Source organism: Oceanirhabdus seepicola, assembly GCF_023684385.1.
Lineage (GTDB): Bacteria > Bacillota > Clostridia > Clostridiales > Clostridiaceae > Oceanirhabdus > Oceanirhabdus seepicola.
Genome location: NZ_JAGSOJ010000006.1, coordinates 173015 through 278393, shown reverse-complemented (window position 1 = coordinate 278393; position 105379 = coordinate 173015). Strand labels below are relative to the sequence as shown.

Annotated in this window: 98 protein-coding genes and 4 pseudogenes (1 of these 102 only partly in view); 17 read left to right on the top strand and 85 right to left on the bottom strand. The window is 30.8% G+C overall.

What is annotated here, in order from left to right; translation table 11 throughout:
* The 3 genes from KDK92_RS23115 to KDK92_RS23105 all read left to right on the top strand — a co-directional run.
* A partial coding sequence (locus KDK92_RS23115; RefSeq protein ID WP_420852357.1) for an AAA family ATPase occupies window positions 1-233 on the top strand: 233 nt, incomplete at its 5' end.
* Window positions 234-247: 14 nt separating this feature from the next.
* Window positions 248-1375, top strand: coding sequence for a DUF58 domain-containing protein (locus KDK92_RS23110; RefSeq protein WP_250861785.1), 1128 nt, complete (start codon window positions 248-250; stop codon window positions 1373-1375).
* On the top strand, window positions 1375-2637 hold the full coding sequence (locus KDK92_RS23105; protein ID WP_250861784.1) for an ATP synthase subunit B family protein: 1263 nt from the start codon (window positions 1375-1377) through the stop codon (window positions 2635-2637). The genes KDK92_RS23110 and KDK92_RS23105 overlap by 1 nt, the downstream gene beginning before the upstream one ends.
* 101 nt (window positions 2638-2738) lie before the next feature.
* Here the strand turns inward: KDK92_RS23105 and KDK92_RS23100 are convergent, their stop codons facing one another.
* From KDK92_RS23100 to KDK92_RS23090, 3 genes are all read right to left on the bottom strand, one after another.
* Window positions 2739-3479: a potassium channel family protein gene (locus tag KDK92_RS23100; protein ID WP_250861783.1), complete on the bottom strand. Its 741-nt coding sequence runs from the start codon at window positions 3477-3479 to the stop codon at window positions 2739-2741.
* Window positions 3480-3543: 64 nt separating this feature from the next.
* Window positions 3544-4380: a hypothetical protein gene (locus tag KDK92_RS23095; RefSeq protein WP_250861782.1), complete on the bottom strand. Its 837-nt coding sequence runs from the start codon at window positions 4378-4380 to the stop codon at window positions 3544-3546.
* 260 nt (window positions 4381-4640) lie between these two features.
* Window positions 4641-5216: a GNAT family N-acetyltransferase gene (locus KDK92_RS23090; RefSeq protein WP_250861781.1), complete on the bottom strand. Its 576-nt coding sequence runs from the start codon at window positions 5214-5216 to the stop codon at window positions 4641-4643.
* 160 nt (window positions 5217-5376) lie between these two features.
* On the opposite strand from KDK92_RS23090, the gene KDK92_RS23085 reads away from it, so the two are divergent.
* The 4 genes from KDK92_RS23085 to KDK92_RS23070 all read left to right on the top strand — a co-directional run bounded on the left by KDK92_RS23085 (window position 5377) and on the right by KDK92_RS23070 (window position 9253).
* A complete protein-coding gene (locus KDK92_RS23085; RefSeq protein ID WP_250861780.1) occupies window positions 5377-6255 on the top strand; it encodes a YitT family protein in 879 nt (292 codons plus the stop codon).
* Window positions 6256-6363: 108 nt separating this feature from the next.
* The gene (locus tag KDK92_RS23080; RefSeq protein WP_250861779.1) at window positions 6364-6972 is read left to right on the top strand and encodes a flavin reductase family protein; all 609 of its coding nucleotides are present in this window, start codon (window positions 6364-6366) and stop codon (window positions 6970-6972) included.
* A 231-nt stretch (window positions 6973-7203) separates the two neighbouring features.
* Entirely contained in the window at window positions 7204-8553 is a 1350-nt protein-coding gene (locus tag KDK92_RS23075) for a sodium-dependent transporter (protein ID WP_250861778.1), read from the top strand.
* A 238-nt stretch (window positions 8554-8791) separates the two neighbouring features.
* Window positions 8792-9253, top strand: a complete 462-nt coding sequence (locus KDK92_RS23070) for a methylglyoxal synthase (protein ID WP_250861777.1) — start codon at window positions 8792-8794, stop codon at window positions 9251-9253.
* Between the two features lie 27 nt (window positions 9254-9280).
* Here the strand turns inward: KDK92_RS23070 and KDK92_RS23065 are convergent, their stop codons facing one another.
* The 6 genes from KDK92_RS23065 to KDK92_RS23040 all read right to left on the bottom strand — a co-directional run bounded on the left by KDK92_RS23065 (window position 9281) and on the right by KDK92_RS23040 (window position 16736).
* Window positions 9281-9952, bottom strand: coding sequence for a CvpA family protein (locus KDK92_RS23065; protein WP_250861776.1), 672 nt, complete (start codon window positions 9950-9952; stop codon window positions 9281-9283).
* A 105-nt stretch (window positions 9953-10057) separates the two neighbouring features.
* Window positions 10058-11140, bottom strand: a complete 1083-nt coding sequence (locus KDK92_RS23060; RefSeq protein ID WP_250861775.1) for an AI-2E family transporter — start codon at window positions 11138-11140, stop codon at window positions 10058-10060.
* 53 nt (window positions 11141-11193) lie between these two features.
* The gene (locus KDK92_RS23055; protein WP_250861774.1) at window positions 11194-12003 is read right to left on the bottom strand and encodes a YihY/virulence factor BrkB family protein; all 810 of its coding nucleotides are present in this window, start codon (window positions 12001-12003) and stop codon (window positions 11194-11196) included.
* A 118-nt stretch (window positions 12004-12121) separates the two neighbouring features.
* Window positions 12122-14197 carry an ABC transporter ATP-binding protein gene (locus KDK92_RS23050; RefSeq protein ID WP_250861773.1) on the bottom strand — a complete coding sequence of 692 codons (2076 nt, stop codon included), beginning with the start codon at window positions 14195-14197 and terminating at the stop codon, window positions 12122-12124.
* A gap of 11 nt (window positions 14198-14208) precedes the next feature.
* Window positions 14209-15960, bottom strand: a complete 1752-nt coding sequence (locus KDK92_RS23045) for an ABC transporter ATP-binding protein (RefSeq protein WP_250861772.1) — start codon at window positions 15958-15960, stop codon at window positions 14209-14211.
* Between the two features lie 140 nt (window positions 15961-16100).
* Window positions 16101-16736, bottom strand: a complete 636-nt coding sequence (locus KDK92_RS23040; protein ID WP_250861771.1) for an HD domain-containing protein — start codon at window positions 16734-16736, stop codon at window positions 16101-16103.
* A 142-nt stretch (window positions 16737-16878) separates the two neighbouring features.
* Between KDK92_RS23040 and trxA the strand changes: the two genes are divergently transcribed.
* A complete protein-coding gene (gene trxA / locus KDK92_RS23035; protein ID WP_250861769.1) occupies window positions 16879-17190 on the top strand; it encodes a thioredoxin in 312 nt (103 codons plus the stop codon).
* A 16-nt stretch (window positions 17191-17206) separates the two neighbouring features.
* Here trxA and KDK92_RS23030 read toward each other — a convergent pair whose 3' ends face one another.
* The 12 genes from KDK92_RS23030 to KDK92_RS22975 form a co-directional block, all read right to left on the bottom strand.
* On the bottom strand, window positions 17207-17578 hold the full coding sequence (locus KDK92_RS23030) for a CoA-binding protein (protein WP_250861768.1): 372 nt from the start codon (window positions 17576-17578) through the stop codon (window positions 17207-17209).
* A 203-nt stretch (window positions 17579-17781) separates the two neighbouring features.
* Window positions 17782-19509 (bottom strand): peptide ABC transporter substrate-binding protein, encoded by a 1728-nt coding sequence (locus KDK92_RS23025; protein WP_250861767.1) that lies wholly within the window; start codon window positions 19507-19509, stop codon window positions 17782-17784.
* Between the two features lie 56 nt (window positions 19510-19565).
* Entirely contained in the window at window positions 19566-20570 is a 1005-nt protein-coding gene (locus KDK92_RS23020; protein ID WP_250861766.1) for an ABC transporter ATP-binding protein, read from the bottom strand.
* 11 nt (window positions 20571-20581) lie between these two features.
* Complete coding sequence (locus KDK92_RS23015) at window positions 20582-21586, bottom strand: ABC transporter ATP-binding protein (RefSeq protein ID WP_250861765.1); 1005 nt, start codon at window positions 21584-21586, stop codon at window positions 20582-20584.
* Between the two features lie 12 nt (window positions 21587-21598).
* Window positions 21599-22801: an ABC transporter permease gene (locus tag KDK92_RS23010; RefSeq protein WP_250861764.1), complete on the bottom strand. Its 1203-nt coding sequence runs from the start codon at window positions 22799-22801 to the stop codon at window positions 21599-21601.
* A 13-nt stretch (window positions 22802-22814) separates the two neighbouring features.
* Entirely contained in the window at window positions 22815-23738 is a 924-nt protein-coding gene (locus tag KDK92_RS23005) for an ABC transporter permease (RefSeq protein ID WP_338115287.1), read from the bottom strand.
* A gap of 638 nt (window positions 23739-24376) precedes the next feature.
* Window positions 24377-26074: a peptide ABC transporter substrate-binding protein gene (locus tag KDK92_RS23000; RefSeq protein ID WP_250861763.1), complete on the bottom strand. Its 1698-nt coding sequence runs from the start codon at window positions 26072-26074 to the stop codon at window positions 24377-24379.
* A 59-nt stretch (window positions 26075-26133) separates the two neighbouring features.
* On the bottom strand, window positions 26134-27138 hold the full coding sequence (locus KDK92_RS22995) for an ABC transporter ATP-binding protein (protein WP_250861762.1): 1005 nt from the start codon (window positions 27136-27138) through the stop codon (window positions 26134-26136).
* An 11-nt stretch (window positions 27139-27149) separates the two neighbouring features.
* On the bottom strand, window positions 27150-28154 hold the full coding sequence (locus KDK92_RS22990) for an ABC transporter ATP-binding protein (RefSeq protein WP_250861761.1): 1005 nt from the start codon (window positions 28152-28154) through the stop codon (window positions 27150-27152).
* A 13-nt stretch (window positions 28155-28167) separates the two neighbouring features.
* The gene (locus tag KDK92_RS22985) at window positions 28168-29370 is read right to left on the bottom strand and encodes an ABC transporter permease (RefSeq protein ID WP_250861760.1); all 1203 of its coding nucleotides are present in this window, start codon (window positions 29368-29370) and stop codon (window positions 28168-28170) included.
* 13 nt (window positions 29371-29383) lie between these two features.
* Window positions 29384-30301 (bottom strand): ABC transporter permease, encoded by a 918-nt coding sequence (locus tag KDK92_RS22980; protein ID WP_250861758.1) that lies wholly within the window; start codon window positions 30299-30301, stop codon window positions 29384-29386.
* A 722-nt stretch (window positions 30302-31023) separates the two neighbouring features.
* Entirely contained in the window at window positions 31024-31326 is a 303-nt protein-coding gene (locus tag KDK92_RS22975; protein WP_250861757.1) for a metal-sensitive transcriptional regulator, read from the bottom strand.
* A 380-nt stretch (window positions 31327-31706) separates the two neighbouring features.
* On the opposite strand from KDK92_RS22975, the gene KDK92_RS22970 reads away from it, so the two are divergent.
* Both KDK92_RS22970 and KDK92_RS22965 read left to right on the top strand, forming a co-directional pair.
* Window positions 31707-33245, top strand: a complete 1539-nt coding sequence (locus tag KDK92_RS22970) for a transposase (protein WP_250861756.1) — start codon at window positions 31707-31709, stop codon at window positions 33243-33245.
* Window positions 33246-33540: 295 nt separating this feature from the next.
* The gene (locus tag KDK92_RS22965) at window positions 33541-33789 is read left to right on the top strand and encodes a CPF_0552 family protein (protein WP_250861755.1); all 249 of its coding nucleotides are present in this window, start codon (window positions 33541-33543) and stop codon (window positions 33787-33789) included.
* 74 nt (window positions 33790-33863) lie between these two features.
* Here KDK92_RS22965 and aspS read toward each other — a convergent pair whose 3' ends face one another.
* From aspS to KDK92_RS22865, 20 genes are all read right to left on the bottom strand, one after another.
* Window positions 33864-35651 carry an aspartate--tRNA ligase gene (gene aspS / locus KDK92_RS22960; protein WP_250861754.1) on the bottom strand — a complete coding sequence of 596 codons (1788 nt, stop codon included), beginning with the start codon at window positions 35649-35651 and terminating at the stop codon, window positions 33864-33866.
* 15 nt (window positions 35652-35666) lie between these two features.
* Window positions 35667-37109, bottom strand: a complete 1443-nt coding sequence (locus KDK92_RS22955; protein ID WP_250861753.1) for a coproporphyrinogen III oxidase — start codon at window positions 37107-37109, stop codon at window positions 35667-35669.
* A gap of 13 nt (window positions 37110-37122) precedes the next feature.
* Window positions 37123-37731 carry an MBL fold metallo-hydrolase gene (locus tag KDK92_RS22950; protein WP_250861752.1) on the bottom strand — a complete coding sequence of 203 codons (609 nt, stop codon included), beginning with the start codon at window positions 37729-37731 and terminating at the stop codon, window positions 37123-37125.
* A 15-nt stretch (window positions 37732-37746) separates the two neighbouring features.
* Window positions 37747-38193: a D-aminoacyl-tRNA deacylase gene (gene dtd, locus KDK92_RS22945; protein WP_250861751.1), complete on the bottom strand. Its 447-nt coding sequence runs from the start codon at window positions 38191-38193 to the stop codon at window positions 37747-37749.
* Window positions 38194-38210: 17 nt separating this feature from the next.
* Complete coding sequence (locus KDK92_RS22940) at window positions 38211-40388, bottom strand: RelA/SpoT family protein (RefSeq protein WP_250861750.1); 2178 nt, start codon at window positions 40386-40388, stop codon at window positions 38211-38213.
* 113 nt (window positions 40389-40501) lie between these two features.
* A complete protein-coding gene (locus KDK92_RS22935) occupies window positions 40502-41020 on the bottom strand; it encodes an adenine phosphoribosyltransferase (protein ID WP_250861749.1) in 519 nt (172 codons plus the stop codon).
* A 167-nt stretch (window positions 41021-41187) separates the two neighbouring features.
* Window positions 41188-42000 (bottom strand): single-stranded-DNA-specific exonuclease RecJ family protein, encoded by an 813-nt coding sequence (locus tag KDK92_RS22930; protein WP_250861748.1) that lies wholly within the window; start codon window positions 41998-42000, stop codon window positions 41188-41190.
* Between the two features lie 430 nt (window positions 42001-42430).
* Entirely contained in the window at window positions 42431-43312 is an 882-nt protein-coding gene (secF, locus tag KDK92_RS22925) for a protein translocase subunit SecF (RefSeq protein WP_250861747.1), read from the bottom strand.
* A 6-nt stretch (window positions 43313-43318) separates the two neighbouring features.
* Window positions 43319-44632, bottom strand: coding sequence for a protein translocase subunit SecD (gene secD / locus KDK92_RS22920; RefSeq protein WP_250861746.1), 1314 nt, complete (start codon window positions 44630-44632; stop codon window positions 43319-43321).
* A 102-nt stretch (window positions 44633-44734) separates the two neighbouring features.
* Window positions 44735-46102, bottom strand: coding sequence for a thioether cross-link-forming SCIFF peptide maturase (gene scfB, locus KDK92_RS22915; RefSeq protein ID WP_250861745.1), 1368 nt, complete (start codon window positions 46100-46102; stop codon window positions 44735-44737).
* A gap of 255 nt (window positions 46103-46357) precedes the next feature.
* Window positions 46358-46495 carry a six-cysteine ranthipeptide SCIFF gene (gene scfA, locus KDK92_RS22910; protein ID WP_250861744.1) on the bottom strand — a complete coding sequence of 46 codons (138 nt, stop codon included), beginning with the start codon at window positions 46493-46495 and terminating at the stop codon, window positions 46358-46360.
* A gap of 133 nt (window positions 46496-46628) precedes the next feature.
* Entirely contained in the window at window positions 46629-46997 is a 369-nt protein-coding gene (locus tag KDK92_RS22905; RefSeq protein WP_250861743.1) for a TIGR04086 family membrane protein, read from the bottom strand.
* Window positions 46998-47072: 75 nt separating this feature from the next.
* Window positions 47073-47381: a preprotein translocase subunit YajC gene (gene yajC, locus KDK92_RS22900; protein WP_250861742.1), complete on the bottom strand. Its 309-nt coding sequence runs from the start codon at window positions 47379-47381 to the stop codon at window positions 47073-47075.
* 70 nt (window positions 47382-47451) lie between these two features.
* Complete coding sequence (gene tgt, locus KDK92_RS22895) at window positions 47452-48588, bottom strand: tRNA guanosine(34) transglycosylase Tgt (protein ID WP_250861741.1); 1137 nt, start codon at window positions 48586-48588, stop codon at window positions 47452-47454.
* A 25-nt stretch (window positions 48589-48613) separates the two neighbouring features.
* Window positions 48614-49639: a tRNA preQ1(34) S-adenosylmethionine ribosyltransferase-isomerase QueA gene (queA, locus tag KDK92_RS22890; protein ID WP_250861740.1), complete on the bottom strand. Its 1026-nt coding sequence runs from the start codon at window positions 49637-49639 to the stop codon at window positions 48614-48616.
* 177 nt (window positions 49640-49816) lie between these two features.
* Complete coding sequence (ruvB, locus tag KDK92_RS22885; RefSeq protein ID WP_250861739.1) at window positions 49817-50839, bottom strand: Holliday junction branch migration DNA helicase RuvB; 1023 nt, start codon at window positions 50837-50839, stop codon at window positions 49817-49819.
* Window positions 50840-50874: 35 nt separating this feature from the next.
* Complete coding sequence (ruvA, locus tag KDK92_RS22880; RefSeq protein WP_250861737.1) at window positions 50875-51474, bottom strand: Holliday junction branch migration protein RuvA; 600 nt, start codon at window positions 51472-51474, stop codon at window positions 50875-50877.
* Window positions 51475-51630: 156 nt separating this feature from the next.
* Entirely contained in the window at window positions 51631-52962 is a 1332-nt protein-coding gene (locus tag KDK92_RS22875; protein ID WP_250861735.1) for a hypothetical protein, read from the bottom strand.
* 63 nt (window positions 52963-53025) lie between these two features.
* A complete protein-coding gene (locus tag KDK92_RS22870) occupies window positions 53026-54243 on the bottom strand; it encodes a glutamate--cysteine ligase (RefSeq protein ID WP_250861734.1) in 1218 nt (405 codons plus the stop codon).
* 273 nt (window positions 54244-54516) lie between these two features.
* Entirely contained in the window at window positions 54517-55371 is an 855-nt protein-coding gene (locus KDK92_RS22865) for a DegV family protein (RefSeq protein ID WP_250861795.1), read from the bottom strand.
* 336 nt (window positions 55372-55707) lie between these two features.
* On the opposite strand from KDK92_RS22865, the gene KDK92_RS22860 reads away from it, so the two are divergent.
* Complete coding sequence (locus KDK92_RS22860; RefSeq protein ID WP_250861733.1) at window positions 55708-56787, top strand: GerAB/ArcD/ProY family transporter; 1080 nt, start codon at window positions 55708-55710, stop codon at window positions 56785-56787.
* Between the two features lie 164 nt (window positions 56788-56951).
* Here KDK92_RS22860 and KDK92_RS22855 read toward each other — a convergent pair whose 3' ends face one another.
* Both KDK92_RS22855 and KDK92_RS22850 read right to left on the bottom strand, forming a co-directional pair.
* The gene (locus KDK92_RS22855; RefSeq protein ID WP_250861732.1) at window positions 56952-57575 is read right to left on the bottom strand and encodes a hypothetical protein; all 624 of its coding nucleotides are present in this window, start codon (window positions 57573-57575) and stop codon (window positions 56952-56954) included.
* Window positions 57576-57680: 105 nt separating this feature from the next.
* Complete coding sequence (locus KDK92_RS22850; RefSeq protein WP_250861731.1) at window positions 57681-58241, bottom strand: biotin transporter BioY; 561 nt, start codon at window positions 58239-58241, stop codon at window positions 57681-57683.
* Window positions 58242-58919: 678 nt separating this feature from the next.
* Between KDK92_RS22850 and KDK92_RS22845 the strand changes: the two genes are divergently transcribed.
* Entirely contained in the window at window positions 58920-60218 is a 1299-nt protein-coding gene (locus KDK92_RS22845; RefSeq protein WP_250861730.1) for an MFS transporter, read from the top strand.
* Between the two features lie 57 nt (window positions 60219-60275).
* Here the strand turns inward: KDK92_RS22845 and KDK92_RS22840 are convergent, their stop codons facing one another.
* From KDK92_RS22840 to KDK92_RS22720, 26 genes and pseudogenes are all read right to left on the bottom strand, one after another.
* A complete protein-coding gene (locus tag KDK92_RS22840; RefSeq protein WP_250861729.1) occupies window positions 60276-60854 on the bottom strand; it encodes a cysteine hydrolase family protein in 579 nt (192 codons plus the stop codon).
* Between the two features lie 52 nt (window positions 60855-60906).
* Window positions 60907-61548 carry a hypothetical protein gene (locus KDK92_RS22835; protein WP_250861727.1) on the bottom strand — a complete coding sequence of 214 codons (642 nt, stop codon included), beginning with the start codon at window positions 61546-61548 and terminating at the stop codon, window positions 60907-60909.
* Window positions 61549-62009: 461 nt separating this feature from the next.
* Complete coding sequence (gene bioA, locus KDK92_RS22830; RefSeq protein WP_250861726.1) at window positions 62010-63356, bottom strand: adenosylmethionine--8-amino-7-oxononanoate transaminase; 1347 nt, start codon at window positions 63354-63356, stop codon at window positions 62010-62012.
* Window positions 63357-64073 carry a dethiobiotin synthase gene (gene bioD, locus KDK92_RS22825; RefSeq protein ID WP_250861725.1) on the bottom strand — a complete coding sequence of 239 codons (717 nt, stop codon included), beginning with the start codon at window positions 64071-64073 and terminating at the stop codon, window positions 63357-63359.
* 57 nt (window positions 64074-64130) lie between these two features.
* A complete protein-coding gene (locus tag KDK92_RS22820) occupies window positions 64131-64718 on the bottom strand; it encodes a biotin transporter BioY (RefSeq protein WP_250861724.1) in 588 nt (195 codons plus the stop codon).
* 283 nt (window positions 64719-65001) lie between these two features.
* Window positions 65002-65550, bottom strand: coding sequence for a D-glycero-alpha-D-manno-heptose-1,7-bisphosphate 7-phosphatase (locus KDK92_RS22815; protein ID WP_250861723.1), 549 nt, complete (start codon window positions 65548-65550; stop codon window positions 65002-65004).
* A gap of 76 nt (window positions 65551-65626) precedes the next feature.
* Entirely contained in the window at window positions 65627-66313 is a 687-nt protein-coding gene (locus tag KDK92_RS22810; protein WP_250861722.1) for a hypothetical protein, read from the bottom strand.
* A gap of 280 nt (window positions 66314-66593) precedes the next feature.
* Complete coding sequence (locus tag KDK92_RS22805) at window positions 66594-67055, bottom strand: helix-turn-helix domain-containing protein (protein WP_250861721.1); 462 nt, start codon at window positions 67053-67055, stop codon at window positions 66594-66596.
* 230 nt (window positions 67056-67285) lie between these two features.
* Window positions 67286-67447: pseudogene (locus tag KDK92_RS22800) on the bottom strand (HesA/MoeB/ThiF family protein); the annotation flags it as partial.
* Window positions 67448-67678: 231 nt separating this feature from the next.
* Window positions 67679-69067 (bottom strand): RNA-guided endonuclease TnpB family protein, encoded by a 1389-nt coding sequence (locus KDK92_RS22795; RefSeq protein ID WP_250861719.1) that lies wholly within the window; start codon window positions 69065-69067, stop codon window positions 67679-67681.
* Between the two features lie 400 nt (window positions 69068-69467).
* Window positions 69468-69602, bottom strand: a complete 135-nt coding sequence (locus KDK92_RS24695) for a hypothetical protein (protein ID WP_276576099.1) — start codon at window positions 69600-69602, stop codon at window positions 69468-69470.
* A gap of 238 nt (window positions 69603-69840) precedes the next feature.
* Window positions 69841-70377: pseudogene (locus KDK92_RS22790) on the bottom strand (HesA/MoeB/ThiF family protein); the annotation flags it as partial.
* 10 nt (window positions 70378-70387) lie between these two features.
* Window positions 70388-70612: a MoaD/ThiS family protein gene (locus KDK92_RS22785; protein ID WP_250861717.1), complete on the bottom strand. Its 225-nt coding sequence runs from the start codon at window positions 70610-70612 to the stop codon at window positions 70388-70390.
* Between the two features lie 356 nt (window positions 70613-70968).
* Complete coding sequence (locus tag KDK92_RS22780; RefSeq protein ID WP_250861716.1) at window positions 70969-72786, bottom strand: aldehyde ferredoxin oxidoreductase family protein; 1818 nt, start codon at window positions 72784-72786, stop codon at window positions 70969-70971.
* 178 nt (window positions 72787-72964) lie between these two features.
* Window positions 72965-74872 (bottom strand): sigma-54-dependent Fis family transcriptional regulator, encoded by a 1908-nt coding sequence (locus tag KDK92_RS22775; protein ID WP_250861715.1) that lies wholly within the window; start codon window positions 74870-74872, stop codon window positions 72965-72967.
* Between the two features lie 15 nt (window positions 74873-74887).
* Window positions 74888-75325, bottom strand: coding sequence for an MOSC domain-containing protein (locus tag KDK92_RS22770; protein WP_250861713.1), 438 nt, complete (start codon window positions 75323-75325; stop codon window positions 74888-74890).
* A 53-nt stretch (window positions 75326-75378) separates the two neighbouring features.
* Window positions 75379-75810 carry an MOSC domain-containing protein gene (locus tag KDK92_RS22765; protein WP_250861712.1) on the bottom strand — a complete coding sequence of 144 codons (432 nt, stop codon included), beginning with the start codon at window positions 75808-75810 and terminating at the stop codon, window positions 75379-75381.
* An 18-nt stretch (window positions 75811-75828) separates the two neighbouring features.
* Window positions 75829-76314: a cyclic pyranopterin monophosphate synthase MoaC gene (gene moaC, locus KDK92_RS22760; RefSeq protein WP_250861711.1), complete on the bottom strand. Its 486-nt coding sequence runs from the start codon at window positions 76312-76314 to the stop codon at window positions 75829-75831.
* 7 nt (window positions 76315-76321) lie between these two features.
* A complete protein-coding gene (gene moaA, locus KDK92_RS22755; protein ID WP_250861710.1) occupies window positions 76322-77281 on the bottom strand; it encodes a GTP 3',8-cyclase MoaA in 960 nt (319 codons plus the stop codon).
* A gap of 75 nt (window positions 77282-77356) precedes the next feature.
* Entirely contained in the window at window positions 77357-79264 is a 1908-nt protein-coding gene (locus KDK92_RS22750; RefSeq protein ID WP_250861709.1) for a molybdopterin biosynthesis protein, read from the bottom strand.
* Window positions 79265-79277: 13 nt separating this feature from the next.
* Window positions 79278-80507, bottom strand: a complete 1230-nt coding sequence (locus KDK92_RS22745) for a molybdopterin molybdotransferase MoeA (protein ID WP_250861707.1) — start codon at window positions 80505-80507, stop codon at window positions 79278-79280.
* A 63-nt stretch (window positions 80508-80570) separates the two neighbouring features.
* A complete protein-coding gene (locus KDK92_RS22740) occupies window positions 80571-81062 on the bottom strand; it encodes a MogA/MoaB family molybdenum cofactor biosynthesis protein (RefSeq protein ID WP_250861794.1) in 492 nt (163 codons plus the stop codon).
* 194 nt (window positions 81063-81256) lie between these two features.
* Complete coding sequence (locus KDK92_RS22735) at window positions 81257-81976, bottom strand: ABC transporter ATP-binding protein (RefSeq protein WP_250861706.1); 720 nt, start codon at window positions 81974-81976, stop codon at window positions 81257-81259.
* A gap of 1 nt (window position 81977) precedes the next feature.
* Window positions 81978-82667 carry an ABC transporter permease gene (locus KDK92_RS22730; protein ID WP_250861705.1) on the bottom strand — a complete coding sequence of 230 codons (690 nt, stop codon included), beginning with the start codon at window positions 82665-82667 and terminating at the stop codon, window positions 81978-81980.
* Between the two features lie 102 nt (window positions 82668-82769).
* Window positions 82770-83636, bottom strand: coding sequence for an ABC transporter substrate-binding protein (locus tag KDK92_RS22725; RefSeq protein WP_250861704.1), 867 nt, complete (start codon window positions 83634-83636; stop codon window positions 82770-82772).
* A gap of 193 nt (window positions 83637-83829) precedes the next feature.
* Window positions 83830-84837, bottom strand: a complete 1008-nt coding sequence (locus KDK92_RS22720) for a phosphotransferase (protein ID WP_250861703.1) — start codon at window positions 84835-84837, stop codon at window positions 83830-83832.
* Window positions 84838-85048: 211 nt separating this feature from the next.
* On the opposite strand from KDK92_RS22720, the pseudogene KDK92_RS24690 reads away from it, so the two are divergent.
* Together KDK92_RS24690 and KDK92_RS22710 are read left to right on the top strand one after the other, a co-directional pair.
* A pseudogene (locus tag KDK92_RS24690) lies at window positions 85049-85192 on the top strand (helix-turn-helix domain-containing protein); the annotation flags it as partial.
* 48 nt (window positions 85193-85240) lie between these two features.
* Window positions 85241-85471 (top strand): annotated as a pseudogene (locus KDK92_RS22710) (transposase); the annotation flags it as partial.
* Window positions 85472-85871: 400 nt separating this feature from the next.
* Here KDK92_RS22710 and KDK92_RS22705 read toward each other — a convergent pair.
* The 12 genes from KDK92_RS22705 to hflX form a co-directional block, all read right to left on the bottom strand.
* Window positions 85872-86351: a hypothetical protein gene (locus tag KDK92_RS22705; RefSeq protein ID WP_250861702.1), complete on the bottom strand. Its 480-nt coding sequence runs from the start codon at window positions 86349-86351 to the stop codon at window positions 85872-85874.
* A 416-nt stretch (window positions 86352-86767) separates the two neighbouring features.
* Window positions 86768-87040 (bottom strand): hypothetical protein, encoded by a 273-nt coding sequence (locus KDK92_RS22700; protein ID WP_250861701.1) that lies wholly within the window; start codon window positions 87038-87040, stop codon window positions 86768-86770.
* Between the two features lie 20 nt (window positions 87041-87060).
* Window positions 87061-87264: a DUF7669 domain-containing protein gene (locus KDK92_RS22695; RefSeq protein ID WP_250861700.1), complete on the bottom strand. Its 204-nt coding sequence runs from the start codon at window positions 87262-87264 to the stop codon at window positions 87061-87063.
* Complete coding sequence (locus tag KDK92_RS22690) at window positions 87239-87493, bottom strand: hypothetical protein (RefSeq protein ID WP_250861699.1); 255 nt, start codon at window positions 87491-87493, stop codon at window positions 87239-87241. Before KDK92_RS22690 ends, KDK92_RS22695 begins: the two co-directional genes overlap by 26 nt.
* A 135-nt stretch (window positions 87494-87628) precedes the next feature.
* Window positions 87629-88549 carry a tyrosine-type recombinase/integrase gene (locus KDK92_RS22685; RefSeq protein ID WP_250861698.1) on the bottom strand — a complete coding sequence of 307 codons (921 nt, stop codon included), beginning with the start codon at window positions 88547-88549 and terminating at the stop codon, window positions 87629-87631.
* 143 nt (window positions 88550-88692) lie between these two features.
* Complete coding sequence (locus tag KDK92_RS22680; RefSeq protein ID WP_250861697.1) at window positions 88693-89433, bottom strand: YebC/PmpR family DNA-binding transcriptional regulator; 741 nt, start codon at window positions 89431-89433, stop codon at window positions 88693-88695.
* 71 nt (window positions 89434-89504) lie between these two features.
* Window positions 89505-90146, bottom strand: coding sequence for a YigZ family protein (locus KDK92_RS22675; protein ID WP_250861696.1), 642 nt, complete (start codon window positions 90144-90146; stop codon window positions 89505-89507).
* Between the two features lie 2 nt (window positions 90147-90148).
* On the bottom strand, window positions 90149-90793 hold the full coding sequence (locus KDK92_RS22670; RefSeq protein WP_250861695.1) for a HEAT repeat domain-containing protein: 645 nt from the start codon (window positions 90791-90793) through the stop codon (window positions 90149-90151).
* Between the two features lie 30 nt (window positions 90794-90823).
* On the bottom strand, window positions 90824-92236 hold the full coding sequence (pdxR, locus tag KDK92_RS22665; RefSeq protein ID WP_250861694.1) for a MocR-like pyridoxine biosynthesis transcription factor PdxR: 1413 nt from the start codon (window positions 92234-92236) through the stop codon (window positions 90824-90826).
* Window positions 92237-92261: 25 nt separating this feature from the next.
* Window positions 92262-93155, bottom strand: a complete 894-nt coding sequence (locus tag KDK92_RS22660; RefSeq protein ID WP_250861693.1) for a nucleotidyltransferase domain-containing protein — start codon at window positions 93153-93155, stop codon at window positions 92262-92264.
* Window positions 93156-93439: 284 nt separating this feature from the next.
* Window positions 93440-94126, bottom strand: coding sequence for a hypothetical protein (locus KDK92_RS22655; RefSeq protein ID WP_250861692.1), 687 nt, complete (start codon window positions 94124-94126; stop codon window positions 93440-93442).
* A gap of 449 nt (window positions 94127-94575) precedes the next feature.
* Window positions 94576-96363, bottom strand: coding sequence for a GTPase HflX (hflX, locus tag KDK92_RS22650; RefSeq protein ID WP_250861691.1), 1788 nt, complete (start codon window positions 96361-96363; stop codon window positions 94576-94578).
* Window positions 96364-96603: 240 nt separating this feature from the next.
* Between hflX and hpt the strand changes: the two genes are divergently transcribed.
* Window positions 96604-97134, top strand: coding sequence for a hypoxanthine phosphoribosyltransferase (gene hpt, locus KDK92_RS22645; RefSeq protein ID WP_250861690.1), 531 nt, complete (start codon window positions 96604-96606; stop codon window positions 97132-97134).
* A 561-nt stretch (window positions 97135-97695) separates the two neighbouring features.
* Complete coding sequence (gene thrS / locus KDK92_RS22640; RefSeq protein ID WP_250861793.1) at window positions 97696-99663, top strand: threonine--tRNA ligase; 1968 nt, start codon at window positions 97696-97698, stop codon at window positions 99661-99663.
* 284 nt (window positions 99664-99947) lie between these two features.
* Here the strand turns inward: thrS and KDK92_RS22635 are convergent, their stop codons facing one another.
* Together KDK92_RS22635 and yunB are read right to left on the bottom strand one after the other, a co-directional pair.
* Complete coding sequence (locus KDK92_RS22635; protein ID WP_250861689.1) at window positions 99948-101273, bottom strand: alpha-amylase family glycosyl hydrolase; 1326 nt, start codon at window positions 101271-101273, stop codon at window positions 99948-99950.
* A gap of 119 nt (window positions 101274-101392) precedes the next feature.
* Entirely contained in the window at window positions 101393-102079 is a 687-nt protein-coding gene (yunB, locus tag KDK92_RS22630) for a sporulation protein YunB (protein WP_250861688.1), read from the bottom strand.
* Window positions 102080-102260: 181 nt separating this feature from the next.
* Between yunB and KDK92_RS22625 the strand changes: the two genes are divergently transcribed.
* Complete coding sequence (locus KDK92_RS22625) at window positions 102261-104957, top strand: transglycosylase domain-containing protein (RefSeq protein WP_250861687.1); 2697 nt, start codon at window positions 102261-102263, stop codon at window positions 104955-104957.
* A gap of 42 nt (window positions 104958-104999) precedes the next feature.
* On the opposite strand, the gene spoVAE is transcribed toward KDK92_RS22625, so the two are convergent.
* Window positions 105000-105359 carry a stage V sporulation protein AE gene (gene spoVAE / locus KDK92_RS22620; protein ID WP_250861686.1) on the bottom strand — a complete coding sequence of 120 codons (360 nt, stop codon included), beginning with the start codon at window positions 105357-105359 and terminating at the stop codon, window positions 105000-105002.
* 1 nt (window position 105360) lies between these two features.
* Window positions 105361-105379, bottom strand: the 3' portion of a protein-coding gene (spoVAD, locus tag KDK92_RS22615) for a stage V sporulation protein AD (RefSeq protein ID WP_250861685.1). 1028 nt of this gene lie beyond the right edge of the window; only the last 19 of its 1047 coding nucleotides appear in the window; its start codon lies off the right edge, out of view — the gene reads right to left on this strand; the stop codon is at window positions 105361-105363.

The following is a 105379-nucleotide window of genomic DNA, read 5'->3' as shown; positions in this document are numbered from 1 at the left end:
TTGAATTAGGCTGTAGTCCAAGGGCTTCATTAGCATTGATGAAAGCTAGCCAAGCTCATGCTGCTATTATGGGTAGAGATTATGTTATACCTGAAGATGTAAAAGCTATGGCTGTGCATGTATTAAGTCATAGGTTAATACTAAAAAATGATATGAGTATCGGTGTAGATGCTTCAGAAAAAGCTGTACAAGACATATTAAGTTCAATAAACACTCCGCTAGAAGAAATATAGTAAAGGGTGATATTATGTTTATTAAAATAATGTTTATATGTTTAATTATCTGCCTTTTGATTATGATAGGAAATATAACAAAGGTTAAGGGGTTTGAAAATTTAAAAATAGAGAGAACTATAGAAAATAATAGAATACATCAAGGTGAATCTTTTGCACTAGAAACAGTGGTGGAAAATAACAAATGGCTTCCTATATCTTTTTTAATTATCAAACAAAAATTACCCATAGATTTTGAATATATTCAGAATATCAACATAGAGGATGCTGGAAAGAATTTTTTCCATGTTTCTATGTATAATATGATGAAATATGAAAGACGACGAAGAAAATACAATGTAACAGTTAATAAAAGGGGCACTTATTTATTTTATGATATGGAAATAACTGTTGGAGATGTATTTGGGTTTAGTTCTGAAACTAGACAAGTAGATAATTTTAATGAGGTCGTTGTATATCCTAAACTTATGGATTTGTGCAATTTTAAATTTAAAACAGTGAACTCACTTGGTGATAATATTATAAAAAGATGGATTTTTAAAGACCCTCTTTATATTAAGGGCATTAGAGAGTACAACATAGAAGATAGAATGAAAGATATACATTGGAAATCAAGTATGAAAATGAATAAACTTATGGTAAAAGAATATGATTATACCTCTGAAAGGGAACTTGTTTTTATAATTAATGTTCAATGTTGCGATATAGCATATAGTGGTATACTTAGCGATAGAATAGAGTCTGGTATAAGAATAGCTGCAACTCTGTCGCATAAGGCATTAAAAGACAACATACCTACTGGAATGTGGACAAATGCAAGGATAATTAGTAGGGATTCAAATCCTACTAATAAAGTCATACCAGCCGTTAATTCTTTTGAAAATATTATGGAATTATGTGGAAGAATGGATTATATAACTGAAGTTGACTTTGATAAATTTTTAGAAATAAATAGAAGAAATTTTAATAGAAATCAAACTTATGTTGTTATAACCTCTTACCTTAATGAGAGATGCTGCAACATGTTTAGCAAGTTAGCTAAACAAGGAATAAATATTAAATTAATTGATATCTCAAAAACATCAGATTTATGTAAAATTCAAGGGATAGAAAAACTTGACTTTATAGAGGAGGTAAAATAATGAGTTGGAATAGAGAGATTAAGACCTTATTAACTTTCACTATATTGCTTTTATCATTTATTATTTGGTCCTTTTTAATTAACCTATTTGGAGGAATAGATATAAATCATAATATGTTCTTAATTACCTCACTTGGATGCTTTATTATGCAACTAATATATAATAAATCAAATAATAAGAATAAAAAAATAATTTCTTGTGCAATTCCTATTGTATTTACGATACCATTATATTTTCTGAATCATACAATTTTTAGTGGTGCTGCATACAGCTTATACAATGTAGCAATGATAATTTATATTAACAGCATTGAAGAAAATGGGGTTGATTATAGTACTTATCACGACATGTCTTTAAAAGCATTAATAGTTTTTTTAATAGTGAGTGTATCAACTATTATAGCTGATCAAAAATTTGCTTCTGAACTTTTTAGATATTATGTTTTTTTACTAGTTGTCATTGTTATGCTGCTGCGAGAAAGTAGAAATTTCATGTTCAAAATTAGAAGTAAGTATTCAAAGTATTTTAATCTATTTATTTCAGGTTCCATACTTTTAGTGTGTTTTGGTAAAGGTGAAGTTATTTTAGATTTTTTTAAAAAGTACCTAATGCTTATAATTGACAAAACATTTGATGTCTTATTTTGGATAATTTCATTTCCACTTACACTTTTATTCAATGCTTTTTCAAAATTGGCTAAAAATATACATTCTGAAGATATGGAAGACTTAATCAATGCCCCTGATAAAATATTTAAAGATAAAGATTTATTTGAAGAAGCACTTACCCTACAAGAAAATGATAATAATAATTTTATATTTCAAGGATTAAAGATTATAGTTTTTATATTAATTGTGTTTTTACTTGTAAAATTTTTCTTGAAACTTATGAATAAGTCAAAAGTCTTAAAAGAAGACACAAAAGAAATAAGAGAAGAGATAAAAACATCAAAAGAATATAAAAAAAATGGCAAATTAAAAAAGATATTCAAAAAAATCTTCAGAGGAAATTTAAGTGTTAATATGAGAATTTTTGAGGTTTTTAAAGAATTTCAAATCACCACAAAAAAGAAGGAGATATTTAAGAAGTATATGACAGCCTCTCAACTTAAAAAAGTAACTAAAATGCATGTAGATACACCTAATGAGTTAGATGGAATGGCATTGATATACAATGAAGCAAAATTTTCAGATCACGAAATGACTGAAACACAATATACAAAAATTAAGGAAAATTATAGTGAAATAAAGAAACAGTTATAAATATACCCCAAATAAAAACAAGCAATCAAAACTACTTTTGATTGCTTGTTTTCTCTCTTACAATTGATATATTACATTTCGATAGTTATTTTTTATAATAATTACTTCTTCCTACTTCTCATAAATTCAATAAAATTCTTAATTTCTTTTATCTCAACTTCAGTGAATTCTGACAGATCAACTGTCTTATACTCATCTCCATAATTTTCTTCCCAAAGCTGACTTTTTCTCTTATTAATGAAATAGGTAGATATTGTTCCAGTAAGCATTCCTAAGAACCCTATTCCAACCAACATTAAAATCATTGCTGTTATTCTACCCCAAACTGTCACAGGTGCATAGTCACCATACCCTACTGTTGTTATTGTTACAAAAGCTGTCCAGATTCCATCCCACAAACTATGAATAGATTTTCCTTCCTCAAATCTATATAAGGTATAGCCGCCAACAAAAACTAAAGTTAAAGTTCCATATAAAACATATGAAAATGAATTCGTATTTATAAATTGCTTTATTCTAATTCCAATTTTCTTAATTTTTGATTTTTTAATTAACTTAATAGCTCTAATAATCCTGAATATCCTAAAAACAGAACTAAAAGGTATTATTGCAAGCAAGTCAAAAATATTATTTTTTATAAATGCTTTCTTATCCTTAGCAATTATCAATCTATAAACATACTCAACAGTAAAAATAAAATAAATCATTAATTCAATAAATCTATATATTTTAGTATGTCTAAATAATTCATATCCTAAGAAACGCACAACTGTATTTAGTACAATAAACCCAGCTACAATATTAATTGTAACTTCGTATATCATATTTATTCTTTTCTTCATTTGCTCCTTCATGCGGCTTGTTGATTCCTCCAAATGTTTAAACTATAAGTTTCATTTTCTCCTTCTAACTTTCGTAAATCACTCGTTTATACTTCTTATTTTTGTAAACATAGATATCGACTTTCAAGAGATCCATCACACGTAGTGGTTCCGTTTTTACTAGGTTTCTACATGCCCTATTGGCAATCCAATATGAATTTTCATTCTCTTTAGAAACAAGCTCCTTTACAATTTCAAATACTTGCTCCGGTAACTGGCGAGACAAGTCACTGAGATTATTTCCCACTGATACTCTAGGATAGGGATCACTTTCTTCAAAAAGTTGTCTTAGCACCTTTAAAGAAAACTCGGGATTTTTTAAAATCCACCTATTCTCCACAACAGGTCTTAAGGACTCACTGGCAAACCGCCTATGATTCGAATCTACTGATTGCGTTAAACTCAGTAGAAAAGCTTGAACTTCATTAGGATACTTTTTAGTGATTTTCCTAATGTACATCTGCGCAAACTCACGAATCTCCCAAATTTCATGGTTTGCTGCGTTCTTAAAGTATGGTAACGTCGCATCAATATCATTCAATCCATGATAAGATAACATTCCTAGTCCAACACATTTAGTCCTGAAAGAACTCAAATTTTTGTAAAGCACAGTGGCTATATGAAATACATCTAAATCTGACTCCTCCACCCTCTCATATAACGCTTTACTGAGTAACTTTACCACATATGTGATACCATATGAAATTCTCTTCTTATCAGGAATTGCCTTATGTAATTCTTGAAGAATGTTTTCAATAAGTTCATCAGTCTTTGCATATTCTGCTGTTCGCATTAGTGGTATCAGTTCATTCTCAATACGAGTATTCATCTTATCTAGTATTTCAATATTTAATATAGCCATTCAATCACCCTTTTAATTAATTTCTTTTACATAGAGCAAATTTTGATTAAATCAATTAATCTACTCGTATCATCTATAGTTGCTAATCTCACCTTACACATAAAAATTTTCTTCCTTTCAGTTATTTATTAAAAGTTACCTTCGTCTACCTACAATAAATAAATTAAAGTAGTGAATCTTTTTCTAATATTACTATATTAAAGAAACTTAATCAAATAACACCACTTCATATTGGTATTAGAATACGGTGACCCCGAAAACTATGTTTTATTCTTATTATTTTTAGTTATCCCAAATATTAATCTATCTTCATATTCATCAGTTCTCTTATTATAAGCAGCTTCCTTTTTAAGTCCTTCTAGCTGGAATCCTAACTTCTCACTTAATTTTATTGAAGCAATATTATCTGGATGTATTAATGCTTCTATTCTATGTAATCCGATTATTTCAAATGCATTTCTAATAATTTCATGAGATACCTCTCCCATAATATTTTGTCTCCAGTACCTTTTGTTAAGCATAAATCCTATCTCCGCTTGAGAGTTCCAAAAATCAAAATCATGAAGTGTAATTAATCCAATAACTGTATCATTTTCTTTTATAGCTATACACCATCTTATAAATTTTCTATTTTTAAAACCTTGCAAAAAAGCTTGTACAGCTTTTTGGGCTTGTTCAATTGTTTTCATAGCACTTATCGGCTGATATTTTACTGCACCTTCATCTGAATATATTTCATATAGTGATATGTAATCTTTCTCTTTCACTTCCCTTAAAATAAATCTTTCACTCTCAAGCTGTGGAAATTTGTCAAATTGATAATTAAGTTTACTCATTATGTTCTCTCCCTCTTTGATGATCTACTTTCGAATATATAATATTCAAATAACAATCTATATTAAATGATACCTTAACAAAACTTAACATAACTTATCTTAACATATTACACCAAAACAGCTATACTTATAGAGTAATGAAAAAAGGAGGAATAGTAAAATGAATACATTTCGCAATAATAAAAACTTTGTAGATTATTTATATGTTCTTATAGGAAATCTATTATTGGCTTTTGCAATCACTTCTATACTTAAACCTAACGGTCTTATAACAGGAGGTATCACAGGTATATCAATAATATTTGATAATATTATTGGCATAAAATATACTTATATTTATTATATATTGTCTATTTTAGTATTAATAAGTGCAAGAATATTTTTAGGAAAAAGAGAAGCACTAAAGATTGTTTTTATATCTATTTCATTTCCACTAATATTAATACTATTTGAACAAATAAACATTCGTTTTGTTGAAAATGATATGTTACTTGCATCTATATATTTTGGAATAATAGGTGGTGTAGGTTCAGGACTTATACTTAAAAGAGGATTTTCAGCTGGGGGAACTGATACTATTGCAAAGATATTACATCGTAGAATTTTTCCTTTTATAAGTATTAGTCAGATATTACTAGGCATAGATACTGCAATAATAGTTTTATCTGTATTTATATTTGATAGAAACACAGCTCTATATGCTATACTTTCGCAGTTTGTTCTAATGAAATCCATAGATACAGTATTATTTGGTTTGGGTTCTAAAAAGGTTAAAATTGAAATTATAAGTGATGAAAACAAGAAAATAGAAGATTATATAATAAGTTCAGTAAAAAGAGGAGTAAGTGCATACGACATTAAAGGTGGATATACAAATTCAAATAAAAGAAAGCTTGTATCAATATGCTCCCCACGTGAATCTATGTTAATAAAAAAGTTTATAGCAGAAGTGGACTCTAATGCATTTGTGGATGTACTTCCTGTAATATCAGTTTGGGGTAAAGGTTTAGGTTTTGATAGTTTAATAGATGAAGAGTAAAAACTACACCACCTAGGCTGAACTTTGAACAACATTCATTTTTAATCCTAAAGTTTCTATGATATAATTAATTCTTGAAAAGTCATACAGAACGGAGAGTTACTACATATGAAAAGAGAATTCAAAGGAAGTGCAATGCTTAATCCCGTTCCATTAGCATTGATTACTTCAAAAGACTTAGATACAGATAAAACTAATGTTTTTACTGTTGGTTGGATAGGAACTGCATGTACAAAACCGCCTATGCTGAGTATCGCTATTAGACCTGAAAGATATTCATATGAACTTATTAAAAAAAGCGGTGAACTAGTTGTTAATCTTCCAAGTGACAATTTAGTAAAAGCAGTTGATTTCTGCGGCGTAAGAAGCGGTAGAGAAATTGACAAGATTGAAAATTTTAATCTTACGCTTAAGGGAAGTACAAAAATTTCCACTCCATACATTGATGAGTGCCCTGTAGCGCTTGAATGTTCCGTTAGAGATATAATACCACTTGGAACTCATGATCTTTTCTTAGTTGATGTGCTTTGTTCACATGTAAATGAAAATATCATAGATGAAAAAGGTAAAATTCACTTTGAAAATGCAAATCTTCTACACTATTGTCATGGGGAGTATTACCCTATGGTTAATAAGAGTATAGGAAGTTTCGGATATTCTGTTAGAAAGAAAAAAAAGTCGAAAAATAAACCTAATAAAAAGACTAACAAAAAATAACGTTATGCAAGTGACGTTATTTTTTTATTGATTTTTTTTAAAAAATATTAATATTTTTGTTTGTTTTACTCTTTTTCGTGGTGTAATCACTTTTAATATTTCATTTTTAGGATTCCTTTTCATAGATAGTTATAATTTCACAAAATTTCATTATTTTCAAGTTTAATTATAGTTTAAACTATGACATATTTTTAAACTATAAGCACAAACTTAAAAAAAGGAGCTGATTTTATGACTAATACAAGAGGACAATGGGGATCAAGATTAGGGTTTATTTTAGCAGCTGCTGGTTCTGCTGTAGGTCTTGGTAACCTATGGAAATTCCCTTATAAAGCTGGAATAAACGGCGGAGGAGCATTTGTTATTATTTATATAGCTGTACTATTTTTAGTTGGTTTCTCACTTATGATTGCAGAGATAGCAATTGGAAGAAAAACTCAACTTAATGCCTTAGGAGCATACCGAGCTATTAACAAGAACTGGGGCTTTGCAGGAGCTATAGGAATTTTGGCTGGATTTATAATTTTATCTTTCTACGCTGTAATAGGTGGTTGGGTGATTAAATACCTTTTTGATTCTGTAAGCGGAAGCTTATTCAAAATAAATGCGGTTGATTATGGTGGTCATTTTGGAAGTTTTATTTCTTCAGCTGGAAGTCCACTTTTCTATCAAGCACTCTTTATGGTATTAACACTAGTTATTGTACTTGGTGGTGTAAGTAGTGGTATTGAAAAAGCTAGTAAAATTATGATGCCTGCTTTATTTTTTATGATGATTGTCTTAATGATAAGGTCTGTAACTCTTCCCGGAGCTATTGAAGGTGTTAAGTTCTTATTTAAACCTGATTTTGGTAAAGCTTTTACACCTAAAGTTATCGTAGATGCCATGGGCCAAGTATTTTTCTCATTGAGTCTAGGAATGGGTTGTATGATTACATACGGAAGCTATCTTCCAAGAAATACAAACATACCATTTAGTGGTACAATGATTCTAATTTTAGATTCTTTTGTAGCACTTTTAGCTGGCTTAGTTATTCTACCTGCAGTTTTCTCATTTGGATTTGAACCAGGAGCAGGACCTGGTCTAATGTTTATAACCATCCCAGCAATTTTTTCTAAAATGGCATTTGGGAATATATTTGCAATAATCTTCTTCTTACTCGTATTGTTCGCAGCTTTAACCTCATCAATTTCATTATTAGAAGTGTGTGTATCATATGTTGTTGACGAATTTAAGAAGAACAGAATTATTTCTTCTGTGATTCTTTCCATAATAATTTTCCTTCTTGGAATTCCATCTTCATTAGCAAATGGAGCATGGTCAGATTTTAAGATTTTAGGATATAATTTCTTTGATTTTATGGATATGTTCGCTAGTAACATCTTATTACCACTTGGTGGTTTATTACTTTGTATATTTGTTGGTTGGGTATGGAAAACGAAGAATGCTGTTCATGAAATTCAAAACGAGGGTTCACTTAAATTTTCCATAGCACCTTTATGGTCCTTTATTATAAAATTCATTTCACCTATAATAATTATAGTTATATTCCTAACTAATTTTGGAATTATTAAATTATAAAACTACAATTAAAAAAGAGTATGAAAGAGATATTATTCCTTCATACTCTTTTTATGTTTAGTACTTTGCTTAATATATCCTTAATTCATATTCAAATATAATAATTTATTATTAACCTAATTTTCACAAAATTCATCATATAAATTAACGTAGAAAAGTGATATACTATAAATAATAAATATGGATAATATTTTAGTTTCTATGATATTTTATAGAACATAAGATAAAGGAGGATATTATGGAAAAAAACACTGTATTGATGGAAAAATGCAAAAAAATAGCTCTTGTTGCGCATGATAATAAAAAGAAAGATCTTTTAAATTGGGTTAAGAAAAACAATGAAATACTTAAAAAACATAAATTTTATGCTACAGGTACTACAGGTAGTATAATACAAAAGAATACAGATTTAGAAATTATAGTACTTAAAAGTGGTCCTCTTGGTGGAGACCAACAGATTGGTGCTAAAATTGTTGAAAATGATATTGATTGCCTTTTATTCTTCTGGGATCCCCTTGAATCTCAACCTCACGATCCTGATGTTAAAGCGCTACTGAGAATAGCAGCTCTATATAATATACCAGTAGCTACTAACCAAGCTACTGCTGATTTTATAATCACTTCACAATTTATGGCTGATGAATACGAACGCAATATGAATACTTTTGAAGTTTATTATAATAGAAGAATAGAGATATAAACAAAAGCACGCTAACGCGTGCTTTTGTTAACTAAGAAAGTTCATTATGAATTCAACGACTCTACTCTCCGTAAGCGCTTTAACAAAAGCTTCATTATTTATTACCATCAGAAATGGTAATGAAATCTTAACTGTAATAAATAGGAGTATTGTTGCTAATCCACCAGTAAACGCTGCACCAAGTAGCATGTCTGTTCCTTTAAGTAATGTACTAGCATGTATAATTTTCACTATAATATTTCCAATTATAAGTATTACAATAAAGGTTCCAAATAAAAGGACTATGTATGCAATAATACTATATAACAACTCTCCTAAAGCATCACCTACACTAGCTGAATTTGTCATCCAACTATCACCAATAAATGTTTTCAATGTATTTATAGAACTTTGTATCCAACTGATTTCTCCTCCATTTAATTGAAGAGTATCAAGTTTATCTAATGCATCACTAGATAAATTGGCTATTCCATTAAAACCTAACTTATCTATAATCATATTAACTCCTGTATCAACAAATTCTTTAACGATTTCAACATTTTTAAGAATTCCTACAGCTTCTCCATGAAATACTCTGGATGCTACAATAGCACCTATAAAAGCAACAATCTTCACAATAGATGAGAGAAACCCTCTACAATACCCTATTGTAATTGCCACAATAATAACTAGTATAAGAACAATATCTATTATATTCATTTTTTTACCTCCATAAGACATTTGAAAATAAATAACAAGTCAAATATACTAGCATACTGACTAGTTATTTATTTAAAGTGCCTAACATATAATCTAATTTATCTGTCAACTTTGTTCAATATCGATAATTCTATCGTTTCTCTTAACCTTTATTTCCTTCACAATAACCCTTATTATTGCATAAACAGGAATAGCTGCGAAGGCTCCAATTATTCCTAACTGCGATATAGCCGCTGTAATAACAATCACAACTGTTAGGGGATGAATTTTAAGCTTATCACCAATTATCCATGGAGATATAAAATTCCCCTCTAGTTGTTGTACTACTATTGCAACTATTATAACAAGAAGTATTGATGTGAAACCACCAGATACAGCCATAATCAGTGCCGGAATAAATCCAATTATTGGTCCAACATATGGTATAAGATTAAATACTAAATTAATAATTGATAAAGCAAATGCATTTGGTAATTTTATAATACTATATCCAATCAAAGTCAACAATCCAAGAATCAATGATACAGTTATCTGTCCACTTATATATACCGCTAATGTCTCATCAACTTTATGCCTTATCCTGCCGGCTGTTTCTCTATGTTTTACTGGTATCAGCCCAACTATTTTATCCATAATTAAGCTTCCATCCTTCAAGAAGAACACAAGCATAAATAATGTTAAGAATATTTTAGTTCCTATATTCCCAATAGCACTCACTACACCTGTTGCACTTGAAGCTACTTCACTAGCTAAGGTACCAAGTATTCCTTGAAAATATTCAGATATCTTTTCAATTAGATCCTCTAAAGGTATAAAATCTTCAAATGGCCATACATCGATTTTATTAAAGGCTATATTCTCTACTATTTTTCTCAGTTCATTAAATAGGTTCACTAATTCTTTTCCTATTTGAGTTCCTCCATAACCAAACATTATTCCAAATAAAATAATAACCCCAACAAATGTTATTCCTACCGAAAGCCCTCTCTTCTTAGTCCATTTCTCTACAAAATTTACAACAGGCCTTAACACATAGTAAAGAAACACAGCAAATATTAATGGAATAAGAAATAGTTTTATAACGTTGTAAAGAGGCTTTAATATTGGAGATACTCTTATCACCAACAATATAATAACTAATACTGCAATTATCTTCAATGAAATTCTGAAGAACTTATTTTCTAACATAAAAACATTCCTTTCTCTTCTGTTTTATATCCTCTAAATTAGATTTTTTTATATTAATACTCTTCTTTTTTTATAAGAGCACTGTTCACTTCTCCTCCAATCAATATAACCAATGAAGTGAGATATATCCATATCATAAAAATGACAACCGCTCCTAGTCCGCCATAAATAATAGCAAAATTGGCGATATTATTAACATAGAAGGAAAACCCTAATGATGCCAAAATCCAACCTATTGTAGCTATTAAAGCCCCTGGCGCAACCTGTAAAATATGTACTTTCTTGGCTGGAAGTATAAAATATATTACCAAAAACACTAAGAAAATAACTCCAACAGCAAAAATTATTCTATAAGCATTCCATAATATTTGATAGTCTCTATTTAGTTTTGCCCAAGTTATAATTGCCTTCCCAACGTACTCACCTAATACAATCAATCCTAGAGAAAACATGATCATAAAGCCCAATGCTAACATGAATACCATTGAAAATAAAAATCTCTTAAAGATATTTCTATTTTCCTTTATATTATAAGCTTTGTTCAACCCTTTCATCAAGCTTCTAACCCCTCTAGAAGCTGAATACACCGTGATTATTATACCAACAGACATGATATCCCAGTTTGCCTTTGAAAAAGTTTCTATTACTGTGCTACTCATCAATTCATAAGAATTCTCTGGTATCATGTTCTTTAATATACTTAATATACTATCAACACTTATATTACTATAACTCATAAGTACCAGTAAAAATAGCATAAAAGGAAAAAAAGAAAGGATAAGATAATATGAAAGTTGTGCTGCTGTATCAAGGATGCCATCATTTAAGCTTTTCTTTATTAATGCCACTAATTTAATAACCATATTTCCCTCCCTAAATAACTAAACCCCTCTATTACACGTATAGTATTAGTTTAATACAATTACACGCAAAATAGAAGGATTTTATTGGAAATTACTATTTTTTATTTCTTAGCTTTGTTTAAATTGCACTTTCCTTATATTGGAGAGAGTATAGTTTGTGATATATACCACCCTTTTCAATAAGTTCCTCATGCCTTCCCATTTCTCTTATCTTTCCTTTATGGAGAACTATTATTTTGTTACAATGCTTTATTGTAGACAATCTGTGAGCCACAACAATAGTAGTTTTATCTTCAATTATCTTATTTATTGCATCTTGAATAAGGACTTCTGTTTCAGTGTCAATGTTAGAAGTAGCTTCATCAAGTACTAACACATCTGGTTTGAATGCTAGGGCTCTAGCAAAAGAAATAAGTTGCCTTTGTCCTGTTGATAATGTTGCCCCTCTTTCAACAACTTCTTCATCATAGCCTTCATTAAGTTTCTTTATAAACACATCAGCATTAACATATTCAGATGCCTCTTTTATTTCCTCTAATGATATTGTTTCATCATGTAATCTTATATTCTCTTTGATATCTCCTGAGAACATAAAAACATCTTGAAGAACTGTACTTATTCTTTCCCGAATAGAATTCTTATCAAGATTTTTAATATTTACACCGTCAATTAGTATTTCCCCTTCTTGAATATCATACATCCTGCTTATAAGATTAATTATTGTACTTTTCCCTGAGCCTGTAGCTCCAACAAATGCAACAGAATCACCTTTATTTATTTTGAAGGAAACATCTCTTAATACCCAGTCCTTATCATATTTGAACCATACATTTTTAAATTCTATCTCACCTTTTATTTCTTCAATAACTTTACTATCTGGAGAATTCTTTATATCTACTTCAGTATCTAACAATGCAAATACTCTCTCACTAGAAGCCATTGCAGACTGTAGAATATTGAATTTTTCACTTAAATCAAATATTGGTCTGAATAATTGCTGTAGATATTCTATAAATGCGAATAAAACACCAAATTCAATTACTCCATCAATTAATCCTCTACCTCCAAACCATAGAAGTATAGCTAACGTTAGAGAAAACAAAAAATCTATGGATGGCCTAAATACCGCATAAACAAATAATTCTCTCAAATTAGCCTTTTTATGCTCTGTATTTACCTCATCAAATTCATTATAAAAATTCTCTTGTAGTTGAAAACTTTGAATTATTCCTATACCATTTATATTTTCGTTAAGAGTTGCGTTTATAATACCTAATTTTTTCTTTACGTCTCTATGTGCTTTTCTAGATTTATTTCTAAATAATATTGATACAAGTATTATAATTGGCAATGTACTTAAACTAATTAGTGCCAGTTTGAAGTTTATTAACATCATGAAAACTATAGTTCCCACGATAATTGCAATATCTTTCAAGAAGCTTATTATAACACTAGTAAACATCTGATTTATATTAAACATATCATTTGTAAGCCTTGTAACAATTTTTCCTACTGGTGTTTTATCGAAAAAACTTAATGATAGCTTTTGAACATGTTTAAATAAATCTTCTCTTATGTTATAAATTACTTTTTGTCCAACATAGTTTAGAATATATGCTTGAAGGTAAGTAAATAGGAATCCCCCCAGAAGGAGTGAAGCAAATATAATGGTTATAAATCTTAGTCCTTTCACATCTCCCTTTCTGAATTGCTTATACTCATCTTGAGTCAATATGATTCCATTAACGCTTTTATCATTCTCAAATGTAACAGCTACGCTTGTTTCATTAATCTTCTCTATTTCTTCTACCTTATCATCACTTTTTATTACACCATCAATTAAATAATTATTTCCTTCATAATTTAATAGTTGACTCTCTTCAAGGCCCTCTGCATATTCTTGATCAATAGAATCCTTTCTAACATAATATTTTTCCTTAAAATATACTCCCTTTTCTCCAATTTCATCGTCACTAACAACCATTACTTTCTGTTGCCCATTAATATAATCATCAATAGCCACTTTCATTAAATATGGTCTTGTTAAATCTACTATAGATGACAGTACTACGAGGACAATACATATACCTAACAATACATAATATTTTCTAGCAAATTTCATCAAGCGCTTTATAAGCTTTAAATCCACTTTTTTATTAAATTGGTCTAGATTTTCATTGGTCTTATTCTGCATTATATCCCCCCCTATTCTGCATTTTTAAGATTCTCTTCTAATTGTTGCTTATCAAATATTTCTCTATATAATCCTCTTGTTTTCAGTAGTTCTTCATGAGAACCATACTGAATAATTCTTCCTTCATCTAAAACAATTATTTTATCAGAATCTTTTATAGTTGATATTCTATGAGAAATAATTATAGAAGTCCTATCCTTCATAACTCCCTTTAAACCACTAAGTATTTTCTCTTCAGTATGAGTATCTACAGCTGAAAGGCAATCATCCAAGATTAATATTTTAGGATTTTTCACTATTGCCCTGGAAATAGATGTCCTCTGTTTTTGTCCACCTGAGAGATTTACCCCTCTCTCCCCAAGCATTGTTTCATACTTTTCAGGCAATCCTAATATTTCATTTTTAATCTCTGCAATTTCAGCAGCTTTCTCAATATTTTCAAATTCTTCAGCATTATTATATAGGGCAATATTATCTCTTATTGTTTTTGAGAATAAGAAATTTTCCTGTGGTACGTATCCTATATTCTCTCTTAATACTTTTAAAGGAATTCTATTTATATCATTTCCATCAATAATGATTTGACCATCATCTACATTATAATTTCTTAGCAATAGATTAATTAAGGTAGTCTTTCCACTTCCCGTTCTACCTATTATTGCTAATGACTCACCTTTTTTAATTTTAACATCTATATCCTCTAATGCTGGATTTTCAGAATTTCCATAATTGAATGTTAGTCCTTTAATTTCAATTTCACCTTCAATATCTTTAATGGATTCATCTATATCCTCATCTATTATTTCAGGTTTTGTATTTAATATTTTATTCAACCTTTCCATGGACGCAGTTCCTCTTTGAATATGATTAATAACCATTCCTATAGCCATCATAGGCCATACAAGCAAACCTAAATAAACTAAAAAGCTAGTTAACTCACCTATAGTTAATGTTCCTTCAATAACAAGGCTTCCTCCATATCCGAGTCCTATAATAAAACTTACTGATGAAAGCAACATTACTAATGGAAAAATTGCAATGAATAATTTTGCTGAATGCATGTATTTGTCAAAATACTCATCATTCGCTCCTTTAAATATCTTATACTGTGATTTAAATTGTACAAATGATTTAATTACTCTTATACCTGATATATTCTCTTGAATTTTATCACTTAGATTTCCAAAAGATTCCTGAGTATTTTTATATCGCTTCATTATTTCTTTACCCATTAACCCCACCATAATAGCGATAATGGGTAATGGAATTAAAGCCATCAAGGTTAGTTTAATGTTTATATCTTGTGCCATTCTTATGACTACTAATATTGTCAATACTATAGAGTCAACCATCATAACAACACCTGGCCCAAATGCCATTCTTACAGCTTGAATATCATTTGTTGCATGTGCCATAAGATCTCCTGTTTTATTGTTGTTAAAGTAGTTTTTAGACAATTTTTCTAAATGACCAAAAAATCTATTTCTCAACCAATATTCCATTTTTCTTGATGTTCCAGTAATAAGTATTCTCCACCCAAACCTTCCAACTGCTATGCCCAAAGCAACTGCTAAAATTATGCCTATATACTTTAATAACAGTGCTGATGTTAATGTTTTAGTTGTGGCAGCATCTGTTAACTCCCCTAGTACCTTTGGCATAACTAATTGAAATACATCAATTGCAATCAGAATTATTATTCCTAATATATAACTGAATATATTTTTCTTAATAAATTCCTTTAAATGTTTAAATGTCCTCATAGTTCCTCCCTTTTAGTTTTTTCATATAAGTAATAATATTTCTATACCCTAATTAAAATTCCTCCTTTTTTCTAAATTTATTTGAAATTACATAGTTTTTTTACAAAATATTCAAAATAAAAAAAAGTGAATCCACAGATTCACTTTTTATTTTTCTTCTCTGATGCAAATTCAAATACTTTTCTTTTGAATATTTCCATATTCTCTTTTTCCTCTACTATACGTTTTTCTTCTAATTTCCCTCTTCCTATTCTATCGCACTGACATAGCATACTTAGTTCTTCAATGTCTACTTCTTTTAACATATTTTCTATATCTGCAAACGGAAGATTTTTAACTACAAATAGTGGTTGCATATGCCATCTCACCAAAGCTACAACATCTTTTATAAAGTCTTCATCTTCTTTAAAGAATTTAAAAAACTCTTTTGTTTTTCTAGCACTTACTTTATCATGATCATATGCGGTTATTTTGCCTTTCCTTTCTCTAGTTGTATCAAATTTACCTACATCATGCATGAGAGCCGCCCACATAAAGTTTCTTTTATTCTTACTTTTATCCTTAATTTTTGCTGCTTCATCAACAACCATTAAAGTATGTACCCAAACATCACCTTCTGGGTGATGAACCTTACTTTGTGGCACATCTTTGAGCTTATACAGCATATCAAATGGATACTCTTCATATTTTTCCTCTTTTATAAATAATTCTCTTAATTCTTCTGATGGTTTTTCACTATTTAATAAAATATTTTCTATTTCCATTAAATCAAACATAATTTCATCACCTTCACATAAATAGTATTATATTTTTTAGTATAACCAACATATCTAATTTAATAAAACATAGTGTAACATATTTACGATACTACACATAATATACCCATATAGGGTATCAAAACATATGGAGGTCTTTTAAATGCTAATTGAAGGTAATTCTACGAACATCACCCAAATTCTATCTAGCAATGCACTTTCAGTAATCGATTTTTATGCAACCTGGTGTGGTCCATGTAAAATGTTATCGCCAGTTATTCATCAATTATCAAATGAAAATTCAGATGTTAATTTTGTTAAAATAGATGTAGATGCAAATCCAATGATTGCACAATATTTTAATATTACCAGTTTGCCAACAGTAGCCTTCTTCAAAAACGGTCAATTTGTAGAAGTGAAGACAGGCTTCGTTCCCAAAAAAATTTTAGAGAATTTTATAAAAACTTATAGATAACCATGAGGTTGGTTATCTATAAGTTTCTCAATTCAACTAACGCGCATCCCTGTACAGCTGTCATATTATTATCTCTACAGTAATCCAAAATTTCATTACTTTCTGCTCCAGGTTGAATAAGTATTTTATCAATACCTTTTTTATTCGCTTCCTTTACTATATTAATCCCACTCTTAGGATTTATGCATAGATCTAAAACATCAATATTTTGTTCAATATTTAAAATACTATTATGTACACTCTCATGTGCTTCTTTTGGGTGAACACCCTCTACCTGAAACCCGTTACTTTTTAACGCAGTTAATATTTTATGAGCATATTTCTGTTCATTCATAACATCCCCTGCAACAGCCCAATTTTTAAATTTCATAAAATCTCTTGCTTCCATAATAATTCCTCCTCATAAACTTGACTATTATTTAGATAAACCACTTAGTAAATTTATCTATAAAAGAACAAAGACTGAAGAACAAGTGAATATTTATTCTTTGTTCTCTGTTAATTGCTCTTTACAAATAGTATACTCTTTTAAGATTAAAATTAAAATAAAACCCTCAAAGGAAATCTCCCTTGAGGATTAATTTTTTACTCTTATTCAGCTTCTACTACAGAATCACCTAACCAAAGAGAATTCAATTTAGTTTTTGAAACTCCAACTACTTTTGATTTAACCATGAAGAAATCTGTATAGAAGTATACAGGAACTACTGGTACCTCTTCCATCAATATCTTCTCTGCTTTATAGAAATTATCCATTCTTTCTTGACCATTTAAGAAAGCTGCTTCTTGAATTAATTTAGTATATTCTTCGTTAACCCATTTTCCATCATTAAATGAACCATCTATAATGAATAAATCAAGCATAGTGTTAGGATCTGAATAGTCTCCTAACCATCCACTTCTAGCTACATCAAAATTACCATTTCTTTTTTCATCTTGGAATACAGCCCATTCTGCATTACTAAGTTCAACATTAATTCCTAAATTTTCTTTCCACATTGCTTGAACTGCTTCTGCCATAGTTTTATGACTCTCATTTGTATTGTACTTAAGATCAATTGTTGGGAAACCTTCTCCATTTGGATATCCCGCTTCTGCCAATAATGCTTTTGCTTCATCAAGTTTTGAATCATCCAATGGAATTCCATAATCTCCAGCTACTGATCTAAATTCGTTACCTTCAGCGTCAAGGATTCCAGGTGAAACGAATCCAGGTGCAGGAAGTTGTCCTCCCTTAAGAACCTGTTCAACTACTTGTTTTCTATCTATTGCATACGCCAATGCTTTTCTTACTCTTAAATCTTTTAATTGAGGTATTGAATCCTCTCTCATGTTAAAGGTATAGTAATATGTTCCTATTACAGGTAAAACATAAAACTCTGGATCTTCAATCATAAGTTGTGGTATAAGATCATTTGGTACACCATTAAGTATATCAATTTCACCATTTTGATATGCTGTATATGCAGTTGAATCTTCAACGATCATTTTTGCAGTAATCTTTTCAAGTTTAATCGCATCTGCATTCCAGTAGTGCTCATTCTTAACAAAAACCATTTTGTGAGCATCTACAAATTCCACAAGTTTAAATGGACCATTACCTATGAAATTTTCAGGTTGTTTAGCCCAAAGTCCATCAGGTCCAGCTTCAACAGCCTTTTGATTTACTGGGAAGAAAGTATAGAACGCTGTTAATCCTAAGAAATAAGGAGTTGGTGATTTAAGTGTTACTTGGAAAGTTTTCTCGTCAATTGCTTTAACTCCAACCTCTTCAAGAGCAACTTCTCCTTCATTGCAAGCTGTAGCATTTAAAATTGGATCCATAATAAATGCATATTCAGATGCTGTTTCAGGATCAAGAACTCTTTTCCAAGAATATTCAAAATCATAAGCTGTTAAAGGAGTTCCATCTGACCATTTTGTGTCTTTTAAATGGAAAGTATATACTAATCCATCATCACTAATTTCCCAACTATCAGCTATAGCTGGTCTGTATTCTCCGTTAAATTCTCTTACAAGTCCTTCAAATAGGTTATTTCCTACGTCTCCACCATCTGTAGCAGCATTTAGACCTGGATCTATATGCTTAGGATTAGCTCCAAGATTCCATATAATTTCTTGTGCCACTTCTTTAACGTCATCTTGCTTTTCTTCATCCTTATCTTTATTGCTAGTATCCTCTTCCTTATCTTTGACCTCACTCTGTTCGTTTTTGCTATTATTTGCATTTTCAACATTATTATCTTTATTTCCACAAGATACAAAAGCCCCAACTACCATGGTCATAGATAACAATAACGCAAGTCCCTTTTTAATCAAAACTATCCCCTCCTATTATTAATTTATATAAACTGAGTTTAACTCAGACTATACCATTAAAGCCCTAGCTTCTCGTCAACCCAATGACAAGCAACCATATGTCCTTCTTTTACTTCTTTCATAACTGGTAATTCTTTAGCACATTTTTCACTTGCATATTTACATCTTGTTCTAAACTTACATCCTGAAGGGGGATTAATTGGACTTGGAACATCCCCTTCTAAAATTTCTCTATTTTTTTCAATTGAATAGTCTGGATCTGGAATAGGTATAGCTGATAATAATGCTTGTGTATATGGATGTAATGGATTTTCATATAATTCATCACTAGGTGATATTTCCGCAAGATTTCCCAAGTACATTACTCCTATCCTATCTGAAATATGCTGAACCATTGATAGGTCATGGGCTATAAACAGATATGTTAACCCAAATTCTTCTTGTAAATCTTCTAACATATTAACAACTTGCGCTTGTATAGAAACATCCAGTGCTGATATAGGTTCATCACATATAATAAAATCTGGATTTACCGCCAACGCTCTAGCAATACCAATTCTCTGTCTCTGACCACCAGAGAATTCATGAGGATATCTAGAAGCATGATCCTTACTTAACCCAACTCTATTTAACAGTTCGTAAATACGACTTTGTCTTTCTTGCTTACTCTTACATAGTCCATGTATATCCATAGGTTCACCGATTATATCTGCAACAGTCATTCTACTATTTAGAGATGCGTATGGATCTTGAAATATCATTTGAATCCGTCTTCTATATTCTTTTAAACTTCTCTCTCCAAATTTTGAAATATTCGTACCATCAAATATTACATCTCCTCCAGTGACATCATATAATCTTATGATTGTCCTTCCTGTAGTTGATTTACCACAACCTGATTCTCCAACAAGTCCAAATGTTTCTCCTTTTTTAATATAGAATGAAACATCATCCACAGCTTTTACATATGATGGTGGTGAAAAAATGCCTTTATCTATTTTAAAGTACTTCTTAAGATTCTTTATTTCTAATAAAACATCATCTCTCTGAACTTTTTCCATTAAAATCCCTCCTATGCCTCTGTTTTTAGCTCTTGTGGTGGTGCCTCTGGATCCAATAACCAACACATAGCTCGATGTCCTTCAGAAACCTCATAAAACTCTGGTCTTTCACTCATGCATATATTCATAGCATGGTCACATCTGGCTGCAAATGGACATCCTGTTGGAGGTTTTAATAAATCTGGTGGTGTTCCATCAATCGGAACAAGTCTTTTTCTCACTCCAACGTTAATTTTAGGAATAGATTTTAAGAGACCTACTGTATAAGGATGTTTGGGATTATAGAATATTTCTTTAGAAGAGCCTTCTTCCATTATTAATCCTCCATACATTACAACTATTCTTGAACAAACATCCGCAACAACACCTAAGTCATGTGTTATTAATATGATTGATGTATTAATTTTATTCTTCAACTCTTTCATTATTTCAAGTATTTGTGCTTGAATTGTTACATCTAGTGCTGTAGTTGGCTCATCCGCAATTAATAAATCAGGTTCACAAGATAAAGCTATTGCTATCATTGCTCTCTGTCTCATTCCCCCTGAAAATTCGTGAGGATAGTTATTAATTCTTTTTTCTGGAGATGGAATACCAACAAGCTTAAGCATTTTAATAGCTTTCTTTTTTGCTTCAGATTTACTCATCTTTTGATGTCGAGTAATCGCCTCTATAATTTGATTTCCAATTGTATATACAGGATTTAAAGAAGTCATTGGATCCTGAAAAATCATTGCTATTTCATTTCCTCTAATCTTCAACATATCTTTTTTATTAAATTTAACTAAATCTTTGCCTTTGAATATTACCTCACCGTTTTTTATTTTACCTGGAAACTGAAGAAGCTTCATTACCGACATTGATGTTACACTCTTACCACTTCCTGATTCTCCAACAATACCAATTGCCTCTCCTTTATTTACATGAAAACTTACCCCTCTAACTGCTTGCACTTCACCTAAGTGAGTATAGAAAGAAGTACTAAGATTATTTACTTGCAATATTTTTTCTTCCATTATTATCACCCCTTATTTACGTAGTCTTGGGTCTAGTGCGTCTCTTAATCCATCGCCAAGGAAATTAAATGCCAAGATTGTTACACATATTGCAATTGATGGATATATAAGTTGATATGGGTTTGTCCATAAACTTTTTAATGCTTCATTTGCAATAGTCCCCCATGATGCTTGTGGTGCACTTACTCCAAGTCCTATAAAGCTCAAAAATGCTTCTGTAAATATTGCATTTGGAATCATCATTGTCATGGAAACGATAATTGGACCCATTGCATTAGGTATAAGATGCTTTGAAAGTATTCTCCATGTACTAGCTCCAGTGGTTCTAGCCGCTAATACAAATTCTTGCTCCTTCAAACTTAATATTTGACCTCTAACTAACCTGGCCATACCAACCCAATAAACTAAACCGAAGGCAATTATTATTGTTTTGATTCCATTGCCTAGATATACAGATAATAATATAACTATTAGTAATAAAGGTACTGTACTAATTATATCAACAATTCTCATCATTACATTATCAACTTTGCCTCCAACATATCCTGAAATTCCTCCATAGAAAACTCCAATAAAGAAACTAACAAAGCTCGCTATAAAGGCAACAAACAATGATATTCTAGCACCATAAACTATTCTAATAAACAAATCCCTACCCAGGTGATCTGTTCCTAGAATATAGCTTTTATTTTTTACTGACTTATCAATAGTAATTTCCTCTCCATTAAGTCTAATTTCAAACTTCTTAGCATTTGGATCTTTACTTCTTTTAGCTTTCTTAGCAAAACTGTAATCTAATATAATTTCATTTCCATCTATTTCATATCTTTTATATGCTTTAATTGCATTAACTTCCACTTCTTTTAATATATCAATAAGTTCTCCATCACTTGAAACACTTATCAATTTATATTCATTTGTTAAATGAAAGTAATTATTCTCATCAACTTTATAAACATCAAACTTAGGTGGCATGTTAACAAACTCAAGTTTTTGATCTTCGTAAGAATACTTTGAAACCATTGGTGCAAAAATTGCAGTAAGTGCAATGATAATTATTAAACAAAGACCAAACATTGATAGCTTGTTCTTCTTTAATCTTCTCCAAGCATCCTGCCAATATGTAAGACTGGGTCTTTCAATTTTATCTTTTTCAAATACATCTTTATTAACTTTTTGCCACTTTGGAGATATTTCTAATTTTGTATTAGCCATCCATCTTGCCTCCTTAGTCAAATTTTATTCTTGGATCAATCACAACATAAAGAACGTCAACGATTAATATCATAACTAAATATAATGCGGCAAATACGATCGTTGCACCCATCAATGTGGTATAATCTCTGTTACCAACACTATCTGTAAAGTGTTTACCCATACCTGGTAAAGCAAATATCCTTTCAACTACAAAACTACCAGTTAAAATAGCAGCAACTGTTGGTCCAATATATGTTACTACTGGTATCAGAGCATTTCTTAATCCATGCTTAAATAACACAACTGACTCAGGTAAGCCCTTAGCTCTAGCTGTTCTAATGTAATCCTGTTGCATAATCTCTAACATACTAGATCTTGTAAGCCTTGTTACAAATGCAAGTGAGAATCCCCCAAGTGCTACAACAGGTCCAATATAGTGTTTCCATGAATCAAGTCCATTGGATGGTAATATGTTTAGTTTATAACAAAATACAAATATGAATAAGGTTGCCAATACGAAACTTGGAATACAAACCCCCAATGTTGATAAAAAGGATATGGCATAATCCGGAGCTTTATTCTGCTTTATGGCGGCGATGATACCAAAAGGAACACCAATGAGTATTACCATGAGTATTGCAAATCCTCCAATACTCGCTGATATTGGGAATCCCTGTTTCATAAGGTCACTAACTTCTACTCCTGGTCTTGCAAAAGATGGTCCTAAATCACCCTTCAATAATCCTGCCATATAATCCAAATATTGTTTATGTATCGGATCATTTAAATGATATTTTTCTTCAATCGACTCTCTTACTCGATCAGAAAGTTTTTCATTTTTGGAAAATGGGCCTCCTGGAATAGCTTTCATCAAGAAAAAAGTTATTGTTGAAATTAAGAATAACGTGAATATGGCCGAAAAAAACCTTTTTAGAAAAAATTTTAACAAGTTCATCTCTCCCCTCTTAAATCATTTTATACTTCTGAATTTTCTGACAATAAAGCGTTTATTATATTAAAAATTCATTTATGTATATTCGTCTATGAATAAATAAAGCACTTTTATAAATAATAATTTATTTCTTCACATTTGTCAAGTTATATATAATATTACACATAATTACATTAAGCCTTCAAAATTCCTTTTTTTTTTATTATTTTAGCTATCTATTAAAGTTTTTTAAATTCTAAGCGTTAATAAATATATGTTAGTGTCAAATTTTATTGATTATTGCTTATATTTTTTCTTTCTTTCAAATTCTTTTGCATTTTTATTCATAGCTACTACTCTAACCATTCTATATTTTCTCGTTACAATTTGAATCTACTTAAAATTACTATTTCATTATTTAAGAACATAATTAAATTACATATTTTACCACTTTGAATGATTCAATAATATATAGTTATCTATTAATGATAGACATTCATTTAATTCAACTCTCTCAAATTAATATACCCAAGGTTTACATGTAGTAGTTTCAAATAAAATTTCATACTTCTTCATTAACCGAAACCCCCTTTATAATTTGAAGCCAAAAAAATCCCAAAAAAAATCCTCAAGGGACATTTCCCTTGAGGATTTTTTTTACTTTATTCAGCTTCTACTGTAACATTACCAAAATAGAAAGTATTTAAGTTAGTTTTTACAACCCCTAAAACATTGTCTTTAATCATGAAGAAATCTGAATAGTAGTACACTGGGAATATAGGTAATTCTTTCATTAATATCTTCTCAGCTTCATAGAATTTATTCATTCTTTCTTGACCAGCTAAAAGAGATGCTTCTTCAATTAACTTAGTATATTCTTCATTATTCCATAATGCATCATTGTGTGAACCATCTTTTACAAATAAATCTAGCATTGTATTAGGATCTGAATAGTCTCCTATCCATCCTCCTCTAGCTACATCAAAATTTCCATTTGATCTATCATCTTGGAATACAGCCCATTCTGCATTACTAAGTTCTACATCAATTCCTAAATTCTCTTTCCACATTGCTTGAACAGATTCAGCAACTTTTTTATGACTTTCACTTGTATTATACTTAAGTGTAAAAGAAGGGAATCCTTCTCCATTTGGATATCCAGCTTCAGCTAATAAAGCTTTTGCCTTTTCAATATTTGAACCATCTACTTCAATTCCTTGATTTCCACTAACCGTTCTAAATTCATTACCTTCCGCATCAAGAATTCCTGGTGGAACGAATCCAGTTGCTGCTATTTGTCCACCCTTAAGAACTTTATCAGTTATTGTCTTTCTATCTATTGCATAAGCCAATGCTTGTCTTACTCTTTCATCTTTAAATACTTCTTTAGCATCATCTCTCAGATTGAAGATATAATAATATGTTCCTGTCATAGGAATAACATAAAACTCAGGATCTTCAATCATAAGTTGAGGTATAAGCTCATTTGGTACTGAATCAACTACTTGAATTTCATCGTTCTGATATGCCGTATATGCAGTTGAGTCTTCAACTATCATTAAAGCAGTGATTTTCTCAAGTTTGATAGCATCTGCATTCCAGTAATTCTCATTCTTAACCATTACTAATTTATCAGAGTCAATAAATGTTTCAAGTTTAAATGGACCATTTCCTAAGAATTTCTCAGGTTGTTTTGCCCAAATACCTTCTTCACCAGATTCTACTGCTTTTTTATTTACCGGGAAATAAGTATAAAACTGTGTTAATCCCAAGAAATAAGGCGCAGGTGATTTAAGTGTTACTTTCAAAGTCTTAGAATCAAGTGCTTCTATCCCTACATCATCAGCAGTAGCTTCTCCACTACTATATTCACTAGCATTTAAAATCGGATACATTATAAAAGCATATTCCGATTTCGTTTCTGGATTAATAGCTCTTTTCCATGCATATTCAAAATCCTCAGCTATTAACGGCGATCCATCAGACCATTTTGAATCTCTTAAATTAAAAATGTATTCTAAACCATCTTCACTAATGTCCCACGACTTAGCTATACCTGGTATATATTGCCCATCAACTTCTCTTACAAGACCTTCAAATAAATTATTGATAACATCTCCACCATCAGATGCACTATTCAAACCCGGATCAAGTGTTTTAGGATTAGATCCAAGATTCCATACTATCTCTTGAGTTACCACTTTCTCTTTCTCTTCTTCTTTACCACTGTTATTTTTATCTTTTTCTTCTGAGGCATTTGTTGTTGTACTATTCGTATTACTGTCCTTAGTTCCACATGATACAAATGCACCACCTACTAAAGTCATTGACAACAACAATGCAAGTCCCTTTTTAATCAAATTTATCCCCTCCTGTGTTATTTTATATAAACTGAGTTTTACCTCAGAGCATATCTTTTTTAAAGGCCTAGTTTCTCTTCAACCCAATGACAAGCAACCATATGTCCTTTTTTTGCTTCTTTCATAACCGGTACTTCTTTAGCACATTTTTCACTTGCATATTTACATCTTGTTCTAAACTTACATCCCGAAGGAGGATTAATCGGACTTGGAACATCTCCTTCTAAAGTCTCTCTATTCTTTTCAATAGAATAGTCTGGATCCGGAATAGGTATAGCTGATAATAATGCCTGTGTATATGGATGCAATGGATTCTCATATAGCTCATCACTAGGTGATATCTCTACAAGATTTCCCAAATACATCACTCCTATTCTATCTGAAATATGCTGAACCATGGACAGATCATGGGCTATAAAAAGATAAGTTAATCCAAATTCTTCTTGTAAATCTTCCAACATATTAATTACTTGTGCTTGTATAGAAACATCCAGTGCTGATATTGGTTCATCACAAATTATAAAATCTGGATTTACTGCCAATGCTCTAGCAATACCAATTCTCTGTCTCTGACCACCTGAGAATTCATGAGGATATCTAGAAGCATGATCTTTACTTAACCCTACTCTATTTAGCAAATCGAAAATTCTTTTTTGTCTTTCTTCCTTACTTTTACATAATCCATGTATATCAATGGGTTCACCAATTATATCTGCAACAGTCATTCTACTATTCAGTGAGGCATATGGATCTTGAAATATCATTTGAATTCTTCTTCTATAATCCTTCAGCTTCTTCTCATTAAATTTTGAAATGTTAGTACCGTCAAATATAACGTCCCCACCAGTGACATCATATAATCTTATAATTGTCCTTCCTGTAGTGGATTTACCACAACCTGATTCTCCTACTAGGCCAAATGTCTCTCCTTTTTTAATATAGAATGAAACATCATCCACAGCTTTTACATACGATGGTTGTGAAAAAAGACCTTTATCTATTTTAAAGTACTTCTTAAGATTTTTTATTTCTAATAAAACATCATCTCTCTGAACTTTTTCCATTCAAATTCCTCCTATGCCTCTGTTTTTAGCTCTTGCGGTGGTGCCTCTGAATCTAGTAGCCAACAACTAGCTCTATGACCATCAGAAACCTCATAAAAATCAGGTCTTTCACTCATGCATATATTCATAGCATGTTCACATCTAGCTGCAAAAGGACACCCCACTGGAGGTTTTAATAAATCTGGTGGTGTTCCATCAATTGGAATTAATCTATTTCTCTCTCCAACATTAATTTTAGGAATAGATTTCAAGAGTCCAACAGTATAAGGATGTTTAGGATTATAGAATATCTCTCTAGCAGAGCCTTCCTCCATTATTAATCCTCCGTACATTACAATTATTCTGGAACAAACATCCGCAACAACACCTAGATCATGTGTTATCAATATAATCGATGTGTTGATTTTATCTTTTAGCTCTTTCATTAGCTCAAGTATTTGTGCTTGAATTGTTACATCTAGTGCTGTAGTTGGTTCATCAGCAATTAATAAATCCGGTTCACAGGATAACGCTATTGCAATCATTGCTCTCTGTCTCATTCCTCCTGAAAATTCGTGTGGATAGTTATCAATCCTTGTTTCTGGAGATGGAATACCAACAAGCTTAAGCATTTTAATAGCTTTCTTTCTTGCTTCAACTTTACTTATTTTTTGATGCCTCATTACAGCTTCTATAATTTGATTTCCTATTGTAAATACAGGATTTAAAGAAGTCATTGGATCCTGAAAAATCATAGCTATTTCATTTCCTCTAATCTTTAACATTTCACTTTTCTTAAATTTAACTAAGTCTTTCCCTTTGAAAATAACCTCTCCATTTTTAATTTTACCTGGAAATTGTAATAGCTTCATAACAGACATTGAGGTTACACTCTTACCACTTCCCGACTCTCCAACAATACCAATTGCTTCTCCTTTATTCACATGAAAACTTACCCCTCTAACTGCTTGTACTTCACCTAAGTGAGTATAGAAAGAAGTACTAAGATTATTAACTTGCAATATTTTTTCTTCCATACTTATCACCCCTCTATTTACGTAATCTTGGGTCTAGTGCATCTCTTAATCCATCACCCAGGAAGTTAAATGATAATATTGTTATGCATATTGCAATGGATGGATATATAAGTTGATATGGACTTGTCCATAAACTTTGTAATGCTTCACTTGCAATTGTTCCCCATGACGCTTGTGGTGCACTTACTCCAAGTCCTATAAAACTCAAAAATGATTCTGTAAATATTGCACTAGGAATCATCATTGTCATAGAAACGATAATAGGACCCATTGCATTAGGTATCAGATGTTTTGCAAGTATTCTCCAAGTACTAGCTCCAACAGTCTTAGCTGCTAATACAAATTCTTGCTCTTTCAAACTTAGTATTTGTCCTCTAACTAGTCTTGCCATTCTAACCCAGTAAACTAAACCAAAGGCAATTATTATGGTTTTAATTCCATTACCTAAATATACTGATAATAATATAACTATTAGTAATAAAGGTACTGTACTGATTATATCAACGATTCTCATCATTATATTATCAACTTTGCCTCCAATATATCCAGAAATTCCTCCATAAAAAACTCCTATAAAGAAATTAACAAGAGTCGCTACAAAAGCAACAAATAACGAAATTCTAGCACCATAAACTATTCTGATAAACAAATCCCTTCCTAAGTGATCTGTTCCTAGAATATAGCTCTTATTTTTCATTGTTTTATCAATAGTAATTTCTTCTCCATTAAGCCTTATTTCATACTTCTTTGCATTTGGATCTTTACTTCTTGCTGCTTGCTTAGCAAAACTATAATCTAATATAATTTCATTTCCATCTATTTCATATTTTTTATATCTTTTAATTTTATTATCTTCAACTTCCTTCAATGAACCAACTAGCTCACCATCTCTTGCAACACTAATCAATGTATATTCTTTAGTCAAATGAAAGTAATTACTATCATCAACTTTATAAACATCAAGTTTTGGAGGTAAGTTAACAAATTCTAGCTTTTGGTCTTCATATGAATACCTAGAGAACATTGGAGCAAATATTGCCATAAGAGTAATAATAATAACTAAACAAAGACCAAACATTGATAGCTTGTTCTTTTTTAATCTTCTCCAAGCATCCTGCCAATAAGTAAGACTGGGTCTTTCAATTTTATCTTTTTCAAATTCTTCTTTATTAACTCTTTGCCACTTTGGAGATATTTCTGTTTTTGTATTAGCCATCTGTTTTGCCTCCTTAGTCAAATTTTATTCTTGGATCAATTACAACATAAAGAACATCAACGATTAATATCATAACTAAATAGAATATGGAAAATACAATCGTCGCCCCCATCAATGTCGTATAATCTCTGTTACCTACACTTTCTGTAAAGTGTTTACCCATACCTGGTATCGCAAATATCTTTTCAACTACAAAACTACCAGTTAAAATAGCTGCAACTGTTGGTCCAATATATGTTACTACTGGTATCAGAGCATTTCTTAATCCATGCTTAAATATTACAACTGACTCAGGTAAGCCTTTAGCTCTTGCTGTTCTAATGTAATCCTGTTGCATAACCTCTAACATGCTTGATCTTGTTAGTCTTGTTACAAATGCAAGTGAGAATCCCCCAAGGGCTATTACTGGTCCAATATAGTGCTTCCATGTATCAAGTCCATGGGACGGTAATATGTTTAATTTAAAACAAAAGAAGAATATAAATAATGTTGCTAATACAAAACCTGGAATACATACTCCAAGTGTTGATAAAATGGATATTGCATAATCAGGAATTTTATTCTGCTTTATAGCAGCAATGATCCCCATTGGAATACCAATTAGCAATACCATAATCACAGCATACCCTCCAATACTCGCCGATAAAGGAAATCCTTGTTTCATAAGTTCATTAACTTCTACTCCCGGTCTTGCAAATGACGGTCCCAAATCCCCCTTTAGTAGCCTTCCCATATAATCTAAATACTGTTTGTGAACAGGATCATTTAGATGATATTTTTCTTCAAGAGCCTCTCTCACTTGATCCGAAAGCTTTTCATTTGTTGAAAATGGTCCTCCCGGAATAGCTTTCATCAAGAAAAACGTCAAAGTCGAAATCAAGAATAAGGTAAAAACTGCTGAAAAAAACCTTTTCAGAAAAAATTTAATCAATTCCCTTCCCCCTCTTAAGTATTTTTAATACTTCTAAATTTTCAGATAATTGAAAGTTTTAATAACCTTTAGTTCATTTTAAAAACTTCCTCATTTGAATAGTTATACTGCTTTTCTCAATAATAATTTATTTTATTTGATTTGTCAAGATATATATAATGTGACATACTATTTAAATATGTTATTAAAATACTGTATTTTTTGTGATTTTATCTACTTTTTAAAGTTTTTTAGTGCAAATTCACTCACACATATGTAGCTTTTTTGTCGAAAAATAATATTTTCATAGTTGATTATTATGCAAACATCATTTTCATTATCCAAGTTTTATTTGCATTTATATGAAACTTTTACCACTGATTTTTTTGTTTTAAATTACCTTATTTTGAATTTTACTCATTTAGTTCATTCATTTTCTTTTAAAGCTGGATATATTTTTCTCTAATAAAATAAAAGCATTTCAGCCAAATAATAACTTTTCTTACTTAATTGAAATATTCTCTTTTTAAAAAGACCTTTCATTACTTTTTAGTAATCTATTTATTCGAATTTTTTCAATATAACCAATATCTATATATGCAAATATCTTAACAAAATTTTCGATTTCTAAAATAAAATAAAAAAAAAAAAAAAAAAAAAAAAAAAAAAAAAAAAAAAAAAAAAAAAGATAAGAATTAAATTCTTACCTTCAAAAATAGCATTACTTTATATAATTATTAAGGTTATTTTAAAAACATCATAAAAGTATCAATTAACTCTTTTACCCCTTCTTCTGTTTCTTGATCCTTTAAATCTAAACAATTAGATGCATAGTGTTCTAAAACCAAACCTCCAACCTTGTTTATAGCTGACCTTATAGCAGCTACCTGAACCAGTATATTTCTACAACAAGTCTCACTAGATACCATTTTTTCAATACCCTTTACTTGACCTTCAATTTTTCTTAATCTAATTATTATATCTTTATTTCTCTTCTCTATTTCTTCCTGCTTAATATTTTCATTTATTTTTTTTTCATTATCCATATATTCAAGAGTAAACTCTTTTCCCCCTTTCATTATATATTATTGCTTTATTTAGAATATTTATCTAAAGCCTAAATAACATTTCACATTTTTTTCATTTTGTCTATATAAAGTATATCATTTAATTTAACCATATTCAAACAAATAACCAGTGAGCAAACTAGCTACTTTGTAGACTTACTCCTATTTGCAACCCACAGTTGGATTAACTATAAACAGAACCCTACTTGCCATTGGATGTTTTTTTGATTCAATCACCACACATACTTGTGAATTCATTCATGAGTTAGCGGCAAAAATATAATATACATATGTCAAGATACATCTTAGATGAGGATATATATTTTAATAAAAAAAACAAATAGAAAGAGGTGAGTATTATGGGAAAGAAATCAACAACATCAAGTTACGTATTAACATTAGAATTAAAAACAGAAATATGGCAAGAAGATGAGTTAAATAAACGTTTTGAGATAGGTAGAAAGATGTTTAATGGAGTATTAAGTGAAGCTCTTAAAAGATATAATGTAATGATAGAGAGAAAAGATTATAAACAAGTAAGAAAGCAAATAAAAGAAATTAATAAAAAACATTTCAATTGTAAAAATGAAGATAACTTAAAAAAATTAGAAAAACAACGCAAATATCTATATAAGCAATTAAATGAATTATACAAAAAATATTCTTTGACAGAATACTCACTTATAAACTACATACAACCCATGTACTCACATTTTAAAAGTATTGATAGTAAAGTAGCTCAAGCAATAGCAAGCAGAGCTTGGACTTCTATTAATAAATTGCTTAAAGGTGAAGCTAATTGTGTTCATTTTAAGAAATATGGGTCATTGAATACTTTAGAAAATAAGTGGAATAAAAGTGGATTAAAATATAAAGATGACTTAATTCAATGGAATGGGTTGAAATTACCTGTAATTATAAAATCATGCGATAAATATGCTCAAATAGCAATTCAAGATAGAGTTAAGTATTGTAGAATTAAAAGAAAACTTATCAGAGGTAAATATAAATACTATGTTCAGCTCATACTTGAAGGGGTTCCACCTGTAAAGGAGAATAAAGAAATAGGAGAAGGAAATGTAGGCTTAGACATAGGCACTCAAAGTATTGCAATATCTGCAAAATATGATGTTAAATTATTAGAATTAGCACCAGAAGTTAATAATATTGAAAAGGAAAAGAGAAGGCTATTAAGAAAGTTAGATAGACAAAGACGTGCTAATAATCCTAATAATTTCAAAGAAGATGGAACTGTAAAAAAAGGTATTATTATAGATGGTAAAAGACAAAAATTAAAATGGATTAAAAGTAATAGATATATGAAAATACTCTACGAGTTAAAGGATATTCAGAGAAAACAAACTGATATTAGAAAGCAATCTCATGAGAAGTTATCAAATTATATAATATCTTTAGGTGATAGAATACTAGTGGAAACAATGAACTATAAAGGATTGCAAGCTAGAGCTAAAAATACTACTGTCAATGAGAAAACTGGTAAGTTTAACAAAAAGAAAAGATTCGGTAAATCCTTAGCAAACAAAGCTCCGTCAATGTTATTGGATATAATAAATAGAAAACTACAGTATGAAAAGTTGAAATTATTAAAGATAAGTACTAAAAAAGTTAAAGCCAGTCAATTCAATCACATTGAAGATAGATATATTAAAAAACAATTAAATGAAAGATGGAATAATTTTGGAGATTTTAAGATACAGAGAGATTTGTATAGTAGTTTTATAATTCAAAATGTAATAGGTAAAAAATTAGATAAAATAGATAGAGAAAATATGATAAATGATTTCGAAAACTTTAGAGAAATGCATAATAGAGAAATTGAGAGATTAAAAAACATGAAGAAAGATAATTATAAATTAATAAGCAGCTTTGGAATTTAATTAGAATTAAATATACGTCTTGAATCGGGCGTTATGCTAATGTTAATTAATCCATTAGGATTATTGTTAGTGAAAGTTTTATCGAAACAAATAAGTTTTTATAATGTCGTAAATATATGAAGTTTTAAATAATATATTGAGGGTATAAAAGAAGTTTGTGTAGATGAGAACCACGTCACTTTAGTGATGTGAGATTCAGTAACATCTCATTATTATAATTAGTATAATTTTCCTTGAAGTTAATGCTTGCCTTACACTATAATAAATATAAATTTATTTAATAGGAGGAGATTTTATGGAATGTACAATTATGGCCATCGCTATTAACCCAAGAACAAAATCCGCACCTACTGTTCAGGAAATCCTAACTAAACATGGATGTATTATTAAAACAAGACTAGGACTTCATGAAACTTCTGAAGCAACTTGTTCTCAAAGAGGATTGATTTTATTGCAATTAAGGCCAGATGCTGAGAATATTGAAAAACTAAAAGCTGACCTCACAAACATAGAAGGTGTTACAGTTAACACAATGGTAATATAGCATATACATTTAAAGGCTAAAGATGAGAATTTATTCCCTTCTTTAGCCTTAAATATATTCAAGATAATTCTTATCTATTTATCTTCTTTAGCTGTTATTTCTATTCCTAATTCTCTTAATTGCTTTTCATCAACTACATTTGGAGCTTCTGACATCGGACAAGCTGCATTCTGATTTTTAGGGAATGCTATAACATCTTTGATGTTTTCTGTTCCACTTAAGAACATCACTATTCTATCCAAACCATAAGCAATTCCGCCATGTGGTGGTGGTCCATATTGGAACGCCTCAAGCAAGAATCCAAATCTTTCCCAAGCGCTCTCTTTAGTGAAACCAAGAGCTCCGAACATTTTCTCTTGAACATCACTTTCATGTATTCTTATACTTCCCCCACCAAGCTCTTCACCATTAAGTACAATATCGTACGCCTCTGCTCTTACTTTAGCAGGGTCACTTTCTAGTAAATGCATATCTTCTTTTTTAGGCATAGTAAACGGATGGTGTTTAGCAACATATCTATCTTCTTCTTCATTATACTCAAACTGAGGGAAATCAGTTATCCATACGAAATTAAACTCATTATTATCTTTCAACAACTCTAGTTGCTTCGCAAGCTCTAATCTTAAAGCTCCAAGACTTTGTAATACAACTTCATCTTTATCTGCAACAATAAGTATTAAATCCCCAGTTTTAGCTCCTGAAGCTTCTATGATGTTATTCATCTCTTCTTCGCTAAAGAACTTAGCTATAGGAGATTTAATTCCATCTTCCTTAAGAGCTACCCAAGCTAAACCTTTTGCTCTATAAGTCTTAACAAACTCACCTAATTTATCAACTTTTTTTCTACCCATGCCAGAGCAACCTTCTGCAACAATTGCTCTTACACTTCCACCAGCCTCTATTGCACCCTTGAATACAGTAAATCCACAATCTTTAACAACTTCGGAAATATTATTTATTTCCATACCAAATCTTAAATCAGGTTTATCACTACCATATTTAGCCATAGCTTCATCATACGGCATTCTTTTAATAGGTAACTGCACATCGATGCCCTTAACTTCTTTAAACAATCTCTGTATTAATCTCTCATTTACTTCAAGTACATCTTCCATATCAACAAATGACATTTCAATATCCACTTGAGTAAACTCAGGCTGTCTATTAGCTCTTAAATCTTCATCTCTAAAACACTTTACTATTTGGAAGTATCTATCAAATCCAGAAACCATCAATAACTGCTTAAAAATCTGCGGAGATTGAGGTAATGCATAAAACTTGCCTGGATAGTTTCTACTTGGTACAAGGTAATCTCTTGCTCCTTCTGGAGTACTCTTAGTTAGCATAGGAGTTTCCATCTCTAAGAATTTATTCTCATCAAGGAAATCTCTAATTACCTTAGCAGCTTTATGTCTGATAACAAGTTTTTCTTGCATATCAGGTCTTCTAAGATCAAGATATCTGTACTTTAATCTAATATTCTCAGCTGCATCTAAATTTTCTTTTATGTATATAGGTGGTGTCTGAGATTCTGATAAAATTCTAATACTCTCACCTTTAAGTTCTACCATTCCTGTTGGAATTCCTTTGTTAGGAGATTGCCTCATAACAAGTTCACCCTCAATAGCAATAACATATTCCGATTTTACAAGGTCAGCTTTTTTGAATGCTTCCTCATTAATCTCATCTCCAAAAACAACTTGTAGTATCCCTTCTCTATCTCTTAAGTCAACAAATACAAGTCCTCCTAGATTTCTTTTTCTTTGTACCCATCCCATAACTGTAAGCTTTTGACCAATATGTTCTTCTCTACATTCGCCACACATAATACTTCTCTTTAAACCATTTAAACTTTCACCCATGTTTTTTTCCTCCTTTTAAACTTTCCTGAGCATCTTTACTTTTTCCTCAGTAATCTCTTCAACTTTATCCATATAGGTTCTCACATCTTTATTATTTGCTAATCTCTCAATGATACCATTATCAAATAGAAATTTAGAAATTCCATTAGCACCTACAGCAATAATCGTTTGAGTATCTTCTATCATAGCAATATTGTAAACACACTCGCTTCTACTAATAGAATACCCTATGTTTTCCATATTGCCAAGCATATTCTTTTGTCTATACATATAATATGGTTTCATATTCATTTTTAATGAAACCTCTTCAACCAACTTAAACATTTTTACTATTTCATGTTGTTCCGAAATACTAAGGGATTTTTCTACCACAAGTTTTTCATATAATTTCGAGCCTCTTTTAATAGATAATCCATGTACAGTTATACTCTCAGGCGAGAGTCTTTTTATCTCTTCACATGTTTTCTTGACCTCATTTAATCCTTCACCAGGCAACCCTATAATTAAATCCATATTTATATTGTCATGACCTAACTCTCTAGCCATTTTAAACGTTTTAATTATATCTTCCGAATCATGGGTTCTCCCTATACTCTTAAGGGTATAATCATTCATAGTTTGAGGATTTATACTTATTCTATTAACCGCCATTTCTTTCATACACAGCAACTTATCGTAGGTAATCGAATCCGGTCTACCACATTCAACAGTGAATTCCCTTATCCTAAAATTAGTAATAAAGTTTTCATAAATACTTTCCATAACTTGTCTGAACTGCTGTTCATTAACCGCTGTAGGCGTTCCCCCACCAAAATACACAGTATCTATAGTTAGATCAAGCCTTTTAATCTCTTCAGAAATATTCTTAATCTCCCATAAGAGAGTTTTTATGTACTCTTCAACTTCTTTCTCTTTCCTTCCTATCGGATTGGAAGTGAAAGAACAATATAAACATTTACTAGGGCAATAAGGCATACCTATATATACACTAATCTTTTTTCTATCTTCATCCATCAACTTTAACTCATTCTCCGCTACTTCAATACATAATTTAGCTTTTTCTTCGCTGGTTAATGATGTTCTATGATAAAATTCAACTATCTCATGGATACTTTTTCCTTCTTTTAAAAGTGTCATAGCCCTTTTGCTTGGTCTTATACCAATCAGTGTACCCCAAGGAAATATTTTTCCTGTTTTTTCTCTAAGATAAGAAAATATCCCTTTTCTTATCTCCTCTTTAATGTGTTTCTCTTTTGAAATTTCAAACCGCCAAGATTGACCATCATTTACAATAACAACCTCATGTTCATGAATAAAAACTTCATATTCATAGTTTTCTTCGTGAAACTCAATTTTGAGATTCTGATAATATATATTGAACATCTGATATACATCATAAGAATAATGTTCATCATTCAACTTAATTATTATTTTATTTTTATTTAAAATTTTCTTCATCGAAAACTTACCTCTACCTTACAAAAGAGTTTTCTCTCTTCTCGTCTTTTATAGTTGTTGGAGTACCACCATGCCCTGGATAAACAATTGTTTCTTCTGGAAGAGTATAGAGTTTTTCCTTAATACTTTTAGCAATTAAATCACTATCTCCTCCTATAAGATCAGTTCTGCCAATAGATCTATAAAATAGCGTATCTCCTGTAAAAACCACCTCTCCAACTTTAAAACTCATACCTCCAGGTGTGTGTCCCGGAGTTGCAATACACTCTATCTCAAGTTCTCCTACTTTAAGCACACCACCTGATGCTAAATGCATATCTGCACCATTAGATAACAGCGGTCCATATAACGAGGCTCCACTCATAATAAGTTTATCATCTTCACTAGAAATTGCAATTTTACCACCCACAGCTTCTTGAAGTTCCGCTCCTCCTGTTGTGTGATCCACATGCCCATGTGTAAATAAAATATATTCAACATCCATCTCTATTTTTATTAATGCCTTCAAAATATCATCAACATCTCCACCAGGATCAATGACAACTCCTTTTCCACTAACTTCATCTTTCACAAGATAACAATTAGCTCCATAAATCCCTGCCACAACTCGTTTTATAATCATAGAACCCTCCAAATGTTAGAAATCTTTATTACTTTCAAGTAAAAGCGTCACTGGTCCATCATTTAAAATATGAACATCCATATCTGCTCCAAATTCACCCGTCTGAACATTAACTTCATTTTTACATGCTTCTACAAACTTTTCGTAAAGTTTTTCTGATTCAACTCCACCAAGTGCCCTCATAAAGTTTGGACGTCTACCCTTTCTACAATCTCCATAAAGAGTAAATTGAGAGATTATTAGAAGTTCACCCTCCACATCTAAAAGTGATTTGTTCATTTTTCCATTTTCATCTTCAAAAATTCTTAAATTTACAATCTTATCTTTAAGATATTTTATATCCTTCTCATCATCTTCTTCACAAATACCTAAAAGAACGTTTAACCCTTTACCTATTTCCCCAATAATTTTTCCATCTACCTCAACTTTAGATTCTTTAACTCTCTGGACAACCGCTCTCATAACATTCACCTCTCATATTACTTTTTCAGTCTATATATCTCCAAAATTCCATCAATTTTCTTTAGTTTCTTTATTACAGTCTTTATATGCTCAATACTATTAACTCTAATCTTTAAATTTATCAATGCAATACCATCACTTTGAGTAACTGCATTTATTGAACATACTGGTGTTTTACACTTTACAACACATTCCATGACATCAGCAAGAATACCATCTCTATTAACACTCTTCATCTCAATTTCACTGATGAATTCATTTGATTTAATTTTACCCCAGTTAACATCTATTATCTTTTCACCTTCTGTTTTCAAAAGATTACTTGCATTTTTACAGTCTTTTCTGTGTATAGATATACCTCTTCCTTTAGTAACATAACCAATCACATCGTCCCCAGGAACCGGATTACAGCATTTTGCGAATCTGACCATAAGATTGTCAGCTCCCCTAATAACAACATCTCCATTTTTCTCATCAGCTTTATTACCTCTCTTGAGAAGTGCTGAGATTCTCTCCTGTTCCTCTTCGATTGTAAGTTTTTCTTTATTTGTCTTAATAAGATCACTAATCTTATTAAATACATAGTCAAGAAGAACCTCTCCTGATCCTACTTCTGCAAAAAGATCCTCGTAAGTCTTAATGTTAAATCTTTTAAATAACTTTTCAACATTATCCTCACAAAGTAGTTCATATAGAACTACCTTCATCTTCTTACATTCTTTTTCAATCATTTCTTTACCAACTCGGATGTTCTCGTCTCTCTGTTCTTTTCTAAACCAAGCTTTAATCTTGCTCTTAGCCTGATTACTTTTCACAAAAGACAACCACCCTATACTAGGTGCCTTCATTCCAGGCGAAGCTATAACTTCCACAATCTGCCCTGTTTTTAGCTTATAATCAATAGGTACTATTTTGTTATTTACTTTCGCTCCTACACATCTATGTCCAATATCCGTATGAATTCTATACGCAAAGTCAACAGGAGTAGACTCCGAAGGTAAATTTATAACATCTCCTCTTGGTGTAAATACAAAGACCTCATCAGAAAACAGATCTATCTTAAATGAATCCATAAACTCAGCAGCATCCGATGTTTCCCCTTGCCACTCAAGAATATCTCTTAACCATGTTAGTTTAGTTTCAAAATCATTCTCACCATTTTCCGTTTGCCCTTCTTTATATTTCCAATGAGCAGCTATCCCATACTCAGCAGTTTTATGCATTTCCATAGTTCTAATTTGAATCTCAAATGTTTTTCCTTGCGGTCCAATAAGCGTTGTATGGATTGATTGATACATATTAGGCTTTGGCATTGCAATATAATCTTTAAATCTACCTGGAATAGGTTTATATAAAGTATGCACTATACCTAACGCAGCATAACAACTCCCTACATCTTCAACAAGAATTCTAAGAGCAGTTAAATCAAAGATTTGATCAATACTCTTATTCTTGTTTATCATCTTTCTATAGATGCTGTAGAAGTGTTTAGGCCTACCTTCAATTTCTGACTGAATACCCGCTACCGACAGTTTGTCAGATAGTTCATCTATGATGCTATTTATAAACATCTCTCTTCCTGCTCTTTTTTCCGCAATCATACGAACAAGGTTATAATACTCATTAGGATCTAAATATCGTAATGATAAGTCTTCAAGTTCCCACTTAATTTTTGAAATTCCCAATCTATGTGCAAGAGGTGCATATATATCTATAGCCTCTTTTGCTTTTTCTTTTTGTTTATCGATTGGCATATATTTTAGTGTTCTCATGTTATGAAGTCTATCGGCCAATTTAATTAGTATAACCCTAATGTCCTTAGCCATAGCAAGAACCATTTTTCTTACATTATCTGCTTGTTCTTCTTCCTTAGACTTATACTTTATCTTTTCTAATTTAGTTACACCATCAACAAGTATTGCAACCTGTTCATTGAATTCCACCTTTACATCATCAAATGTATAATGAGTATCTTCAACCACATCATGTAATAAAGCTGCCGCTATAGTATTCTCGTCTAAATTCATCTCAGCGAGGATACACGCCACTTCAAGAGGATGAGTAATGTATAACTCACCAGATTTCCTTCTCTGATTCTCATGTGCATCATTAGCAAATCTAAAAGCTTTCTCTATGAATTTTTTATTAATATAACTTCCATTTTCATCGAGTATATTAAACAGTTTCATCAACATACTAATTACCCCTAAATTAAACGACTGGTCATAAACCAGTCGTTAATACTTATTTTTATAAAATTATTATATTATATACTTTCGAATTATGCAATTAATCATTGGAATTTTCTTTAAATATCATATTTAATAAGTGAGTTTATATCATATCCTTGTAATTTATCTCTTCCATTTAAATCAGTTAGTTCTATAACAAAATTCAAAGAAGCTACTTCTCCACCAACTTCTTCAATCAGTTTAGAAACTGCAGCTACTGTTCCACCTGTAGCCAACAAGTCATCAACAACAGCGATTCTCTGCCCAGGCTTTATAGCATCTTTATGAATTTCTAATCTATCTTTGCCATATTCCAAGTCATACTCAACCGCATAAGTATCATATGGTAACTTTCCTGGTTTTCTCACTGGAATAAATCCAATTCCCAATTCATTAGCAACTGGCACCCCAAATAAGAAACCTCTTGCCTCTGGTCCAGCAATCATGTCAATGTTCTTATCCTTTAAGTGGTTAACAATCTGATTTATTGCTTCCCTTAACGCTTCTCCATCTGCCAACAATGGCGTTATATCCTTAAAACTAATCCCTTCAACAGGAAAGTTTTCAATTATACGAATACTATCTCTTAAATCCAATTTTATGCCCCCTAATATTAATTTATTCTTAAATAGAAATATATAAGTATTTCCTCATTATCTATAAATACTTATAATTATTAAAAACATTACCTATGTACGTTAATTTTCATAAATATATAATAAAATCAATCTATTTATTATTATATCTCATCATACAATTTATTTCAATATGCCCTCTTTTCATGAATTCTTTTCTGTTCACTTTCTTTAATAAGATACTTAGCAATCTGTCTAGCTCTTTGCAGATTATCTGTAGTAAATAACTCAACTAGAATCTTCGAGTCATCCATTCTTCCCAATGCGTTAAGAGAAGGCTTAACGCCTTCAACCACTAACTGCAATGTTGATAGATTTATTTCATTGATATCATTCATTTCAAATAATGCTTTTATCCCATAATTATTTGTATTATGTAATTTGTCTATCCCTAATCTAATCAATAATCTATTTATATCCTTAATAGCCAAATCGGAACTGATTATAGCTAACATTATTAAATCAGTATACTTATAGAACACACCCGTCCTATAATAGGATGAGATTGCTTCTATTATATCAAAGACTAATATTGCATCTGTTATACATTCTTTGCTATATCCTTCTATATTAGCCTCATTCACAATGAAATTCTCTTGATAGTACTTAGCATCCTTTTTTACTACTATAAAATCGATGCCATTTTCCCTCAAAATCTCATCTTCTTTATGAGATTGAAGATCACAACCAATTAATATTACAAGTTTAGCTCCAAAAGCTTTAATATAATTATCAATATAATTCTTTGTTAACTTCCCATCTAAAGTAAACTCATTTGGTGTAAGGTATTCAACATCAGCATTCAAATACCTCAAAGTGAGCAATAATGATGACAGACTTAAAATACTCTCAGAGTCATTATTTGAGAACACTACTATCTTTTCCCTATATGTAATTGCATTAATAACCCTCTTCAAACTGTTTTCCAAATTATAAGCCATAATATTACCCTTATCTAAAATGATTTTTTGTCTCTTAAGCTTGTTTGTCAATTTTTAACGAACTAAAGAGAAACATCTTATATTATAATTGAAAACGTGAAATATTACAATGTTTTAAGAGGATTTAATTACTGCTAGGGTTTTAAAAAGTTCTCAACTAAAAAAGGCGCGTTTCACGCGCTTCGCTAGGGAAACCTATGTTTCCCTTCGACGCAACTATCGTTGCTGAGCACCCATCTTAAACCGGCAGGGGAAATACTTCCCCTACAACCCCTTCATTTTTTTATTCTTTAGAAATTGAACTGGTACAATTTTACACAATCATATAACCCATTGATATAAGCAACATTACATGTGATAAATTCTTTATGAAATTATTCAATTTCCTAAAGAATAAAAAAAGCATGCGAATGCATGCTTTTTTAAAAATTTATTTATAAGCTTTTTTAAATTTCTTGCTAATCATTACCCAAGCTGGACTAGCTATGAATATTGATGAATAAGATCCTGATACTACCCCAACAATTAATGGAAGTGTAAATTCTCTAATTGATGGTACAAGAATAAATAAAATTATAATTGTAATCAATGTAGAAATAGACGTATTAATAGATCTTGAAATTGTTTGTCTTATACTGTTATTAGCTAATTCATTAAGTGGTAACTTTCTATTTTTATTTTTATTCTCTCTTACTCTATCAAATACAACGATAGTGTCATTTATAGAATAACCTAGAATAGTTAACATTGCTGCAATAAACGGTGTGTTGATCTTAACATCGAAAATAGCATAAATACTCAATGTTATTAAAATATCATGTAACAATGCAATAACTGCTGCAACACCAAATGTAAATTCAAATCTGAAAGTTATATATATCAGCATGGCAATAGTAGCAACAACAACTGCAATCCAAGCCGTTCTAGTAAGTTCTTTACTTATAGACGCCCCTTTGTTGCTCTCTGATAAAACGTAATCATCTTTCAACTCAAACTTATCTTTAATTTCTTTATGTAGTGCACCTATACTTTCTTTTTCAATTGCATCAGCTTTAAATGATAATTCAACTTCAGTTTTATTAACAACTCTGATTTCAGTATCATCCACATCACAGTATTTTGAAATTATTGTTTCTATTTCTGTTTTATCATCTTGACTCATCTCTTTCTGGAAATCAACCTTTACAACTGTTCCACCTTTAAAATCGATACCAAAGTTCAGTCCATTTGTAAACATAAAGAATAGTCCTACTGCGATTATTGCTATGGAAATAGAAAACCAAATTTTACTCTTTTCAACTATCTTTAGCATACTCCACTACCCCCTTTTCACACCGAAGTGTCCAGGTTTCTTAAGTATACCCATGGACATTCCAAGTTTTAACATGTATTTTGTGAACACAAGAGCAGTAAGCATACTTACAGCTATACCAATCAATAACGTTAATGCAAATCCTTTAACTGCTCCTGTACCTATGAAATACAGTATTAGTGCAGCAATTAATGTAGTTACATTTGCATCTACAATAGAAATTAACGCTCTACTATATCCTGCATCCAAAGCAGTTCTTGGTGATTTCCCAAGTTTAATTTCTTCTTTTATTCTTTCAAAAATAAGCACATTAGCATCTACAGCCATACCTATTGTTAAAAGTAAACCTGCTATACCTGCTAACGTTAAAACCCCACCTAAACTTGCAAAAATATTCATATCTAAAACAACAAATAATAATAATGCGATTGAAGATATTATTCCAGGTATTCTGTAATAAATTATCATAAATACCATAATGATTAGAATTCCAATCATTCCTGCTGTTTTACTTAATGAATATGCGTTTGCTCCTAAAGTTGCACCTACAGTATTATATGATTCAACCTTTAATGTAACAGGAAGCGCTCCTGAGTTGATTAAGTTTGCAATACTACTTGCTCTCTGCTCACTCTCAATATTGTTTATAACAGCATCTCCACTTGTAATAACAGCTGATACTGTTGGACTAACAATTTCATCCTCATCTAAATATATTATAATTTGTTGATTTAGGAACTTTTTTGTAGCTTCTTCAAACTTCACAGCGCCTTCTTTATTAAGATTCAACGAAACCAATGGTCTTCCAATTTCATCTCTTCTAGCAACCGCTCTCTCAACATCTTCTCCAGTTAAGATTGTTTCACCATCTGGACCAACAAACTTAAGTTGACCAGTTTTACCAACAAGGTTAATTACTTCCTCAGAATCATATACACCTGGTATTTCGATTCTGATTCTATCTTCCCCGTCTCTTGCAACAACTGTTTCACTTATCCCTAATTTATTTACTCTCATTTCAATTAGTTCTTTAGTTCTAGCCATTGCACTTTCTTCTAAGGTTCTTCTAATAGTGGCAACACTCTCATTTGGGTTGCTCTCCTTATATTTTTGAACCTCCTCATCACTTACGTTGTAATCTTGAACAGTTTCTACTACAGAAATCCCTCCAACAAGATCCAATCCCTTTCCTATACTTTCATCCATAGACTTAAATTTATATGTATTAAATACTGTAAGCCCATTAAAAGTAGCAAAAGAAAAAATTCCTACAAATAAAACGATGATTAAAAATATTAAGGTACCTTTTCCTTTTTTCATGTATATCCTCCTTTACTCGCAAGTTAAATCAACATCCATAGAATTAATTATAAATCCTATACGTTAAATAGTCAATATTTCCAATTTAAGACTTTTCTTTTTTTATTCTTTTTCCATCTGTAATGCTTTTAATGCAATAGCACATTCAATTCTCTTCTTTTGAAGTTCACAACCTAGTTCATATGGTTTATTCATATCCCCATTAAAACTATGATTATTAGCTTGACAACCGCCACTACAGTAGAATCTTGCCCAGCACCCTGTACACTTTTCTTTATTATAAATATGAGCACTCTTGAACTTTTTCATTATATCCTGATTCAATTCATCACTCTCTAGTGTACCCATTTTATATTCTTCTTGTCCGACAAACTGATGACATGGATATATTTCTCCTTCTGGTGTTATGGCTACATACTCATGTCCAGCGCCGCATCCACTTATTCTCTTATATATACATGGCCCACCCTTTAAATCCACATTAAAATGATAGAAATTGAATCCTTCACCTTTTGAATTTTTCTCAGCCATATATTTATAAAGTTTATCATACTCTGCCTTTATAACTTCTACATCTTCAGGTTGTAAAGCTAGTGGATTTTCGTATGGAAGAACAACTGGTTCGATAGAAATCTCCTTAAATCCTTCTTCTACAAAATGCTTTACATCTTGGAAAAAGTCAAGATTATTTCTTGTGAATGTACCTCTCACATAGTGCATTTTGTCCTTATCTCTCTTAGCAACCATTTTTTTAATCTTAGGAAGTATAGTATCATAACTTCCTGTTCCATCTTTTCTTTGTCTCATTGCATCATTAATATTCTTTCTTCCATCAAGACTCAAAATAATATTTACCATATTTTCATTTAAATACTCAATGATCTCATCGTTCAATAATGTAGCATTAGTAGTCATAGTGAATCTAATATTTTTCCCGTGTTTCACTCCAGCTTCTCTACCATATTGGACAATTTCTTTAATTTCTTTCATAACCATTAAAGGTTCTCCTCCAAAAAGATCAACCTCAATGTTTTTTCTAGGTCCAGAATTCTTTATAACAAAGTCAATTGCTTTCTTAGCCACATCGACAGACATCCTCTTCTTACCACCATGATACTCACCTTCATCTGCAAAACAATATTTACATTGAAGATTACAATCATGAATAATATTTAAGCATAGCGCCTTTATATACGATGGTCCTTCTTGCCCATTAATAGCTATATCTCTATATAATTCTTCTGAATACAAATACCCTTCATTCACAAGGTATTTCAATTCTTCATATGCTTCTTCTATCATTTGATTTTCATATTTACCATTTAAATTTTTCTTTACAATCTCTAAATCTAAAAACTTTTCATCGTCTAAAATATCAAATACTAACTCATCAATCTTATGAAGTGATCCTGAATTGATATCAATAACAAAATAATCATTTCCCTGTTTAAACTTATGTATCAAAGCCACTATCATTTCCTCCTATTTATCGTATTTAGGCATATTCAAATAACTAACCAATCCGTATGAGACAGATATTTAACTTGTTATTTATTTTCATGTACCTTATCAATTAATTTTATTGCCTTTAATTAAAGGCTTGTTGAGAAAAAAGTTATTTTTTCTCATTTGCCTAATAATATAGGAATTCTAGTTAAAAACTCCAAATACTATTCTTTAACAAACTCAAAGCAGTAACTGACGTTACTGCTTTCGAAATGTTTTTTAGTTTTCACACTGTAAGTTTCCAACTGTACATGAAGTTTTACATGCAGATTGACAAGAGTTTGCACATTCTTTGCAACCAGGCTTCTTTAATGTGTCTTTTAAGCTAGACTTATTAATAATTTTAATGTGTTTCATGTTTAATCTCCTCTCATCCCAATTATTCTGATTTATTATAACATAAAAACAAAGTTTAAAAAAGTATTTATATGGATACTTTTTCATTTATATAGCTTTTATTCTATGTTTTCATCATAATATATGAATTTTTCTAGATATTTATTCCAAGCATGCCGGATAATGTTCCAACTACCAAGGCCAAACAGAATCTAACTACATCTCTCATAACGAAAACACTTTCTCTACCTGCACCAATTGATGCAAGGTAAATACAAACACTATAAATAGCCGCTACCATCAACCCTACTAGCCATCCTTTTTTCCCTGCTTTACTAGCAGCATATGATGCGCCGTATAATACACTTAAGCATGTTATTATCATATACACCACAGATTTTACAGAGTCATTATCTCCGAATATAGATGTTATACCAGTAAAGATAATAAGTAATATTAATGTTACTACACAAGCCCTTATTGCACCTTGTCCAACACATATGTAATTAATTTTCTTGTACATAAAAACCCTCCTATTTCTCTTTTGTAAATAATTATGAGAGATAGAAGGGTAATATTCTACATTAGAAAATATTTATTACTTTTTTTCTTCTGATGTTACTGCTGCTTCACTAGTATCATTGTTTTCTATTGTAAGAATTCCTGTTTTAAGCATTTTAACTCTTGCTCTATCAGGACCTGTTTCAAGAATTATGTAGTCGTCCTTGATATTTATTATCTTTCCAACAATTCCACCTTTAGTTGTAATTTTATCGTTTACTTTCATAGTATCTAGCATTGAAGAATATTTCTTTCTTCTTTTCTTATCTGGTACAATAATTAAAAGATACATCATTCCAAACATTATACCAAAAACAATTAACATTTGAATCAACTGTGGTCCCATAATATAACTACCTCCTTAAAAGATATTCTAATTCCTATTAAATCATAAAAATGAATTTAATTCAAATAAATTATGCTCTTCCATTCCATTCTTCTAACTTCTGCTTTTTATATTGTTTGAAATAGCCACCATCTAAAGCAGCTCTAATTTCTTCCATAAGCTTATTATAGAAATATAGATTATGAAGCACACACAATCTCATTGCAAGCATCTCTTTTGCTTTAAATAGATGCCTTATATATGCTCTACTATAATTTCTACATGCAGGACAATCACATCCTTCATCAATAGGAGCACCATCTAGTTCAAACTTCTTATTGAAAAGATTTATCTTTCCGTTTTTTGTAAACACATGACCATGCCTTCCATTTCTAGCTGGTAATACGCAATCAAAGAAATCTACTCCCCTATCAACTGCTTCAAGTATATTACTTGGAAGTCCAACTCCCATAAGATAAATTGGTTTGTCGTGTGGTAAATGTGGTGTCACATTTTCTATAACATCATACATTTCTTCATGAGTTTCCCCAACTGCTAATCCACCTATTGCATACCCATCAAGATCCATATCAACAATCCTCTTAGCATGCTCGATTCTGATATCGTTGTAAACCCCACCTTGGTTTATTCCAAATAACATTTGATTTCTATTTATAGTTGTTTCTAATGAATTTAATCTATCAACTTCTGTCTTACATCTTTCAAGCCATCTTGTTGTTCTAGCTACTGAGCCAATAACATATTCTCTTGTTGAAGGATTAGGAATACACTCATCAAATGCCATTGCTATAGTAGATGCAAGATTACTCTGTATCTGCATACTTTCCTCTGGTCCCATAAATATTTTTCTTCCGTCAATGTGGGAACTAAAATACACTCCCTCTTCTTTAATCTTTCTCATACCAGCTAATGAGAAAACTTGGAATCCGCCTGAATCTGTAAGAATAGGTCTATCCCAATTCATAAATTTATGTAATCCACCCAACTCTTTAACAACATCATCACCTGGTCTTAAATGAAGATGATAAGTATTAGAAAGTTCCACCTGACATCTTATTTCCTTAAGATCCATTGATGACACTGCCCCTTTTATCGCTGCAAGTGTACCAACATTCATAAAAACAGGAGTTTCTATAGTACCATGTACTGTTTCAAATCTTCCTCTCCTAGCACTTCCTTCTTTTTTTAATAATGTATATTTACCCATTATTTTCTCCTCTCTAAATATCCTTTTATCTAATGAACATAGCATCTCCAAAACTGAAGAATCTATAATTTTCTTTAACTGCAATGTTATAAGCGTTAATAATTTTATCTCTACTACTCAATGCACTAATCAGCATTATAAGCGTAGACTCAGGCAGATGGAAATTTGTAATAATACCATCAATAACTTTAAATTTATATCCTGGATATATGAATATCTCTGTATCCCCTTTTTTTCCTTCAAGATGCCCATTCTCTTCTGCTGCACTTTCAAGTGTTCTACAAGAAGTTGTACCAACCGCAATTACTCTTCCACCATTTTTTTTGGTGTCATTTATTATCTTTGCTGCTTCATCATCAATTTCATAGTATTCGGAATGCATATGGTGTTCTGCGATAGTTTCTGCCTTAACAGGTCTAAAAGTACCTAATCCAACATGTAGTGTGACGTATGCCATTTTCACACCTTTATCCTTAATTTTCCTAAGTAATTCTTCTGTGAAATGCAGCCCAGCTGTTGGTGCTGCCGCAGATCCCACTTCTTTTGAATACACGGTTTGGTAACGCTCTTTATCTTCAAGTCTCTCAGTTATATAAGGAGGTAATGGCATATTACCAAGCTCATCAAGTATCTCTTCAAACACTCCATCATACTCGAACTTAATAATCCTACTTCCCTCTTCACCGATTCCTGTTACTTCACATTTTAATCTTCCATCTCCAAATACGAATCTTGTTCCTGGTTTAGCTTTTTTCCCAGGCTTAACAAGACTCTCCCATGTATTTTTATCTATTCTCTTTAATAGTAGGAACTCAACTTTTCCTCCTGTATTTTCCTTTGATCCAAATAATCTTGCAGGAAGAACTCTTGTATTATTGAGCACCAAGCAATCTCCCTCATTAAGATAGTCTACAATATCTTTAAAAACTTTATGTTCTACCTCTCCACTTTCTCTATCATAAACCATCAATCTAGAGAGATCTCTCTTTTCTGCTGGTTTTTGAGCAATTTGCTCTTCAGGTAAATCAAAGTAAAAATCTTTAACCTTCAAATTTTACACCCTTTCTCTAAGGCAATTCTTATAGGTTTCTTATATAAAAAGGTATTTCATTAAAAAAATGCACATAATTTAATGTAATAAATTGTGTTTTAAATAAGATAACTATAATGCCTATGTTATATTTTAGCCGCTTTCATTATACTTTATTAACTTTCCAAATATTTATTTTTAAAAAATTGATTCTTGAATCAATCTTTTACCCCTCTTAATGTTGAAATGTTCATAAGCTCTATCACCAGCAACCCTACCTCTTGGTGTTCTTAAGATAAATCCTTTCTGTAGAAGATATGGTTCATATACATCTTCCACTGTAGAGCTCTCTTCCCCAATAAAATATGCAAGTGTCTCCACCCCTACTGGCCCACCATTAAAGTTATTTATGATAGCTTTAAGAATCTTATTATCAATCTTATCAAAACCTTCAAGATCTATCTCCAGAAGTTCTGCAGCGTTTTGAACAATCTCTTCAGTAATTATTCCATCACCTTTAACTGAACAATAATCTCTAACCCTTTTCAAAAGTCTATTAGCGATTCTTGGAGTCCCTCTTGATCTTCTTCCTATCATTTCAGCAGCACTTTCAATTATATCTACATTTAAGATATCTGCTGACCTTACAACAATTTCTCTTAGTTCATCAATTTCATAGAATTCCATAGAACACATAACCCCAAATCTATCTCTTAGAGGTGATGTTAATAATCCTAATCTAGTTGTAGCTCCTATCAATGTGAATTTAGGTAGATCTATACGAATAGATTTAGCCGCTGCTCCCTTACCTATGACAATATCTAAAGCATAATCCTCCATTGCAGGATAAAGAATCTCCTCAACTGCTCTGCTTAATCTATGAATCTCATCAATAAAAAGTACATCATTATCTTTTAAATTGGTTAATATAGCCGCTAAATCTCCAGCCCTCTCAATAGCTGGTCCTGAGGTTATTTTTAAATCTCCCCCCATTTCCCTGGCAATAATATTTGCAAGAGTTGTTTTTCCAAGACCTGGTGGTCCATAAAGAAGCACATGATCAAGAGCTTCATCCCTTAGCTTTGCAGCTTGAATGAAAATCTCTAGTTTTTCTTTTACCTTTTTCTGCCCAATATATTCTTTTAAATTTTGGGGTCTTAATGAAAATTCGCTATCGTTATCTTCAAACATTTCTTGTGAGGCTATTATTCTATCATCCATAATTATTCACCTCTTCACTTTAATAATTCAAATCCTTAGTTCATAAGAAGTTTCAAGCTTTCCTTTATGATATTTTCAATTGTATCACTCTTATCAACATTCTTCAGAACTTTATCCGCTTCTTTCTCAGTATATCCTAAAGACATCAAAGCCTCTGCTGCTTCTTTAGCATTTGATATACTAGAGCTTTCATCTAGTAATTCCATCTGAATATTACCATCAAATTCATCAAGCTTCTTAATCTTATCTTTAAGCTCTAATATGATTCTCTGAGCAGTTTTCTTTCCTATTCCAGGAGCTCTTGTGATGGTCTTATCATCCTCATTCACTATGGAATATTTCAATGTTTCAATGTTAGCAATTGATAATAATGATAATGAAGCTTTTGCCCCAACACCATTAACATTAAGAAACATATTGAACATATTTAGTTCGTCCATAGTCAAAAAACCATACAATCCAATAAAGTCTTGTCTCACTATCTGCTCAATATATAACTTAACATCCTCACCTATTTTAGGCATCTGTGCTATTGTTGTTCCTGAAGTGAATATTTTATATCCAATATTATTATTTTCTAAAATTATGTAACCTTTATTTAAACCTTCATACTTTCCTTTTATGTATTCGTACAAAACTTCACCACCCTACTTTTGTTCTATATTATACTTTACCATTATACGAAAAAATGTTCAACGAAAAAAACACACTAAGTGCGTTTAAACGAAATGTATAATTGATAATGGAGAATTGGTTCTCCATTATACATTCTACACTATCAATTTGTTTTCTTAATCTCTTTCCTTTATTATAAATGTAGGCAATGTATAACACTCATGTAATCCTGAAATTATTGGATTTTTACCAACTCTTGAATATAATCCTGCAAATTTTTCATTATACATATATATACCTGTAATATTATTAAAATCATACTGCAAAATATCATCTTCTGTAACCTCAAGCAATGTAGTTTTATGAGGAGTATAATACTCTTGTATCAAGTAATCCTCATCCTTACACTCCAATAATTTCTCTCTCCACATTTCATCTGGGAAATCCTTTCCTGCATAAACCCCTCTTGAGGCATATAAATCACAAGGTTTCAAAATCAACTCATCTTTATTTACTATTTGCTCCTCTATATCCCACTCTTCTCCTTCAAAATATTTAGTTAAAGGTATATGTTCCTCGATAAATTTTACTTCTTTCTCTGTTAAGAAATCTTTTGTTTCTTCATCATGTAATATTTTAAATATTCTCTTATTGTGTATTATCTGAGATTTTATTGGTCCAATTACACATACTTTTCCACTCAAACATCCTTTAATAAAATCTTGAATTTCATCACTTCTATCTATTATCTCACGTGTTACAAGTCTTCTATAAACAATATCAATCTTAGTATCTCCATAATATAGGGCGTCATCTATGAATGTAACCTCTCTAGGATCCACTATGATAGCTTTAAATCCATTATATTCAAATGCTTGTCTAAAAACCTCAAACTCATTAACCGTTCCGCCCCCAGACCAATCCATAATAGCTACTGTTGTATCTTCACCCTTTATTCCCCCAAATTCACAATACATCTTTTCACATTCCTTCACCCAGCTATTAAAGAGTTCAAAATTTTCCTCAATCAATGTTTCTGGAATGTTATCAAAGATTCCACTCTCTCTGAATATTCTCCCAAGTTCTCTATCTTCATTCATAGCAGACGATCCATCTGCATTTAATTCACAGAACTTAAATTTCCCTTCACCTCTATAGAATATATCAATTCTTGCCATTGGAACATATGCTCTATATCCGTGCTCCACTGTGATTAATCTATCAAGCAAATCTCCAAATCTGAATTCTTTCTTATATTCCTCATTTGTAAGATACTTATCAATAACTTTTCTCAAAATCCCCATCATAGTTTCAGATAATTCTTTAAATATATTCAAATCATTCTCTGTATACATTTTAGGCATATACAAAAAAGGGATTGGTTCTCCCTTATACATAGCAGTAGAATTTTTGACTTTTCCAGTCATTTCTTTATATTTTTTTATATGTTTTTCTTTATCTTCAAGAATTTCATTCATATAAAATCTATCAATTTCTAATCTATTCATAAAAATCACTCCTTATATAGACTTTAATATTAAAATTTGTTCTTTGTTCTTTATTCTTTATCGCTATACATTCCATACTTTAAGTTTTTTATGAATTATATCATAGATAGGGTATAAATATTTTCCTTCATCTCCTAGCTCACTCTCACACATCTTTAATAACTTTTCCATAAAATCATATGCATTTTCGTTATAAATCACTGAATCCATTCCAAAAGAAACAACCTCTTTTTTAAATGTATTCAAGTCATCTTCTGTGTATTTCAATGATTCTTCATATAACCAATTAAGAGAGTTCTCTCCATAAAATATTCCCTTTATGAAAGCAGCATATGATAAATTATATGGGTATGGCAATGCATCTGCCATTCTTATTTCGATATAATTTTTAGCTCTTACATCTGGAAAAAACATTGTTAATATATGTTCTATTTCATCACTGTTCATTTCTGAATCACTAAAAACCTCTTTTACACTCATATCCTTAGTAAATATGTATTCATCTTTTCTCTTAGTTATAATAGGCGGTCTTTCAAGAATATATCTAGCATAACTTTCATAATTAAATTCTTCTCCCAACGCCCCTTTAACAATTCCACTTCTATCATTATCACAATTATCCCATATATCAATTCTTAAGGAATTCCCTTTCCATTGTTCTCCTTCGAAAACTGGTGAATTATCAAAAATACAATATATTAAGGGAGACAAAAAGTTAGCCACTCGAAATTTACGACTAAAATCAAACTCACTTTCATAGTCAATTGAAATCTGAGTCGAAGCGGTACCTTTCATCATATTTAATGCATATTTACCCTTGTCTTTAAAATATTCCTTCATAAACGAATATCTTTCTTTTGGTATAAATGGAATATCCTTAATTTTACTCTTTGGATGATAGCCCACAATTGCAATATCCTGTTTTCTCTTATTAATGCATCTTTTTATTTCCTTAAGAATACTAACATATTCCCTTTCAATATCTTCAATTTTCTCAAAAGGGCGTACACTTATTTCCACTTGAGCACCTGGTTCAAGAGTAATTGTACTTCCATTTCTCTTAAGTCCAATAATATTATTTTGTTCAAATATTTCTTCCCAATGACTGGATTTTTTTAATTCTTTTAAAAGATCTCTTATTCCATTTTCCTCATAATAGTCTACACTCTCAAGAGTGTCTTCCTTAATAATAAAATGCTCCACTTCCATTCCAAGCTTAAAATTTTCATTAGTAGTCTCTCCAGATTTCAGATAATTCTTAACAATTTCAATATTCTTCAAATATAACTCCTCACGCACTAAAATCACCTTCAATCAAAAATATTATTAAATTACTAAAACAGATGTGGTTCCCGAGCTTCTCTATTGAACCCTATGGTCCCCCTCAACTTAAACATCGTTACAGATCCCCCGCCTTAAACCGGAAGGGGGAAAATCACTTGACTACAACCCCTTCCAATTCTCCCTATGTATTACTTGATTAAAACTCATTAACAATAATAGTTATTATATCATAATTTATCATCATAAAAAACTCTTCTTAATTTTTCATTATTACCCTTTATATTCTGACATTAAAAGTATACCTGTTCCTCCAATACCAAGATGACTAGTTAGTACACTCCCAATATCTGTTAACAAATATTTTTTATTTGGAAATTCTTTTTTAAGTGTTTCTTTAATCATAGTAGCCATCCCAAAATCATCACTATGTCCAATTCCTATGTATTTAAAATCTCTTTTAGGTATTAATGATAAAACTTCATCTATTATCTCTTTCGTTGCTTTTTTCTTCCCCCTAACTGATTTAAAATGAATAATTTCTCCATCTTCTATCCTTAAAATTGGCTTAATATTCATCAAAGATCCCACAACTGCTTTTCCTCTAGATAATCTACCACCTTTACTTAACCAATGAAGATCTGTTAAGTTAAAAAAATGTTCTACATTCTCTCTATAAAAATCTAAAACTTTGATAACCTCCTCAAAGTTGGCTCCATTTTTAATCCTATCATGAATTCCAAGTACCATTAGTCCTATTCCTTGAGAACCAGCTTTACTATCGATAACTTCCATCTTTACATTTTGATACTCCTCTTTTAATTCATCAAGAATTAGTTTTGCACTCTGATAAGTCCCTGACATCTTTGATGAAAAACTAATATAAACAAAATCTTCATTTTTCTCAGCATATCCTTGAAATAATCCCCTAACTTGTACCAAATTAGGTTGAGAAGTTTTGGGCATAATTCCACTTTTCATCGCCTCATAAACCTCATTAACTGAAATATCTGTTTTATCATAATACTCTTTATCTCCAATTAGTACTCTTAAAGGAATAATATCAATCTCCAACTGTTTAATCATTTCTTCTGGCAAATCAAAAGTACTATCTACAATAATCTTCATCACCTATATTCATCCTTTCATTTATCTTATGTACTCTTTAATATTAATAATCCACATATCAAAGATTCGAACAACATCTCTTTATTTTTGCATATTATGCATTTTTACATTTCTAAAAAAGTGCAATACTACTATTATATACTGCAGAATTACAATCTTTCAAGTTAAATGGCTCTTTATCAATTTATTGTTCTTCAAAATACTTTATAAATCTGCGCCATTAATTTTGTCTTTGTTTTCATATTATCAATATGAAAACTAAAGGAGAGACGTTTAAAATGAATACTATCTAACGTAAAAGGAGATACTATTTTTAAAAACTTTGGAGATAAAAAAATGAATAAGGAAACTATTTCAGATAGCCAAGGTATCGCTCTTATAGTTTTATTTTTAGTTTCATCATCCACACTATATGCCACTGGTTTAGATGCTAAACAAGATATTTGGATATCAACTATTTTAGTTATATTTTTGGGTTTTATTACTGCATATATGTATATAAGACTACATCATTGTTTCCCTAATAAAGATTTATTTGACATTATCGAAATTTGTTTTGGTAAGTATCTTGGAAAAGTAATTATATTTTTATTTATTTATTATACCTTTGTTAATTCATATGACCTTATAAGAGGTTTCAGCAATTTAATATTTACAATTTCCTTGACTAACACGCCATTACTTTTAATCGTGTTAATTACTTCTACTCTCTCCCTTTTTGTTGTAATGAAAGGAATAGTAGTCTTAGGTAAATGGGCAAGTTTCTTCTTTCCAATAATCGTTGGTTTGATAATTTTAATAGTTTTACTATTAATCCCCAATATGAGTATAGATAATATTTTACCTATCTTATCTAATGGTATAAAACCTATTTCAAGAGGAGCCCTTGTATTAATATCATACCCTTTAGGTCAGCTAATATTATTCCCAATGGTTTTTTCAAAATTTGAAAATAAAAATTCTCCTACTAAAATTTATATTTCAGGTTTTCTTATAGCGGGAATTTTAATATTTGCAATTAATTTAACCAATGTTTTAGTATTAGGAGTAACTGAATCACAAAGTGTTTATTATGCTACATATACATCAGTTTTAAGATTAACCATTCCAATTTTAAGAAGCGTTCAAATAATACCCCCAACTTTATTTGTGCTAGCATACTTTGTTAAAATAACTGTACATTGGATTGCAACATGTAATGGAATAAGTAAATTACTTAACTTTACTAATTATAAATTTATAGTAGTTATCGTTGCTTTTTTGGTAACTATACTATCCTATAGAGCCTATTATAGTATAATGGATTTCGTTGAATGGGAAAATGAAATTTGGACTTATTTTTCTCTTCCATTTCAAATAATTTTACCTGTTTTAATTTGGATTATTACTGAACTAAAATTTAAAAGGGAAAAATAATTATCTTTGCAAATTTAAATAAATATCATTAAATTTTATTAAAATCATTTGTTTTAAAAAGAACAAATAATTAGTTTGTTAAAAAAGCCCAATGTCATCCTCACTAAGACTCGCTGTACTCCTCGCTCATCTTGGTTGTTTACCTTGGGCTTTTTCAACAAACTCTATTTTTTTAATTTAATGTAAGTAAGTACATTATTAACCTCTTTCAAATTCCTTAATTGGAAATTATTTATACCTCTTATTGATATTATATGAATTGCTCCATTATCAAACCCTTCAAAGTAAAGATTGAATCTTTGAAACTTTTCATGGGCATAATGACTAACATCCTTTAATACACCATCATGTCCTGAATAAAATAATTTAATTTCATTATTTTGAACAGCAAGTATATACTTAAATGGTTTATATTTAAATTCTCTTCTACTTCTTATAAAATAAACATCATCCACCTTGAAACCTGAAAATATGTAACTTTCTTTGGCTTCAATAGCTATGCTTTCATTTTCATTTATTATAATGAAGGAACCTTTATCATCGCCAATTTCTATAAAATTTCCTTTATAGCTTCTTTTAATAGCTTTTTTACCGCTCTCGTTCATCCTTATTATATTATCTGGAACTAGTCTTTTTCCATCATCCCGATTTAATATATTACTTAATGATATATTGTTTGTTGAACTACCAATTATTTTTGCTCTACTTATAGGAAAATTACCTAAAGAACCACTTCTTAGTATTAATTGTATTGCAATTATACCTATAGTTATTTGGGTAATATTCATAATATTACCTCCTTATTTGTGATTTAAAAATATTTTCCCCTTAATTAATTTTTAAATTCAAGAAAATTTTAGACCCCAGGGGTAATTTCCCCTGGGGTAGTTATTTTACTTTATTATTCTCTCTCTTTTTAATGTTTTTACAACTGTAGGAGCTATAGCTGCTACTATAAAACATTTTATTAAATCTCCTAAAACAAATGGTACAATTCCTATTTTAATTGCACCACCCCAAGTCATTGGCACATTTGAAAAATTATTTAAAGCGTAATGAAGATAAGGAACACCTATCATATATGTTGCCACAAGACCTAAAACAGAAATTATAAAGGCTTTTATTACATTTATCTCTCCCATTTTTTCTCTTAAATAACCTATTATAAATGCAGTGAGTATAAATCCTATTAAATACCCGAATGATGGCTTATATACATATCCTATTCCCCCGCCTCCACCTGCGAATACCGGCACTCCAGCTAGTCCAATTAATACATATATTATTTGTGAAAGGGCTCCTAACTTAGAACCTAATATTATACCTGCAAATGCACAAAAAAGAAATTGTAGTGTGATTGGTACAGTTGGAATAGGAATTGTTATATAGGCTCCTATAGCTGTCAAAGCAGCGAATAACGCAACTAAAATCATATCTTTTGTTGAAATTTTCATATGAATCCTCCCAAAATAAAATATTGTAAACACCAACATTTTATATAGTTTACAATCACATAATACAATAATTCTTTTTTATTGTCAACTCTTTCATTTGTTATAGTTTACATTTATCACTGTTAAAAATAAAAAAACTGCAAATGAATCTCTAGAAATTCAGTAAAATTAAACAACTATGCTCATGTGTAGCTATTTTTATATATTCTAATTAAACTTTAAGACCAAATATAATTTAATTTTTTATCTAATTTCTTTAATTTCTTACTTTAACATGACATTAAAGTTATTATTAGAAATAAATTATATATTGGTTTTTTCCGCTGTATATACCTCATTTTTTTTAATGTTATAAAACTTTAACTCAATTCTCTCATTCTTATTTCCCTATGAAAAGTTTATGTTAATTTAACTAAACACATAAAAATGGTACTATTTTATTTTCGCAACTTAAAGATTGCTTAATTATAGTTCCATTCTTTTCTGATTTATATCATAAAATATATTTCATTTTTCAAAATAATAATCTCCTTCTCTTAATTTCGACTTTTTCTAAATTTCACTTAGTTATATTAAAAAATATTTCAAATCTTAAGTTTTTGTATTTGAAACTTAAGACAATATACGACATAATATGAGTGCGACATAAATATATTTCATCTTAAAGGAGAATTTATAATGAATGCTTTAAAAACTTATATTTCAGATGTTAAAACTGCATCAAGTAACGCTAAACTATTTGTCTTAACAAATGTTTTGTTTGGTTTATTAATGGGAGCGACTTGGACAGGTCTTAATTTAATTATTGAAAATGCCTTTTCTCCTGTTGTTTTAGGTACCGCTTTAGCAATGCACACTTTAGGAATGGCAATATCAGCTGTACCAGTAGGTGCTCTTGCAGGTAAAATAGGATATAAACCTATTCTTCTATTCGGTACAATAGCTGGTGCAATTTGTCTTATTTTAAATGGTATGGTTGGAAGTGTAGCAATTTTATTTGTACTTAATTTTATTTTTGGTTTATCACAAGGTGTATATGAAGTTTTACCAGCACCATTTATTAACGCTACTTCAGAAAAAGAAGTAAGAACTTCTGTTACTTCAGTAATGTTCGGTACATACTGGTTAGCTGTTACTATAGTTACATTCTGTTCAGGTTACTTAATAACTTTCCTACAATCAAATATGGGACTAACAGAAATTGTAGCTTATAAATATTACACATATATATTTGCAGGAATTGGAGCTATAGGGATTTTCGCTATCCTTCCTATGAAGAATGTTATTCCAGCTTCAGAAGTTAAGAAAAAAACTACAGTAAGTGAATATATAAAAGCTATTTCAAATAAAGAAGTTATTATTTATTTATGTTACATGGGATTAATCGGTCTAGGTGCTGGTCTTTTCTGCCCATTCTTTGCTAATTTCTTTAAAACTGGATTAGGACTTGACCCAAAAACAATGGGTAACATCCTTTCAATTCAATACTTTGCAATGGTTTTAGGAATATTTTCTTGTCCTTTACTTGTTAAAAAATTTGGAAGAGTTATTACATTAGGTGCTACAGGATTACTTTCTGTACCATTCATGTTAATCATTGCAAATGCCGATAAATTCGGTTCTGCTATGATTCCTGTGCTTACTTTTGCTTTCTTTATGAGATCTGGTTTAATGAATCTTGGTATGCCAATCATGTATAGCTTAATACTTGATTTCGTATCTAAAGAAAAGAGAGCCACTCTATCTGGAATACAGACATTATTTATGTCAGGAATGCGTGCTGTATCTTCAATAGTTGCTGGATTTGTTATGAGTATCCCTGCTTTTACAATTGGTAACTTTGTTCTTGATGGATATAGATTACCATACTATGTTGCAGGTGTACTCTATGCTATAGCAATCATCACACTTCTTATAACTTACACTAAGAAGTATAATAGAGAAAAAAATGTTGAAACAACTGAATTAGCTGCTTAAATGCTTTAAAGCCACCCTTTGGGTGGCTTTGTTTTATAGTAAGTATAATTTAGATTTTTATAATTTTTTTGCTTCTTGTGTGTTAAATAATAAATCCTTTATTTCTTTATTATCTAACGCCAACTGTTCCTGTTCTATTGTTATTACATCAAACATTACTTTTTCTTGATCTTTAAGATTACTAAAAGAAGCATCTTTAGCAACAATAACATTGAAATCTCTCTCATATGCATCAACTGCAGTTCTTCCTACACATCCATGTGTAAAGACCCCACCTATTATTAATGTATCAATACCTTCACTTTTCAATCTCTCTTCAAAATCCGTTCTTATGAAAGTACTCTGTCTTGTTTTCATAATCTTTCTATGATGTTTTTTCACTATAACTTGGGGAAACATTTCAGCTTCAGTACTACCTTCTATCAATGCAGCGAAATTATGCTTCTGCATAACAAGGTTCCATGTAGATTTATCCGCTTTATGTTCAGTTACAACATGATAGACTGGAATCCCCATTTCATCTGCATATGAAATTAACTCATTGCTTCCATTAATCACCTTTTCCAATGCAAGCCTTCTCTCTTCAGTCCTAAAAAAGTATCTCTGAATATCTATTATTACTATTGCTGCTTTCATCTGTACATCTCCCTTACTTATCACATTACTATTAATATTTTTTCAAATCAGACTAATCATTTCTAAACTCTAAAGTAATTTTTCCATCTTTAGCTTCTTGTGTTAGAAATTCCACAGTATATCTATCACTTTTCTCGCTTGTGAACTCATATGTCTTCTCACCACAATATTCCATTGATAGAACAATTTCATATTCACTATTTAAAATATTCGCAACACAGTTCCCCTCTTCAACTTTACCGTTATAATCTATTAATATCTTATCATCCTTATTTATACTAAAATCTGAAGATATATAACTTCCTTTAAATTTTTTGAATCTAAATGTAATCTTTTTTTGTGATCTTGACTGCCCCATCATTAAACCGCTATTTTCGCCTTTTTCAATTATACCATCTGACTCTAAATCAAGATTAAATCCTTCTTTTTCTTTGTAATCTTTCGAATTTTCAATATGATCTACCAGCTTGAAATTATCTTCCACTAAAGCTACTTTCTTATCCACTTTCTCTTGATAATTTTTATCATTCCCCTTTGTTGCTGTATCTTTTCCTTGCTGCTGCGAATCATTATTTTCTGTTTTTTGAATTACATTAGTGTTAATTGTTTTTGAAATATCATTTTTCTCTTTATTTATACCACACGAAGTAAGTAAACTCACCACACCCATAATCATTAATACCTTTTTTATCATACTTGTCCCACCTTCACTAGATTAGTGTAAAAAAACTTAACTAAGTATACTATACCCACTAATTCATTGTCAACAAAACACTTTTAATCTATTTTTTAACTTAAATCCACATTATATCAAGTGTTAATTTTATATTTTACAGATCAAAGAAAGAAACTACATAATCATAAATAGTTGTGAAAGAATATTTTGTTGTAAATCTCCATACTGTGTACCAGCCATGTTAATTCCTGCTTTAAACCTATTATCTAAAAGACAAACTTCTCCTGCAGTAGCTCCACCAAAGGATTACCCTAAAATGCAATTACATTACACTTTAGGTAAATAAGTGTTTTTGTCAACATAATTCCTCGTTACCCAATACAGAAGTATTGTATTAGAATGTTGAGAAAAAAAGACGGTTCATAAATGAACTTGACCACTCTAGATGTTCAAGTTCATTTATGAACCGTCTCCTAATATTACTTTCTGAAATATTCCTCTATAGAATCAAAAGCGGTATTAACCATAAAATCAATATCTTTATCATCAATTATATATGGAGGCATGAAATACAATACATTTGCTATCGGTCTCAGTACTAATCCTTTACTCATAGCTATCTTGTATATATCATATCCCACTCTTTTCTTCCAATCAAACTGTTTCTTAGAAACCTTATCCTCTACTAATTCAATGGCTCCTATCATTCCTAACTGTCTATATTCACCAATATAAGGATTTCCCTTAACTCTTTTAAGTGCTAGTTCTTTTATCTTTTTACTTTTCACTTCATTCTTTTTAAGAATATCCTCTTCTTCAAAAATATCAAGGACCTCACATGCAGCTGCACATGCTAAAGCATTACCTGAGTAAGTATGACTATGTATAAATGCTCTCGCTTCTGAATAATCAGCATAGAATGCGTCATATATCTCATCAGTTGTTAACACTGCCGACATTGCCATATACCCACCTGATACACCTTTAGATATAGCCATAAAATCTGGTGATATTTCAGCATGTTCACATGCAAACATCTTTCCTGTTCTCCCAAATCCTACTGCAATTTCATCTGCAATCAGGTGTATATCATATTCATCACATATCTTTCTCAATTTTTTAAGATACGCGGGTGAGTACATCTTCATACCTGCAGCTCCTTGAACCATAGGTTCTACAATCACAGCCGTTATTTCCCTGTGATTCTCAACTATAACCTTTTCCATATCCTCAAAACATTCAGCTTTGCAACTATCCCTGTGTTTATTATACTTACATCTATAACAATCTGGATTTTCAATTCTAAAGGTATTCAAAAGCATAGGTTTATAAACCTCACTGTACAGATCCAATCCACCAACTGATAATGCTCCTAATGTCTCCCCGTGATAGGCACTACTGAGAGCAACAAATCTTTTTTTATCCGCTTTCCCTCTTAACATATGTGAGTGAAAACTCATTTTTAAAGCAATCTCAATAGCTGATGATCCATTATCCGAAAAAAATACTTTATTCAATCCCTCAGGGCTTATTTTAACTATCCTTTCAGCAAAGTCTATTGCGCTTTTATGAGAAAAGTTTGCAAAAATCACATGCTCTATATTATCCATCTGATTCTTTATCGCTCTATTAATTCTTTCATTACTATGGCCAAACAAATTTACCCACCAAGATGAAACAGCATCCATATACGACTTACCATTGAGATCATATACATATGCTCCTTTTCCCCTTTCTACGATAACAGATGGGAACTCTTCATAATCCTTCATCTGCGAACATGGATGCCATATATATTTAAGATCCTTCTCTTGATAACTCTTCATCTACTTCAGCTCCTTTAGGATTTCTTCACTAAATAACTTTATGCACATTTCTTTTAGATTTCCAAATTCCAAATTTTCAACATCTACTCCTATTAATTCTGGAACCTTCATTATTATCTTTGCGTCATTTATTTTTTCAATCATTTTAGCATTATCTACATGAGCGACATTTTCCTCAGAGTATCCATTTAAAATTACCCCTTGAATATTTATACCCACATCTTTTGCATATTCCATAGATAATGATGTATGATTAATTGTACCCACTCCAGCTCTTGAAACTAAAATAACATCAAGTTCAAGATCATTTATAAGATCCCTTGTCATGTATCCTTGGTCATTAAGAGGAACAATCAATCCGCCTGCTCCCTCAACAAGAATATAATCATAAGCTTCTTTAAGCTCATTATATTTCCTAATAATCTCATCACGGCTTACCCGATTACCTTCTATCCTTCCAGCAAGATGCGGTGACACAGGTATTTCATAGATATGAGGAATAATCCTATCATATTTTTCCTTAACACCAGCAAATTCCAAAACAAATCTTCCATCTCCAGGAATCAGCATATCACCTTCTCGTAACGCTCCACTCAAAGCAGCCTTAAAATAACAAGCATTTATTCCATTTTCTCTAAGCATGTACAACAACATTGCTGAAACAACACTTTTTCCTACATCAGTATCAGTACCTGAAACAAAAATTCCACTTCTCATATGTTCACCTCATCATCAAAATCCACCATTGCCCTTAACAGAGGAACTCGAAAAACTTTATTCCCAATTTTTGCTAAGATTATAAGTTTTAACGCCTGCTGCCTTAAGCCCTTTTAAAATTGCTGGTGATATAAATGCTACTATTCCACATGTAACTAAATCTCCACCAACACAAACAATAAACCCAGCCTTTATAGCTGTTGCCCAACTTATAGGTGTGCCTACAAAATACTTCAGCGCATAATACAAATATGGAACTCCTAATATGTATACTCCCCCTAATCCAATTAAAGAAGCTATGAAAACTGTAATGAAGTTTATCTTCTTTTGCATCTCTATAACCTTTCCTATTAAAAATCCTGCTGCAATAAATCCTAAAAGATATCCAAAGGTTGGTTGAAACACATATCCAATTCCTCCTCCTTTAGTGAATACCGGCGCTCCCGCTAAGCCTATAAGAACATATAATAATTGCGACAGAAACCCCAACTTAGATCCAAGTAAAATACCAGCAAAAGCACAGAATAAAAATTGCAAAGTGAACGGAACATATGGTATAGGTATACTAATAAATGCACCTATAGCCGTCAATGCAGCGAATAATGAAACTAAAATCATATTTCTAACTGTAATTGTTTTATTCATTATGCCCTCCTTTCGTAAACCCATTTTCATTTCGTGGTTTACAATCAAATTATAATTAAAGCTCCTTTCGAAGCTTTGTAAATCAGTTTTAATTCAGATTTACATATTTATAATATAATAACTCTCACCCATTGTCAACCAGTTAATTAATTAAGGTTTACAATATTATTTCAAGTGTTTACAATAAAAATAAAAGAATACTTTAATTAAGTTAGAATTCTAATTTAAGTATTCACTGATAAAAGTTTTTATTTTTGATTTAAAAATTCTTTGATAACTTTATTTATTTGCTATCATCTATTATCCACTTAACTGCTTCTAATACATTATCTGCAACATGTGCAGGTTCAATATCTTTCCATGTATGTCTAAATTCATTCAGACTTCCTACTCCTACACCTGTGAGAACCAACACCCCTTTTGCACCTATTTCCTTAGCCAGAAGCATATCTGTCATTCCCATATCTCCTATAACATAGCTTTCCTCAAGGTTTATATTGAAGTCTCTCGCAGCTGTTTTTGCCATTCCCTTTAAAGGCTTCTTACATTCACATTTATCTTCTCTAGAATGAGGACAGCAGTACACCTCATCAAAATACGCCCCTTGTTCTTTTAAATCATCCTTAATGTGCATAATCTTTTGATTATATTCTTTCATTGTAAGTTCACCTTTAGAAATCCTACTCTGATTCGTAAGAACTATTGCAAGAATACCATTCTGATTTAACAACTTGATTGCTTCAATAGAAAATGGATAGAATTCAAAGTCTCCAACGTGTCCTAAAGGATCTCCCCCTAATGTTCCTTGTAAATCAATAAATGCTACTTTCATATATTATTTTTAGAGGAAGCGTGTATTATACGTACACAAACCCACTAAATACTCACTTCCTTTCTATTATATTCACTTAAAAACCATGTTCTATAATTCTAATCTCTTCTTTTTTATTATATAACTCATACACAACATCTTCCCAATACCATTGAGTCTTAAATAAACTATTTGGTGTATAATCATTATCTAATTTAACAACTATTTGTTCCGTTACATTTAATGTGCTTCTATTACCATAAGTTCTATAATCTTTTTCGAATTCATAAAATTCTTTTCCAACATAGTCACTTAAAGATTTTGGTAAATACACCTTAATTTTAAATTCATTTCGACTTCTACTATAATCTATTAATTCTAATTTAAAATTTATAGTCAATTCTTCATTAGAATGTCCTAAATTAATATCTGACTGTGCTATGTGTACAGCTTTTAATCCATCTCTCTTTAACCAATGATAATTTGTTCTAGTGAAATCTAATGACCAATTCATTATTGGTATTATAATCATTACTATTAATAAAAAAATTAGTATTTTGCTCTTATTTTCAAATCTTTCTAAACTAAAAATACCTTTTATACCAATAATGAATGTCACCAAGGGTATTATCCCTGAAAGATAAATCACGCTATTTTTATACCTTATTGGACTTAAAATATATTGACTTATAGAATATGAATCATGAGGAAGTTTATATGTTAGTAATACTCCTATGAATATAATTCCTAGATATTTAAACAACTTTTTATTATCATCACTCAATGACATTGCCTCCTGTTTTCTGCTTCACATTTCAAACACTTGCATATTTATTGTATTATATCCTATTTTACCATAAAAAGTAATTATTTTCTCTGTATCAATTTCCACTATTTATGGTTTACAATAAAGCAAAAGAATACTGATATTAAGATATTGCCCTAGCTTAATTTCAGTATTCTCACATAATATAAATTTCTATTTTCAAATTAATCATCTACAATACAATAATACGCGTAGCATTATATTCTCAAGTTAATCAATAACACATGCTGAAAATTCTTCACTCTTTTTCATATTTATTTGACCATCCTAAGAGCATTTTTTCTAGTTCTTTTATAGTAGGTTGTCCATTGATCCCGTTATAAGCTCTTTGGTCAAAATCATTAAATAAACTTTTCTTCTCTTGGTACCATCCCTTTTGTTTCTGCTCTTTAGTATCTGATTTTTCTGTACACGTTACAATATTATATGCATTACTTTTAAACTTTCCTTCAACTATCAAATAACCGTTTTCAACAAGCTCTTTTCTATATTTTAGCAAAGAATCTTTACCGATTTTTAGCTCTTTCAATATTCTTTCTCTTGTTGGGAATGCCCCTCTGTCATTTCCATTATAAGCGCATATGTATGAATACAGAGCCTTTGCTCCAATAGAAATGTTTGTATCTATCATTACTGATTTAGCTATAAGTCCATACCCCTTTTCACAAATAGTACCTTTAAATTGTGTTATCTTTGACATAATCCATCCCACCCCACACATTTTCAAGTTCACACTGAGATACATTTTTATATCTCATTATGATCAAATAATTCCCTCTAAATGGATATATGCAGTTTGTAATAGAATTGATAAATTTATTAAAAACTCATTGAAAGAAGGTATGAAAAGCTTGAAGAATAATTAATTTAAGTAGGCAATAAATTTCCCCTAACAAAAGTAGATATTTTTGTTAGGGGAGATTTTTTTCTCTAAAGTTCAATGATATCATAATCATTATTTAACATATCAATAAACATTATTTTCTTTCTAAGTAACTCTCCTCTTCCAATAAGTAGCTTTACAACCTCACTTACTTGAAGAGATGCAACGTGCGCTGGTGTAAATGATGGATTACCCAGTTCTTGCTCTACTGGTTCTAAAAATATGTACAAATGTACTCAAATTAGATAATTCGCACTTATTCTATCTTATGATAGTTTAAAGCCTTGGTTGAGCCAGTGCATTTATTCTTTGAATAAATCTCCCACAACCGTATTTTAAAGTTTTATAAACAAAGATATATTCAACCCTCATTTCTGATAAAACACATGCTTCATATTTCTATGAGGTACATATATTTGTGATTAAATACTCTTTTTAAGTTAACTAGCTCTATTTTCTAAAATCTTTTTAACCTTTTTATAATTTGTATATAAACTAATTTCTTTGTCATCTTTTCTATCTAAAATATTAATACTAGCATTTAAATCCGCATGAATTTCTCCACATTTAGGACAATTAAATATATCACCTTTTCTTATTCCAAAACTACTACATTTATTACAAACCTTGCTTGTATAAGCAGGATTGATATAAGTATATTCTATATTATTATAATCACATTTATATTCTAGTCGCTCTCTTATGTACCCTTTTATCCATCTTGAAATCTTTCGCTTAACAGACTTAGGATATTTTCCATTCCAATTAACAAAGTCTAATTGTTCCATTACTATTTCTTTTGGCTTTTCTGTATCTATCAATTTGTTTAATGAATAGTTTATATAAGATTTAACCGCTTCATTATGCTTTAATTTATTGTGATTATATTTTACTTTACCTAAATTATTTTGTAATATACTATTAGCCTTTTTAACATTCCCTTGTTCTAGCTGTTGATTATACAAAACATAGAACCTATTTCTTTTAGCATTAATTTCATTCAACCTTTCAGTTTCTTTGCTTAAATAGTCATTGAGATTTTCACCATAAAACTTACCGCTTGATACTGCAAATAAATACTTATATCCCTTATCTATTCCTATTATATTATCATAATCTTTGTGATATTTAGTTTTAATTTTCAAAGGAATATGAACTACAATTTTATTTTCAACCACTTTGATAATTAAAGTTCTATCATATTTATTACTATCTGTTAATTTAATAGGTAATCGCTTACTTTTTTTAGTACAGGTTATATTTATACCATCATTACTATATGAATATAAACCTGTATCTACTGAAAAGGTATTTAATTTATACGAATAAGGTATCTTCCCCTTATATTTTCTAGTATATCTTCTAATAAGGTTATTTAAATATTTATAATTCAAATTAACATCCTTGAGTTTACTTGGAATTCCATATTCTTTATGTGTAAGTATTCTGTGATATAATTCATTTGATTTAAGAATATAGTTTATATAATGTCTATCTTTTTTAGTTAAATTATCATTTACTTTGCATTGCTCTTTAATTCTTCTTTTAATATTACTCCATTCAGACTTTATATTAGTTATAGCTTCACTTAATGCTAATTTCCAATAACGAGCAGGTAATTTCCACTGGTTTGCAAAATTTGATTTTACCCATTCATCTCTTATTTCTCTTAGATTTGACAATAGTTGAATACCATTAATACCACTGTATCTTGAATAGACATAATTCTTAACATTCTTGAATTGATTTCCTATGAACATTAGCTCTTTTAATGTTTCTTCATCTAATTCAAATGAGTGCTGTTTTACAGTTTTAACTATAGTATCCACTATTAAACACCTCACTTTTGAATATTTTTATCATACCTATAGTGTTCCCAGTTCACAACACTTTTCTACCATAATTATAATAAAAATATAAATATTTCGAGGCAATATTTTAAATGGATATAAGTTAAAATAACATAAAAATAGAATAACTATTTCTAAAAAATCCATAAAGAATTAATAATTAAAGTTGAAAAAGAACAACGTTCAGTTAGTTATTTCGTTTATCTTTGATTATGAAAAATTAATAAAACAATTAGTTTTTATATACTTTTTCATTAAACCCACTTTATATAAAACTTTAAAATACGGTTGTTTAATAATTATCTAATTTTACATTTGTACATTTTTTAGAATGTTCACATGGGATCGCTAATTCTCATGCAGTTCTCTTATGAACTTCTTATGCTTTCACATAAGCACAGACTATATCACCATCCATTATGGATGCTCCCCATTTCCCCACGCTTGTAGGTACGAGATTCCTCTCTAGTCGTTGAAGGTTTCCCTCTTCGGGACTTCCCTGCTGATTACCCATTTTATTAACACTTAGGATTTAACCTTATGTCATCTATTTGATTCTTTCTACTTTCGTAACCATCACGCTTAGACTTATTTCATTCTTACGTTGTGATTCAACTAGCTTTAGGGACTTCCAGCAATTAAAGGAGTTTTGGATAGGCTATACCTATCACTCTATGCTCTTTACGAACATAGGGAGCTTTTGTTTTAAAAATATACTTCAGTCTATGTTATTACACATTTTAGCATATCTTTAACAACTGTTTTGTTGCTCCCTTAGAATTATTTTTCCTTGAATATATAAAATCCAAAGTTCTATCCCCAGGTAAAACTGTAGATACCTGCCCATACCAACCCGCTATTGCACCGTGCACTAAGGGGATTTTTAGTTCTTCACAAATATTTTGAAGTAATAATCTTGAATCAATACTATCCAATGCATCAACGACTACGTGGTTACCTTCAAGGATTTCTATAGCATTTTTTTGAGTAAACATCTCTTTTATTGCAGTAGCTTCAATATTAGAGTTCACTATTTTCATTCTTTTTACTGCTTTTTCAGCTTTACTCATACCAATAGAATTTTCATCACTTAATATCTGCCTATTTAAATTAGACTCATCAAACACATCACCATCTACACACGCTATATGCCCTACACCTAATCTGCCCAGCATTTCAATAACATATCCACCAAGTCCACCACAGCCAATAACGCAAACCTTACAACTCTTTAACATATTATTTTCTTCTTCAGTCAGAGTTTTTACATTCCGTTTATACCTATCCAACATATTAAATCTAGCCCCCTCCTACTGGTGGAAATAATGATACAACATCCCCATCAACTAATTCTTTTTCTAGCACACCATCTCTACCATTAATAAGGAGTATAGCAACTTCTTCTTCCTCTATATCTAACTTATTAATAATTTCTCTAACTGTAACACCATCTTTATATTCCATGAATTGCTTCTTTTCACGTCCATGACGAAAGGTAGCAAAAAGCCTTACTTCTACTTTCATTTTTTCACCCCCCTTTAAAAAAATGCACGCTCTGCGTGCACATAAAAAATTAAAAACCTTTTAAAAGAAGTGGACAGTTAACAGTTGACAATTGACAACGATGGATGTTTCTGCTTACGCAGAAACTACATCTTATTATTCTTAAGACATGAAGGTTTTACTCATTTTATCTTTGGATAAAATATTGTATTTCAAGTACAATGTTTCATATAAATGAAACGAGTAAACCCTTTATTATCCAAGGAGCAATAAGATTAAAATTTCTCGGAGAGAAATGTCCTTCGTTGTCCACTGTCAACTGTCCACTCTCAACTCAGTTTTCTATATTCTTTATTCTTAATGCCTATATATTTCCCTTAAAACGTTCCTATATATTCCTCAAGCCCAAGCTTTTTAAGCGTTTCTTCTGTTGGGATACCATTCTCATCCCATCCTCTTACTGAATAATATTCTGGTAGTAATACATCTAATCTATGAACATTACCTTTAGAAGGACCTTCTGGAATTGGAGTTTTTAATAATCTCTTAGGTAGAGTGTCTTGAGAACTATCAATTCCTGCTCTTAGATTAAATATTTTTTCAAGTGTCCAAATTCTATCTCCAGCTTCAAGAAGAGTATCCACATTATAAATATCTCCACAAACCGCATTATACATATCAACATAATCAGGAGCACCTAATCCAAAAGTTGTAAATACACATAAACCTAAAGAATCAATTACCGCTGTTAAATCATGGAATATTCTAGCATATGCAGCTTTTCCTTCTAATGAAAATCTATCTAACTTTTCAGGATATCCTAAAATTTCAGGGTTTATCATATAACCTTTAATATGACATCCACCTCTATTATTTACCGCATAAGTGATACCATGTCCCTGAATTGCTCTTGGATCATACGCTGGAATTTCCTGCTTTTTAACTGTCATAGAGTATTCTTCAGCACCATAAGATTCGCATAATCTAAATGAACCATCAGCTAATTTATCTCCAAATCCTTCTCTTAATCCCATTTTCTTAGTCCAACCAACAACAGCTTCCGCATCTCCCCAATTTAGAGATAATCCATCTGCTTCTATTTCTTCATCTTTAATATATCCTCTTTGATATAATTCCATAGCAGCAGCTATTGTAGCACCTGCGGAAATTGTATCAAGTCCATATTCATTACATAACATATTTGATCTATTGATAGCATCTAAATCAAAAACGTCACAATCTGATCCAAATGACCATAAAGTTTCATACTCAGGTCCTCCACATTCAGTTCCATCTTTTAATTTCACCTGTCTACCACAAGCAATCGGACATCTATAACAAGCATTCTTTTTAACAAGGCAAGTATCTGTCATTGTTTCTCCACTTATTAAATCTGCTTTATCAGTATAAGATCCTTGGAAATTTTTAACTGGATGAACACCATTTTCATTAATAATATTCACCAGCACCGCTGTTCCATAAGTTGGCAGACCTGAACCTGCAACTGGGTCATTTCTTAGAGTAGTAATTTTTTCCAAATTAACTTTTTTAGCCTTCTCTTCGTCAAACACTTTTACTTTTCCAGTTCCTTTAACAACTATAGCTTTTAAATTCTTTGATCCTAAAACAGCACCAACACCACCACGTCCTGCCGCTCTATCAATATCATTCATTACAGCTGCCATCACTGATAATTTTTCACCCGCAGGTCCAATACATAAAACCTTTGATTTTGGATATGTTTCATTTAACTTTTCTGTTACTTCCGATGTAACCATACCCCATAAGTGATCCGCTTCCTTTATTTCTACAACATCATCATCAATATTAACATATACAGGTTTTTCAGCTTTACCTTCAATGATAACCATATCATAACCAGCATTCTTTAATTTTGCTCCCCACTGTCCACCTGAATTAGATATTGCGATAGTCCCTGTTAATGGTGCTTTAGTAACTACCATATATCTTCCACTTGTAGGCATTGGAGATGCTGTTAAAGCTCCCGTAGCAATTATAAACTTATTCTCTCCACTAAAAGGATCTATCTGAGGATCAACTTCATCCATAAATGTTTTTACACCTAAACCTCTAGCTCCTATATATTTCTGAGCTGTTTTTTCATCTAAATCCTCAATTAAAATAGTTTTCTTTGTTAAATTAATTCTTAAAACCTTTCCATTATATCCGTACAAATGAATTCCTCCTAAAAGATATTTATTTTATACAGTATTATATAGCAAATTTCATGCCAAGTTTGAAAAGGGGACTCTCCTTAAAACCACTGTATACACAACAAAATAGAGTTCCAAAACAGAACACATTCAACAACATTTGCCGTTCTATTTTGGAACTCCGTTCCATTTTGGAACTTTATTTTAATGTTGAAATTTCAACATTATATTTTTCAAGCTTTCTATAAAGTGTATTTCGCCCTACCCCTAATGCTTTAGACGCTGAAGTTACATTACCTTTGAGTTTTCCCAAGACACTTAAAATATGCTTTTTTTCTATATAATCTAGTTTTAAATTTTCCTCTTCAATCTCCACAAAGTCTGTTTCAGGTTTTATTAATCTTCTTTCCAAATTAAGAGGTATTGATTCAGTGTTAATTATTAACTCTATTACATTCTCAAGCTCTCTTATATTACCTGGCCAATTATAGTTAGTTAAATTCTCTAGATATTCTTTAGGTATTTCAACTTTCTTCTTATTTAAACGTTTTGAAATAGTATTCATAAAAAATTCTATTAATAGTGGTATATCATCTTTCCTTTCTCTTAATGGCGGCAAGTTTACAGGAAGAACATTTAACCTGTAAAATAAATCTTTTCTAAAATCGTCCTTTTCCACTTCTTCTTTTAAATTTTTATTAGTAGCTGCAACAATTCTCACATTAACAGGTATAGGATTACGTCCTCCTATTCTATTAATAACTTTCTCTTCAATTACTCTTAATAATTTAATCTGCATTTCTAAAGACATTTCCCCTATTTCATCTAAAAATATGGTTCCACCATCAGCTATTTCAAATTTTCCAGGACATCCCCCTCTTTTAGCTCCTGTAAAAGCCCCTTCTTCATACCCAAATAATTCTGACTCTATTAAACTTCTAGGAATAGCTCCACAATTTACTGCTATGAATGCTTCATCTTTTCTATCACTTACATTATGTATGGATTGAGCAAATACTTCTTTTCCGGTCCCGCTCTCTCCTGTTATTAGTATCGTTGAACTACTATTTGCAATCTTATTACAATAATCTATTATTTTTAAAAAATCTTTATTCTTTCCAATAATCTTGTTGAAGGTATAAACAGCATGTCCTGATGATATTCTCCCTGCTAATTTTCTGACCTTTTTTAATTCTTGAAAAACAAATATTACTTCTCGAATTCTCTTTTCAGAATCTAAAATTGGATGTGCACTTACATTAAGTTGAAGTTTATTTTTCTTTGACTTTATATAAACATCCTCATCAATAAATTCTTTTTCAGAATATAGTGCATCTAAAATATCCTGCCACCCCTCTACAAGCTCCCAAATTTTCATTTCCAACATTTTAGAGTGGCTAAATCCAAACATTTCATTAGCAATTTCATTTGTAGTTTTAATTGTTCCAGATAAATCTATTGTAATAATTCCCTTTGAAATTGTATTGAAGATAGTTTTAATATGATTATTATTGTGAATTAATACCTCATTGTATCTATTAATTTCCAACATTTTTTCAACAGACTTTGCCGCGGCTACCACCATTCCTAATGTATGTGGATGAACATTTTCTCTATATCCCGTTAGATCTATTGTTCCTATTATATTCCCTCTAGTATCTTTAATAGGTGAACAGGAACATGTCCATTTATAATATGACTCAATATAATGTTCCTTCTGTGAAACTTGTACTGGAACACCTTGTGTTAAAGCCAAACTCATAGCATTTGTTCCAATATTTTCTTCATTCATATAAGCCCCAGGTATCATTTTAAGTTTTAAAGCTTCATCTACAATTCCCTTGTCGCCTATAACATTTAAAATGCATCCTTCCTCATCAGTTATAATTGCAAAAAAATTGGAGCCTTTCACAAAGTTATAAAGTGAATTCATAAATGGAGTAGCAATTACAATAAGCTCCTTCTTTTCTTCCAATTTTCCGCTCAATTCTTTACCTCTTAATATCTTTTTACTGTAAACCAAATCCTTATCAATACATTGAAAAGAACATCTTTCATGAGATTGAATAATACATTGTTTATCCGGTTTTAACTCCGTATATTTCAATTTCTATTTTCCTCCCTATTTGTAAATAATATCTATCTTATCCCCGTTTTTTACCCATCCAGACTTAATAACCTTAGCAAATATACATTCTGTAATTAAAGCACATTTATATGATGCTTCAGAAATCGAACAACCTTTAAAGCATTTTTTACCTAATTGAGTTATTTCCATAACAGCACCACCAATTTCAATCCTTGTGCCAACTGGGTATTTATATAATTCTATTCCTTCTGTAGTGATATTTTCTTCAAATCTTACTGTGCATAATCCTTCTGACTTATACTCTTTAATTATTCTTTTACTTTCAGTTCCTAATATACTTACCTGTTTATTGCCCCCAACTGAATGAATATCCCCTTTCAACCCAAGGTTCTCTTCAAAATAAGCTTTATCCACGCTTTCTCTAGCTTGCTCTTTACTCTTTTTAATTTTTATAAATTTAATTTCTGCCATGATAATTAACTTCCTTAGAATAATTTAATCTATAACCCTCATTTTAAATACATTTAAATAATTTCAATTTCGTCTCCAGCTTTTATAAAACCTTCTTTAAGTACTTTTGTAAAGATTCCTTCTCTAGGCATGACACAATCACCTGTTAATTTTCGTATTTCACAACCTTGATGACACTCTTTTCCTATTTGAGTAACTTCCATCTCAGTCTCTCCAATTCTTAATTTAGTTCCTACAGGAAGTTCATATAAGACAATCCCCTCAGTAGTAATATTCTCAGCAAATATTCCAGGAGTTAAGTCTTTAATCCCTTTCTCAAGCATTTTATTAATACTCTCTTGCCCAAGTAAACTCACCTGTCTATGCCAGTTTCCTGCATGAGCATCTCCTTCTAGTCCATGATCAACCTTAAATAATCCTTTCTCAATAGGTTTCTTGATAACTCCCTTTTTTTCACTAATATTAATTGCTATTACCTTAGCCATAAATATTCCTCCTATATATTATTCAGCAATAAAATCGCCTGATTTTCCACCACTTTTTTCCAATAATTTAATATCAGATATAACCATTTCTCTATCAATTGCCTTACACATATCATATATTGTAAGCGCAGCTACAGAGACTGCTGTTAATGCCTCCATCTCAATACCAGTTTGTCCAATTGTTTTAGCAGTTGCAATTATATCAATCTTATTATTTTCATGATCTAACTTAAAACTAATGTCACATCCAGATATCATAATTGGATGGCACATTGGAATAAAATCTGATGTTTTTTTTGCACCCATTATTCCACCCACTTGAGCCACGGAAAGCACATCACCCTTTTTCATTGTTCCTTCCTTAATTCTTTCAAGTGTTTCTTTTTTCATATATATCTTACCTGATGCAATTGCTTCTCTCTTTGTTTGTGATTTTTCACTAACATCAACCATTTTTGCTCTGCCTTCTTGATTTATGTGAGTTAGAACTTCTTTAACTGCCATTTTCTACTTATCCTCCTATTTGAAACATCATTTTTTTACTACCGCTTAATTTTCCCTCTCCAAGATGATGCTCTAAAGGTTTATTGTACATAATATTTTCAAGTTCTTTTATCAATAAAGCTTCATTATTAACATACTTTTTAATATTATATTCCTGTTCAGAATGTAAACATGGTTTTATTCCACCTTCTGATGTAAGTCTTATTCTGTTACACTCACTGCAGAATTTACAACTTAATGGATTTATAAATCCAACTTTCCCAATACCACCTTGAAGCTTATATAACTCAGCTGTACTAAATTCCTCTCTTTCTACTGGAATCAGTTGAGGATATCTTTTTATTACCTCTTTTGATGACATAAAAGAATCATTAAAGAATTTTACTCCTTCACCAATAGGCATAAGTTCTATAAATCTAACATGAATAGGACTATCCTTAGTTAAATTTATAAAACTTTCTATTTCATCATCATTAAATCCTTTCATAAGTACAGCATTTATTTTTACAGGTTTAACTCCTAAAGTAAGACATTTATCAATTGCATCCATTACTTTATTTAAATCTCCACCTCTAGTTATTTCTTTATATTTTTCTCTATCTAAAGTATCAAGACTTATATTAACTCTATTCAGTCCTGCTTTTTTCAACTCCTGAACTGTATCACTAAGAAGTATTCCATTAGTTGATAATGATATATCATTAATTCCTTGAATTTTTGAAGTTTCATATATTAGTTTATCAATTCCTTTTACAATTAGAGGTTCTCCCCCTGTAAATCTAACCTTATTCACACCAAGAACAGAAGCCGCTTTTATTACCTTCAATATATCTTGAAAACGAAATATATCATCATGTGTTTTTTTAATTATTCCTTCTTCTGGCATACAGTAAACACACCTTAGGTTACATCTATCAGTCAAAGAAACCCTTAGATAATTTATTTTTCTACCTTTCTTATCTATCATATTTTATCTCCTTAAGGCATATTCAAATAAATAACTGGTCAGTATACTAGTTATTTATTTTCATATACCTAATCATTATATTTTGACAATCTCACCAATACTGGAATATTCATATCCACCTAGCCTGTCCAACTCTTTACTAAATTCTTCACTTTTAATTACTTTAATAAATTCCTTAATTATATCCATTTCAAGATACTCTTCAGGCACAGCTACATCGTACTCTTCCTTACATAGTGGGATAAAATCAAGATCCATCATTTCAGCAGCTGAATAAACACCAAGTCCACAATCAACATCTCCCGCAGCTACTGCTGCAGCGACTGATAGATGAGTAAATTCTTCTCTTTCATAACCTAATATTTCATTAGGATTAATTCCAAGTTTTTTAAGATTATAATCAAGCAATAATCTTGTTCCAGATCCTCTTTGTCTATTTACGAATTTCTTATTACCATCTGCAATATCCTTAAAACCTTTAATATTTAGTGGGTTTCCTTTTTTCACTATTAATCCTTGTAATCTTTTTACTCCTTTAATTAAGTAAATATTTTTATCTGGCAAATACTTTTTAACATAGGAAGTATTATATTCTCCTGATTCCATATCCAAAAGATGTATTGGTGCAATATGCGTTTCTTCCTTTTTGAGAGCCATAATTCCACCCATACTTCCAACATGTGCAGAAGATAAATAGTACTCTTTATTTCTCATATGAATAAAATCTGAAATAATATCTATAATTGGATCATGACTACCTATACATACGATTGTATTTTTTATATCTTCTTCTTCTTTTAAAAGTTTAACCTTTATTTCTTCTCCCGCTTCAATCCCTTCACTACTTTGAGGAATTTCAAGTATTCCATCTGCACGAACTAATGACATAGTAGCTCCTGCCCCTCTAGTTAGTGGTGTTGCTATAAGTTTATTTCCAACATACCCTAGTTTCATTCTTACAAATTCTAAATGTTTAAGTGAAGACATTACTCTTCTAGATAACGTGGCTTTTACTTCTTTTAAAGCTTTACTTTCTATTCCTTGATAACTCTCTATAAGCTTCTTTACTATAAGCTCCATAATAAAGTAAGCAGATACGGGATAACCTGGAATTCCTATCACAGGTTTATTATCTACAATTCCTAGAATAACAGGCTTACCAGGTTTTATAGCAACCCCATGAAGTACAACTTCTCCCAATTCCTCAATTACCTTAGCTGTATAATCTTCACGACCTGCAGATGAACCCGCATTAATCAGAACAACATCATTCTCTTCCGCTGCTGTCTTTACTGATTTTTTAATATCTTCATAAACATCATCCACAATATTATATCTATTAGGTTTACCACCCCAATTTTCAACCTGAGCGCTAAATGTTCTCGTATTGAATTCTATAATATCCCCCACTTTAAGTTCTGTTCCTGGCTCAACAATTTCAGTTCCTGTAGGAATAATTCCAACTCTTGGCCTTTTATAGACTTCTACTTTATTTACTCCCCCAGCAATCATAGCACCTAAATCAACAGGTCTAATTTTATGATTTGAAGGAATTATAAGTTGATTTTCAACTATATCCTCACCAAGTGCTCTTATATGCTGCCATGGGACTGCACTCTTATAAATTTTCACTTTATTATCGTCTACTCTTATCAAATCCTCAATCATGATTACACTATCAAATTCCTTTGGAATAGGATCACCAGTATCTACTACTATGTATTCTTTACCTTCTTCAAGAACTATTTGGTTTCTATCTGTTGCGCCTATTGTGGCGGAACTTTTAACTGCAATGCCATCCATAGCGGATGAATTATAAAAGGGAGATGACATTAGAGAATATATTGCTTCTGATGTAACTCTTCCATTAGCATCCCAAGTATTAACCATCTCTTTTTCTTTTCTTAAGTTAGTTAGTTTATTAAAATACATTTTTATTGCATCTTCTAATTCATAATTTGATAAATAAACTTTTTGAGCCATTTTTGCACCTCCATTAAAACTTATATGCGTATACTGTTTGTCCTTCTTTAATTCCTTCATCATTTTTATTGATTTTCACGTAACCCCATGCTTTCGTAAAACCAGTAATCAACCCTGATTTACTAAAGACGGGATTAGCTATAATTTCTCCATTTTCAGTACTTTCCAAGATAACTGGAAGATATTCTTCTCTTCCTTTAGCACTGTGATAATTAATTGGAAATTTACATAATACAGGATAATCTTCATATTTATAATTAGTAATCTTATTTATATAATGATTAACAATTACTTTATACACCACTGTACAAGATAGGGGATGACCTGGAAGTCCAAAAACTACCTTATCACCAGTTTTTGCTATAATCGTTGGTTTACCTGGTTTAATTGATATTCCATGTACTAATACTTCTGATTCTTCTAGTGCATTTATTACTTTTAAAGTCTGGTCCTTTTTGCCTACTGAACTTCCACCAGAAATAAGAACAATATCACATTTATCCAGTGCATCATCTACTGTGTTTTTCAAATCTTCAAAACTATCCTTTATTACACCATAATTGATAGGTTCTCCACCATCTTCAAGTACAGCAGAGGATAGAATATATGAATTTATATCTCTTACTTGTCCAAGTTTAGGCTTTTCATCACATCCCACAATCTCATCCCCTGTGGAAATTATTGCTATCTTAGGTTTTTTATAAACCTGAACATTACCTATTCCCAAACTAGAAAGCATCCCAATTTCATAAGGTCTTAACTTTGTTCCTTTTTGCAACACTTTCTCTTCATTTTTTATATCTTCACCTATTTGTACAACATTATCTCCATAGGCTACTGGACTATTTATTAGAATTGTTTCTTCATCAAGTTTGTCTGTATATTCGATCATAACTACTGCATCACTTCCTTCTGGAAGCATTCCACCTGTTGGCACGTAGACGCATTCACCTGGTAAAGCGAGATTACATAATGGCGCCTTTCCCATAATAACCTCACCTTTTAATGTCATTATGGCAGGTATAGATTCACTAGCACCTGCTGTATCTCGTGAAGTTACAGCATATCCATCTACTGTAGATCTCCTAAAAGAAGGAAGATTAATTGAAGACACTATATCTTTAGATATAATCCTTCCTATAGCTTTTTTTATATCTACTTCTTCACATTCAACTGTTTTTTCAAAGGCTTCATTTAGCATTTTTTTAACTTCATCCACTGATATCACTTTAAACAGATCCATTGTTTTTCATCTCCTAACTAGCTTGATTACAATTGCTTTAGGCATATTTTCATACGCCTTATATTACTTTCTAGCACACTCTGATGCTTTTCCAATCATTATTTCAATCCCGTGCTTAAGTGCTGGGATAATAAAGCTTAGGTTTTCTGTAGCTCCCTTAGGACTTCCTGGTAAATTAACAATTAGTGTTTTCTTTCTTATTCCTGAAATTGCTCTTGAAAGCATTGCTTTAGTAGTTATTTCTAAGGATTTTAATCTCATTACTTCACCAATACCTGGCACGTACTTTTCAATAACATTTCTAGTTGCTTCTGGAGTTACATCTCTTTCCGAAAAGCCTGTCCCTCCATTTGTTAAAACTAATTCTATTTTTAGTTCATCACTTAAATATTTAAGTTCCTTTTCAATCTCATCTATTTCATCAGGAATTATTTTGTAATATTCAACCTTATAATCATTGTCCTCTAGTATTTTTCTAACAGCTGGACCTGTTCCATCGATCCTTTCCCCTTTTGCTCCTTTGTCACTAATAGTTAAAATTGCAGCCTTTATCATATCCATACCACCTTTATTTTCCAATTGTTCTAAAACAACACGCTTTTCTTATAATTATATCACATTTTTTATATTCATTTGCCATATTATTAATCCATTACACATTTTTATTATTTTCGTTCCATAATGATACACATAAATTACAAAAAAATACACGTTTTAGACGTGGATTTATTATTTCTACTGATTTTCTACTATTTATTAAAAACACAATACTCTGCATCTAAGAATTTCCTAGTGATGTTATTTGTTGAATTTGTAAATATATCTTTCATATCTCCAAATTCTATTACTTTGCCCTTATCTAAAAATATGATTTCATCACAAATTCTTCTTGCTTGACTGATATTATGAGTAATTATTAGAATTGTGCAGTGATTTTTCTTATTTCTTTTTATAACAGCTTTCTCTATAAGATCTATATAATCTGGATCAATATTAGCTGTAGGTTCATCTAAAAGTATACATCTAGGGTTAAATACCAGTGCTCTAGCTAATGCTACTTTTTGTGTTTCTCCTCCTGATAATCTTACAGCTTGCTGTTCTTTAATATGCTCTATCTTAAATTCACGTAAAATGTCATTTACAGTTGAATTAATATTCTCTTTATTAATTTTTCTGAACTTTAGCGGATAGGACACATTATTAAAAACAGTGGTCCTATAAAGATAAGGTTTTTGATTTGAATAAGTGATATGCTTCATTTTAATATTATCTAATTTTTCTCCATTTATAGTAATCTCACCTTCAGTAGGTTCTTCTAAACCACTTATAATTTTAAGTAATGTACTTTTCCCTGCTCCATTAGGTCCAATTATTCCATAAATTTTTCCTGATTTTAACTCTAATTTTTCAATATCTAAAATAATTTTATTCCCATACTGTTTTTTTAAATTACTTACTTTGATGTCCATATCAGTCCTCCATACCAAACATGTATAGCATAGAATTTGTTACAAATGATAATGTTAGTAAAACAAATCCCATTGCAATAGATTGAGAGTAATTCCCCATACTATTATTCATTGCAATAAAAGATGTCATAACTCTTGTATGACCTTTAATGTTTCCTCCTACTATCATAACTGCACCAACTTCTGAAATCGCTCTTCCAAACCCTGTAACTAATGCAATTAATACATATACTCTCATTTCATTAATTAATAATATGAATGTATAAAATTTGCCAGCTCCTAATGTTTTTGAAACATTTATTATTTCTCCAGCCTTCTCTTTAAAATTATTAAATATTATTCCTGTAATAATAGGGATAACCAAAATTGACTGTGCAATAATCATAGCAGTTGGAGTAAACATGAGTTGTAACTCTCCCAATGGACCTCTTCTAGATAGAAAGAGTGACACTATAAGTCCAACTACAACAGGAGGAATACCCATTAAAGTATATAGTATCCTAGTCCATAATTTTTTCAATCTAAATTCTTTAGTTGCAAAAACAAGTCCAATTGGTACAGCAATCAAAGAAGATATTATTGTTGAAAAGAAGGAAACATAAATTGATAAAAAAATTATTTTATAGGTCTCTCCATCAAAAGACAGCAGCAAATCAAAAGCTTCTTTTATTCCTGTTATAATATATTCCAATTTATATCCGCTCCCCTTACTCCTTTGTTTTTAAAGAATATAAATTTATTACTGCTAAACACTATGTGCCCAGCAGTAATATTCAAATATTCTTTCTCAAATTTATTTTTTTGCATTAGGATTAAATAAATTTTGACCGAATTTCTCAACTCCAAACTCACCAATAAGCTTTTGAGTTTCCTCACTTAAAATCCAATCAATAAACTGCTTAGCACTATCTGCATTTATTTTTTCATTTTTATCAGGATTTACTTGTATAACACCATATTGGTTGAATAGATTTTCATCACCCTCTACGATTATTTCTAAATCTAAATTCTCTTTCATAGATAAATATGTTGCTCTATCTGTTAATGTATACCCTAATTGCTCATTTGCAACATTAAGAGTTGCGCCCATTCCTTGCCCAGTTGATACATACCAATCTCCTTCTGGAGTTATATTATTACTTTTCCAAAAAGATAATTCTTTTTTATGAGTTCCAGAATCATCTCCTCTAGTTATAAACTTATGCTTGTCCTCTTTTATAATACTTAATGCTTTAACTATATCATCAGGAGAAAGCTCTTTTAAGTTCGCTTTATCATCCTTTGAACCAACTAGTACAAAATCATTGTACATAACATCAAATCTTTCAATTCCATGTCCCTCAGTAACAAACTCTTCTTCAGAAGATTTGGCATGAACTAACAAAACATCTGCTTCACCATCTCTTCCCATTGTTAAAGCCTTTCCTGTACCAACAGCTACAACTTTTACATCTATTCCAGTCTTTTCTGTAAAATCTGGTAGTATAGCATCTAATAATCCACTATTTTCTGTACTTGTAGTTGTAGATAATATTATACTTCCTGACTTTTGATCTTTATTTAATTGTGATTCTTCATCTTTATTAGCACATCCTGAAAACATTGATGCTACTAACATCATTACTAGTCCTACTTTTAAAAAAACACTTTTTTTACTCATCATTTCTCCCCTTATTTTACATAACACATTCATTATAAGTGCTATTATTATATTTTATTGGGATTATATCACAATAAAAATACCTTTTCAACTTTAACGTTCTAAATTTTAATGTTCATTGCTAATGTTTCTCCAGAAACAAAAAGAAACCTCTAAAAGTAATTTCGTTCTTAGTATTGATCTTACATTAATTCTACATCGTCAAAATTATATTTATTAGCTCTATAACCTTTCCTTCCATTTTACGTTTAGATATCAAATTAATCCATAACATCACATTTGGATAGAAAGACATATAAATAACTCTTTTATAATCGTGTAAAACTTCAAGCTCTATGCTATTTAGTGTATATTTCTCTAGTATTTCAATCATCAAGCTATCTTGAACTTTTTCCATTTTATTAAATATTTCTTTTGCTGTAAGCGTTTTAAAATCTTCAATTGTTAAGTAATACATTGCTTCATTAAGAAAGCAGTTGATATTAACTTCTGTGCCAAACATATTAAAGTCAATAATTCCTTTAAATTCCCCTCTATCATCAACTAAAATATTACTATTATTCAAATCTCCCTGATATACACACCTTGGCAATCTACTAAGTTTTCTCTCTATTCTACTTCTAGATGCCTTATTTAATACTACTAACTTTTCTGCTACTTCATCATATCCCTCTCCTTGTAGTGTATTAATAAGCATATCTAGATTTTCCTGCTTTTCATCTCTATCTGTATCAAAAGGACCTAGTTCTATTAAAGACCACATGGACCTCGTACGGGATAAATCTACATCAGTAAATTGGGTAGCAAACTTGCCAAGGTGTTTTACAACAGTCTTTTTAAATTCATAATCTACTTGTTCACCTGCTTCATAAAAACTATATAAAGCACATTCTTCTATGTAACAAGTGTATTGTGTATCATCTTTCCTATATTCATAAGATAACATACCATATTTACTTCTAATTAAACCAGGACAATAAGTACCAATGGTTCTATACCTTTTGACAAGCTTAACAATATCATTCAAAAACCTTTCTGAAATTACTTTTGAACTATTTATCTTCAAAAAATACTTATGATTAATCTTATAATTATACCTTCTATCCTCTTCATTATGTGAAGTATCTATAACATCACTTATATGATTACATATAACACCAAATTCATGACAAATATCTATTATTTCTTTATTTTTAAACATTTATTATTACTCCTTTGTATAATATTTAATCGCTTATAAATATTATACTAAATTAAGATAATTTTACTAATACAAATGTAAACTCTTCAATTATATTTTTAATTTATACAAAATAAAAAAACACTTTCGTACTAATATAAGTATGCACTGCACCCCGTTTATTGGACATTGACAAAAAAATGTTACAATATTACAAAGGGGTGCTTTTATTATGGCAAAATATACAATGGAATTTAAATTAGAAGTAGTTAAATACTTTAAAGAAAACGGTAAGGCTGAAACGGTAAAGAAATATAATATATCAAACACCGCAATTTACAAATGGGAACATTTATATGATACTTATGGGATAGAAGGTTTTAAAAGAAAAACCGTTAAAAAATATACTGTTGAAGAAAAGTTAAATATTATACAAAGCATGTCTAGAAAAGGGAATTGTTTAGATAATTCATTAGCTGAAAACTTCTTTAGTCATTTAAAGTCTGAATTTTATTATTTAGAATCGTTTGATACTATTGATGACTTTATTAGAGGCCTCGATGAATATATTCAATACTATAATACCGAAAGGATTTCGAGTAAATTAAAAGGAATGACCCCTGTACAATACAGAAATCATTCCATTGCTGCTTAATTATATATACTTATGTCCAACTTTTGGGGTTCAGTACAAAATTCACCTAGTCTTCTTTTGTTTATTTTGTCTCTTTTTTATAATTGGGATAGTTTTTACTATACAGAATAAAATCATGACAATTACAGTTATAGTATAATTAAAGCTTGATGAACCAATTAAAAAGTATATAATCATTGAAGTAAATATTATTAGTAGTAGTATATTTACTTTTAAAGATTCTTTTTTTTCTTGGTTAACACACCATAAATACCAAATAAACATAATTATAAATAAACTAATTTTTATTAAAAATTCCATTTGTGTCCCCTTAACAGTATTGTGAATATTAATTTATTATAACATATTTCATCACAATATATTTAGTTTTATATTGTGATAAAACACATATAATTAAAATTTATTTTCTTACTGTATACCAGTCACTACTTATTATATTTTCAAAATTGCTATCAGAATAATAATTCATGTAAATTGATACATACTGATTACCATCAGCCCCCCTACCTTCATACTTAATAGATTCAAGATAAACGACGTCTGGTATACTCTCGATTATTTCCATTCTATCTGCTGCATATAATCCGAATCCTGTTGTAATTACTTTTTTAGCTCCTTTTAGATATTTTCCAGGAAGGAACCAAATACCTAATTGTTCTACTGCACTCATAATAGCTTTATCACTCTTATTATGAAAAGTATGATATTTTCTGTCCACTTCATAATAAGAACCATCAATAGGTTTAGTTACTGATCTATTTATCGGATTTTTGGGTGCTAATGTTCTATTATTATCTGAAAGCGCTAATGCTGTAGTAGATAAATTTGTTACTAATAATAATGATGCTAATGCAGTTGTTAATACTTTTGTTTTTTTCATGTAAAACGCCCCTTTTATTTTTTATTTGTGTACAAGCTATATTATACAAGATTTATTGTGAATTTTTCGTCGTATCTAGCCTTTTTCTTGCTATTATTTTCCAAATAAAATCGACCTTTTTAACATTATTTGTAATATATCATATTTACTTAGATTAAACAAGCTACATTGTTGTCAACTTATTCGCCCTTCTCAGATTCTCCCATTCCATTCCGCTATCGCTCCATTCCTTATTTATTGCCTTTCAAGATTGGCTATATACTTAGGGTTAGAGGTCATAATATGTATATTTGTATAAACAAGTTATTATACAAAATTGTTGTCCATTACGGACAATAAAAAAGGCTATGCATTTAACATAACCTTAGGAATTATATCTTTTAAATTATTAAATTCAAATATTCTATTCTAGACTTTTAATTGCCCATATGATGAATAAGTGTATCCACAAGTACTTTTACATCCTCCAGTATCATATCATCGTACAATAACCCCATTTTATGTCTTTTATTTAGTACAAAATCGAACGTTATTTCTTCACAGTTAGTAGGTTGCCATAGTCTTTCATTTATAGTTATTTGAAGTTCTTCTATTCCCTCTTTCTCTAGTTGTTGAGCTATATTATCAGCTAATTTCTTTAGTTCAATATTCTCATTATCATTTAAAATATTTATTAATTCATATTTCATTTATTTTTACCTCTTTTAATCTATAACAACTTATACAACCCTCTACCTACCCTCTCAAAATCTTCATAAGTTGTCCCATGATTATCTAGTGAATTTTTACAACACTTGAATGCTATATGTGTTCTAATTGTAGTCTCTTTATATCTAGTTTTATTTTCCTGCATGTAATCTAATACTTCATCAATAGTAAATTCATTTTTATTTTTTTCTGTTATTATTGCCATTCAATTCATCTGCCCTATCCTCTGCTTCTTCTATTGTTCTAAATATATTGTGTAAAGGTATAGGCTTAAAGTATTTATTAAATTTCACCTTTTTAACTGGTTTCATATTGATAAGTGATACTTCAAATCCTTCTATTTTTCCTTTGTTTACGTATGCAATATTATTGCTGTTTTTAATAAGTATACAGTATGCTTCATCATTGATTTCATACTCAAAATCTACTATCAATTTTTTATTTAAACCTCCTTGGCATATGTTCGCAAACCATCATCTATATTATACCATATTATTACATTTTTATACAATTCTATTATACACACTAAAAACACCTATATTAAAGCTATAGGTGTTTTATAATATATATTATTTTGTTGTCTTCTTTATATTCATCAGAGGACTTGTCTTTACAGATAAATCTATAATATCTTCATCTCTAATACCCTGTAAATATCTTTTTGTAATTGTTATATTTTCATGACCCAACAGCCCAGATAACGAATATACGTCTAACCCATTTTTAAGCTGTTCTTGTGCGTACCAATGTCTTATGGTATGTGGAGAACATCTTATTTCTGTTCTAACTCCAGCTATTTTCCCTGCTTTTTTCACAGTTCTCTCTACTGTTTCTGGTGTTAAAGCTTTACCTGTGTTTGATAAAAAGTAGTTATTAATCTTGATGATTCTATCTTTAAAATAAAATACTTTGATTCGTTCGTATCTAATCATATATTTTTTTAATAAAGGACTAATACTCACATGCCTTTGTTTATTGCCCTTACCTCTCAACACTATTATTCTTTCTTTAACATCTTCATTCAACAAAGTACATAGTTCATTGTTTCTTGCTCCCGTATCTATCAAAAATGCTATCATCATCTTGTTTCTAGCTTCTAGATATGTCTTAAATTTAAATGCATTTAACATATTAATTATCTCTTCTTGATTGAATGTATTAATGATAGTTTTTCCTTCTTTTTGCCATTTAACTTTAGATACTGGATTCTTTTCGATATATTCCTCTTCTTCACAGAATCTAAAGTATGCTCTAATATTTTTCAATATACCATTAACATAGCTAGGTTTTAATCCTTTTTCAATTAAATATTTAAAATACTTCTTAATGTGTATAGTTTTTATTTCTTCCACTTCTAAAACATTAAACTCTTTTGATAAATAAGTATGAAATAATGCATTGTTATTTCTATAAGTTTTTATTGTTCTTATAGAGTAATTTCTCACCTCGCATTCATACAGAAATTCTGTTAAAATATCATTTAATTCCATACAAAAAACACCTCCAAAATGTATTGATAATATACATACATTTGAAAGTGTTATATGTCATCGTGAATTGGTTAAAAAACGAATTTCATCACGTTTAGTATTAACTTAAATTCTCAAAAGCGTAGTTCATAAGGGTTTACAGACTACTCTTCCCATCCCTCAGGAAACTCAGCATTATGGTAAACGTTCTGAACGTCATCATCATCCTCAAATTGATCTAACATCTTTTGGAATTTTGTTGCTGTATCTTCATCAATTGCAGTGTATGTATCTGGAATATATGTAATTTCAGCTTCAAGATATTCTATACCATTCTCCTCAAGCTTTTCTCTTACAGTACCAAACTCACTTGGTTCTGTTGTTATTACAAAAACCTCTTCCTCCACTGATAAATCTTCTGCTCCTGCATCTAATGCTAACATCATTAATTCATCTTCATCCATTCCATCTTTCTTTTCGATAACGATTTGACCTTTTTTCTGGAACATAAAAGATACACATCCTGCAGCTCCCATGTTTCCTCCATGCTTAGAGTACGCATGTCTTACACTAGAAGCACTTCTATTCTTATTATCAGTCAGAACCTCAACAAGAACTGCGATTCCATTTGGTCCATATCCCTCATATATAATCTCATCAAAACTTACAGCGTTAGCATCCCCTGCAGCCTTCTTAATAGCTTTTTCTATTGAATCTTTTGGCATATTATTTGATTTAGCCTTTGCAATTGTATCTCTTAATTTAGCATTTGCTTCAGGATTAGCGCCTCCTGCTTTAACTGCTACAGCTAACTCTTTACCTATTTTAGTAAATACCTTACCTCTCTTAGCATCAACTTTACCTTTTCTTGCAGCTATATTTTTCCATTTTGAATGTCCAGCCATTATTTATTCTCTCCTCTCATTAAACCTTAACTCTAAACATTATATCAGATAATATTTGTCAATTCAATTTACTACTTTATTAACCTATCACCTTTCTTAAAGAAAAACCCTTCATCTCCTTCAGAAATTGATACCTTTGCAGCAGTCTCATTTATTAGAGTTTTCATTATCATTTCAAGCTTTTCTTTTTCACAATACATTTGTAATTCTACTTGGTCAGTATACTGAGTATCTTCAATGTGCCAGTTGTTACTTGCACAAATATACTGAACCTTTCCAAGAAGATCATATGGAAGCTCTATCTTAATAGGGACTCCTATAACCTTCTCCACAATTCCCCCAGCTTTAATACTAACAGAAGCACCTTTTGAGTACGCTCTAGTGAGCCCACCTGCCCCTAATAATATCCCACCAAAATATCTTGTTACTACAATTGTAACATTTCTAAGTTCATTCTTCTTAATAACTTCAAGTACAGGTATTCCACCTGTTCCTTTTGGTTCACCATCATCACTGTATCTCTGAATTCCAGCATTTTCTCCAATCACATAGGCATATACATTGTGACGTGCATCCTTATATTGCTTCTTAATCTCATTAACAAACTCTTTTGCCTCTTCTTCTGTCTCAGTTCTTTTTATATGACCAATAAACACGGATTTTTTCTCTTCGAACTCATCACTAGCTCTATTTTCAATAGTCAAGTAACTCATTTTTATTCAACTCCTACTTCCTCAATAAAACCATCAATAGCTCTATCTATGTAATCTTTTCTCTTCCCTTTTAATAATACCACTTTTTCTTTTGCTTCACTACATTTTAGTTTCTTTAGAGCATTGATTGCATAAAGTACTACCTGATCATTTTCATCATTTAACGCTCTTATAAGTGCACTTTTCATTGATATATCTTCCAGTTTCCCCATAGCGGATATTGCCATTCTTCTCACTGATATTGCTTTATGCACAGATGCTTTCAAAAGGACATCTCTACATTCAAAAGCCGAAAGCTCCCCAATTATCCAGGCAGCAGTTGTTTTATCAGTATAATTCAAAGATGTATAATTCCCTTTTATGTATTTAATCAAGTCTGCTTTATTTGTGTCATCAAGACTGCTCAATACATTGAGCTTATCCCTTTTATTTGCATTTGCAAATATTTTAAATATATCTTCTGAAGATTTAATTCTTGCTATATAACGATTTTTCATTTTAAAATCTATAAGTTGTTTTTGAACCAAACTCTTTTCCATATTTCTTATTCTAGAGATAAGATCTACACTCTTTCCCTCATTATATAATTGGAAAGTTATTTCCTCATCACTTAACTTATCAAAATTCTCCCATAGGTTTTTCTCCATAAGCTCACCTCGATTTATCTTCCCCTAGCCCTATTTCTTCCCTTTTTCAATCTCTTCTCTAATTATCCTAATACCAGTTCTCATCTCTTCTATCGATTCATTACCAAAACTTATTCTAAAATAATTTTCATCTTTTTTTATTCTTTTAAAGAAAATCCTACCTGGAGTAATAATTACCTTCCTTCTAAGACACCTATTAAATAATTCTTTGTCGTCAATTAAATCCTTATTAAGACTAATAAAAAAAGACATACCACCTTTAGGAATTATTATATCAACATAATCTCCTAATTCTTCAGTTATTATTTTTAATAATTCTTTATATTTATAAGAATATTCACTTCTCATAGAACTAATTTGGTCTTCCCAATATCCTTTTCGTATATATAAATCAAGTGCTCTCTGCATTAGACTTGAAGTTGCTATATCTGTATTTATCTTAGATTTTATAATTGCATCTGTGGTTTTATCTGTTCCAATTACATATCCTAATCTTATACCTGGTAAGAATAACTTTGAGAAACTTTTTATATATATAACCTTATCATGTATATCCATTGATTTCAAACTATGGTACTCAACATCTTCATCGTAAATTAATTCAGATAAATAATCGTCTTCTATAATGTAGAAATTATATTGATTAGCAAGTTGAATAAGTCTTTTCTTCTTTACCATACTCATACTTATTCCAGTAGGATTTTGAAAATAGCTCATTGTATACACTGCTTTAATCTTATTCTTTTTTAAAATTTCTTCTAGTTCATCTAGATTCATTCCATCTTGCTCAATTGAAATTTCAAATATATTCGCTCGTCTATATTTAAAAACTGATATGGCACCACCATATGTTGGTCTCTCTACAATTACATTATCATTTATATTAATTATTGCCTTTGAGATGATGTCTATTCCTTGTTGCGCTCCTGAGACAATCAAAAGTTTTTTTATATTCATATTACTGTCCCAGAACCTCTGATTTATACATTCTCTTAACCCTTTAAACCCACTACTCTCTTTTTCCACGAAAACTCCAATATCATCTCTATCAATCACTTCATTTATTATGCTCTTAAATACTTTAACAGGAAAATATTGAATATTTACATTTTCTCCACTGAAATCAATATATCCCTTAAATTCTTTTTCCGAAATCCTCTTAAGTATTTTAGAATATTCTCTTTTATAGATAAGACCTTCATCTCGTCTTTTAGCATAAGTACCACTACCCATTTTCTGATAAGCGGCCCCTTCGCTTTCAAGCTTATCATAAGCCCGAATTATAGTGTCCTTATTCACACTTAAAAATGCAGCTAACTTTCTTATGGGGGGAAGTTTTTCATCTTGCTCAATCTTCCCCTCAACTATAAGTTCTTTGATGTTGTTACTTATTTGTATATACTTTGGTACATCACCTAAAAATTCAATTTCGAATTTTTCCATAGTTCTTCTCTCCTCGGAATATGCCTCATATACAGTATACTTTCTCTTTAAACACTGTAATTCCGTCAACTTCATAATCCCTTTCTGTCTGCTTAATAATTTGTAATTCGCTAAGCTTATCCAATATTTCTGGAAGATTCATATTATATTCACAAAACGGTTCCTTATTAGAAAGTTCATATGAATTTATTGGCATCTTATACTCTTTTAAAAATTTAACTAAAGTATAACAAACATCTCTAAGATTTTTTGTAATCTCACTATTTAAATATTCTATAAGTGTTTTTAAAATTTCCTTTTTGTCTTCCTCTAAAACATATAAATCCTTCACTAGTTTATAAAGTGTGTCATTAAGATTTGTTGCTATTGTAACTGCGTTTTTACTTATACTGTACTCATTCATACTTAAATATAATTTTGAATATTCTTCTATACACTTCACCATTATTGTAAAGCTAGTACTAATATTATCTTTCTTAAGATACTTTCTGCACTCCTTTAAGTTTTTTATAAGTCTTCCAATAAAGACCATATTCCACATTCCTCTATACTCAAGAGGAATAAATCTACATAAATCATACTTTCCAGTTATCTCTGTGTCCTTTGAAAAAACTAATTTAGAAGTACACATAAGTCTATGTATAAACACCCCTTCAAGCTTTTTTTCATAAAGATCGAAGAATTTCTTTTTACTCATAAATCTAACATGTATATCAATTCCTTGTTCTTTACTATGAATATCTTCAATTACATTCTTTTTACTATTTGTAATAGCAAAATAATCTATATCTGACTCTTCCCATAGATCCCCAGTTACCATCGATCCAAATACCATTACAGCGAGAATATTCTCATTTTTTTGTAATTTTTCAATTACTTTGTTGTAGGCTTTCTGATAATTCCTAATATTTTTATACATTTTTAACTCCCCTTTATTAACATTAAGTATTCAATATTTTAATCCATATGTTTTTCAAATTGATAATGCCAAGTAATTACTTGGCATTATCAATTTCACACTGTTAAAAAAGCCCAATTTCGGTATCACTAAGGCTCTTTTCGCTAATGGAGTACTATTTGTACACTCTGCTGCTCAATCGCCTTGTTCCTTGACCTTGGGCTTTTTCAACGTCTGAAACTCTGAAGATAGAGAACAGAGTGAAAATAAAATAAATTAACTCTATCAACAATTACGTAAATTTATTATTCATTTACTCTCAGTATTTTTACTAATTTATACATTTTTAGCTGCAATAAATCAAATACTCTGTCCGAAAGTCTAACAACTCTATATGTAAGATCTATTGCGTCTTCAATTTTTGAATTTTTAGCCAATGAAACTTGAATTAAACTTCTGGAGACAATAGATAAATCCCCAGCTAATCCAGCTAAAAAGAATAATGAATTTAATAATGGAAAAACTTCATTTTCATAAAACACTGCGCCAGCTAAATTTGTATCAAGTTTAGCAAGTTCAACTCTTATCTGATTAATCTCCTGTAGAAAAACTCTCACTCTACTCAAAGTGGCCTCTGGTTTTATTGTTGCCTCACTTTCAGCTTCTTGCAAAGCATCTAAAAATCCTACTTGATCAAGACCCGTTTGCTTATAAATACCATTTTTAAATTGATCAAATTGATTTGCCAATTCAATTTTCTTCTTTAATTCTTCTTCTTTCTTCTTCTTTATTTCTTCTTCTATTGAAAGCTTCTTTTCCTTTTCAGGTGCCTTTTGTTCATCTTTAATACTTTCATTTTTATCCCCATTATCCTTATTCTTTTCTTCTCCGTTACTTTGGCCATTAATATTCGTATCCTGTGAAGAGCTATCATGCCTCTTTTTGTCTTTTTTATTGTCATCTCTATTATTTTTATTCTTGTCTTTCGCCATCTATATCATCCAATCAAATTAATATAAATAGAATTCCAATTTTTATATGCTTTCTCAATAAATTATATAAGATTTTTAGCCAATTTATTACTTTGAAATAAAATCTTTTCTTTGTAATTTTATATTATTTATTTTCTAATAAATACGGAGAATGAGGAAATACAGTATAATTTATCATTTTATCATATTGTGAAGAAATTATCAAATCAAGAGGTTCTATACATGAGTAAGTCAATTAATAAAACAAGGCAGTGAACAACGTCCACTGCCTCAGTCGCTGAAAAATCCCAATCTCGGCATCACTAAGGCTCTCTACGCTGCTCAAGTACCATTATTCTGGTCATGACCCTGCGCGTTCGTCTTGTTCCTTAATCTTGGACTTTTTCAACACCCTACACTCTGAAGATGGAAAACAGAGTGAAAAAATATATTTTAAATTTACTTCCTAATTATTTAATCTCATACTCACTACACCTATTAAACAATTCATCATCCACTTCTGCTTTAACAAATGTTCCTTCTCCTTTATACTCTTCTTCTATTACATTTCCTCTACTGTGCACCATAGAAACAAGAGCTCCCTCGCTATAAGGTATCAAGAATTCACATAATCTCAACTTTACTGGTATATCTTTTCCAATGGCATCAAGGAGTTCATCAATATTTATTTTAGAAAGAGCACTTATTTCAATAATATTGTACCCTTCTTTTTCTCTTTTTATATTTTCTATTTGCTCCTCTGAAGCCATATCTATTTTATTTAGAACAAGCAATATTTTCTTATCCTCTACTCCAAGTTCGTGAAGCACATTTTCAACTGCCTCAATCTGTCCTAAAGCCTCTTCGCTACTTGTATCAACTACATGAAGTAGTAAATCCGCTTCAATAGTTTCCTCAAGGGTAGATTTAAATGCCTCTACCAGATCATGTGGAAGTTTTCTTACAAATCCTACAGTATCAGACATTACTACTTTTCTGTTATCTGGAAGTACAAGTGCCCTAACTGTAGTTTCTAAAGTAGCAAATAACATATTAGCTTCAAAAACCTTTTCTTTTGTTGCTGTATTAGCTGGAATATAGTCACATAACATATTTCTCAAAGTAGATTTTCCAGCATTTGTGTATCCTACAAGTGCAACAGTAGGAAGATTAGTCTTTCCTCTTTTTTCTCTCTGCACTTGTCTATTCTTTCTTATTCTATCAAGTTCTTTTTTTATATCATCTATTCTACTTCTTATATGTCTTTTATCAGTTTCAAGTTTTTTCTCTCCAGGCCCTCTCGTACCAATACCAGCTCCAGTTCTAGATAACACTGTACCTAAACCCATCAATCTTGGCATTCTATATTTCAACATTGCAAGCTCAACCTGAAGTTGGGCATCTTTTGTTTTAGCTCTTCTTGCAAATATATCAAGTATAAGCGTGGTTCTGTCAATAACCTTACATCCAATATTATCTTCTAGATTTCTCACATGTGATCCTGAGAGCTCATCATCAAAAATTACAACATCAATCTTCATTGCCTGCCTTAAGTAATCTATTTCAGTCACTTTACCTTTACCAATATAGAATGTTTTGTCAATCTTATTTCTCTTTTGAAGAACACTCTCAAGAACCTTAATGTTGCACGCTTTCGCGAGCTCTTCTAATTCCTTAAGACTCTCTTCACTCTCTACTCCAACAAGGATAGCTCTCTCTGTCTTATCCTCTTCAATTGAAAAATCTTCAAACATCTTATTTATTTCTATAATATTAGGAAGAGGATTGTGCTTTAAGGCTTCTTCTAATGGGACATTTTTGTATTCTTCGCATATTATTCTATTATCTTCAATTGCACAATATCCAACATTAACTTTAATCTTATCAATTTCTTCATTAACAGCAATTGCAACCATAGTATCTAACTTCAACTTAGTTAGTGCGCTTATATCCAATGCTGAAAGTTTACTATTTCCGTTTGGATGAGTATGGATAATTCTCACCCCACTTAGCTTTCTCTCAGAAACTTCAATCTCTGGAAGTTCAACAGTGGTACTATCCCCAAGTGACACTGCTGTGATTTTTCCTCTTCTACTAATAGCAACACTTATTTCTCTCTTTAACTCAAGTGTTAATTCATTCATAATATTGGCTAATTCTTCAGTGAATAAAACATCTTTTTCTATCTGAACATCATATATCTCTTCTAACTGATTTATTATTGATTTTTTAACCCCTTCTATATTTCCATATATCATAGCTTCACCTTATTTCTTATAAATTTTTATTTAATTCATCTTCAAATACCTATCTGCTCTTGACATTATTATAATTTTATAATATATAATGTTCATTGTAAACATAAAAGATGCACCTTTCTTTACTTTTGCCTTACGATTTTTAAATATTTATCCTAATAGGTTGTTTCAATACTAAATTTATGATATAAATATAGTTAAAATATAATTTTGTAAATAAAATATGAAGGCGGGATAAACTTGGAGAATAAGAAGCGAAACATATTATTCAGCAAAGAACAGATAGATGAACAACTAGTAGTAGTTGGTAAACAGATTTCTGAAGATTATAAGGATAAAAAATTATATGTTCTTTCACTTTTGAGAGGAAGTTTTATTTTTGCTGCTGATATTGTACGTCATATAGATGTTCCAACAAAAATAGGCTTCATGACTACATCAAGCTATGGTCACGGTGAAGAATCTTCTGGTGTGGTTAAAGTAGAACATGATGTTCCTGATAACATAGAAGGATACGATGTATTAATCGTAGATGATATAGTTGATACTGGAAATACAATGGAGTTTGTTGCAAATCACGTAAAGTCTTTAGGTGCTGCATCTGTAAAGAGCTGCGTTCTACTTGATAAACCTTCAAGAAGAGTAGCTAATATTAATCCTGATTTTTGTTGTTTCGAGATTCCTGACCTTTTTGTTGTAGGTTATGGATTAAATTATGGTGATTACTACAGAAACATTCCATATGTTTTTAATTGGGAATCTGAGGAATAAATTCTAAAATAAAAATCATTTTTCAGTTGACATTTTTGAATTTACGAGTAAAATAATATTAAGTAGTATTAATAATTGATAAAGTAAAACGTTGACAGGGCAAAGTACTATATACCCAGTTTTAAGAGAGGAAGCATCACCGGCTGAAAGTGCTTCTATTCATGAATATAGGAAAACTCCCCTTGAGTGTGATTCATTACCTTATACACATTAGGGAAATATCACCGGCCTAGCCGTTATCATAATGAGATAAATTCATTTGTTGAATTTTTTCGAGCAGCACAGAGAGTCCCAGTGACGCCGAGTATTGATTCATTCTTATGTTTTGTTCTTTAGAGTTTCAGGATGTTGAAAAGCTTCAAGGTCAAGGAACGCGATGAACGAACAGCGGAGTGTACAAAGGTACTTGAGTAGCACAGAGAATCGCAGTGACGCAGAGATTGAAACTTTTCAACATCCTGAATTAATTTGGGTGGAACCACGAGCCAATCGTCCCTTAATGACGATTTGGCTCTTTTTATTTTATAATAAAATAATTTAAAAGGAGGTAGTAAAATGAGTATAATCAATATTAAACTTAAAGATGGATCAGTAAAAGAGGTGGAAAGAGGCACAACTATACTATCTCTTGCAAAGTCTATTAGTGGTAGATTAGCAAAAGAAGCAGTTGCAGCTGAAATGGACGGAATAGTTGTGGATCTTAACAAAACTATCGAGGAAGAATGTGAAATTAATATTCTAAAATTCGATGATGAAAAGGGAAAAGACGTGTTCAGACACACTAGTGCTCATATCATGGCACAAGCTGTTAAAAGACTATATCCTGAATGCAAATTAGCAATAGGGCCAACTATAGATAGAGGTTTTTATTATGACTTCGATATAGATCAGACTTTCGATGCAAGTGATCTTGAGAAGATTGAAAAAGAGATCAAAGCTATTGTTAAAGAAAATCTTTCAATTGAAAGATTCGAACTTCCTAGAGAAGAGGCAATCGCTCTTATGAAGGAAAAAGGAGCAGACTATAAGGTTGAACTTATTGAGGATCTTCCTGAGGGAGAAATTATTTCTTTCTACAAACAAGGAGATTTTGTAGACCTTTGTAGAGGACCTCACCTTCCAAGTACTAAAGCAGTTAAAGCAATGAAGTTATTAAGTAGTACTGCTGCTTACTGGCGTGGAGATGAGAATAATAAAATGCTTCAGAGAATTTACGGAGTATCATTCCCTAAAGCTAAATTTCTAGAGGAACATTTACACCAACTTGAAGAAGCTAAAAAAAGAGACCATAACAAATTAGGTAGAGAGCTTGAATTATTCACTACTTCTGATTTAATTGGTCAAGGATTACCAATACTTCTTCCTAAAGGAGCAAAGGTTGTTCAACTGCTTCAAAGATTTGTAGAAGATGAGGAAGCTAGAAGAGGATACCATTTAACTAAAACACCATTAATGGCAAAAAGTGATTTATACAAAGTTTCAGGTCACTGGGATCATTACAGAGATGGAATGTTTATAATTGGCGATAAAGAAGATGAAGAGAATGTTATGGCATTAAGACCAATGACATGCCCATTCCAATTTATGGCTTATAAAAATAGACAAAGAAGTTATAGAGACCTTCCTTTAAGATATGGTGAGACTTCAACTTTATTTAGAAATGAGTCATCTGGAGAGATGCATGGTCTTATTCGTGTAAGACAATTCACAATTTCTGAGGGACACTTAGTATGTACTAATGATCAACTTGAAGATGAAATCAGAGGAGTTATCGATTTAGTAAACTATATGATGAATACACTTGGAATTCAAGATGATGTAACTTACCAATTCTCTAAGTGGGATCCGAATAATAAGAAGAAATATATTGGTTCTGAAGAAGATTGGGAAAGAACTCAAGATAACATGAGAAATATTCTAGACCATATTGGTTTAAATTATGTTGAAGTTGAAGGCGAAGCTGCGTTCTACGGACCAAAACTTGATATACAATTTAAAAATGTTCACGGAAAAGAAGATACTATTATTACTGTTCAAGTTGATTTTGCATTAGCAGAAAGATTTGAAATGACTTACGTTGATAAAGATGGTCAGAAAAAGCATCCAATAATAATCCATAGAACATCTATAGGTTGTTACGAGAGAACTCTTGCTATGCTTATTGAAAAATACGCTGGTGCGTTCCCAACTTGGTTAGCTCCAGTTCAAGCTAAAATACTTCCTCTTTCTGAAAAATATCATGATTATGCACATGAAGTAATGAATGAGCTTCAAAAATATGGTATTAGAGTTGAAATAGATGAAAGAGCTGAGAAAATTGGTTATAAAATTAGAGAAGCTAGACTTGAGAGAGTACCTTATCTTCTTGTTGTTGGACAGCAAGAAGCTGAAGAAGGTAAAGTTTCTGTAAGAAGTAGAGTTAATGGCGATGAAGGCGCTCAAGATTTAAAAACTTTCATACACAGAATAATGGATGAAGTTGCTGAAAGAACTTTAAATTACGAGAGTAAGCAAGAAGAGAGTAAATAAAAAAGGCCTTTGGCCTTTTTTAACAAATGTATAATGGATAATTGATAATTGATAATTGATAATGGATAGTGATGGATGGTTCTGACTTAGGTCAGAACCTACATTTTTTTGTTCTTTGGACAAGAGGTTTTTACTCATTTTATCTTATTATAAAATATTGTAGTTTAAATACAATGTTTCCTTAAAATGAAACGAGTATAATTCTTTTGTCCAAGGAAAACTAATATTAAGTTTCACGGAGTGAAATGTTAATCGTTGTCCACTGTCAACTATGTTTTTATATTTTATAGTACTTCAAAAATTACTGGTTTCTGAGATAGATTTATTCTTCCGTCCTTAACTTCGATTTTTTCACCATAAATAAGTTCTTCATAAAAACCATCTTTAATATCTAGTTCAAATATCTGATGATGTTCCCTGTCTTTTAATGATAATTCTCCAATCTTACCTTCAACATTAAAGATTCCAACTAGAGTTCTTTCACCCTTCTTATATGCTGCATATATTACCCCATCTACTGATGCTCTGCATACCTTATACATTCCATCTGCAAATATATCATCTTTTTTTATCTTTCCCAATGTTTTTAAGAAATCAACAAAATCTTCTTCTCCTTCATTCCAATTAACCATATCCTTTGTAAAAAGATCAGGTAAGTTACTATCTTTCATCTCTTGTCCTGCATATAACATTGGACATCCCTTTTGGAAATACATAAATGATGTCCAATTCTCAAGAAGGATATCGTTTGAAATAATCTTCTTAGCTCTTGGATTATCATGATTTTCAACAAATCTCAATTTCACATAATTATCAGGATTTGTTGATTCTTGACTTCTCAATACATTCAGGTATTCATTTAGTGGAATTTCTCCCATTAGATATTGCATCCATTTCTCTTGTCCATCATAATCATAAGTTATATCAAACGCTGAGTATGTTTCACAATCAGAAGCCACGTAGAATCCTGCATTTCTCACCATCTGTAAGAAATGAGGATGTACAGTTTCTGCAAGCCATACTGTATCTTTGTTTATCTCTCCAATTTCTCTTCTAGCTCTCATCCAGAAATCCATTGGAATAAATGGTGCTACATCACATCTAAATCCATCAACACCTATTCCAGACCATTTTTTTAAGGCTTCTATCTGATCACCCCAAAGGTCTTTATTGTTGTAATCAAGGTCTGTTATATCTGACCAATCAGCCACCTTACCACCTAGATTTCCATCTGGCTTTCTATAATAATACTCTGGATGCTCCTGAAGGTATTTTGCATCATGTGAAGTGTGATTGAATACAATATCAATCATACATAACATATCTCTTTTATGTATTTCATTTATAGTTTCCTTAAAATCTTCTTCTGTTCCGTATTCTGGGTTGACTTTTGTAAAATCAGCTATTGAATAAGGGCAACCCATATCACCCTTTTTATTCTTTTGCCCTATTGGATGAATAGGCATGAACCAAACAATATCAACACCTAGTTCTTTCATTCTATCAAGATCATCTATAACATCTTTAAATGTACCATTTCCTTTATGGTTTCTAACATAAACCTCATATATCAGTTTATTTCTTAGAGTTTTCTTGCTATCTATAGCCATACTCGTTTCTCCTCTCAAGTCTCTTAAACATATTAAAAATATTTAATAATGTCACTTATTTTTTATGTGCTCTATAATATTAATTTAACAGAAACACTCCTACAATGCAAACGTTTTCATTACAGGCTTCCAGCTGAGTTCAAATTAAATCCTGCTTTATCCAAATTAAGTTGTAACGCCGTTTCAGGTACTTTCCCTACAATAATTGTTTCTGCAATAGCAATTTGGTGGCTAACCTCTATGTCTTTGCTCATCAGAGGTAGGATTATTCTCACCCTACTTTTAACATTCACATAAATCTTATGCCTAGTTTGATTTATTCCCGCTGATTCAAAATTAGAAATATAATTTGCCTCTACATATCCTAGAGGTTGCATCTTAACTGTTATGGGTGGCCCTAAATATGATAAAATATTATTTCTGGTTATGTATCCAATTGGTAGCTTTATTCCCACATTACCTAACTCATTTAACTCTGTTTGTGACTTAAGTGCAACAGTACACGCTATCTTATTTAACTTCAAGGTATCAGCTTTCAACAATACAATACTTCCATCATTATCCCTTTCAATAGTTATAACCTCGTTATAATCAAAGTTCTCTGTGAACTCATCAATAATGGACTTATTAATCACTTCTAAAGACTTTGCTTTCATTTCTGCTTCTGAAACCGCCATTACAGTTGGCGTAACAATATGGTCAAATAGATATATGAAAACTGTAGATAATATAAAAATGATTATAAGAATGATTACAAGTTTTCTTCTAAAACTTTTTTTCTTTCTAATTCGTTTTTTATACCCCATAGCCCCACCTTAATTCCTGTTTTTGTATAATGTATGTTCGAAAAGACCAAAATATTGATATAAGTTTAATATTAACAATATATTAATCTTTGAAATTATACCCCTATTGATATTTATGATATAATAATTCTGTATATTGATTTTATGCTGCTATATTGTCTTAAAAAATAAGGAGGTTCTTATGAGAAATACTAAGAAACCTAAGGGTAAAAACAGTGATATTAAAAATCACTCTTCAAATGGTAAAAAGAATAATAAGAAAAAAAGTGGTGGATACAAAAAAGTTATCAAAGTAACTTTAATTACACTTTTAATATTAATTTTAGTTTCAGGCGTAGCAATGGCTGGTGTAGGACTGGCAATGATAAAAACAGCTCCTCCATTAAATGTTGAGAAAATACTTAAGCTTGATGAACCAGCTAAGTTTTATGATGATGAAGGAAATTTAATTGATGAATACATAACACTTAAGAGTAGAGAGAATGTATCTATCAATCAAGTACCTATTAATTTACAAAACGTATTTATTGCTATTGAAGATGAACGTTTTTTCGATCATCACGGCATTGATTGGTACCGTTTTGCAGGTGCTATGAAAAGTAATGTTAAATCTTTATTTAATAAAATAACTGGCAAACCATATGGTAGCTTTCAAGGAGCTTCTACAATACCTCAACAACTTGTTAAGCAAAGAATGTTTCTACAAAGTTCACTTGAAGATAGAATAAATATCGAAAGAAAAGTTCAGGAAATGTATCTTGCTTGGCAGTTAGATGATGAGCTTTCTAAGAAAAAAATATTAGAAGCATATTTAAACACGCTTCCACTTGGTGGAAAAGCTTATGGTATAAAGTCAGCTGCTAATCAATACTTCAGTAAAGAACTAAGCGAGTTAGATCTTGTTGAATGTGCATTTATTGCTAGTGCGGCTCAAAACCCATCAAAGTCTTATAGTTTAGCTCATAATTCAGCAACAAATGGTTCAAATACATTCTATTCTCAAAGAACCCTAGCAGTTCTTAATAAGATGTTAGAATTAGGTAGCATAACTCAAGAAGAATATGATATAGCTACAAAAGACAAAATCAAAGACGATACAGTTGCAGTTACATTTGATTTCAGTACCGGTGTATATAACGAGATGCAATACGAATGGTTCTCAAGAAAAGTTATCGATACTGTTACTGAAGATTTCAAAAAGCAAGGGAAAAGCCAGGATGAAATATACAATCTTTTAGCAAACGGCGGCTTAAAAATATACACTACAATGAATAAAGAATGGCAAGATAATACTCAGAGTATATTAAATGATGAACTAAGTAGCGACAAAACTAAAGCTTCTGATTATCTATTCCCAAGAAATAGTGATCTAACCCCAGTTCAACAAGATTTGCAAGCATCAACAGTTGTAATGGATTATAGAACTGGTGAAGTTAAAGTAATAATCGGTGGACGTGGTGATCAAGACCCACTTTCTTATAACAGAGCAGCATCTACTGACTTCTTAAGAGCTCCAGGATCTACTATTAAACCCCTTACAGTTTACGGTCCTGCAATTGATACTAAGAAGCTTACAGCAGGAACGATAATTGAAGATTCTCCTCTTGATGAAGAAACAAGAAAAAAATATAACGTATCTAACACTTGGAAACGTGGAAAAATTGCTCAGTATCCTCGTAATGCACCTAATAAATATTCTGGATATTTAAATATGCGTTATGGTTTAAAAGAATCCAAAAATACAGTAGCTTTAAAAGTTGTTGATAAAGTTGGATTATCAACTTCAGCTGAGTATGGAAGAAAATTCGGTCTCAAAATTAATACTGTTGATGAAAATAGTATTGCTTCTCTTGCACTTGGTCAGTTAACTGTAGAAGGCGGTACTTCTGGAGCTAATCCATTAATTCTTGCAAGTGCATACGGTGCTTTTGGTAACAATGGAGTTACGACTTCACCTTTAGTTTATTCAAAGGTTGTGGATAATAATGGTGAGATTATTCTTGAACCTGAAAGATCAACTAGAAAAATACTCTCTCCTGAAGCTTCATATATAATGTATGATCTTCTTAAAGAACCAGTTACTACTCCTGGTGTAGGTACAGGTACGAGAGCTATGTTAAGTGGTATGGATACCAGAGGTAAAACTGGAACTTCAGCTGATCGTAAAGATTTATGGTTTACAGGTTTTACTCCTTATTACTCTTGTTCCGTTTGGGTTGGAAACGATGATTATTCTCAGATTCAATATAAATCTGGAAATTATTTTGGAAGCAATAGCGTTGCAGGAATCTGGAATAAAATAATGCAACCAATTCATGAGGGACTTGAAAACAAAGCGGCTGTCGAAATGCCTAATAGAATTAAAAAGGCTAAGATTTCAAAGGATTCTGGTACTCTACCATCAGAGTTGACATCCAAGGATCCTCGTAAAAATAGAATTTACGAAGAATTATTCATTGATGGAACAGTACCAACTGAGCACGACAATGTTCATGAATTAGTAGAGGTAGTTACTAAAGATGGTAAAGATTATCTAGTAACTGAATACACTGCTCCTATTGACATAATAGAAAAGGTCTATATTAAAAGAGAATCCCTTCCATTTACTGGACCTGATAAAGAACCATACACTCTTTTAGATCAAAAGTATGTTGCTCCAACTGAGGAAGAACCTATGGATGAAGACCTTAAGCGAATCTTAGACCTATGGGGTCCTGATAGAAAAAAAGATGATGAAAAAGATAACGACTCAGAAAGCATAAATGATATTGGAAACCCAAATGATATTGGAAATCCAAATGAATTGAACAATAACAGCACTTCAGATATAGATGATGATACTGAAGTTGATAATAGTACTGAAAATAATATTGATTAAAAAAATAGCGAGAAGTTTTATACTTCTCGCTATTTGAATCTATTAATATTTAGTTTTTGAATTAAACATCAACGCCATAATATAACCAAACACTATAGCTGCCGTTATACCTCCAGCACTTCCTTTAATCCCTCCAGTAAAAGCACCAATTAGTCCAACTTTATCAACTTCTTCCATAACCCCTTTAGCAAGCGTAAATCCAAATCCCGGCAAAGGTAATGTAGCTCCAAATTTCCCTACCTCAACAATTTTCCCATATATTCCAACGCCACCAAGTATAACTCCAATAGTTACAAATGATACTAATATTCTCGCTGGTGTTAAACTAGTTTTATCCATTAATATTTGTGCAATAACACATATTGTTCCTCCAACAAGGAAGGAAGCTATATAATTATACATATTAATCCTCGCTTTCTATA

Coding starts and splice junctions, on each gene's coding strand:
- KDK92_RS22685 (WP_250861698.1), bottom strand. CDS start 88,549: ATGGAATTAAATGATATTTTAACAGAATTTCTGTATGAATGCGAGGTG.
- KDK92_RS23005 (WP_338115287.1), bottom strand. CDS start 23,738: ATGAACTTGTTAAAATTTTTTCTAAAAAGGTTTTTTTCGGCCATATTC.
- KDK92_RS22950 (WP_250861752.1), bottom strand. CDS start 37,731: ATGATTATAAAACGAGTTGTGGCAGGGATTTATGGAGCTAATTGTTAT.
- bioA (WP_250861726.1), bottom strand. CDS start 63,356: ATGAAGAGTTATCAAGAGAAGGATCTTAAATATATATGGCATCCATGT.
- KDK92_RS22970 (WP_250861756.1), top strand. CDS start 31,707: ATGGGAAAGAAATCAACAACATCAAGTTACGTATTAACATTAGAATTA.
- KDK92_RS22965 (WP_250861755.1), top strand. CDS start 33,541: ATGGAATGTACAATTATGGCCATCGCTATTAACCCAAGAACAAAATCC.
- KDK92_RS23070 (WP_250861777.1), top strand. CDS start 8,792: ATGGAAAAAAACACTGTATTGATGGAAAAATGCAAAAAAATAGCTCTT.
- KDK92_RS23020 (WP_250861766.1), bottom strand. CDS start 20,570: ATGGAAAAAGTTCAGAGAGATGATGTTTTATTAGAAATAAAGAATCTT.
- KDK92_RS22670 (WP_250861695.1), bottom strand. CDS start 90,793: ATGGAGAAAAACCTATGGGAGAATTTTGATAAGTTAAGTGATGAGGAA.
- trxA (WP_250861769.1), top strand. CDS start 16,879: ATGCTAATTGAAGGTAATTCTACGAACATCACCCAAATTCTATCTAGC.
- moaA (WP_250861710.1), bottom strand. CDS start 77,281: ATGATAGATAAGAAAGGTAGAAAAATAAATTATCTAAGGGTTTCTTTG.
- KDK92_RS22720 (WP_250861703.1), bottom strand. CDS start 84,837: ATGTTTAAAAATAAAGAAATAATAGATATTTGTCATGAATTTGGTGTT.
- KDK92_RS22735 (WP_250861706.1), bottom strand. CDS start 81,976: ATGGACATCAAAGTAAGTAATTTAAAAAAACAGTATGGGAATAAAATT.
- KDK92_RS22815 (WP_250861723.1), bottom strand. CDS start 65,550: ATGAAAGTAGCATTTATTGATTTACAAGGAACATTAGGGGGAGATCCT.
- KDK92_RS22850 (WP_250861731.1), bottom strand. CDS start 58,241: ATGAAAATTTCAACAAAAGATATGATTTTAGTTGCGTTATTCGCTGCT.
- KDK92_RS22930 (WP_250861748.1), bottom strand. CDS start 42,000: ATGGCTTATAATTTGGAAAACAGTTTGAAGAGGGTTATTAATGCAATT.
- KDK92_RS22955 (WP_250861753.1), bottom strand. CDS start 37,109: ATGAAGAAAATTTTAAATAAAAATAAAATAATAATTAAGTTGAATGAT.
- bioD (WP_250861725.1), bottom strand. CDS start 64,073: ATGAGAAGTGGAATTTTTGTTTCAGGTACTGATACTGATGTAGGAAAA.
- KDK92_RS23065 (WP_250861776.1), bottom strand. CDS start 9,952: ATGAATATAATAGATATTGTTCTTATACTAGTTATTATTGTGGCAATT.
- KDK92_RS23045 (WP_250861772.1), bottom strand. CDS start 15,960: ATGAGGACATTTAAACATTTAAAGGAATTTATTAAGAAAAATATATTC.
- yajC (WP_250861742.1), bottom strand. CDS start 47,381: ATGGGACCACAGTTGATTCAAATGTTAATTGTTTTTGGTATAATGTTT.
- KDK92_RS22765 (WP_250861712.1), bottom strand. CDS start 75,810: ATGGCTAAGGTAATAGCAATTAATATTAGTGAAAAAAAGGGAGTTATC.
- KDK92_RS22725 (WP_250861704.1), bottom strand. CDS start 83,636: ATGAGTAAAAAAAGTGTTTTTTTAAAAGTAGGACTAGTAATGATGTTA.
- KDK92_RS23085 (WP_250861780.1), top strand. CDS start 5,377: ATGAATACATTTCGCAATAATAAAAACTTTGTAGATTATTTATATGTT.
- KDK92_RS22995 (WP_250861762.1), bottom strand. CDS start 27,138: ATGGAAAAAGTTCAGAGAGATGATGTTTTATTAGAAATAAAAAATCTT.
- scfA (WP_250861744.1), bottom strand. CDS start 46,495: ATGAAACACATTAAAATTATTAATAAGTCTAGCTTAAAAGACACATTA.
- KDK92_RS22785 (WP_250861717.1), bottom strand. CDS start 70,612: ATGAAAGTAGAAGTAAGGCTTTTTGCTACCTTTCGTCATGGACGTGAA.
- spoVAE (WP_250861686.1), bottom strand. CDS start 105,359: ATGTATAATTATATAGCTTCCTTCCTTGTTGGAGGAACAATATGTGTT.
- ruvB (WP_250861739.1), bottom strand. CDS start 50,839: ATGGATGATAGAATAATAGCCTCACAAGAAATGTTTGAAGATAACGAT.
- KDK92_RS22845 (WP_250861730.1), top strand. CDS start 58,920: ATGAATGCTTTAAAAACTTATATTTCAGATGTTAAAACTGCATCAAGT.
- aspS (WP_250861754.1), bottom strand. CDS start 35,651: ATGGGTGAAAGTTTAAATGGTTTAAAGAGAAGTATTATGTGTGGCGAA.
- KDK92_RS22745 (WP_250861707.1), bottom strand. CDS start 80,507: ATGGATCTGTTTAAAGTGATATCAGTGGATGAAGTTAAAAAAATGCTA.
- KDK92_RS22655 (WP_250861692.1), bottom strand. CDS start 94,126: ATGGCGAAAGACAAGAATAAAAATAATAGAGATGACAATAAAAAAGAC.
- KDK92_RS23060 (WP_250861775.1), bottom strand. CDS start 11,140: ATGTTAGAAAATAAGTTCTTCAGAATTTCATTGAAGATAATTGCAGTA.
- KDK92_RS22990 (WP_250861761.1), bottom strand. CDS start 28,154: ATGGAAGAAAAAATATTGCAAGTTAATAATCTTAGTACTTCTTTCTAT.
- KDK92_RS22940 (WP_250861750.1), bottom strand. CDS start 40,388: ATGTTGATGAAACTGTTTAATATACTCGATGAAAATGGAAGTTATATT.
- KDK92_RS23100 (WP_250861783.1), bottom strand. CDS start 3,479: ATGAAGAAAAGAATAAATATGATATACGAAGTTACAATTAATATTGTA.
- KDK92_RS22625 (WP_250861687.1), top strand. CDS start 102,261: ATGAGAAATACTAAGAAACCTAAGGGTAAAAACAGTGATATTAAAAAT.
- KDK92_RS23050 (WP_250861773.1), bottom strand. CDS start 14,197: ATGCAGAATAAGACCAATGAAAATCTAGACCAATTTAATAAAAAAGTG.
- KDK92_RS23095 (WP_250861782.1), bottom strand. CDS start 4,380: ATGGCTATATTAAATATTGAAATACTAGATAAGATGAATACTCGTATT.
- KDK92_RS22875 (WP_250861735.1), bottom strand. CDS start 52,962: ATGAATAGATTAGAAATTGATAGATTTTATATGAATGAAATTCTTGAA.
- KDK92_RS23075 (WP_250861778.1), top strand. CDS start 7,204: ATGACTAATACAAGAGGACAATGGGGATCAAGATTAGGGTTTATTTTA.
- KDK92_RS22770 (WP_250861713.1), bottom strand. CDS start 75,325: ATGGCAGAAATTAAATTTATAAAAATTAAAAAGAGTAAAGAGCAAGCT.
- KDK92_RS22985 (WP_250861760.1), bottom strand. CDS start 29,370: ATGGCTAATACAAAAACAGAAATATCTCCAAAGTGGCAAAGAGTTAAT.
- KDK92_RS23040 (WP_250861771.1), bottom strand. CDS start 16,736: ATGTTTGATTTAATGGAAATAGAAAATATTTTATTAAATAGTGAAAAA.
- tgt (WP_250861741.1), bottom strand. CDS start 48,588: ATGGGTAAATATACATTATTAAAAAAAGAAGGAAGTGCTAGGAGAGGA.
- KDK92_RS23105 (WP_250861784.1), top strand. CDS start 1,375: ATGAGTTGGAATAGAGAGATTAAGACCTTATTAACTTTCACTATATTG.
- secD (WP_250861746.1), bottom strand. CDS start 44,632: ATGAAAAAAGGAAAAGGTACCTTAATATTTTTAATCATCGTTTTATTT.
- KDK92_RS22660 (WP_250861693.1), bottom strand. CDS start 93,155: ATGTATAAAAATATTAGGAATTATCAGAAAGCCTACAACAAAGTAATT.
- yunB (WP_250861688.1), bottom strand. CDS start 102,079: ATGGGGTATAAAAAACGAATTAGAAAGAAAAAAAGTTTTAGAAGAAAA.
- KDK92_RS23090 (WP_250861781.1), bottom strand. CDS start 5,216: ATGAGTAAACTTAATTATCAATTTGACAAATTTCCACAGCTTGAGAGT.
- KDK92_RS22905 (WP_250861743.1), bottom strand. CDS start 46,997: ATGTACAAGAAAATTAATTACATATGTGTTGGACAAGGTGCAATAAGG.
- KDK92_RS22740 (WP_250861794.1), bottom strand. CDS start 81,062: ATGATAAAGGCTGCAATTTTAACTATTAGTGACAAAGGAGCAAAAGGG.
- KDK92_RS22855 (WP_250861732.1), bottom strand. CDS start 57,575: ATGAATATTACCCAAATAACTATAGGTATAATTGCAATACAATTAATA.
- KDK92_RS24695 (WP_276576099.1), bottom strand. CDS start 69,602: ATGGGTAATCAGCAGGGAAGTCCCGAAGAGGGAAACCTTCAACGACTA.
- KDK92_RS23030 (WP_250861768.1), bottom strand. CDS start 17,578: ATGGAAGCAAGAGATTTTATGAAATTTAAAAATTGGGCTGTTGCAGGG.
- KDK92_RS23055 (WP_250861774.1), bottom strand. CDS start 12,003: ATGGTTATTAAATTAGTGGCATTAATAAAGAAAAGCTTAAATGATGGC.
- KDK92_RS22680 (WP_250861697.1), bottom strand. CDS start 89,433: ATGGCTGGACATTCAAAATGGAAAAATATAGCTGCAAGAAAAGGTAAA.
- KDK92_RS23110 (WP_250861785.1), top strand. CDS start 248: ATGTTTATTAAAATAATGTTTATATGTTTAATTATCTGCCTTTTGATT.
- KDK92_RS23010 (WP_250861764.1), bottom strand. CDS start 22,801: ATGGCTAATACAAAATTAGAAATATCTCCAAAGTGGCAAAAAGTTAAT.
- KDK92_RS22975 (WP_250861757.1), bottom strand. CDS start 31,326: ATGGATAATGAAAAAAAAATAAATGAAAATATTAAGCAGGAAGAAATA.
- KDK92_RS22860 (WP_250861733.1), top strand. CDS start 55,708: ATGAATAAGGAAACTATTTCAGATAGCCAAGGTATCGCTCTTATAGTT.
- KDK92_RS22840 (WP_250861729.1), bottom strand. CDS start 60,854: ATGAAAGCAGCAATAGTAATAATAGATATTCAGAGATACTTTTTTAGG.
- KDK92_RS22635 (WP_250861689.1), bottom strand. CDS start 101,273: ATGGCTATAGATAGCAAGAAAACTCTAAGAAATAAACTGATATATGAG.
- pdxR (WP_250861694.1), bottom strand. CDS start 92,236: ATGGAAAAATTCGAAATTGAATTTTTAGGTGATGTACCAAAGTATATA.
- KDK92_RS22820 (WP_250861724.1), bottom strand. CDS start 64,718: ATGAATAAAACAATTACAGTTAGAAATATGATTTTAGTTTCATTATTC.
- hflX (WP_250861691.1), bottom strand. CDS start 96,363: ATGATATATGGAAATATAGAAGGGGTTAAAAAATCAATAATAAATCAG.
- dtd (WP_250861751.1), bottom strand. CDS start 38,193: ATGAGAGCGGTTGTCCAGAGAGTTAAAGAATCTAAAGTTGAGGTAGAT.
- KDK92_RS22695 (WP_250861700.1), bottom strand. CDS start 87,264: ATGGCAATAATAACAGAAAAAAATAAAAATGAATTTACTATTGATGAA.
- KDK92_RS23080 (WP_250861779.1), top strand. CDS start 6,364: ATGAAAAGAGAATTCAAAGGAAGTGCAATGCTTAATCCCGTTCCATTA.
- secF (WP_250861747.1), bottom strand. CDS start 43,312: ATGCTAAAGATAGTTGAAAAGAGTAAAATTTGGTTTTCTATTTCCATA.
- KDK92_RS22835 (WP_250861727.1), bottom strand. CDS start 61,548: ATGATAAAAAAGGTATTAATGATTATGGGTGTGGTGAGTTTACTTACT.
- KDK92_RS22805 (WP_250861721.1), bottom strand. CDS start 67,055: ATGTCAAAGATAACACAATTTAAAGGTACTATTTGTGAAAAGGGGTAT.
- KDK92_RS22700 (WP_250861701.1), bottom strand. CDS start 87,040: ATGAAATATGAATTAATAAATATTTTAAATGATAATGAGAATATTGAA.
- KDK92_RS22865 (WP_250861795.1), bottom strand. CDS start 55,371: ATGAAGATTATTGTAGATAGTACTTTTGATTTGCCAGAAGAAATGATT.
- KDK92_RS22705 (WP_250861702.1), bottom strand. CDS start 86,351: ATGAAAAAAACAAAAGTATTAACAACTGCATTAGCATCATTATTATTA.
- moaC (WP_250861711.1), bottom strand. CDS start 76,314: ATGGCAGTTAAAGAAGTTCTAACTCACATAAATCAAGAAGGCAGAGCA.
- KDK92_RS23015 (WP_250861765.1), bottom strand. CDS start 21,586: ATGGAAGAAAAAATATTGCAAGTAAATAATCTTAGTACTTCTTTCTAT.
- KDK92_RS22675 (WP_250861696.1), bottom strand. CDS start 90,146: ATGAGTTACTTGACTATTGAAAATAGAGCTAGTGATGAGTTCGAAGAG.
- KDK92_RS22750 (WP_250861709.1), bottom strand. CDS start 79,264: ATGGCTCAAAAAGTTTATTTATCAAATTATGAATTAGAAGATGCAATA.